Origin of the sequence: Goekera deserti (genome assembly GCF_010685995.1) — a bacterium.
Classification (GTDB): domain Bacteria; phylum Actinomycetota; class Actinomycetes; order Mycobacteriales; family Geodermatophilaceae; genus Goekera; species Goekera deserti.
The window spans coordinates 57672-171226 of record NZ_JAAGWK010000016.1; the positions used below are offsets into that span (position 1 = coordinate 57672).

At 74.8% G+C, this 113555-nt stretch carries 114 protein-coding genes and 1 tRNA gene (1 of these 115 only partly in view); 39 read left to right on the top strand and 76 right to left on the bottom strand.

Annotation, left to right across the window (positions count from 1 at the left end; genetic code table 11):
* The 7 genes from G1H19_RS12000 to G1H19_RS12030 form a co-directional block, all read left to right on the top strand.
* Positions 1 to 13 carry the 3' end of a helix-turn-helix transcriptional regulator gene (locus tag G1H19_RS12000; RefSeq protein ID WP_202925707.1) on the top strand. It extends 989 nt beyond the left edge of the window, so the window shows 13 of its 1002 coding nt (coding positions 990-1002); its start codon lies off the left edge, out of view; the stop codon is at positions 11 to 13.
* 9 nt (positions 14 to 22) lie between these two features.
* A complete protein-coding gene (locus tag G1H19_RS12005) occupies positions 23 to 268 on the top strand; it encodes a hypothetical protein (RefSeq protein ID WP_162392140.1) in 246 nt (81 codons plus the stop codon).
* A gap of 141 nt (positions 269 to 409) precedes the next feature.
* A complete protein-coding gene (gene tatA / locus G1H19_RS12010) occupies positions 410 to 739 on the top strand; it encodes a Sec-independent protein translocase subunit TatA (RefSeq protein ID WP_152731114.1) in 330 nt (109 codons plus the stop codon).
* Positions 740 to 772: 33 nt separating this feature from the next.
* Positions 773 to 1693, top strand: a complete 921-nt coding sequence (gene tatC / locus G1H19_RS12015) for a twin-arginine translocase subunit TatC (protein WP_235927845.1) — start codon at positions 773 to 775, stop codon at positions 1691 to 1693.
* Between the two features lie 3 nt (positions 1694 to 1696).
* The gene (locus tag G1H19_RS12020) at positions 1697 to 2593 is read left to right on the top strand and encodes a diacylglycerol/lipid kinase family protein (protein WP_162392139.1); all 897 of its coding nucleotides are present in this window, start codon (positions 1697 to 1699) and stop codon (positions 2591 to 2593) included.
* A 64-nt stretch (positions 2594 to 2657) separates the two neighbouring features.
* Positions 2658 to 5588: a DEAD/DEAH box helicase gene (locus tag G1H19_RS12025; protein WP_152731115.1), complete on the top strand. Its 2931-nt coding sequence runs from the start codon at positions 2658 to 2660 to the stop codon at positions 5586 to 5588.
* A gap of 127 nt (positions 5589 to 5715) precedes the next feature.
* Complete coding sequence (locus G1H19_RS12030) at positions 5716 to 6588, top strand: DUF4333 domain-containing protein (protein ID WP_152731116.1); 873 nt, start codon at positions 5716 to 5718, stop codon at positions 6586 to 6588.
* A 22-nt stretch (positions 6589 to 6610) separates the two neighbouring features.
* On the opposite strand, the gene G1H19_RS12035 is transcribed toward G1H19_RS12030, so the two are convergent.
* Positions 6611 to 7528 (bottom strand): 5'-3' exonuclease, encoded by a 918-nt coding sequence (locus G1H19_RS12035; protein WP_152731212.1) that lies wholly within the window; start codon positions 7526 to 7528, stop codon positions 6611 to 6613.
* 77 nt (positions 7529 to 7605) lie between these two features.
* Between G1H19_RS12035 and G1H19_RS12040 the strand changes: the two genes are divergently transcribed.
* Both G1H19_RS12040 and G1H19_RS12045 read left to right on the top strand, forming a co-directional pair.
* Entirely contained in the window at positions 7606 to 8751 is a 1146-nt protein-coding gene (locus G1H19_RS12040) for a M24 family metallopeptidase (protein ID WP_235927844.1), read from the top strand.
* A complete protein-coding gene (locus G1H19_RS12045) occupies positions 8726 to 9208 on the top strand; it encodes an Lrp/AsnC family transcriptional regulator (RefSeq protein ID WP_162392138.1) in 483 nt (160 codons plus the stop codon). Before G1H19_RS12040 ends, G1H19_RS12045 begins: the two co-directional genes overlap by 26 nt.
* On the opposite strand, the gene G1H19_RS12050 is transcribed toward G1H19_RS12045, so the two are convergent.
* Positions 9184 to 9624, bottom strand: coding sequence for a RidA family protein (locus G1H19_RS12050; protein WP_202925706.1), 441 nt, complete (start codon positions 9622 to 9624; stop codon positions 9184 to 9186). The genes G1H19_RS12045 and G1H19_RS12050 overlap by 25 nt on opposite strands.
* Before the next feature lie 49 nt (positions 9625 to 9673).
* On the opposite strand from G1H19_RS12050, the gene G1H19_RS12055 reads away from it, so the two are divergent.
* Entirely contained in the window at positions 9674 to 10780 is a 1107-nt protein-coding gene (locus G1H19_RS12055) for an Rv2578c family radical SAM protein (RefSeq protein ID WP_235927843.1), read from the top strand.
* Positions 10781 to 10855: 75 nt separating this feature from the next.
* Here G1H19_RS12055 and G1H19_RS12060 read toward each other — a convergent pair whose 3' ends face one another.
* On the bottom strand, positions 10856 to 11659 hold the full coding sequence (locus tag G1H19_RS12060; RefSeq protein WP_152731118.1) for a hypothetical protein: 804 nt from the start codon (positions 11657 to 11659) through the stop codon (positions 10856 to 10858).
* Positions 11660 to 11849: 190 nt separating this feature from the next.
* On the opposite strand from G1H19_RS12060, the gene G1H19_RS12065 reads away from it, so the two are divergent.
* A complete protein-coding gene (locus G1H19_RS12065) occupies positions 11850 to 12716 on the top strand; it encodes a lysophospholipid acyltransferase family protein (protein WP_152731119.1) in 867 nt (288 codons plus the stop codon).
* A gap of 3 nt (positions 12717 to 12719) precedes the next feature.
* Here G1H19_RS12065 and G1H19_RS12070 read toward each other — a convergent pair whose 3' ends face one another.
* Positions 12720 to 13265 (bottom strand): GNAT family N-acetyltransferase, encoded by a 546-nt coding sequence (locus G1H19_RS12070; RefSeq protein WP_235927842.1) that lies wholly within the window; start codon positions 13263 to 13265, stop codon positions 12720 to 12722.
* A 61-nt stretch (positions 13266 to 13326) separates the two neighbouring features.
* Complete coding sequence (locus tag G1H19_RS12075; protein ID WP_162392136.1) at positions 13327 to 14748, bottom strand: KamA family radical SAM protein; 1422 nt, start codon at positions 14746 to 14748, stop codon at positions 13327 to 13329.
* A 135-nt stretch (positions 14749 to 14883) separates the two neighbouring features.
* Between G1H19_RS12075 and kdd the strand changes: the two genes are divergently transcribed.
* From kdd to G1H19_RS12110, 7 genes are all read left to right on the top strand, one after another.
* Positions 14884 to 15921 carry an L-erythro-3,5-diaminohexanoate dehydrogenase gene (kdd, locus tag G1H19_RS12080; protein ID WP_235927841.1) on the top strand — a complete coding sequence of 346 codons (1038 nt, stop codon included), beginning with the start codon at positions 14884 to 14886 and terminating at the stop codon, positions 15919 to 15921.
* Complete coding sequence (locus tag G1H19_RS12085) at positions 15918 to 17432, top strand: amidohydrolase (RefSeq protein WP_162392135.1); 1515 nt, start codon at positions 15918 to 15920, stop codon at positions 17430 to 17432. The genes kdd and G1H19_RS12085 overlap by 4 nt, the downstream gene beginning before the upstream one ends.
* A 73-nt stretch (positions 17433 to 17505) precedes the next feature.
* Entirely contained in the window at positions 17506 to 19083 is a 1578-nt protein-coding gene (gene kamD / locus G1H19_RS12090) for a lysine 5,6-aminomutase subunit alpha (RefSeq protein WP_162392134.1), read from the top strand.
* Positions 19076 to 19873 carry a lysine 5,6-aminomutase subunit beta gene (kamE, locus tag G1H19_RS12095; protein ID WP_152731120.1) on the top strand — a complete coding sequence of 266 codons (798 nt, stop codon included), beginning with the start codon at positions 19076 to 19078 and terminating at the stop codon, positions 19871 to 19873. Before kamD ends, kamE begins: the two co-directional genes overlap by 8 nt.
* The gene (kal, locus tag G1H19_RS12100; RefSeq protein WP_174278058.1) at positions 19870 to 20277 is read left to right on the top strand and encodes a 3-aminobutyryl-CoA ammonia lyase; all 408 of its coding nucleotides are present in this window, start codon (positions 19870 to 19872) and stop codon (positions 20275 to 20277) included. The genes kamE and kal overlap by 4 nt, the downstream gene beginning before the upstream one ends.
* A 303-nt stretch (positions 20278 to 20580) precedes the next feature.
* Positions 20581 to 22239, top strand: coding sequence for an apolipoprotein N-acyltransferase (gene lnt, locus G1H19_RS12105; protein WP_152731121.1), 1659 nt, complete (start codon positions 20581 to 20583; stop codon positions 22237 to 22239).
* A gap of 156 nt (positions 22240 to 22395) precedes the next feature.
* Positions 22396 to 22938 (top strand): FxsA family protein, encoded by a 543-nt coding sequence (locus G1H19_RS12110; protein WP_152731122.1) that lies wholly within the window; start codon positions 22396 to 22398, stop codon positions 22936 to 22938.
* A 118-nt stretch (positions 22939 to 23056) separates the two neighbouring features.
* Here the strand turns inward: G1H19_RS12110 and G1H19_RS12115 are convergent, their stop codons facing one another.
* The 5 genes from G1H19_RS12115 to G1H19_RS12135 all read right to left on the bottom strand — a co-directional run bounded on the left by G1H19_RS12115 (position 23057) and on the right by G1H19_RS12135 (position 27426).
* The gene (locus G1H19_RS12115; protein ID WP_152731123.1) at positions 23057 to 23401 is read right to left on the bottom strand and encodes an RNA polymerase-binding protein RbpA; all 345 of its coding nucleotides are present in this window, start codon (positions 23399 to 23401) and stop codon (positions 23057 to 23059) included.
* A gap of 204 nt (positions 23402 to 23605) precedes the next feature.
* The gene (locus tag G1H19_RS12120) at positions 23606 to 24328 is read right to left on the bottom strand and encodes a thymidine kinase (RefSeq protein ID WP_162392133.1); all 723 of its coding nucleotides are present in this window, start codon (positions 24326 to 24328) and stop codon (positions 23606 to 23608) included.
* Positions 24325 to 25695 carry an MFS transporter gene (locus G1H19_RS12125; RefSeq protein WP_162392132.1) on the bottom strand — a complete coding sequence of 457 codons (1371 nt, stop codon included), beginning with the start codon at positions 25693 to 25695 and terminating at the stop codon, positions 24325 to 24327. Before G1H19_RS12125 ends, G1H19_RS12120 begins: the two co-directional genes overlap by 4 nt.
* Positions 25696 to 25759: 64 nt before the next feature.
* Entirely contained in the window at positions 25760 to 26665 is a 906-nt protein-coding gene (locus G1H19_RS12130; protein ID WP_235927840.1) for a lysophospholipid acyltransferase family protein, read from the bottom strand.
* On the bottom strand, positions 26650 to 27426 hold the full coding sequence (locus G1H19_RS12135) for a glycerophosphodiester phosphodiesterase (RefSeq protein WP_162392131.1): 777 nt from the start codon (positions 27424 to 27426) through the stop codon (positions 26650 to 26652). Before G1H19_RS12135 ends, G1H19_RS12130 begins: the two co-directional genes overlap by 16 nt.
* A gap of 147 nt (positions 27427 to 27573) precedes the next feature.
* Here G1H19_RS12135 and G1H19_RS12140 point away from each other — a divergent pair, with 147 nt between their 5' ends.
* Entirely contained in the window at positions 27574 to 27984 is a 411-nt protein-coding gene (locus tag G1H19_RS12140) for a hypothetical protein (RefSeq protein ID WP_235910064.1), read from the top strand.
* Positions 27985 to 28041: 57 nt separating this feature from the next.
* Here G1H19_RS12140 and G1H19_RS12145 read toward each other — a convergent pair whose 3' ends face one another.
* Positions 28042 to 28287 (bottom strand): hypothetical protein, encoded by a 246-nt coding sequence (locus tag G1H19_RS12145; protein ID WP_152731124.1) that lies wholly within the window; start codon positions 28285 to 28287, stop codon positions 28042 to 28044.
* Positions 28288 to 28806: 519 nt separating this feature from the next.
* On the opposite strand from G1H19_RS12145, the gene G1H19_RS12150 reads away from it, so the two are divergent.
* Positions 28807 to 29148: a YciI family protein gene (locus G1H19_RS12150; protein WP_152731125.1), complete on the top strand. Its 342-nt coding sequence runs from the start codon at positions 28807 to 28809 to the stop codon at positions 29146 to 29148.
* 55 nt (positions 29149 to 29203) lie between these two features.
* On the opposite strand, the gene G1H19_RS12155 is transcribed toward G1H19_RS12150, so the two are convergent.
* The 3 genes from G1H19_RS12155 to G1H19_RS12165 form a co-directional block, all read right to left on the bottom strand.
* Complete coding sequence (locus G1H19_RS12155; protein ID WP_152731126.1) at positions 29204 to 29692, bottom strand: hypothetical protein; 489 nt, start codon at positions 29690 to 29692, stop codon at positions 29204 to 29206.
* A gap of 336 nt (positions 29693 to 30028) precedes the next feature.
* The gene (locus G1H19_RS12160; protein ID WP_162392130.1) at positions 30029 to 30490 is read right to left on the bottom strand and encodes a tRNA (cytidine(34)-2'-O)-methyltransferase; all 462 of its coding nucleotides are present in this window, start codon (positions 30488 to 30490) and stop codon (positions 30029 to 30031) included.
* An 84-nt stretch (positions 30491 to 30574) separates the two neighbouring features.
* On the bottom strand, positions 30575 to 31747 hold the full coding sequence (locus tag G1H19_RS12165) for a tyrosine-type recombinase/integrase (RefSeq protein ID WP_152731127.1): 1173 nt from the start codon (positions 31745 to 31747) through the stop codon (positions 30575 to 30577).
* A gap of 143 nt (positions 31748 to 31890) precedes the next feature.
* Here G1H19_RS12165 and G1H19_RS12170 point away from each other — a divergent pair, with 143 nt between their 5' ends.
* Both G1H19_RS12170 and G1H19_RS12175 read left to right on the top strand, forming a co-directional pair.
* On the top strand, positions 31891 to 33540 hold the full coding sequence (locus G1H19_RS12170; RefSeq protein ID WP_162392129.1) for an MFS transporter: 1650 nt from the start codon (positions 31891 to 31893) through the stop codon (positions 33538 to 33540).
* Entirely contained in the window at positions 33537 to 34097 is a 561-nt protein-coding gene (locus tag G1H19_RS12175) for a TetR/AcrR family transcriptional regulator (RefSeq protein ID WP_202925705.1), read from the top strand. Before G1H19_RS12170 ends, G1H19_RS12175 begins: the two co-directional genes overlap by 4 nt.
* A gap of 47 nt (positions 34098 to 34144) precedes the next feature.
* On the opposite strand, the gene G1H19_RS12180 is transcribed toward G1H19_RS12175, so the two are convergent.
* On the bottom strand, positions 34145 to 34942 hold the full coding sequence (locus G1H19_RS12180) for an ABC transporter permease subunit (protein WP_152731129.1): 798 nt from the start codon (positions 34940 to 34942) through the stop codon (positions 34145 to 34147).
* Positions 34939 to 35886, bottom strand: coding sequence for an ATP-binding cassette domain-containing protein (locus tag G1H19_RS12185; RefSeq protein ID WP_152731130.1), 948 nt, complete (start codon positions 35884 to 35886; stop codon positions 34939 to 34941). Before G1H19_RS12185 ends, G1H19_RS12180 begins: the two co-directional genes overlap by 4 nt.
* Positions 35887 to 36026: 140 nt before the next feature.
* Between G1H19_RS12185 and G1H19_RS12190 the strand changes: the two genes are divergently transcribed.
* Both G1H19_RS12190 and G1H19_RS12195 read left to right on the top strand, forming a co-directional pair.
* A complete protein-coding gene (locus G1H19_RS12190) occupies positions 36027 to 37301 on the top strand; it encodes a sensor histidine kinase (protein ID WP_152731131.1) in 1275 nt (424 codons plus the stop codon).
* Positions 37298 to 37984 carry a response regulator gene (locus tag G1H19_RS12195; RefSeq protein WP_162392128.1) on the top strand — a complete coding sequence of 229 codons (687 nt, stop codon included), beginning with the start codon at positions 37298 to 37300 and terminating at the stop codon, positions 37982 to 37984. Before G1H19_RS12190 ends, G1H19_RS12195 begins: the two co-directional genes overlap by 4 nt.
* A gap of 7 nt (positions 37985 to 37991) precedes the next feature.
* Here the strand turns inward: G1H19_RS12195 and G1H19_RS12200 are convergent, their stop codons facing one another.
* Positions 37992 to 38591, bottom strand: a complete 600-nt coding sequence (locus G1H19_RS12200) for an antibiotic biosynthesis monooxygenase (protein WP_152731132.1) — start codon at positions 38589 to 38591, stop codon at positions 37992 to 37994.
* A 227-nt stretch (positions 38592 to 38818) separates the two neighbouring features.
* Between G1H19_RS12200 and G1H19_RS12205 the strand changes: the two genes are divergently transcribed.
* Positions 38819 to 39442: a M50 family metallopeptidase gene (locus tag G1H19_RS12205; RefSeq protein ID WP_268895316.1), complete on the top strand. Its 624-nt coding sequence runs from the start codon at positions 38819 to 38821 to the stop codon at positions 39440 to 39442.
* Positions 39443 to 39896: 454 nt separating this feature from the next.
* On the opposite strand, the gene G1H19_RS12210 is transcribed toward G1H19_RS12205, so the two are convergent.
* Both G1H19_RS12210 and G1H19_RS12215 read right to left on the bottom strand, forming a co-directional pair.
* A complete protein-coding gene (locus tag G1H19_RS12210; protein ID WP_162392127.1) occupies positions 39897 to 42272 on the bottom strand; it encodes a glycoside hydrolase family 65 protein in 2376 nt (791 codons plus the stop codon).
* Positions 42269 to 43000, bottom strand: a complete 732-nt coding sequence (locus G1H19_RS12215; protein WP_152731134.1) for an HAD family hydrolase — start codon at positions 42998 to 43000, stop codon at positions 42269 to 42271. The genes G1H19_RS12210 and G1H19_RS12215 overlap by 4 nt, the downstream gene beginning before the upstream one ends.
* Before the next feature lie 225 nt (positions 43001 to 43225).
* Between G1H19_RS12215 and G1H19_RS12220 the strand changes: the two genes are divergently transcribed.
* Positions 43226 to 43771, top strand: coding sequence for a YbhB/YbcL family Raf kinase inhibitor-like protein (locus tag G1H19_RS12220; protein ID WP_152731135.1), 546 nt, complete (start codon positions 43226 to 43228; stop codon positions 43769 to 43771).
* 143 nt (positions 43772 to 43914) lie between these two features.
* Here G1H19_RS12220 and G1H19_RS12225 read toward each other — a convergent pair whose 3' ends face one another.
* Positions 43915 to 44745 (bottom strand): GNAT family N-acetyltransferase, encoded by an 831-nt coding sequence (locus G1H19_RS12225; RefSeq protein WP_162392126.1) that lies wholly within the window; start codon positions 44743 to 44745, stop codon positions 43915 to 43917.
* Between the two features lie 99 nt (positions 44746 to 44844).
* On the opposite strand from G1H19_RS12225, the gene coaA reads away from it, so the two are divergent.
* The 3 genes from coaA (at position 44845) to G1H19_RS12240 (ending at position 47331) form a co-directional block, all read left to right on the top strand.
* A complete protein-coding gene (coaA, locus tag G1H19_RS12230; protein WP_152731137.1) occupies positions 44845 to 45804 on the top strand; it encodes a type I pantothenate kinase in 960 nt (319 codons plus the stop codon).
* Positions 45805 to 46001: 197 nt separating this feature from the next.
* Positions 46002 to 46205, top strand: a complete 204-nt coding sequence (locus G1H19_RS12235) for a DUF5999 family protein (protein WP_152731138.1) — start codon at positions 46002 to 46004, stop codon at positions 46203 to 46205.
* 187 nt (positions 46206 to 46392) lie between these two features.
* On the top strand, positions 46393 to 47331 hold the full coding sequence (locus G1H19_RS12240) for an LppW family protein (RefSeq protein ID WP_152731139.1): 939 nt from the start codon (positions 46393 to 46395) through the stop codon (positions 47329 to 47331).
* A 43-nt stretch (positions 47332 to 47374) separates the two neighbouring features.
* Here the strand turns inward: G1H19_RS12240 and gcvP are convergent, their stop codons facing one another.
* The 10 genes from gcvP to G1H19_RS12290 form a co-directional block, all read right to left on the bottom strand.
* Positions 47375 to 50419, bottom strand: coding sequence for an aminomethyl-transferring glycine dehydrogenase (gene gcvP, locus G1H19_RS12245; RefSeq protein WP_152731140.1), 3045 nt, complete (start codon positions 50417 to 50419; stop codon positions 47375 to 47377).
* A gap of 1767 nt (positions 50420 to 52186) precedes the next feature.
* On the bottom strand, positions 52187 to 52753 hold the full coding sequence (locus tag G1H19_RS12250) for a MerR family transcriptional regulator (protein ID WP_268895975.1): 567 nt from the start codon (positions 52751 to 52753) through the stop codon (positions 52187 to 52189).
* 223 nt (positions 52754 to 52976) lie between these two features.
* On the bottom strand, positions 52977 to 53462 hold the full coding sequence (locus tag G1H19_RS12255) for a bifunctional nuclease family protein (protein WP_162392125.1): 486 nt from the start codon (positions 53460 to 53462) through the stop codon (positions 52977 to 52979).
* Positions 53463 to 53574: 112 nt separating this feature from the next.
* Positions 53575 to 54381 (bottom strand): transcriptional regulator FtsR, encoded by an 807-nt coding sequence (ftsR, locus tag G1H19_RS12260; protein WP_162392124.1) that lies wholly within the window; start codon positions 54379 to 54381, stop codon positions 53575 to 53577.
* Positions 54382 to 54499: 118 nt separating this feature from the next.
* Positions 54500 to 55021, bottom strand: a complete 522-nt coding sequence (gene odhI / locus G1H19_RS12265) for an oxoglutarate dehydrogenase inhibitor Odhl (protein ID WP_174278057.1) — start codon at positions 55019 to 55021, stop codon at positions 54500 to 54502.
* 288 nt (positions 55022 to 55309) lie between these two features.
* A complete protein-coding gene (gene gcvH / locus G1H19_RS12270) occupies positions 55310 to 55714 on the bottom strand; it encodes a glycine cleavage system protein GcvH (protein WP_152731142.1) in 405 nt (134 codons plus the stop codon).
* Between the two features lie 92 nt (positions 55715 to 55806).
* A complete protein-coding gene (locus G1H19_RS12275; protein WP_235927838.1) occupies positions 55807 to 56556 on the bottom strand; it encodes a DUF881 domain-containing protein in 750 nt (249 codons plus the stop codon).
* 167 nt (positions 56557 to 56723) lie between these two features.
* Positions 56724 to 57056 (bottom strand): small basic family protein, encoded by a 333-nt coding sequence (locus G1H19_RS12280; RefSeq protein WP_162392123.1) that lies wholly within the window; start codon positions 57054 to 57056, stop codon positions 56724 to 56726.
* A 3-nt stretch (positions 57057 to 57059) separates the two neighbouring features.
* On the bottom strand, positions 57060 to 58061 hold the full coding sequence (locus G1H19_RS12285; RefSeq protein ID WP_162392122.1) for a DUF881 domain-containing protein: 1002 nt from the start codon (positions 58059 to 58061) through the stop codon (positions 57060 to 57062).
* The gene (locus G1H19_RS12290) at positions 58058 to 58747 is read right to left on the bottom strand and encodes a CDP-alcohol phosphatidyltransferase family protein (RefSeq protein ID WP_235927837.1); all 690 of its coding nucleotides are present in this window, start codon (positions 58745 to 58747) and stop codon (positions 58058 to 58060) included. The genes G1H19_RS12285 and G1H19_RS12290 overlap by 4 nt, the downstream gene beginning before the upstream one ends.
* A gap of 140 nt (positions 58748 to 58887) precedes the next feature.
* Between G1H19_RS12290 and G1H19_RS12295 the strand changes: the two genes are divergently transcribed.
* A complete protein-coding gene (locus G1H19_RS12295) occupies positions 58888 to 59124 on the top strand; it encodes a FitA-like ribbon-helix-helix domain-containing protein (protein ID WP_152731145.1) in 237 nt (78 codons plus the stop codon).
* Complete coding sequence (locus G1H19_RS12300; RefSeq protein ID WP_162392121.1) at positions 59121 to 59513, top strand: type II toxin-antitoxin system VapC family toxin; 393 nt, start codon at positions 59121 to 59123, stop codon at positions 59511 to 59513. The genes G1H19_RS12295 and G1H19_RS12300 overlap by 4 nt, the downstream gene beginning before the upstream one ends.
* A 19-nt stretch (positions 59514 to 59532) precedes the next feature.
* Here G1H19_RS12300 and G1H19_RS23230 read toward each other — a convergent pair whose 3' ends face one another.
* Positions 59533 to 60066 (bottom strand): GNAT family N-acetyltransferase, encoded by a 534-nt coding sequence (locus tag G1H19_RS23230; RefSeq protein ID WP_162392120.1) that lies wholly within the window; start codon positions 60064 to 60066, stop codon positions 59533 to 59535.
* A gap of 130 nt (positions 60067 to 60196) precedes the next feature.
* Between G1H19_RS23230 and G1H19_RS12310 the strand changes: the two genes are divergently transcribed.
* A complete protein-coding gene (locus G1H19_RS12310; RefSeq protein WP_162392119.1) occupies positions 60197 to 60601 on the top strand; it encodes a DUF1304 domain-containing protein in 405 nt (134 codons plus the stop codon).
* A gap of 166 nt (positions 60602 to 60767) precedes the next feature.
* Here G1H19_RS12310 and G1H19_RS12315 read toward each other — a convergent pair whose 3' ends face one another.
* The 4 genes from G1H19_RS12315 to G1H19_RS12330 all read right to left on the bottom strand — a co-directional run bounded on the left by G1H19_RS12315 (position 60768) and on the right by G1H19_RS12330 (position 64645).
* A complete protein-coding gene (locus G1H19_RS12315) occupies positions 60768 to 61289 on the bottom strand; it encodes a hypothetical protein (protein ID WP_152731147.1) in 522 nt (173 codons plus the stop codon).
* Positions 61290 to 61303: 14 nt separating this feature from the next.
* A complete protein-coding gene (locus G1H19_RS12320) occupies positions 61304 to 62041 on the bottom strand; it encodes a hypothetical protein (protein ID WP_162392118.1) in 738 nt (245 codons plus the stop codon).
* 145 nt (positions 62042 to 62186) lie between these two features.
* Entirely contained in the window at positions 62187 to 63710 is a 1524-nt protein-coding gene (locus G1H19_RS12325; protein WP_152731148.1) for an MFS transporter, read from the bottom strand.
* A 143-nt stretch (positions 63711 to 63853) separates the two neighbouring features.
* A complete protein-coding gene (locus tag G1H19_RS12330; protein ID WP_202925704.1) occupies positions 63854 to 64645 on the bottom strand; it encodes a CPBP family intramembrane glutamic endopeptidase in 792 nt (263 codons plus the stop codon).
* A 133-nt stretch (positions 64646 to 64778) separates the two neighbouring features.
* Between G1H19_RS12330 and G1H19_RS12335 the strand changes: the two genes are divergently transcribed.
* The 6 genes from G1H19_RS12335 to G1H19_RS12360 all read left to right on the top strand — a co-directional run bounded on the left by G1H19_RS12335 (position 64779) and on the right by G1H19_RS12360 (position 71866).
* Positions 64779 to 65543 carry an ABC transporter ATP-binding protein gene (locus tag G1H19_RS12335; RefSeq protein ID WP_152731150.1) on the top strand — a complete coding sequence of 255 codons (765 nt, stop codon included), beginning with the start codon at positions 64779 to 64781 and terminating at the stop codon, positions 65541 to 65543.
* Positions 65540 to 66304 (top strand): ABC transporter permease, encoded by a 765-nt coding sequence (locus G1H19_RS12340; protein ID WP_152731151.1) that lies wholly within the window; start codon positions 65540 to 65542, stop codon positions 66302 to 66304. Before G1H19_RS12335 ends, G1H19_RS12340 begins: the two co-directional genes overlap by 4 nt.
* A gap of 60 nt (positions 66305 to 66364) precedes the next feature.
* Positions 66365 to 67165, top strand: a complete 801-nt coding sequence (locus G1H19_RS12345; protein ID WP_162392117.1) for a MerR family transcriptional regulator — start codon at positions 66365 to 66367, stop codon at positions 67163 to 67165.
* A 91-nt stretch (positions 67166 to 67256) separates the two neighbouring features.
* Entirely contained in the window at positions 67257 to 68111 is an 855-nt protein-coding gene (locus G1H19_RS12350; protein ID WP_152731152.1) for a DUF4349 domain-containing protein, read from the top strand.
* A gap of 831 nt (positions 68112 to 68942) precedes the next feature.
* Positions 68943 to 70802, top strand: a complete 1860-nt coding sequence (locus G1H19_RS12355) for an MCP four helix bundle domain-containing protein (protein WP_152731153.1) — start codon at positions 68943 to 68945, stop codon at positions 70800 to 70802.
* A gap of 170 nt (positions 70803 to 70972) precedes the next feature.
* The gene (locus tag G1H19_RS12360) at positions 70973 to 71866 is read left to right on the top strand and encodes a homocysteine S-methyltransferase family protein (protein ID WP_162392116.1); all 894 of its coding nucleotides are present in this window, start codon (positions 70973 to 70975) and stop codon (positions 71864 to 71866) included.
* Between the two features lie 42 nt (positions 71867 to 71908).
* Here the strand turns inward: G1H19_RS12360 and G1H19_RS12365 are convergent, their stop codons facing one another.
* The 30 genes from G1H19_RS12365 to ald all read right to left on the bottom strand — a co-directional run bounded on the left by G1H19_RS12365 (position 71909) and on the right by ald (position 100189).
* A complete protein-coding gene (locus tag G1H19_RS12365; protein WP_162392115.1) occupies positions 71909 to 72685 on the bottom strand; it encodes a TIM barrel protein in 777 nt (258 codons plus the stop codon).
* A 1-nt stretch (position 72686) separates the two neighbouring features.
* On the bottom strand, positions 72687 to 73742 hold the full coding sequence (locus G1H19_RS12370; protein WP_202925703.1) for a sugar phosphate isomerase/epimerase family protein: 1056 nt from the start codon (positions 73740 to 73742) through the stop codon (positions 72687 to 72689).
* Positions 73743 to 73753: 11 nt separating this feature from the next.
* The gene (locus tag G1H19_RS22620; protein ID WP_202925702.1) at positions 73754 to 74152 is read right to left on the bottom strand and encodes a C-glycoside deglycosidase beta subunit domain-containing protein; all 399 of its coding nucleotides are present in this window, start codon (positions 74150 to 74152) and stop codon (positions 73754 to 73756) included.
* 73 nt (positions 74153 to 74225) lie between these two features.
* Positions 74226 to 75236: a sugar phosphate isomerase/epimerase family protein gene (locus G1H19_RS12375; RefSeq protein WP_162392114.1), complete on the bottom strand. Its 1011-nt coding sequence runs from the start codon at positions 75234 to 75236 to the stop codon at positions 74226 to 74228.
* Complete coding sequence (locus G1H19_RS24530; RefSeq protein ID WP_204282674.1) at positions 75233 to 76534, bottom strand: C-glycoside deglycosidase beta subunit domain-containing protein; 1302 nt, start codon at positions 76532 to 76534, stop codon at positions 75233 to 75235. The genes G1H19_RS12375 and G1H19_RS24530 overlap by 4 nt, the downstream gene beginning before the upstream one ends.
* 2 nt (positions 76535 to 76536) lie before the next feature.
* Positions 76537 to 78054, bottom strand: coding sequence for a GMC oxidoreductase (locus tag G1H19_RS12385; RefSeq protein WP_152731155.1), 1518 nt, complete (start codon positions 78052 to 78054; stop codon positions 76537 to 76539).
* Positions 78051 to 79565 carry a GMC oxidoreductase gene (locus tag G1H19_RS23245; RefSeq protein ID WP_174278056.1) on the bottom strand — a complete coding sequence of 505 codons (1515 nt, stop codon included), beginning with the start codon at positions 79563 to 79565 and terminating at the stop codon, positions 78051 to 78053. Before G1H19_RS23245 ends, G1H19_RS12385 begins: the two co-directional genes overlap by 4 nt.
* The gene (locus G1H19_RS23250; protein ID WP_152731156.1) at positions 79562 to 80593 is read right to left on the bottom strand and encodes a sugar phosphate isomerase/epimerase family protein; all 1032 of its coding nucleotides are present in this window, start codon (positions 80591 to 80593) and stop codon (positions 79562 to 79564) included. The genes G1H19_RS23245 and G1H19_RS23250 overlap by 4 nt, the downstream gene beginning before the upstream one ends.
* Positions 80590 to 81000: a C-glycoside deglycosidase beta subunit domain-containing protein gene (locus G1H19_RS12400; RefSeq protein WP_152731157.1), complete on the bottom strand. Its 411-nt coding sequence runs from the start codon at positions 80998 to 81000 to the stop codon at positions 80590 to 80592. Before G1H19_RS12400 ends, G1H19_RS23250 begins: the two co-directional genes overlap by 4 nt.
* A gap of 13 nt (positions 81001 to 81013) precedes the next feature.
* The gene (locus tag G1H19_RS12405) at positions 81014 to 81400 is read right to left on the bottom strand and encodes a C-glycoside deglycosidase beta subunit domain-containing protein (protein ID WP_152731158.1); all 387 of its coding nucleotides are present in this window, start codon (positions 81398 to 81400) and stop codon (positions 81014 to 81016) included.
* Positions 81400 to 82437: a sugar phosphate isomerase/epimerase family protein gene (locus G1H19_RS12410; protein WP_235927836.1), complete on the bottom strand. Its 1038-nt coding sequence runs from the start codon at positions 82435 to 82437 to the stop codon at positions 81400 to 81402. The genes G1H19_RS12405 and G1H19_RS12410 overlap by 1 nt, the downstream gene beginning before the upstream one ends.
* Positions 82438 to 82556: 119 nt before the next feature.
* Positions 82557 to 82721 (bottom strand): hypothetical protein, encoded by a 165-nt coding sequence (locus tag G1H19_RS12415; protein ID WP_163638818.1) that lies wholly within the window; start codon positions 82719 to 82721, stop codon positions 82557 to 82559.
* Positions 82718 to 83101, bottom strand: coding sequence for a hypothetical protein (locus G1H19_RS12420; RefSeq protein WP_152731159.1), 384 nt, complete (start codon positions 83099 to 83101; stop codon positions 82718 to 82720). Before G1H19_RS12420 ends, G1H19_RS12415 begins: the two co-directional genes overlap by 4 nt.
* Positions 83098 to 84093, bottom strand: coding sequence for a hypothetical protein (locus tag G1H19_RS12425; protein ID WP_152731160.1), 996 nt, complete (start codon positions 84091 to 84093; stop codon positions 83098 to 83100). Before G1H19_RS12425 ends, G1H19_RS12420 begins: the two co-directional genes overlap by 4 nt.
* A 1-nt stretch (position 84094) precedes the next feature.
* Complete coding sequence (locus G1H19_RS12430) at positions 84095 to 85171, bottom strand: Gfo/Idh/MocA family protein (RefSeq protein WP_162392112.1); 1077 nt, start codon at positions 85169 to 85171, stop codon at positions 84095 to 84097.
* 192 nt (positions 85172 to 85363) lie between these two features.
* The gene (locus G1H19_RS12435; protein ID WP_162392111.1) at positions 85364 to 86197 is read right to left on the bottom strand and encodes a carbohydrate ABC transporter permease; all 834 of its coding nucleotides are present in this window, start codon (positions 86195 to 86197) and stop codon (positions 85364 to 85366) included.
* Between the two features lie 11 nt (positions 86198 to 86208).
* Complete coding sequence (locus tag G1H19_RS12440) at positions 86209 to 87162, bottom strand: carbohydrate ABC transporter permease (protein ID WP_152731161.1); 954 nt, start codon at positions 87160 to 87162, stop codon at positions 86209 to 86211.
* A gap of 44 nt (positions 87163 to 87206) precedes the next feature.
* Positions 87207 to 88499 (bottom strand): ABC transporter substrate-binding protein, encoded by a 1293-nt coding sequence (locus G1H19_RS12445; RefSeq protein ID WP_152731162.1) that lies wholly within the window; start codon positions 88497 to 88499, stop codon positions 87207 to 87209.
* A 287-nt stretch (positions 88500 to 88786) separates the two neighbouring features.
* A complete protein-coding gene (locus G1H19_RS12450) occupies positions 88787 to 90079 on the bottom strand; it encodes an ROK family transcriptional regulator (RefSeq protein ID WP_162392110.1) in 1293 nt (430 codons plus the stop codon).
* A 301-nt stretch (positions 90080 to 90380) separates the two neighbouring features.
* A tRNA-Pro gene (locus G1H19_RS12455) sits at positions 90381 to 90454 on the bottom strand.
* 110 nt (positions 90455 to 90564) lie between these two features.
* On the bottom strand, positions 90565 to 91923 hold the full coding sequence (gene der, locus G1H19_RS12460; protein ID WP_152731163.1) for a ribosome biogenesis GTPase Der: 1359 nt from the start codon (positions 91921 to 91923) through the stop codon (positions 90565 to 90567).
* Positions 91920 to 92717 (bottom strand): (d)CMP kinase, encoded by a 798-nt coding sequence (gene cmk / locus G1H19_RS12465; RefSeq protein ID WP_235927834.1) that lies wholly within the window; start codon positions 92715 to 92717, stop codon positions 91920 to 91922. Before cmk ends, der begins: the two co-directional genes overlap by 4 nt.
* The gene (aroH, locus tag G1H19_RS12470) at positions 92714 to 93076 is read right to left on the bottom strand and encodes a chorismate mutase (RefSeq protein ID WP_152731164.1); all 363 of its coding nucleotides are present in this window, start codon (positions 93074 to 93076) and stop codon (positions 92714 to 92716) included. Before aroH ends, cmk begins: the two co-directional genes overlap by 4 nt.
* A gap of 142 nt (positions 93077 to 93218) precedes the next feature.
* Positions 93219 to 94151, bottom strand: coding sequence for a pseudouridine synthase (locus G1H19_RS12475; protein ID WP_235910065.1), 933 nt, complete (start codon positions 94149 to 94151; stop codon positions 93219 to 93221).
* A 45-nt stretch (positions 94152 to 94196) separates the two neighbouring features.
* A complete protein-coding gene (gene scpB / locus G1H19_RS24535) occupies positions 94197 to 95378 on the bottom strand; it encodes an SMC-Scp complex subunit ScpB (protein WP_235927833.1) in 1182 nt (393 codons plus the stop codon).
* A complete protein-coding gene (locus G1H19_RS12485; protein WP_235927832.1) occupies positions 95375 to 96349 on the bottom strand; it encodes a segregation and condensation protein A in 975 nt (324 codons plus the stop codon). The genes scpB and G1H19_RS12485 overlap by 4 nt, the downstream gene beginning before the upstream one ends.
* Positions 96350 to 96406: 57 nt before the next feature.
* Positions 96407 to 96928, bottom strand: a complete 522-nt coding sequence (locus G1H19_RS12490) for a hypothetical protein (protein ID WP_162392109.1) — start codon at positions 96926 to 96928, stop codon at positions 96407 to 96409.
* On the bottom strand, positions 96925 to 97848 hold the full coding sequence (locus tag G1H19_RS12495) for a ParA family protein (RefSeq protein WP_152731165.1): 924 nt from the start codon (positions 97846 to 97848) through the stop codon (positions 96925 to 96927). The genes G1H19_RS12490 and G1H19_RS12495 overlap by 4 nt, the downstream gene beginning before the upstream one ends.
* Positions 97849 to 98075: 227 nt before the next feature.
* Complete coding sequence (locus G1H19_RS12500; protein ID WP_235927831.1) at positions 98076 to 99062, bottom strand: site-specific tyrosine recombinase XerD; 987 nt, start codon at positions 99060 to 99062, stop codon at positions 98076 to 98078.
* Positions 99063 to 99073: 11 nt separating this feature from the next.
* A complete protein-coding gene (gene ald / locus G1H19_RS12505) occupies positions 99074 to 100189 on the bottom strand; it encodes an alanine dehydrogenase (protein WP_152731166.1) in 1116 nt (371 codons plus the stop codon).
* Positions 100190 to 100424: 235 nt separating this feature from the next.
* Between ald and G1H19_RS12510 the strand changes: the two genes are divergently transcribed.
* On the top strand, positions 100425 to 101057 hold the full coding sequence (locus G1H19_RS12510) for a hypothetical protein (protein ID WP_152731167.1): 633 nt from the start codon (positions 100425 to 100427) through the stop codon (positions 101055 to 101057).
* Between the two features lie 54 nt (positions 101058 to 101111).
* Here the strand turns inward: G1H19_RS12510 and G1H19_RS12515 are convergent, their stop codons facing one another.
* The 11 genes from G1H19_RS12515 to steA form a co-directional block, all read right to left on the bottom strand.
* Positions 101112 to 101489, bottom strand: a complete 378-nt coding sequence (locus G1H19_RS12515; RefSeq protein ID WP_235927939.1) for a type II toxin-antitoxin system VapC family toxin — start codon at positions 101487 to 101489, stop codon at positions 101112 to 101114.
* A gap of 2 nt (positions 101490 to 101491) precedes the next feature.
* Positions 101492 to 101713, bottom strand: a complete 222-nt coding sequence (locus G1H19_RS12520) for an antitoxin (protein WP_152731169.1) — start codon at positions 101711 to 101713, stop codon at positions 101492 to 101494.
* A gap of 64 nt (positions 101714 to 101777) precedes the next feature.
* Positions 101778 to 102191 (bottom strand): GlcG/HbpS family heme-binding protein, encoded by a 414-nt coding sequence (locus G1H19_RS12525; RefSeq protein ID WP_162392108.1) that lies wholly within the window; start codon positions 102189 to 102191, stop codon positions 101778 to 101780.
* Positions 102192 to 102238: 47 nt separating this feature from the next.
* Positions 102239 to 102823: an NUDIX domain-containing protein gene (locus G1H19_RS12530; protein WP_152731171.1), complete on the bottom strand. Its 585-nt coding sequence runs from the start codon at positions 102821 to 102823 to the stop codon at positions 102239 to 102241.
* Positions 102823 to 104553 carry a CTP synthase gene (locus G1H19_RS12535; protein ID WP_268895974.1) on the bottom strand — a complete coding sequence of 577 codons (1731 nt, stop codon included), beginning with the start codon at positions 104551 to 104553 and terminating at the stop codon, positions 102823 to 102825. Before G1H19_RS12535 ends, G1H19_RS12530 begins: the two co-directional genes overlap by 1 nt.
* A gap of 79 nt (positions 104554 to 104632) precedes the next feature.
* Positions 104633 to 107140 (bottom strand): hypothetical protein, encoded by a 2508-nt coding sequence (locus tag G1H19_RS12540; RefSeq protein WP_152731172.1) that lies wholly within the window; start codon positions 107138 to 107140, stop codon positions 104633 to 104635.
* Positions 107137 to 108303: a glycosyltransferase family 4 protein gene (locus G1H19_RS12545; protein ID WP_162392107.1), complete on the bottom strand. Its 1167-nt coding sequence runs from the start codon at positions 108301 to 108303 to the stop codon at positions 107137 to 107139. The genes G1H19_RS12540 and G1H19_RS12545 overlap by 4 nt, the downstream gene beginning before the upstream one ends.
* The gene (murJ, locus tag G1H19_RS12550; RefSeq protein ID WP_162392106.1) at positions 108296 to 109954 is read right to left on the bottom strand and encodes a murein biosynthesis integral membrane protein MurJ; all 1659 of its coding nucleotides are present in this window, start codon (positions 109952 to 109954) and stop codon (positions 108296 to 108298) included. Before murJ ends, G1H19_RS12545 begins: the two co-directional genes overlap by 8 nt.
* 79 nt (positions 109955 to 110033) lie before the next feature.
* Entirely contained in the window at positions 110034 to 110906 is an 873-nt protein-coding gene (locus G1H19_RS12555; RefSeq protein ID WP_235927830.1) for a hypothetical protein, read from the bottom strand.
* Positions 110903 to 111847 carry a copper transporter gene (locus tag G1H19_RS12560; RefSeq protein ID WP_162392105.1) on the bottom strand — a complete coding sequence of 315 codons (945 nt, stop codon included), beginning with the start codon at positions 111845 to 111847 and terminating at the stop codon, positions 110903 to 110905. The genes G1H19_RS12555 and G1H19_RS12560 overlap by 4 nt, the downstream gene beginning before the upstream one ends.
* Complete coding sequence (steA, locus tag G1H19_RS12565; protein WP_152731174.1) at positions 111844 to 113028, bottom strand: putative cytokinetic ring protein SteA; 1185 nt, start codon at positions 113026 to 113028, stop codon at positions 111844 to 111846. Before steA ends, G1H19_RS12560 begins: the two co-directional genes overlap by 4 nt.
* Between the last annotated feature and the right edge of the window lie 527 nt (positions 113029 to 113555).

Here is a 113555-nt window from a genome sequence, read left to right on the forward strand (position 1 = left end):
GGCCGGCGGCTAGGGTCGGTGCGTGGTCGTGCTCATCGTGGTGGTCGTGCTGGTGCTCCTCGGGCTGCTGGTCCTCGGCCTGCTCGCGTACTCGCTGCTGGGTGCCTTCGGCCGGCTGACCCGCGAGCTCGACGGGCTGCGCACCGACGTCGCCCCCGTGGTCGCGGAGGTGCAGGCCACCCTGGAGCGCGCCGCCGCACAGCGCGCGGCCGCCGACAGGCCGGCTGCGATGCCCCCGGTGCTCGAGGTCGGCCGCGCCGGACGGTGAACGTCCGGGCAACTGCTGGCAGGGCCCTGGTGAACGTCCGGGAACACCCTTCGCAGCGAACGCTGGGCAGGTCTCGACGCGTATGGTCGCGACGAACGCTCTGCGAGCGGAGCACACCGATGGGACGACTGGAGCACACTGATGGGTAGTCTCGGCGCGCCGGAGATCATCTTGATCATCCTCGCCATCATGCTGCTGTTCGGCTACAAGAAGCTGCCGGAGGCCTCCCGCTCGATGGGCCGCTCGCTGCGCATCTTCAAGGGCGAGATGAAGGGCATGAAGGACGACGACGTCAGCACAAAGGACGCCGCCGCCACGACGCCCGTGCGCGGCCAGATCGTGTCCCCGGCCCAGCCGGTGGCCACCCCCGACTACGAGGCCGAGGCTCGCGCCGCCGAGGCCCGTGCAGCCGAGGCCCGCGCCCGCGCGGACGCCGCGCGCTCGTCGACCCCGGTCGACGGCACCCGCTGACCCCGGGGTCGCACCGGTCGTGACAGAGCTGTCGTGACGGAGCTCAGGGAGCGCAGGCCTCGTCGTCCGCCGCGCGACGAGGCGGCCACGATGAGCCTGATCGGGCACATCAAGGAGCTGCGCAACCGGATCCTGTTCGCCCTGCTCTTCATCGGCATCGGCACCGCGGTCTGCTTCTGGTGGTACGAGCACGGGCTCGGCGAGTTCATCCGAGCGCCGTACTGCAACCTGGACGAGGCCTTCGTCGGGCCGAACGGCGACTGCGGGCTGCTCATCACCGACGTGTTCGGCGGCGCGCTGATCCGCCTGAAGATCAGCTTCATCGCCGGCGTCGTGGTGTCCGCACCCTTCTGGCTCTACCAGGTCTGGGCCTTCGTCACCCCGGGGCTGAAGAAGAACGAGAAGCGCTACGGCGTCGGTTTCGTCGTGGTGTCGTCCTCGCTGTTCGCCCTGGGCGCCACGCTGGCCTACATCTCGCTGTCCGCGGGTCTGGAGCTGCTGCTCAACCTGGCCGGCGACGACGTGATCGTCGCGCTCACCGCGCAGGACTACCTCGGGTTCGTCATCTCGATCCTGCTGGCCTTCGGGATCAGCTTCGAGGTGCCGCTGCTGGCGGTGGCGTTGAACCTCGTCGGCGTCCTGTCCCACGAGCTGCTGTCGAAGTCGCGGCGCTGGATCTACTTCCTCACCATCGTGGCCGCGGCGTTCATCACGCCCACCCAGGACCCGTTCACGATGCTGCTGCTGGCCCTGCCCATGTGCGTGCTGTTCGAGGTGGCCATCCAGATCGCCCGGGTGGTGGACAAGCGGCGGGCCAAGCGGGACGGGCTGGCCGCCTTCGCCGACCTGGACGACGACGCGGCGTCCCCGCTGGACGCCCGTCCCTCCAGCCTGGACGACCGGCCGTCCGCGCTGGACACCCGGCCCACCGGGCTGGACGAGCCCACGACCTGACCCGTGGCCGCCGGTGAGGTCGCGCTGCTCGTCAACCCGGCGGCGGGCCGGGGGTCCGCCGCCCGGGTCGTGGGCGCCGTGCACACCGCGCTGGCCGCGGCGGGGCTGGCCGTGGTCCGGGTGCCGGCCGGCAGCCGGGAGCAGGCGGAGGAGGGGGCCCGGGCGGCGGTGCGGGCCGGGGCCCGCGCCGTGCTCACCCTCGGTGGGGACGGCACCGCGCACGCCGGCCTGCAGGCCGTGGCCGGCACCGGCATCCCGCTGGCGGTGCTGCCGGCCGGCTCCGGCAACGACCTGGCGCACGCCCTGGCGACGCCGACCGACCCGGTGGCGGCGGCCCGGGCCGCCGCGGCGGACCTGGTGGCCGGCCGGACCCGCCGTCTCGACGCCGTCCGCGCCGGCACGCGCTGGTGGGCCACGGTGCTGTGCTGCGGCTTCGACTCCGCGGTCACCGACCGCGCCAACCGGCTGCGCTGGCCGCGTGGTCGGTGCCGCTACGACGTCGCGGTGCTGGCCGAGCTGGCCGGCCTGCGCCCCCGGTTCCTGGTGCTCACCCTGGACGGCGTGCGCACCGAGCTGGAGGTGACGCTGGTGGCGGTGGGCAACACCGCCCGCTACGGCGGAGGCATGCTGATCTGCCCGGACGCCGACCCCGCCGACGGCCTGCTGGACGTGACGGTGGTGGGGCCGCTGTCGCGCCGCGAGCTGGTGCGCGCCCGGCCGGGACTCACCGACGGCACCCACGTGCAGCACCCGGCCGTGCAGGTGCTCCGTGCCAGCGAGGTGGTGCTGGCCGGCGCGGGCCTCAGCACGTACGCCGACGGCGAGCCCGTGGCCGCCCTGCCGGTGACCAACCGGTGCGTGCCCGGCGCCCTGACCGTCGTGGGCACCGGCCGCCGATGACGGCTTGAGCAGCAGCTCCGCACCCGCCCCGCGGGTGTCCCCGGCACGGCATACCGTGGGGCTCATGTCCAGCCCCGCGGAGCGGTACGCGGCAGCGCGGCGCCGCGGCGCCCACCCCAGCCTGTCGGACTTCACCACCGAGCTGGGGTTCACCCTCGACCCGTTCCAGGTCGAGGCGTGCGAGGCCCTGGAGCGGGGCAGCGGCGTGCTGGTCTGCGCGCCCACCGGTGCCGGCAAGACCGTGGTCGGCGAGTTCGCGGTGCACAAGGCGCTCAGCGAGGGCCGCAAGGCGTTCTACACGACGCCGATCAAGGCGCTGTCCAACCAGAAGTACACCGACCTCGTCGACCGCTACGGCACCGAGCGGGTGGGCCTGCTCACCGGGGACAACGCGATCAACGGCTCGGCGCCCGTGGTGGTGATGACCACCGAGGTGCTGCGCAACATGCTCTACGCCGACTCCCCGGCGCTGGTCGACCTCGGCTACGTGGTCATGGACGAGGTGCACTACCTGGCCGACCGGTTCCGCGGCGCCGTCTGGGAGGAGGTGATCATCCACCTGCCCTCCGACGTCCGGCTGGTCTCGCTGTCGGCGACGGTGAGCAACGCCGAGGAGTTCGCCGACTGGCTGGTCACCGTGCGCGGGGACACCGAGGTGGTGGTCAGCGAGGTGCGCCCGATCCCGCTGTGGCAGCACATGCTGGTCGACAACCGGGTCTTCGACCTGTTCGCGCTGCGCCCGGCCGCCCACGCCGCCGAGCTGGAGCTCACCCCGCGTGGCGCTTCGACGCGGGAGCGCGGCGCGGCCGTGGTCGACCCGGAGCTGGTGCGGTACGTGCGCGAGCGCGAGCGGCGGCTGGACACCTGGGGCGGGGGAGGGGCCCGCGGCGGGGGGCCGGGTGGGCTCCGGGGGCAGGGCGGGGGGCACAACCGGCCTCGGCACACTCCGCCGGCCCGCTCGGACGTCATCGAGCGCCTGGACCGGTCGGCGCTGCTGCCGGCGATCACCTTCGTGTTCAGCCGGGTGGGATGCGACGCCGCCGTCGACCAGTGCCTGCGCTCGGGGCTGCGGCTCACCGACGAGGGCGAGCGGCGGGAGATCGCCGAGATCATCGACCGGCGCACCGGCTCGCTGCCCGAGGAGGACCTCGACGTCCTCGGGTTTTGGGAGTGGCGGGAGGGCCTGCTGGCCGGGCTGGCCGCGCACCATGCCGGCCTGGTGCCCGCGTTCAAGGAGACCGTGGAGGAGTGCTTCGTCCGCGGCCTGGTCAAGGCCGTGTTCGCCACCGAGACCCTCGCCCTGGGCATCAACATGCCGGCCCGCACGGTGGTGCTGGAACGGCTGGTCAAGTGGAACGGCGAGGCGCACGTCGACGTCACGCCGGGTGAGTACACCCAGCTCACCGGCCGGGCCGGGCGGCGCGGCATCGACGTCGAGGGGCACGCCGTCGTCGTCTGGGCGCCCGGGGTCGACCCGACCAGCGTGGCCGGGCTGGCCAGCACCCGCACCTACCCGCTGCGGTCGTCGTTCCGGCCCAGCTACAACATGGCCGTGAACCTGGTGGGTTCCTTCGGGCGGGCGCACGCCCGGGACCTGCTGGCCTCCTCCTTCGCCCAGTTCCAGGCCGACCGCTCGGTGGTGGGCCTGGCCCGCTCGGCCGCCGCGCACGAGGCGGAGGCGGCCCGGTTCGCCGCGCAGATGGAGAGCGACCACGGCGACGTGGCCGGCTACGCCCGGCTGCGGGCGGAGATCTCCGACCGGGAGAAGGAGCTGTCCCGCGACACCCAGGCCAAGCGCCGGCTGGAGGCCGCGGAGGCGCTGGCCGCGCTGCGCACCGGCGACGTGATCCGGGTGCCCACCGGTCGCCGGCAGGGCCTGGCCGTGGTGCTCGACCCGGGGATCACCGAGCTGGCCGACCCGCGGCCGCTGGTGCTCACCGAGGACAAGTGGGCCGGCCGGCTGGGCTCCGGGGACTTCCCGACGCCGGTCACCGCGCTCGCCCGGGTGCGGGTGCCCAAGCAGTTCAACCACCGCAGCCCGCACGCCCGGCGCGACCTCGCCTCCACCCTGCGCAACGCCCGGGTGGAGAACGACCTGGGGGCCCGGCGCACCAGGCAGCGCTCGGGGGCCTCCGACGACCCGGTGCTCACCGACCTGCGGCACGCGGTGCGGGCACACCCGGTGCACGCCCTGCCCGACCGGGAGGAGCGGGTGCGCACCGCCGAGCGCTGGCTGCGCGCACTGCGGGAGGCCGAGCGGCTGCACCGGCAGATGGACGAGCGCACCGGCTCGCTCACCCGCCAGTTCGACCGCACCTGCGACGTGCTGCTGGAGCTGGGCTACCTGGCTCCCGAGCCGGCTCCCGAGCCCACCCCGCCGCCGCTGGTGCAGGCGGCCCAGCGGACCGTGCACCACCCGGCCGAGCACCCGGCGGGGCCGGCACCCACCGACGTCCCGAGGGCGGGGGAGGACGCCGTGGTCACCGACGACGGCCGGCGGCTCGCCCGGATCTGGAGCGAGACCGACCTGCTCACCGCCGAGTGCCTGCGGGCCGGGGTGTTCACCGGGCTGAACGCCGTCGAGCTGGCGGCCTGCGTGTCCACGCTGGTCTTCGAGGCCCGCCGGGACGCGGCGTCCCAGCCCTCGGTGCCGTCGGGCCGGGTGGCGGCCACCATCGCCGAGATGCGGCAGGTGCGGTCGCGGCTGGAGGACGTCGAGCGCGACCACGGCGTCCCGGTGACCCGGGACCTCGACCTGGGGTTCGTCTGGGCCGCCTACCGGTGGGCCGACGGCCAGTCGCTGGACCGGGTGCTCGCCGGGGCCGAGCAGGCCGGCACGGAGCTCTCCGGGGGTGACTTCGTGCGCTGGGCCCGGCAGCTGGTCGACCTGCTGGACCAGCTGGCCAAGGTCGCCGGTGACCCGGTGGCACGCACCGCCCGCACCGCGGTCGGCCGGGTGCGCCGCGGGGTGGTGGCGGTCGCCGTCAGCGGCTGAGCCCGGCGGCACGCCCGGTCGCGCGCTGGCGGGCCGGGCCCGGTGGTGGACAATCGCAGCACCCGGCGGCTGGTGCCGCCGGGCCCGTGGTGCGCAGGTGGCGGCCGACAGCTGGACAGGAGCGACGATGACCAACCCGCCGCAGGACGGCGACCAGCCGTCGACAGGCAGCTCGCCCGCCGGGTGGGGGCAGCAGCCGACCGGGTCGACCGGCTGGTCGGGTCAGGACGGCGAGCGTTCCACCGGGGCGGACGGCGGCGAGGGTGCCGGGCGGCACGGGCAGCCCGGCTACGGCCAGCAGTACGGCCAGCAGCCCGGGTACGGGGAGCCCGGGTACGGCCAGCCCGGCTACGGGGGTCAGCAGGGCGCGGCGCAGTACGGACAGGGTCAGCAGCCGGGCCCGTACGGCCAGCCCGCCTACGGGCAGCCGGGGTACGGCCAGCAGGGCTACGACCAGCAGGGCCAGCCTCGGTACGACCAGCAGGGCCAGCCCGGCTACGGGCAGCAGCCCTACGGTCAGCAGCCGGCGTACGGGCAGCCCGGGTACGGGCAGCAGCCCTACGGCCAGCCCGGGTACGGGCAGCAGCCGTACGGGCAGCCCGGCTACGGCCAGCAGCCGTACGGCCAGCCCGGCTACGGCCAGCAGCCCTACGGCCAGCCCGGGCCCGGCCAGCCCGGCGCCGAGCAGCCCGGGAGCCGGAAGAAGCGCACGCTGCTGCTGGTCGGGATCGGTGTCGTGGTGCTGCTCGCCGTGCTCGCTGTCGTGCTGGCCCAGACGCTGGGCGGCCAGACCCTGCGGGCCAGCTCCGTCGAGCGCGACGTCGCCGCGCAGTTCGAGGAGCGCGAGGGGGTCGGCGTCGAGCTGGACTGCCCGAGCGACATGGCGGTCGAGGCGGGCGCGACCTACGACTGCGAGGCCGAGACCGACGACGGCGAGGACCTCACCATCACGATCACCGTCCTCGACGACGACGCCAACTACACCTGGGCCGAGGGCTGAGCCGGCGCCCGACCGCCCGCGCTCACCCCGGCACCTGCTCGGGCCAGCCCAGCACGGCCCCCAGCCGGCGCACGGACGACTGCAGCCCGTGCGCCGTCGCCAGCTCGGCCAGGGCCGCCGGGTCGGCCGGCGCGGTGGGCAGCGCGCCGTCCACCGGCGGCAGGTCGATCGTCGTCACCACCCGGACGACGGCCGGGGCCACGTCCAGGTAGTCCGCGGCGGCGTGCAGCCGCTTGAGCACGGCGGCGGTCAGCGGCGGGCGCGGCACCACCGTCCCGGCCGCGGCCTCGCGGATGCCGGCCAGCGAGCCGAAGGCCGAGATGAGGGCCGCGGCCGTCTTCTCCCCGACGCCCTTCACCCCGGGCAGGCCGTCGCTGGGGTCGCCGCGCAGCACCGCGTAGTCGGCGTAGGCGCTGCCCGGCACGCCGTACTTCGCCGCCACGGCGCCCTCGTCGACCACCTCGATGTCGCTGATCCCGCGGTTGGTGTAGAGGACGCGCACCCCGCGGGCGTCGTCCACCAGCTGGAACAGGTCCCGGTCGCCGGTCACGACGTCGACCGCGGCCCGGGCCCGGGTGGCCAGCGTGGCGATCACGTCGTCGGCCTCGTACCCCGGCGCCCCGACCCGGGCCAGGCCGGCCGCGGCGAGCACGTCGACGAGCACGGGCACCTGCGGGCCGAGCTCGTCCGGGGTCTCCTCGCCGCCCTCGGGTGCCACCCGGTGGGCCTTGTAGGAGGGCACGGCGGCCACCCGGAAAGCGGGGCGCCAGTCGTCGTCCCAGCAGGCGACGAGCCGGTCGGGACGGTGTGCCGCGACCAGCCGCGCGGTCATGTCCAGGAACCCCCGGACGGCGTTGATCGGCCGCCCGTCGGGGGTCGTGACGCTCGTCGGCACGCCGTAGAAGGCCCGGAAGTAGAGGCTGGCCGCGTCGAGCAGCATCGTGGTCACGATCGGGCACGGTAACGGCCTGGCAACGCCACGGGGGTCCTGTCGCCCCTGCTGGCTAGTCTGCGGACGTGGTGACCGGACCAGGACCTGCTGACCTGACGACCCCCGAGCGGGTGCGCGCGGCGCGCGAGCTCGCCGACTCGCTCGGCATCGACGTCGTCGTCGTGACGCCCGGGTCGGACCTGCGCTACCTGTGCGGCTACCACGCCCATGCGATGGAGCGACTGACCGCCCTGGCCGTGCCCCGGCGGGGCGAGCCGCTGCTGGTCGTCCCGCGGCTGGAGGCGCCCATGGTGCAGGCCTCGCCGGCCGGTGGACTCGGCCTGGACGTGCTCGCCTGGGACGAGACCGACGACCCGTTCGCGCTGCTGGCGCAGGCGGTCTCCGCGCGGCTGGGTGGTGCCCCGGCCCGGGTGGCGGTCGGCTCGCGCACCTGGGCCGAGCACGCCCTGGGCGTGCAGCGGGCGATGCCCGGCGCCGTCCTGGAGCTCGCCGGCCCGGTGGTCGACCGGCTGCGGATGGTCAAGACCGCCGCCGAGGTCGCCGAGCTGGCCGCCGCCGGCGCCGCGATCGACCGGGTGCACGCCGGGATGGGGCAGTGGCTGCGGGTCGGCCGCACCGAGGCCGCGGTGGGCGCCGACATCGCCGCGGCGATCCTGGCCGAGGGCCACGTGGGCGTCGACTTCACCATCGTCGGCTCGGGCCCGAACGGGGCCAGCCCGCACCACGAGCTGTCCTCCCGGGTGGTGCAGGCCGGTGACCTGGTCGTGGTGGACATCGGTGGCTCCACGCCCACCGGGTACCGGTCGGACTGCACCCGCACCTACGTGGTGGGCGGCAGCGCGGACGCCGAGGTCCAGGAGTGGTACGCCGTGCTGCAGGCCTCCCAGGCAGCGGCCACCGCGGCGGTGCGCCCCGGGGTGAGCGCCGAGCACGTCGACGCCGTCGCCCGCGAGGTGATCACCGGGGCCGGGTGGGGCGAGCACTTCATCCACCGCACCGGCCACGGCATCGGCCTGGACACCCACGAGACGCCCTACATCGTGTCGGGCAACGAGGTCACCCTCGAGCCGGGCATGGCGTTCTCCGTGGAGCCCGGCATCTACCTGGCCGGCCGGCACGGGGCGCGCATCGAGGACATCGTCGTGTGCACCGAGGACGGCGTGCAGATCCTGAACAACGGTCCCCGTGAGCTCGTCGAACTCCCCGGCTGAGCCGGGGGCGGTCGCCCCGGCCCCCGACGTCGACCGCGCGCTGATGGCCGCCCTGGCCCGGGACGGGCGGGCCAGCTACACCGACCTGGCCGAGCGGGTGGGCCTGTCGGTGTCCGCGGTGCACCAGCGGGTGCGCCGGCTCGAGCAGCGGGGGCTGATCACCGGGTACTCGGCGAGCCTCAACGCCAAGGCCCTGGACCTGCCGCTGACCGCCTTCGTGTCGATCACCCCGATCGACGTGGCCGCCCCGGACGACGCCCCGGCCCGGCTGGCGCACCTGACCGCGATCGAGGCCTGCCACTCGGTGGCCGGCGCGGAGAGCTACATCCTCAAGGTGCGGGTGGCCTCACCCGACGCCCTGGAGGCACTGCTCGCGGCCATCCGGGCGGCGGCCAACGTCACCACCCGCACCACGGTCGTGCTGTCCACCTTCTACGAGGACCGCCCGCCCATCTGAGCACCGGCTACCGCGACCGCCTGCACCTCGACGAGCTGGCCGGGGTACCCGAGCACCGTGACGCCCATCAGGGTGCTCGGGGCGTCATGGTCGCCCATGGCGGCCCGCACCTCGTCCCACGCGGCCACCAGGTCCTGCCGGTCGGACGATGCGACGTACACGGTCGTCGCCAGCACGTCGGTCAGCCCGGCACCTGCTGCCGCCAGGGCCGCCCGCAGGTTGGCCATCACCTGCACCGCCTGACCGGCGACGTCGCCCACGGCGACCGTCGCCCCGGCGGCATCGATCGGGCAGGCGCCCGCGGTGAAGACCAGCCGGCCCACCACCGGCAGTTCCAGGGCAGCGGCGTACGCGTAGGGGACGGTCGGGGCCAGCGCGGGTGCACGCACCAGCCGTACCGGGGGAGGCAGGGTCACCGGGTGATCGTGCCTCGGGCATGGCCGAGCTGGACAACCGGTCGAACACGTGTTCGGATGGGCCATGCGCTGGGACGCCCAACGGCTCGACCTCGACGAGCCGGAGACGCTGCCGGGCCTGCCCACGGTGCGCGGGCTGCTGCGCAGCGTGCAGGTGCCCGAGTTCCCCGGGCTGACCCTGCACGAGGTGCGGTGCAAGAGCGCCCTGAACGCCGTGCCGGCCGGGTCGGCGATGCCGTTCGGGCACACGGTCAACACGTTCCGGGGCTGCAGCCATTCCTGCGTGTACTGCTTCGCGCGCGGTACGCACGAGTGGCTGGAGCTGGACACCGGCCGCGACTTCGACAGCCAGATCGTGGTCAAGACCAACGTCGCCGAGGTACTGCGCCGCGAGCTCGCCCGGCCGTCGTGGACGCGCGGGCACGTGGCACTGGGCACCAACACCGACCCCTACCAGCGGGCGGAGGGGCGCTACCGGCTCATGCCCGGGGTGATCTCGGCACTGGCCGCCTCCGGTACGCCGTTCTCGGTGCTGACCAAGGGCACGCTGCTGCGCCGCGACCTCCCACTGCTCGCCGCCGCCGCCGGCGACGTGCCGATCGGGCTGGGCGTCTCGATCGCCATCTGGGACGACGAGCTGCACGCGGCCCTGGAGCCCGGTGCCCCCAGCCCGCGGGCCCGGCTGGAGCTGGTGCGCGCCGTCACCGACGCCGGGCTGCCGTGCGGGGTGTTCCTCGCACCCGTGCTCCCCGGTCTCACCGACACCCGGGAGCACCTGGAGCGCGCCGTCGGCGCGATCGCCGACGCCGGGGCCACCGGTGTCACGGTGGTGCCGCTGCACCTGCGGCCAGGAGCGCGGGAGTGGTTCACCGGCTGGCTGACCCGGGAGCACCCCACCCTGCTGCCCCGGTACCGCGCGCTGTACGGCCGGGGGGCGTACGTGCCGGCAGAGTACCGCGCCTGGCTGGCCCGCCGGGTCGCACCGCTGCTCGCCCGGCACGGCCTGGACCGGCCCGCGGGGTCGGGGGCCCGCACACCGGGTGCCGGGTTGCCCGGCGACGACGAGGCGAGCTTCCCCGCGGGCAGCCTGCCGGTGCCCCGTGCGTCGCCACCGACCGTCCCGGCCGACACCGCGGAGCAGCTGACCCTCTGCTGAGGCCGTGGCGCCCCGTGCGCCCCCGCTGAGCCTCCGGAGAGCCCCTGAGGAGCCTCCGGAGGGCCCCGGGAGAGCTCAGCCTTCCCGGCGGGGTGCCCGGCGCTGGGCGCGGACGGCGCCCCGGGGCGCCACCGGCTCGGTGCCGGCCGCCAGTGCCAGCCGGCGGAACGAGTCGTAGGACAGCGACGTGTAGGCGGTGGCCAGCGCCTCGACCGCCTCCCGGTCGCGGGGCCGGGCCGCGGCCCGCAGGTGGCCGGCGGTGCGGGCCGCGTGCTTGCCGAAGGTCACCTGCAGTGCCTGCGACGACAGCTGGCCACCGACGCGGCTGGCCGGGCCGGGGCCCTTGCGCAGTGCGGGCAGCACCCAGGGGCTCTCGGCGAGCACCGGGAAGCGGTTGCGGGCCTCCTCCCAGGCGTGCCAGCCGGTCAGCGCCCCGGACACCGCCCAGTCACCGTCCGGGGTGCCGATGACCAGGCGGTGAGCCGTTGCCCGCACCTGGTCCCGGCGCAGGGCACGGAACTGCCCGACCGTGGCCGGCCAGGCCAGCGCCAGGGAGCACCAGGCCACCGTGCGCAGGTGCTCCAGGGCGTCGTCGCGCACCTGGGTCAGCGGCAGCAGGTCCAGCCGCAGCGGGTCCGGCTCGGGGGTGCGGGGGAGGGGCAGGCCGATGCCGCCGTAGCGGGCGACCTTGCTGTACAGCGCCACGGTCGCCGGCTTCCACTCCCGCGCCGCGGCCACGGTGTCCAGCCCGCCCTCGGCGAGGTCCTCGGGACCCAGGTCCAGCTCGAGCGCCGCGTCGAGCAGCCGGCGCCACTGCGCCTCGTACCCCGGTGGGGCCGGCCAGCGTCGCCAGGCCCGCACGGCAGGCGGTGCGGGCATCTCCGGGAGCGGGGGTTGGAAGCCGCTGGTCACTCGAGGACCATACCGTTATCCCAAACAAAAATTTAAATTGCCCACAAGCGTCCAGTCGCCGGCACAACTCACCCCCAGAGCAGCGTCAACAACCCAGCGAGCCACCCGGAGGCAGGCCGCACGACCACCGGACGGCGGTCCCGTTAGGGTCCGCTGCATGTACACGGCTTCCTGGCGCGATGTCGTGCGCCGCGACTTCTTCGGGCCGCACCCGTCACCCCGGGACCGTGCCTACCGCTTCATCATCCGGGTGACGCTCGTCGTCTTCCGGTTGTTCCGGTTCCAGTTCGACGTGCGCGGCCAGGAGCACGTGCCGGCGTCGGGTGGAGCGGTGATCGCCAGCAACCACGTCAGCTACCTCGACTTCACGTTCCTCGGTCTCGGTGCCTCGCCGCAGTTCCGCATGGTGCGCTTCATGGCGAAGGCCTCGGTGTTCGGTCACTGGTTCGCCGGGCCCTGCATGCGGGCGATGCAGCACATCCCGGTCGACCGGAAGGCCGGCGCGGCCGCGTTCGACGTCGCCGTCCGGGCGCTGAAGGACGGCGAGGTCGTCGGGGTGTTCCCCGAGGCCACGATCAGCAGCTCGTTCGAGCTGAAGGACCTCAAGGCCGGCGCCGCCCGGATGGCCGTGCAGGCAGAGGTGCCGCTGATCCCGGCGGCGGTGTGGGGCGGGCAGCGGATCGCCACCAAGGGCCACAAGGTGGTGCTGCGCCGCGGCGTGGCCATCACCGTCCTGCTGGGGGAGCCGATCGTGCCCGGGCCGGGGGAGAAGCCGCAGGCGGTCCTGCGCCGGCTGCGGGAGGCGCTCGAGGAGCTCGTCGAGCAGGCACAGTCCAGCTACCCGCAGCAGCCCGAGGGCCCGGACGACCGGTGGTGGCTGCCGGCACGCGCGGGCGGCACCGCGCCCACCCCGGAGCAGGCCCACGAGCTGGACGTGCACGACGTCGCCGGCAGGAAGGTCGGGGTGGCCAAGCCGCACCCGGTCGCCCGGCTCAAGGCCCTCGCCACCCGTCGTCGCCGCTGAGGGTCAGTCCAGCACGAACGGCGCGAGGGACCGGAAGACCTCCAGCTCGGTGTCGTACCACCGGCGCATCCGACCGAGCGGGGTCATGCCCAGCCGCCGGCACACCGCCAGCGACGCCTCGTTGCCCGGCCGCACCACCGCGTAGACCTCGGGCAGCCCGAGGCCGAACGCCCGGTCCACGACGGCACGGGCCGCCTCGGTGGCACGACCCTGCCCCCAGGAGTCCGGGTGCAGGTGCCAGCCCACCTCGACCTCGCCGATCCCGTCCGGCAGCGGCCGCAGCAGCACCGTGCCGGCCACCACGCCGTCGGCACGCTCGACCGCCCAGCAGCCGTTGCGCTCGTCCAGCTGGTGCACCAGCGCCCAGCGGGCCACCAGCTCGGGCATCGTGAGCGTCGGCGGGCCACCGATCCAGCGGGTGACCTCGTCCCGGCTGTAGATGTCCACCATCCGGATCAGGTCCGCCGGTGACGTCGTCCACGGCCGCAGCAGCAGGCGCTCGGTGCGCAGCACGCACCCCGGGCGCGGGGTGGGCACCGAGGACGTCACCCGGTCTGCCTAACCGACCGGGCCGCCCCGCGCCACCTCCGCGGCCGCGGAGGTGGCGTGGTCAGACGGTGAGGTCCGCGGCGGAGGCGGTGCGGGAGGCCACCGCCCGGGCCACGGCACGCTCCTCGGCGGCCACCGGGTCGACGTCCCGCTGGGCCCACCACGCCTGCCCGGACGGCGGCAGCGAGGCGATCGGGTCGTAGTAGACGTAGCGGCGGTCCAGCGCGTCGGAGTCGGTGCGCTCGATGCCGGTGCGGTAGTTCTTCGTCCAGTAGCTGATGCCGAGCTCGCGGTCGTACTCGGCCACCTGGTGCACCCAGCGCTTGCCGACGTAGGGCACGTCGCAGACGATCCGCGGGGTGGCGAAGCCCGGCAGGTAGCCCATGATGTCGTGCTGCAGCGTCTGGGCCTGCGCCAGCGGCACCCGCCAGTGCTCCGCGCTGGGGATCATGTCGCACATGTAGAAGTAGTAGGGCGTGACGGAAGCACCGTCGAGCAGGGCGAAGCACAGGTCCAGCAGCTGCCCTGCGGTGTCGTTGACGCCACGCAGCAGCACGCCCTGGTTGCGCACGTCCCGCACGCCGACGGCGAGCATCGCCCGCGCGGCCTCGGCCACCAGCGGGGTCACCGACTGGGCGGCGTTGACGTGGGTGTGCACGGCGAGGGACACCCCGCGGGCCCGCGCGGTCTCGGCCAGCCGGCCCATGCCCTCGACCACGTCGGGCTGCAGCCAGTGCTGCGGCAGGCCCATCAGCGCCTTGGACGCCAGCCGGATGTCGCGCACCGACTCGACCTCCAGCAGCCCGGCGACGAACGCCTCCAGGCTGCGGAACGGCAGGTTGGCGACGTCGCCGCCGGACACCACGACGTCCCGGACGCCGGGGGTGCGGCGCAAGTAGGCCAGCATCTCGCCCTGCCGGTCGACCGGCTTCAGCTCGAACTTCAGCTTGGCGACCGCCGGCGTGGAGTTGCCGACCAGGTCCATCCGCGTGCAGTGCCCGCAGTACTGGGGGCAGGTGGGCAGCAGCTCGGCCAGCACCTTGGTGGGGTAGCGGTGGGTGAGGCCCTCCACGGCCCACATCTCGTGCTCGTGCAGGGAGTCCCGGGCCGCGTAGGGGTGGCTGGCGGCAGCGCCGGGCAGCCGGTCGGAGGTCACCGGGAGCATGTACCGGCGCACCGGGTCGGCCAGCACGGCCGCGGTGTTCGGCACGGCGTCCGGCACGATCGTGTTGAGCATCTGCGGCGGCAGCAGCAGCGACATGGTGGCCCGCCCGGCCTGATCGGCCTCGACGTCGGCGTAGAACGACTCGTCCAGCAGGTCGCCGTACACCCCGCGCAGCTGTCGAAGGTTCTTGACACAGTGGGCGCGCTGCCACTGGGCGCTGCGCCACTGCTCGTCGGTGACGTCGGCGAAGCCGGGCAGGCGCCGCCAGTCGGGCTCCACCAGTGGGCGGGCGGTGTACTCGTACGGCTGCTCCAGCACGCAGTGCCTCCTCGTGGCGCTCCTCAGGCCCCGGCGAGCCAGACGTGAGAGGACGATACGGGAGGATGTTCGGTCTTTGAGCCACAACGCGCTACTTTCTCCACCTCACGAGCGAACACAGCGAGAGGAACGACGGTGCAGCTGACCGAACGGCAACGGGCGCTCGGGGTGCACCGGGTGCTCGAGCCGGCCGGGGTGCTGCCCCAGGCCGCCTGGCGGCTGGACACCTCCCCGGACCTGCACCCCGACGAGGTGCGCATCTCGGTACAGCGGCTGAACCTCGACGCCGCGTCGTTCCGCCAGCTCTCGGAGGAGCACGGCGGGGACGGCGACGCCGTGCGCGCCGCGGTCGCCGGGATCGTGGCCACCCGGGGGAAGATGCACAACCCGGTCACCGGCTCCGGGGGCATGCTCATCGGCGTCGTCGACGCGGTGGGCGACGACTCGCCGCTCGGGCTGGAGGTGGGCCAGCCGGTGGCCACCCTGGTGTCGCTGACCCTGACCCCGCTGGAGCTGACCGACGGGCTGGCGCGCTGGGACGGACGCTCGGAGCAGGTGCCCACCGCCGGTCACGCCGTCCTGTTCGCCCGGTCGCTGGCCGCCGTGCTGCCCGAGGACCTGCCGCAGGAGACGGCACTCGCCCTGCTGGACGTCTGCGGCGCCCCGGCTGCCACCGAGCGGGTGGTGGCGAGCTCGGGCCGGCGGCCGTCGGTGGCGGTGCTCGGCGCCGCCGGCAAGTCCGGCTGCCTGAGCCTGGCCGCGGCCCGGGACGCCCGGGCCGGTCACCTGATGGGCGTGGTGCGCACCGAGCAGGAGGCCGCTGCGCTGCGTGCGGCGGGCCTGGCCGACGACGTGGTGGTGGCCGACGCCACCGACCCGCTGGCCGTCGCCGAGGCCGTCGGCCGGCCGGTCGACGTCACGGTCGTCTGCGTGGACGCCGCGGGCGCCGAGCACGGCGCGGTGCTCGCCACCGCCGACGGTGGCACGGTGGTCTTCTTCTCCATGGCCACGTCGTTCTCCGCGGCCGCGCTGGGCGCCGAGGGCATGGCAGCCGACGTCACCATGCTGATCGGCAACGGCTACACCCCCGGGCACGCGGCCCTGGCCCTGGACCTCTACCGGACGACGCCGGGCGTGCGGGCGCTGATCGACCCCCGGGTGCACCGCTCGTGAGCCTGCTGCTCACCGGCGTCACCGTGGGCGACGCCCGGGGCCGGGCCGTGCACGTCGACGGCGGCCGGATCCGCTGGGTCGGCCCGGCGGCCGACGCGCCGGCCGCCGACCGGGTCCTGGACGGCGAGGGCGCACTGCTGACCCCGGCGTTCGTCGACGCGCACGTGCACGCGACCGCCACCGGGCTGGCCCTGACCGGTCTCGACCTGCACTCGAGCGTGAGCCTGCCGGCCGCGGTGGCCGCGGTGCGGGCGCACGTCGACCGGGAGCCGGCCGGCGTGGTGCTGGGCACCGGCTGGGAGGAGACGTCCTGGCCGGAGGGCCGCGGGCTGACCCGGGCCGACCTGGACGCCGTGGTCGGCGACCGGCCGGTGTACCTGGCCAGGGTCGACGTGCACTCGGCGACGGTGTCCACCGCGCTGCTCGACCGGGTCCCCGGCGTCACCGACCTGCCCGGCTACGCCGCGAACGGGCAGCTGCGCCTGGACGCCCACCACGCCGTGCGGCAGGCCGCCTTCGCCCTGGTGGACCCGCTGCAGCGCCGTCGGGCCCAGCAGGCCACCCTGATGGCGGCCGCCGGCCTGGGCATCGGGTCGCTGCACGAGATGGCCGGCCCTGAGGTGTCCGGGCTGGACGACCTGACCGACCTGCTCGCGCTGGCCGCCGAGCAGCCGGGTCCCCGGGTCAGCGGCTACTGGGGCGAGCTGGCCGAGCGGGGTGGGCTGGACGTCGTCCGGCGGCTGGGGCTGGCCGGCGCCGGCGGCGACCTGTTCTGCGACGGTGCGTTCGGCTCGCACACCGCCGCGCTGTCCGCGCCGTACACCGACCGGCCGGGCACCCGCGGGGTGCTGCGCTTCGAGACCGCCCAGCTGGTGCACCACCTGCGGGCGTGCACCGCCGCCGGGGTGCAGGCCGGGTTCCACTGCATCGGCGACGCCGCAGTCGACCAGGTGCTCGAGGCCGCCGGGGTGGTGGTGGCGGAGCTGGGCGTGGCCGCCGTGCGCGCCTGCCGGCACCGGCTGGAGCACGTGGAGATGGTCGGCCCGGCCGCGATCGAACGGATGCACGCCTGGGGCATGGTCGCCAGCGTGCAACCGGCCTTCGACGCGGCCTGGGGCGGCGCGGCCGGCATGTACGCCGACCGGCTGGGCCCGGAGCGGGCGGCGGCGTGCAACCCGCTGGCCGACCTGTCCGACGCCGAGGTGCCGCTGGCGCTGGGCAGCGACGCCCCGGTCACCCCGATGGACCCGTGGGCCGGTGTGCACGCCGCCGTCGACCACCGCACCGCCGGCTGCGGCCTGCGCCCCTTCGACGCCTACGACGCCGCCACCCACGGCGGCTGGTACGCCGTCCGCCAGGAGCACGCCCAGGGTCCGCTCGCCGTCGGCGCACCGGCCGACCTGGCGCTCTGGCAGACCACCGACACCCTGTCGACCGTGCTGGCCGACCGTGCCCGCCCCATCTGCCGCGCGCTGCTGGTCGCCGGCCACGAGATCGGAGCCCGCCCATGACGCGCACCCACGACCCCGCTCCCTGTACCGGGAGCGCGGTGCTTTCTGTACAGAAGGCGGAGAGGGGGCGGTGGTGAGCACTCGTCTCGACCTCGACCCGAGGTTGACGGTCACGGCACGGGAGCTCGCCGCCCGGGCCGCCCAACCGGTGATCGACCTGGCCACCCGGCACACCACCGTGTCGGTGGAGCGGGCCGTGCTGCGGCTGGCCGGGCTGGCCGGCACCGACCCGGTCGCCGGCGAGGGCGACATCCCGTGGGTCAACCGGGTGGTCGACACCGTCCGCGAGCAGGTCGGCCTGGAGCACGGCGTCGCGCTGCCGGTGTGGCACGCGATCACCTCCGGGGCCGCCCACGACCTGGACGACGTCGCCGAACAGGTGGGTGCTGGCACCGCCCGGTTCACCGTGCCCGAGGGCACCGCTGCCGAGCAGGCCCGGGCCGCCGCCCGGGCGGCGAGCGCGCGCGGCATCGCCCGGATCGACGCCAACCGGGCCCGCCGCGACGAGCTGGTGGCGCTGCACGGCGACCCGCCCCGCCGGCCGTGGATCTACCTGATCGTGGCCACCGGGGACATCTACGAGGACATCCCGCAGGCCCAGGCCGCTGCCCGGGCCGGTGCCGACGTGATCGCGGTGATCCGCTCCACCGGCCAGTCGCTGCTGGACTACGTGCCCGAGGGCGCCACCCGCACCGGGTACGCCGGCACCTATGCCACGGGGGAGAACTTCCGGCTCATGCGGGCCGCGCTGGACGACGTGAGCGCCGAGCTGGGCCGGTACGTGCGGCTCACGAACTACGCCAGCGGACTGTGCATGCCCGAGATCGCCGTGCTGGCCGGGCAGGAGCGGCTGGACATGATGCTCAACGACGCCATGTACGGGATCCTCTTCCGCGACATCAACCCGGTGCGCACCTTCGTCGACCAGCGGTTCAGCCGGATGGTGCACGCCCGCGCCGGCATCATCATCAACACCGGCGAGGACAACTACCTCACCACCGCCGACGCCGTCGACGAGGCGCACACCGTCACCGTCAGCCAGCTGCTCAACGAGCGGTTCGCCCACGAGGCCGGGCTCGCGGACTGGCAGATCGGCCTGGGCCACGCCTTCGAGATCCAGCCCGACCTGCCGGAGAGCTTCCGGTTGGAGCTCGCCCACGCGATGCTCGCCCGCTCGCTGTTCCCCGACGCCCCGCTCAAGTGGATGCCGCCCACCAAGCACATGACCGGCGACGTGTTCCGCGGGTACCTGCTGGACGGCTTCTTCAACCTGGCCGGGCTGCTCACCGACCAGAGCATCCTGCTGGTCGGGATGATGACCGAGGCCGTGGTCACGCCGTGGCTGTCCGACCGGGACCTGGCGCTGCGCAACGTCCGCTACGTGCTGGACGCCGCCGGGGGCCTGTCGGAGGACTTCTCCCCGCCACCGGGCGGGTTCATCGACCGACGCGCCCACACCGTGCTCACCGAGGCGGTGACGCTGCTGGAGCGGATCGTCCAGGACGGCCTGCTGGAGTCCATCGCCGCCGGCACGTTCGGCATCACCAAGCGCCCGGCCGACCGCGGCAAGGGCCTGGACGGCGTCGCGCGGATCGCGGCCGACCACTACAACCCGGCGCTGGACGTGCTGACGGAGAAGGCAGATGACTGACGAGCCCACCGTCGTCCGGCCGTACGGCGACACCACCGGGGACGGCATGGTGCAGACCTCGTTCACGCTGCCCGTGCCGCCGGGGCCGCGGGCCGAGGGCGCCGCGCTGCAGCTGGCCGCCAAGATGGGCATCGAGCCGGCGATGGTGGTGCACAGCCACGGCATCGGTGCCGGGTTCACGTTCTTCGTGGTCTACGGCAGCGTGCGCCACCTGGTCGACCTGGCCGAGGTGCACGTGGAGGAGCGGGCCTACCCGCTGCTCAGCCCCAGCGAGGTCAACGCCGCGGTCAAGACCGGCCTGCACCGCAAGCTGGTGGTGCTGGGGGCGTGCATCGGCACCGACGCGCACACCGTCGGCATCGACGCGATCCTCAACCTCAAGGGCTTCGCCGGGGAGAAGGGCCTGGAGTACTACCGGGAGCTGGCGGTGGAGAACATGGGCGCCCAGGTGACCGTGCCGGAGCTGGTCGCCCGGGCCCGCGCCCAGCGGGCCGACGCCGTCCTGGTGTCCCAGGTGGTCACCCAGAAGGACGCCCACCTGCGCAACACCCGGGAGATGGCCGGGGCCTTCCGCGAGGCCATGGGGGAGCAGCGCCCGCTGCTGATCGTCGGCGGCCCGCGCTTCGACCCGCAGATGGCCGCCGAGCTCGGCGTGGACAAGGTCTTCGGCCGGGGCACCACGCCCGGGGAGGTGGCCAGCTACCTGGTCGCCGCGCTCACCCCCGCCCCGACCCCCGCCCCGACCCCGGAGACCACCTCCACCGACGCCGCCCAGGAGGTGCCCGCGTGACCGCCCACGTCGGCCTGACCGTGACCCACCGCCGCTACGTCCCGTACGCCCACGCGCACTACGGTGGCTCGCTCGTCGACGGCGCCTACACCCTGGGCCTGTTCGGCGACGTCGCCACCGAGGTGGCCATCCGCGGGGACGGCGACGAGGGCCTGCTCGCCGGCTACTCCGAGGTGTCCTTCCTGGGGCCGGTGCAGGCCGGTGACGTGCTGGAGGCCTCCTGCGAGGTGGTACGGGTGGGCCGCCGCAGCCGCGAGCTGCGCTGCTGGGCCGACGTGGTGGCCCGGGCCGAGCCGGAGCGGGGCCCGTCGGCGGCCCGGGTGCTGGCCGAGCCGCTGCGCGTGGTGACCGCGGTGGCCACGCTCGTCGTCCCGGGCGCGCCCGAACAGGTCACAGTTCGATAACGGGCTGTCGCAGGGGGCGCTCAGCCGTGTTCGTGCTGCGACGGCATCTCTAGGGTCGGCTCGTCCGACCGGGGTCCCTGGCCGAGGTGACTCCACGGCCGACCACGCATCACCAGACAACGGGACGACCGACCGCATCCGGCGGGCGGTGTCCCGGCCCGAAGGTGCGTGGCCGGCCCTGGGCGCCCGGCCGCTGCCGCCCAGGTCCGGGTGGGATGCTGGTCGTCGTCCGCTGCCCGAGCAGCGGGCCGGACCGCCCGCCCGAGGGCCGGCTCCGCAGCCCGGGTCGGTGGAGCGGAGGACATGGTGGCTGCGCCCCCGACGGTGGTCGAGGACCCGACGCCGGTCGACGGCACGCCGGTACTGCCGACCCGTGTCCGCCGCCCGCTCTGGCGCACCGCCGTGGCCGCGCTCGGCGGGCTCGCGCTGTTCCTGGCCTTCCCCGAGCACTCGCTGCTGCCCCTGGCCGTGGTCGGGCCGGCGGCGCTGGCCGTGGCCGTGCGCGGGGAGCGGCTGCGCTCGGGCCTGTGGCTCGGACTGGTCTTCGGCCTGGCGTTCCTGCTGCCGCTGCTGTCCTGGACCGGCATCTACGTCGGCGCCTTCCCCTGGCTGGCGCTGTCGGTCTACCAGTCGCTGTTCTTCGCCGTGCTCGGCGGTGGGCTGGCCGTGGTGTCCCGGTCGCGCTGGTGGCCGCTCTGGGGTGCGGCGGTGTGGGTGGCCGACGAGGCCGTGCGCTCGCGCTGGATCCTGGGCGGCTTCCCGTGGGGCAGGCTCGGGCTGAGCCAGACCGAGGGCCCGTTCCTCTCCCTGGCCGCCTACGGCGGTGTGCCGCTGGTGTCCTTCGCGATCGCGCTCACCGGCGGGCTGCTCGCCGCGGCCGTCGTGGCGCTGACCGGTGCTCGCCGCTGGACCGCACCGCACGGCGCCGGCGGCCGGGATGCGCTGCGCGGTGCGGCTCTCGCGCTCGCCGGGGTGGTCGCCGTCCCGGCGCTGGGCGCGCTGGCCTGGCTGCCGCTGGCCGGCCCGTCGCTCACCGAGGGCGGGCCGACCTCGACGGTCGCCGTCATCCAGGGCAACGTGCCGCGCGCCGGGCTGGACTTCAACGCCCAGCGGCGCGCGGTGCTGGACAACCACGTGTCCACCACCCTGGAGCTGGCCGACGCGGTGTCCCGCGGTGAGGCCGCCCAGCCGGACATGGTGATCTGGCCGGAGAACAGCTCCGACATCGACCCGTACCAGAACAGCGACGCCGCCGCCGCCATCACCCGGGCGGCCGAGGCCATCGGGGCGCCGGTCCTGGTGGGCGCGGTCGTCGAGGGCCCGGGCCGGTTCATCTCCAACACCGGCATCGTGTGGGACCCGGTGACCGGCCCCGGCCAGACCTACGTCAAGCGGCACCCGGTGCCGCTGGCCGAGTACATCCCGGCGCGGTCGTTCTTCCGGTTCTTCAGCGACAAGGTCGACCTGGTCACCCGTGACTTCACGAAGGGCACCCGGGTGGGAACGTTGGAGATGGCCGGCCGGCAGATCGGCGACGTCATCTGCTTCGAGGTCGTCTACGACGGGCTGGTCTCCGACGTCGTGGACGCCGGCGCCGGGATGATCGTGGTGCAGACCAACAACGCCACGTTCGGCTACACCGACGAGAGCGCGCAGCAGCTGGCGATGAGCCGCGTGCGGGCCGTCGAGTACGGCCGCACCGTGGTCGTGGCCGCCACCAGCGGCATCAGCGCCGTGGTGGCCCCGGACGGGTCGGTGGCCCGCCAGTCCGAGCTGTTCACCTCCGACGTCTTCGTGGAGGACATCGCCCAGCGCGACCAGCGCACGGTGGCCGAGCGGCTGGACGCCTGGCCGGAGTACCTGCTCACCGCGCTGGGTCTGGGCGCCCTGCTGGTCCCGGCCGTCCGCCGGCGCCGCCGCACACCCGCCGGGCCGGACGGCGGGGGAGCCGTCCCGGCCTGACCGGGGCTCACAGCGACCTCCCAGCCCCGGCCTGGAGCAGAACGCTGTGCTCGTGCGTTGTGCAGGGCGGGTACCCGCAGCAGCGGGCGACCGAGCGCGGCCCGGCAGGCGGGTCGCCGGGCCGCCGGCCGGCGCGGGACCGTGGAGGAGCACGACATGGCAACGCCGCTGGGTTCGACTGCGGTCGGCCGACCCGCCCGGGCCGGCCGGCTGAGGCCCCTGCTCGGGTTGTACGCGCTGGCCGAGGTCGTGGTGTTCGTGCTGGTGGCCAGCCAGATCGGCGTCGGGTGGACGATCCTGCTCAGCCTGGGCACCAGCGTGCTCGGCTGGGTGCTGCTGGCCCGGCAGGGCAGCCGGGTGCTGCGCGACCTGCAGGAGCGGGCCCGCACCCGCCGGCCGGCCGCCGACGCGCTCGGCAACGCCGGCCTGGTCGCCGCCGGCGGCGGCCTGATGGTGCTGCCGGGCTTCATCGGCGACGTGCTCGGGCTGCTGTGCCTGCTGCCGGGTACGCGGGCGATCGCCCGCACGCTCATCGCGCGGGTGTTCGCCGCGCGGGTGCTCTCGCACCTGCCGGACCGGGCCGCCGGGCCGGTGCACGTGACCAGCACCCGCACCGGTGAGGTGTTCGGCGCCTCGGGGCACCGGGCCGCGCCGTCGGTCATCGAGGGCGAGGTCGTGGGCGGCGAGCCCGGCCGCTGACGGCGGGCTCCGCACACCTCGGAGCGCGGCTCACCGAGCAGCACAGGACGACGAAGGCCCCGGCAGGATCACCTGCCGGGGCCTTCGTGGACTCCGTGGGGGAGGGAGATGCCTTCCGTCAGCTGGCGCGGGTGCGCCGGCCGCGGAGAACCTCGAGGCGCTCGGCCAGGACCTCCTCGAGGTCCTCGACGGAGCGACGCTCGAGCAGCATGTCCCAGTGGGTGCGCGGGGGCTTGACCTTCTTGGGGGCCGGCTCCGCACCCCCGACGAGCTTCGCGGGGGCACCGTCGTACTTGCACTCCCACGTGTCCGGGAGCTCCGCGTCGTCGGCGAAGGGCACGGTCACGACGTGCCCCTGGGGGCACCGGTACTCGGCGTACTGCCGCTCGATCGGCGCGGTGTTGCGCTCGGTCTCGTAGCTCACGCTGCCCAGTCGGCTTCCACGTAGGGATCGCTCGCCCATGGCACACCGTCCTCTCGTGCTGATGAAAGTTCTATGGTCGTCGTCCAGTGCCCGGCACCGCGGTGGGTGACGAGGTGGAGTCAGATGGGACAACGACAGATGACCGGTGGAGATTCCGTCGCACCGGCCACCCATCATCGCATGGGGTCAGAATTCGTGTCACACCTACCCCGGACGGGTGGTGCCCACGCCTGCCCTGCGGGCTCAACCGAGGGCCAGCTGCCCCGGCCCGGTGGGGGTGGGGCCCAGCTGCCCGCGGGCGTGGTGCCGCCGGCACAGCACCTGGTAGTGCACCGGCCCGTCCTCGGCGGCCCCGCTGGGGGCGGTGTCGGCGACCACGACGGTGGCGCCCTCGCGCACCAGCGAGCCCTCCACGACGCGCCCGTTGAGCAGCGCCGGGAGACCGCACCAGCAGAGCACCTGCACCTGCACGCGCTGCACCTCGTCGGCGAGCTCCAGCAGCCGCTGGGTGCCGGTGAACAGCCGGGTGCGGAAGTCGGTGGTGAGCCCGAACGCGTAGACGTCGACGTGCGAGTCGTCGACCAGCTCGGCCAGCTGCTCCACCTGGGTGCCGGTGAGGAACTGCGCCTCGTCCACGATGAGGTAGTCGACGCGGTGGCCCTGCGCCCAGCGCTCGCGCACGATCAGCCGCAGGTCGGTGTCGCTGCCGAACTCCCGTGCCTCGCGCACCAGCCCGACCCGGCTGCTGATCTGCGGCGCGGCGGACCGGTCGCCCTGGGTGAGCAGCAACCCGTGCCGGCCCTGCCGGCTCTGGTTGTGGTCGACCTGCAGGGCCAGCGTGGACTTGCCGCAGTCCATCGGGCCGTGGAAGAACACCAGGTGCGCCGGGGCCGGGTGCCGGCGCCGGTCCCCGGCGACCGGGACGGCGTTCGGCCCACCGGGCCCGGTCACCTGCGGTGGGCTCACAGCCGCACCGGCGGGGTGTTGCCCGCCTCCACGATCGCCCGGCGCAGGTCCAGGCGGGCCAGCATGACGCCACCGACGACGAAGAAGAACACCAGGCTGAAGATGGCATACCGGTAGGAGTCGGTCAGCTGGTAGGTCAGCGCGAACAGGAACGGGCCCAGCCAGCTGGTGCCGCGGTCGCTGATCTCGTAGAGCCCGAAGTACTCCGCCTCCCGCCCCGGCGGGATGAGCTGGCTGAACATCGACCGGCACAGCGCCTGGGTGCCGCCGAGCACGAACCCGATCAGCACGGCCAGGGCGTAGAACTGCACCGAGGCGCCGGCGGTGAGCGAGTAGGCGATGAGCAGCACCGCCGTCCACACCACCAGCGCCCCCAGGACGGTGCGCTTGGCGCCCACGCGCACCGCGATGCGCCCCATGGCCGTCGCCCCGAAGAAGGCCACCACCTGCACCAGCAGGATCGCCGACACCAGCGTGGTCTGGGACAGCTCGAGCTCCTCGGAGCCGTACTGCGCCGACACCCCGATCACCGTCTGGACGCCGTCGTTGAACAGCAGGTAGGCGACCAGGAACCACAGCGTCAGCTTCCGCCCGCGCAGGTCCCGCAGCGTGGCGCCCAGCTGCCCGAAGCTGGCCTGCAGCACGCCGGCCCGCTCGCTGCCCGACACCGCGGGTGCCCGGTTGCGCAGCAGCGTCACGCTGACCACGGTGAACCCGGCCCACCAGATGCCGGCCGACGCCAGGCAGATGCGCACCGCCTCGGCGTCGCTGAGCCCGAAGCCCTCGGCGCCGGTGAACAGCACCAGGTTCCCGGCCAGCAGCAGCGCGCCACCCAGGTAGCCCAGCGCCCAGCCGCGGCTGGAGACGGCGTCCCGCTCGTCGGGGTCGGCCAGGTCGGGCAGCCAGGAGTAGTACACGACCGTGGCGGCGCCGAAGCAGAGGTTGGCCACGACGAACAGGCCCGCCCCGAGCAGGTAGCGCTGGTCGGCGACGAAGAACAGCCCCATCGTGCACAGCGAGCCGAGGGCGGCGAAACCGGCGAGCAGCTGCCGCTTGCGCCCGGTGTGGTCGGCCAGGGCACCGGTCAGCGGCAGCACCACCACCTGCAGCAGCACCGACAGCGACAGCACGTAGCCGAAGAAGCTGCCGGTCGGGATGCCGATGCCCAGCGGGTACACCCGGCCGTCGGCGTCCGCGGCGCTCTCGGCGATCTCGGTGAGGTACGGGGCCAGGAAGACGGTGGTGACGCTGGTGTTGAACACCGACATCGCCCAGTCGTAGGAGTACCAGCCGAACCGCTCACGACGCCGGGCGGCACCCGCGTCGTCGACGTCGGGCCGGCCCGTCCCGGGTGGGGCTGCTGTCACCGGCGCAGCGTCCCAGCCGGGCCGGCACCGGTCCAGTCGCACCGCGGTGCGCGGTCGGCCCGGTTCACGGGACGTCGTCCGGGACGACGCCGCCGGGGTGCGCCGCGACCCCGGTGGTGGGCCGGGTGGGGTCCAGATAGGCGGGCCGGCCCAGCTCACCGGGGCGCAGCGTCGCCAGACCCCGGGTCAGGGCGGCGGCGATCCGGGCGCGGGCCCGGTGCGCGTCGCCCCGCCGGTCGAGCCGCAGCCCGGCCAGGTCCACGGGCGGGCCGATGTGCACCCGCAGGGCCGGACGCCGCCGGACGGCACTGAGCGCGGTGCGCAGCTTGCCCCAGTCGTTGGCGTACTGCAGCACCTCGTGGGCGCCCCACTGGCTGACCGGCAGCACCGGCACGCCGACCTCGAGGGCCAGTCGCGCCAGCCCGGAGCGACCGAGCTCCGGCCAGCCGTCCGGGGCCAGGCCCACGCGCCCCTCGGGGTAGGCCAGCACCTGACCACCGTGGGCCAGGGCGACCGCGGTGACCTCGGTGGCGAGGGTCGCGTCCCGGGTGCCCCGGTCGACCCGGATGTGCCCGGCGCGCTCCAGGGCCGGGCCGACCAGCGGGGTGCGCATGATCCCGCCCGTGACCAGGAACCGGGGGACCAGCCCGGCCTTGGCCAGGGCGATCGCCAGCACGAACATGTCGAAGTCGCCGATGTGGTTGGCCGCGATCAACACCGGGCCGCGGCGCAGCTCCGGCGCTACCGAGCCGGTGACCTCCAGCCGGCCGAACACGGTCACCAGGCGCCAGCAGCGCCGGATCAGGAAGGTCCACACCCACCACGGGGGCCCGGTGGCGACGGCCAGCTCCCGGGCGAACCAGGCCGGGTGCTCCGGTGTCACCCGGTCGGCCAGGTACGCGGGCAGGGGAGGGAACGACGGCGTCCAGCCGGTGACCGCCCGCCGCAGCCTGCTCAGCGGGGATCCCACTGGCCACGCTCCCGGAGCACGTCGCGCAGCATGGCGGGCCGGTCGGTCATGATGCCGTCCACGCCCAGGTCGAGCAGGTCGCGCACCTCCTGCGGGTCGTCGACGGTCCACACGTGCACCTGCAGCCCGCGGGCGTGCGCGGTGGTCAGGAAGCGCTCGTCGACCAGGGCGCGGCCGCGCACGGTCCACGGCACCTGCGCGCAACCGGCCCCGAACCGGGCCAGCCCGGCCGCACCCGGGGACCAGGAGGACAGCCGCAGGGCGGCCACCCCCCGGGGGCCCATCGAGGTGCACACCCGGCCGCCGAACACGGCGCGGACGGCACTGATCCGGGCGTCGCTGAAGGACGCCAGCACCACCCGGTCCTCCATGCCCATCCGGCGGATCAGCCGCACCAGCGGGCTCACGGTGGCCGCGGACTTCATGTCCAGGTTGAAGCAGACGTCGGGCCAGGCGGCGAAGAGGTCCTCCAGGCGCACCAGCGGTTCGCGCCCGCCGATCCGGGCGTCGGCGATCTCGGCCCAGCGCAGCTGGTCCACCCGCCCGGGCCGATCGGTGACCCGCGCCAGGTCCGCGTCGTGGAAGGCCAGCAGGACGTCGTCGGCGGTGACCCGCACGTCGGTCTCCAGGTACCGGTACCCGAGCTCGACGCACGACGTGAACGCCGAGGCGGTGTTCTCCAGGTGCTCGATGGCACCGCCGCGGTGCGCGAGGGCCAACGGCACCGGCGAGTCCAGGACGGGGAACCGCGAGCCGGGCACCCCGACACGCTAACCGCGGTGACCGGGCGGGGTGCAGGCGACGTCCGCGCGGGGTGGGGGAGACGCGTCGGTCAGGTGGGACCTGCGGGCCGTGGTGGCGGGCGAGTCCGCCGACGACTGTCACCGGTGAGCGCTAGCCTCCCGACCGTGACCGCAACGCAGGACGCCGCACTGGCTGACACCACCGCTCCGGCCGGGGCACCCGACAGCACGCCTGCGTCCGGCCGGCGGTGCGGCTGGTGCCGCTCGCTGCTCGCCGTCCAGGAGTCGGTGGGGCGGCCGCGGTTGTACTGCGGCCAAGCCTGCCGCCAGCGCGCCTACGAGCAGCGGGCGGCGACGGCGAAGGCCGGGTTGTCCGCCGACGTGGTGCTGGTGACGCGCGCGGAGCTCGACGGGCTGCAGGACCGGCTGTACCAGCTGCGCTGCGCCATCGAGGACGTGCAGACCCTGCTCGCCGAGAAGCCGACCAAGGCCGAGCTGGAGCAGTCGCTGGCCGACCTGGTGCGGTCCACTGGCCGGCTCGACCGGCTGTGGCTGACCGGGCGCGCCGCCGGCTGATGGCCCCGGCGCACCCGGCCGACCGTCGTTGCGTCAGGGTGACGGAACCTGGTCGGGTCAGCCGCCCGGGATGCTCTCGGTGTCGGAGTCGTCCTGGTCGTTGTCGCCACTGTCGCCCTGGTTGTTCCTGCCGCCCTGCTCGACGCTGCCCGGGTCGTTGCCCGAGGTCTGGTCGCCCGAGTCGTCCGTCGTCCCGTCGTTGCGGTCCTGGCCGGCCGGGTCGCCGCAGGCGGTCAGCGAGGCACTGCCACCGAGGAGTGCCAGTGCGGTGAGGAGAGCTGCCATCGGACGTCGGATCTGCATGCTCTTGACACTAAGCAGGTCCTCGTGCTTCTGCAGGGTGATCTTCCGTCCGGCGATGCTTTCGTCAGTGTGACGTAACCCGGTGTTGGCGGGCGTAACGGGGAAGGGGTGGTCTCGCACGGTCTGGGCGCGACAGCGGCTCCCGGGTGATCGGTCGCCGGGGATGGCCCGTGGTGGTCGACCGTCTCGATCGGGGTGACCGTGATGATCAACTTCTCGATCGGGATGGTCGGCCGAGCGGGGTGCCCGGTAGGTGACGTCCAGTGCCGGGCGGACCGGTGCGCCACCTCGCCGACGGGAGGCCAGGTTCGCGTCGGCGGGCGACGGAGGACCACGGGGCACGCTGATGCGTGAGATGGTGCGACCCGTGGTGGCGTCCAGTCGGCGGGTCGACGACCGTCGCCGACCTGCCACGAGCATGTCGTCAGCCTGTCCGGCGATGTCCGCTGTCCGCCGATAATCGACATTATGTCAAGTCGCGGTGATCCGACCCCGCCCCCGACGCCTGGAGCCCACCCGATGCAGCGGTACCTGATCTCCTTCCCCGACGGCGCGATGGACCACGTCTCCGAGGACGACCTGCCCGACGTCAGCCGTGCCACGCGCGCCGTGGTCCATCAGGCCAAGGACGCCGGCGTCTGGGTGTTCGGAGCCGGCCTGCCGCGCCAGCGGGCCACCGTCGTCGCCACGGACGGGACGAGCACCGACGGCCCGCCCCCGGAGACCGCGACCGCCCTCGGCGGGTTCTCGATCATCGAGGTGTCCTCGCGCGCCGAGGCGCTGGACTGGGCCGCTCGGATCGCCGCGGGCTGCCGGTGCGCCCAGGAGGTCCGGGAGATCTTCTACGACCCGGAGTCCTGAGCCCTCGAGGACGGGCCAGGCCGCGAACCGGGACGACCCCGTCCGTCCTGCCTGCTCAGGCGGCCCAGGTGTCGTCGGCGAGCCGGTGCTCCACCTGCTGGCGCCAGGAGGCGATCACCTGGGGTGCGGGCAGGCCGGAGAACGCGGTGAGCCGCTCGGCCATCGCGATCGACACGTCGGCCAGCACCACCATGGCGGGCTCGGCGTCGTCCCCGGCACCGAGGTCGCGGGCGATGGAGCTGGCCTCGGCCAGGTCCTCCAGGGCGGTGTACAGCAGGGTGAGCACCGCGGGCACCACCGGCTGCGCCGCCGGCACCGGCTCGACGTGCAGCCCGCCCAGGACCCGGCTCGCCGGGCACTGACCGATCACGCTGGCCTGCCGGACCGACAGGTTCGTCACGGCGAAGACGCCCAGCACGCCGAGGCCCGCGTACTCGACGGTCAGCTCGTCGAGGACCTCGGTGAACACCTCGTACTCGTCCCGCTGTCGAGCGGTGACCAGGTCCAGTGCCGTGCGGTACAGAGCGGGGCTGTGTCTCGTCACGCCGACCTCCGTGGGGCCAGTCCGGGGACTCCTGTGCTCACCTCATCGGCAGTCCAGGGCGATGTCCATACCCCCCGACGGTTCTTCCCTACCACTGCTCGTCACACAGAACAGAACCGACACGACCAGCTCGCCAAGATGGCCATTGTGGCGGGCTGGTCGCGTCGGTTCTGAGTCTCGACGCGCGCCCGAGCTGGGTGCCCGAGCTGGGTGCCTGGTGCTGGGAGCCTGATGCTCTCGGGCGCTCGGGGCGCGCTCCCCCGACGTCTCTGCGGCGCTCGTGCTGTCGACATGTCGACGGGGTCGTGCCTTCGTCGGGTTCCGTCACTGACGAAGTCAGGCGCCTTTGAAGTCGTGCTGTCGCCAGGCCTCGTACGCCGCGACGGCCGCGGCGTTGGAGAGGTTCAGCGACCGCCGTCCGGGCAGCATCGGCAGCCGCACCCGCTCGGTCACCCGGGGGTCCGCGAGCACCTCGGCGGGCAGCCCGGTCGGCTCCGGGCCGAACAGCAACACGTCCCCCACCTGGTAGGACACGTCGGTGTGCCGCACCCGGGCCGACGCCGTGAAGGCGAACACCCGGGCGTCCGGCAGGGCCGACCAGCACTGCGCCAAGCACTCGTGCACCGTGACCGAGGCCAAGTCGTGGTAGTCCAGTCCGGCCCGGCGCAGTTTCGCGTCGGACAGGTCGAAGCCCAGCGGGCCGATCAGGTGCAGCTCGGCGCCGGTGGCCGCGACCAGCCGGATCGCGTTGCCGGTGTTGGGTGGGATGCGGGGCTCGAGGAAAGCGATCCGGAACACCGGCTCAGTGTGCCGTCCCGCCGGCTCCGGATCCGGCGCCAGGGCCGTCACCGTGACCCGTGGCAGGTCGCAGTAGTCGGCAGGTCAACGCCGGTCGGTGGCCCGCTGAGCTGCGGAATCGCCGTGCGGGACGTGCGCCACAGGACCGTCGTGCGCCCGGGGAGCGCCGCCGGGCCCCGGCGCCACGACGTCGGCGGACGCTCCGGCCCGCTCCCAGGCGGCGCGGATGTTGGCGTGCGCGTCCGGGGCCAGGAAGGCGTAGCGGCTCACCATCGCCGTCGAGCTGTGCCCCAGCGCCTGGGCGATGTCCCACAGCGGGACGCCGTCCTGCACCAGCCAGGAGGCGAAGGTGTGCCGGGTGACATAGGGCCGCACGTGCTCGATGCCCGCCCGCTGCAGCGCCGGCCGCCACACGTACCGGGAGTAGTTGGACTGCTCGATCCGCCCGCCGCGGGGTGCGGGGAACGCCGGCGCGTCGGCCGGGCGGTCGGCCACCAGGGGCCACAGCAGGGCCAGCGCATCCGGGTGCACCGGCACCGACCGCCGGGACAGGTCTGTCTTCGGGTAGGGCCGCAGCCCGAACGGCGTGGTCACCTGGCCGACCCGGATCAGCCCGCGCTCGAAGTCGACCGCACCGACGTCCAGGCCGGCGAGTTCCCCGGAGCGCAGCCCGCTGTGGCACGCCACGGCCACCAGGGCCCGCCAGCGCTCGCCGTGCGGCTGGCCGTCGAAGGCGAGCAGCAGCCGCTGGTACTCCTCCCGGGACAGCCAGCGCGGCGCCGGCAGCTCGGCCTTGGGCAGCTCGATCTTCTGGCACGGGGTGGTGGGCAGCAGCCCCTCCAGGACGGCGTCGGCCATCAGCTTGGCGAACACCATGTACGCCGACTGGACGGCGTGCGCGCCGGTGCCGGCCGACTGCAGGGACTTCACCCAGGCCTGCACGTCGATGCGCCCGATGGAGCGCAGCGGCCAGCTGCCCCAGTACGGCAGCACGGTGCGCCGCAGCCGCAGCACCTGCTGGTACTCGGTGGTGCGGGCCACGGTGCGGGCGGGCGCCCACTGCTCGTGCCACTGGGCCACGGTGGTCTGCCGGCCGCGCTCGGAGCGGATCTCGCCGTGCCGGAAGGCCACCTCGGTCTCCGCGGCCCAGGCGGTCACCACCCGCTTGAGCACGTCGGTCTTGGTCACCTTCCGGCCCGAGGGGTGCCGGACGGTGGCCTGCCACTTCCCCGAGGGCAGCTTCCTGATGTAGGCCACGACGTCCACGCTAGTGGCCCGGCGGGCTCCCGGCCGGGCCGGTGGACGGCGTGCCGCGGGGTGATCGACACCTCATTGCTTGCACGACACAACCAGTGTGTCTACGGTCGATGACATCACCCGCTGACCCCCTGGAGCTGGGCATGAGCACCACCACCGCGCTGCGTCCGCAGCCGGAGACCCTGGACGGGAGCACCTGGCGCGGCCGCGCGCTGACCCCGGTGCTGGTCTACGTCGGCATGCTGGTCGCCGTCGTCAGCAGCCTGGGGTCGCCGCTGATCCCGACCATCGCCTCCGACTACGGCGTCTCCCTGGGGGACGCACAGTGGACGCTGACGGTCACCCTGCTCGTGGGGGCCCTCGTCTCCCCCGTCGTCGGCCGGCTCGGCGACGGCCCGCAGCGCCGCGGCGTGCTGCTGGGTGCGCTGGCCGTGGTCGTGGCGGGCAGCGTGCTCGCCGCCGTCCCGGGTCTGCCGTTCGCCGCGCTGGTCACCGGGCGCGGGCTGCAGGGTGTCGGGCTGGCCCTGCTGCCGCTGGCGATGAGCATCGCGCGGGACCACCTGGACCCCGACCGGTCGCGCAGCACGCTGGCCACGCTGTCGGTCACCACGGTCATCGGGGTGGGGCTGGGCTACCCGATCACCGGCCTGATCGCCGAGCACCTGAGCTTCCACGCCGGGTTCTGGCTGGCCGCCGGCCTCGGCGTGCTCGCCATCGCCCTGGTGGCCGTCGTGGTGCCGCGCAGCGAGCACCAGGCCGCGCTGCCCTTCGACGGCGCCGGCGCGGTGCTGCTCGGCCTGGGTGTGGCCGGGCTGGTGCTGACCATCAGCGAGGGCGAGGAATGGGGCTGGACCAGCCCCGGGCTGCTGGCCCTCGGTGCCGCGGCGGTGCTGTTCCTCAGCGTGTGCACCTGGTTCGAGCTGCGCGCCGCGCACCCGATCGTCGAGCTGCGGCAGATGCGCGACCGCACCGTGCTCACCGCCAACGTGACCGGGGCGCTGGCCGGGGTCGGCATGTACATGCTCATGTCGATGGTGATCCGCTACGTGCAGACGCCGACCTCGGTGAGCTACGGGCTCGGCGCGTCGGTCGTGGTCAGCGGCCTGGTGCTGCTGCCGATGTCGGCCGCCAGCTTCTCAGCCAGCCGGCTGGCCACGTACCTGGGCCGCTTCATGGCGCCCTCCCGCATCCTGCCGATCGGCGCGCTGCTGTTCGCCGCGGCGCTGACCGTGTTCGCCACCGGCCGGGGCAGCCTGTGGCAGATCTGCCTCGTCATGGCCATCGGCGGGCTGGGCATCGGGTGCTCGTTCTCGGTGCTGCCCCGGCTGATCGTCAGCACCGTGCCCGCCGACGCCACCAGCAGCGCGCTGGCGCTGAACCAGGTGCTGCGCACCGTCGGGTTCGCCGTCGGCAGCGCCCTGTCGGCCACGGTGCTCACCGCGCACACCCCGGCCGCCTCGCCCTACCCCGGCGACGCCGGGTACACCGTCGGCGCGCTGGTGGCGATCGGGTTGTGCCTGTTCACTGCCCTGGTCAGCGTGGTCCTGCAGGCGCGCAGCCCGCGCACCGACGGGCAGGACGCGCTGCTGGTGCAGGAGAACATGGACGCCGCGCTGGCCGGCGCGCTGACCGCCGAGCCCGACGAGGACGACGTCGACGCCGCCGGCCGGCACAGCGCCGGCCGCGCCCTGGGCCGGCACCACCCGGACGGCCGGCACCGCGTGGTGCAGCGGGCCAGCACTGCCGGGGTGTTCCACGTCCAGGTGCCCGACGCCGAGCTGAGCCTGCGATGACCACCGGCACCACCACCCGCCGGCACGACTCGGCGGTGAGCCGGGCCCGGCTGCTGGAGGCCGCCGACGAGCTGTTCTCCGAGCGGGGCTTCGAGCGCACCACCGTGCGGGACATCGGGGCCCGGGCCGGGGTGGACCCGGCGCTGATCGCCCGGTACTACGGCAGCAAGGCCGAGCTGTACCTCGCCGCGCTGCGCCGCGGGGGCCGGCCCGCGCCCCCGGCGGCCGATCGGGTCGACCTGGAGGCGGTGCTGACCCGGCTGCTCACCCGGGGGCCGAGCCCGACCCTGTGGGCGGTGGTGCGCCGGCACGAGGACCCCGACCTGCAGGCCGCGGCCATGGAGGTGCTGCAGGCCCGCGTGCTGGACGCGGTGCAGCGCACCGCCGAGGTGGCCGGCCTGGAGCTGCCGCGGCTGCGCGCCGAGCTGGTCACCGCCGCGCTGGTCGGGATCGTGCTCAGCCGCACCGCCGGCGCCCTGGGTGAGCTCACCGCCGCCGACCAGGCCGTGGTGGCCCGGCTGGGCGCCCAGCTGCTGGGCAGCGTGCTGGGCGGCTGACCCGGGCCGGTCAGGTCCCGGGCCGGCCGCCCGGCCGGTGACCGCGGTCAGCTGATCTCGGTGCGCAGTACCCGCACCCAGCCGAGCACCATCGGCGCGACCAGCCACAGCAGCAGGGACACACCCAACCGCGTCCAGCCCCCACCGGTCAGGTCGCCGGTGAACATCGGGGCGGTGGTGGTCGAGAGGTCCAGCCACTCCTGCACCCAGCTCAGCGCGCTGACCAGGCCGGTGACGATGCCGAACACCGTCGGCAGCACGAAGTTCAGCACGATGGCCAGCGGCGAGCTGAGCAGCAGCAGGCCCAGCGCCACGCCGACCAGCACGTAGAGCACCTGCACGAGCAGCGACTGCAGCAGCACGTCGGTGCCCAGCGTCCAGGCGGACTCCCGGTCGGTGAGCACCGGGGTGAGCGCGGTGGCCAGCACCGACACCAGCAACGACACCGCGAACCCCACGACGGCCAGCACCGCGGCGGCGAGCACCTTGGCGACGAGCACCCGCGAGCGCTGCGGCACCAGGCTGAAGGTGGCCATCGCGGTGCGCTGGGACCACTCGCTGGTGACCAGCAGGATCCCGACCACCGGCAGCAGCACCGCGGTCGGCAGCTGGCTGGTCGCCAGGTGGTCACCGGTCGTGTGCACCACGTCCCGGACGACGAGCATCTGGACCAGCACCACGGCGAGTGTCGCCAGGCCGATCACCAGCAGCAGCCAGGAGCCGGCCCGGGTGTCCCAGGACTTGCGCAGCTCCACCCGCACCAGCAGCGGGAGGGAGGGCCGGCTGGGCTGATCGGCCGCGGGCAGCACCCGCTCCGGCCCCGACGTGACCATCGACGAGCTCATGACCGGACCTCCGTGGCCTGGGTGGCAAGTGGCCGCGGGGCGGCCGGGGTGGGGGCGGGGGCACCGCCGGGTTCCTGGGTGAGCGTGCGGAACAGGTCCTCCAGCCCGCCGCCGTCGGCGTCCCGGAGCTCGAGGAGCACGACCCCGGCAGCGGCGGTGGCCCGGCCGACCGCCTCGGCGCCGGCCTCGGCGACCAGGGCGCCGTCCGGGCGTGGGACGGCGCGGATGCCGGCGTCGGCCAGCGCGGCGGCCAGCCGGCCGGGCTCGAGGCCGCGGACGAGGGTGCCGGTGCCGGCGAGCAGCTCGGCCTTGCTGCCGCGGGCGGCGATCCGGCCACCGGCGATGACCACGAGCTGGTCGGCGACCGCCTCCACCTCGTGCAGCAGGTGGGAGGAGAGCAGCACCGTGCCGCCGCGGTCGGCGAAGTCGCGCAGCAGCCCGCGCATCCAGTAGATGCCGGCCGGGTCCAGGCCGTTGGCGGGCTCGTCGAGCACCAGCACCTGGGGGTCGCCCAGCAGCGCGTTGGCCAACCCGAGGCGCTGCCGCATGCCCAGGGAGTACTTCCCGACCCGCTTGCCGGCGGGGGCACCGGCCAGGCCCACCTGCTCCAGCACCTGGTCGACCCGGCGCCGGTCGACGCCCAGCACCATGGCGGAGAGGGTCAGCACCTCCCGGCTGGTGCGGCCGCCGTGCTGGGCACCGGCGTCCAGCAGTACGCCGACGTGCCGCCCGGCGTTGGGCAGGTCGCGGTAGGCCCGGCCGCCGATGGTGGCGGTGCCGCTGGTGGGTGTGGCCAGCCCGCACAGCGCCCGCATGGTGGTGGACTTGCCGGCGCCGTTGGGCCCGAGGAAGCCGGTGACCGTGCCGGGGGTGCAGGTGAAGCTCACGTCGGACACGGCCAGCTGGGTGCCGTACCGCCGGGTCAGGTGCTCGATGGCGATCATGGACAGCAGCCTGCCGGGCCCGGGGACGCCGCACATCGGTCCTCGGGCTGCTCCCGGGCCGACCGACGTCGACTCCGGTCGGGCAGGACACCGACTTCGGTAGCTGCCCCCGGGCCGGGAGTCTCCGTAACCTCGCCATCATGGAGCTGGGCACGCGACCGCCGCTCGACCCGGCCGCAGGGGTGGAGCACCCGTGGCTGGTGCCCGCGCACTTCCGCGTCCCGGACACCGACGACCAGCGACCCCCGCGGGGCGGGGGCCCGGTCCGCCGGTCCGGCCGCGACCGCGCCGTCGACCTGACCGCCGTCCTGAGCTCGCTGCTCGGCGGCCTGCTCCTCCTGGGGGCGTCGCAGGAGGTGGCCCAGCCGCCCTCGGAGGCGCTGGTCGTGCTGGACCTGACGGCGGGGGTCGTCGGGTGCCTGGCGCTGTGGGGCCGGCGGCGCTGGCCGGTGGGCGTGGCGGTCGCGCTGCTGGTGCTCAGCTCGTTCTCCAACGCCGTCGGCGTCGCCGCGCTGTTCGCCCTGTTCACCGTGGCCGTGCACCGGCGCTGGCCGACGGTGCTCGCCGTCTCGGCCGTGTCGGCGGTCAGCGGCAGCCTGTTCGTGGTGTTCCGCCCGGACCCGGACGTGTCCGGGCTGTGGATGTCGCTGCTGGCCGCGGTGCTGACCGCCGGCGTGGTGGCCTGGGGCATGTTCGTCCGGGCCCGCCGGCAGCTCGTGCTGTCCCTGGTCGACCGGGCGCGCCGGGCCGAGCGGGAGCGTGACCTGCGGGTGGAGCAGGCCCGGCACACCGAGCGCACCCGCATCGCCCGGGAGATGCACGACGTCCTGGCGCACCGGATCTCGTTGCTCGGCATGCACGCCGGCGCCCTGGAGTACCGCCCGGACGCACCGCCCGAGGAGGTCGCCCGGGCGGCCGGGGTCATCCGGGCCAGCGCCCGGCAGGCGATGGACGACCTGCGCGAGGTGATCGGTGTGCTGCGCGACGACACCGACGGCACCCCGGCCGGGCGGCCCCAGCCGACCCTGGCCGACGTGCCGACCCTGGTCGAGGAGTCCCGGCAGGCGGGCATGCGGGTGGAGCTCACGATCGACGTGCCGCGGGACGTCGCCGCACCGGAGGTGATCGGCCGCACCGCCTACCGGGTGGTGCAGGAGGCCCTGACCAACGTGCGCAAGCACGCCGGCGGCACCGTCGCCGCGGTGCACCTGTCCGGGCGCCCCGGCCCCGGGCTGACCGTGGACGTGGTCAACCCGCCGGTCGTCGGCGCTCACGCGTTCGGGGCACTGCCCAGCGCCGGCACCGGCCTGGTGGGCGTGGGCGAGCGGGTGGGCCTGGCCGGCGGCACCGTCGAGCACGGCTGGACCGCCGAGGGCCGGTTCCGGCTCCGGGTCTGGCTGCCGTGGGCGGCGTGAGCGGCCCGGTCCGCGTGCTGGTCGTGGACGACGACCCGCTGGTGCGCGCCGCCCTGGCGATGGTGCTGGGCGGCCCGGGTGACCTGGTGCTGGTCGGGGAGGCGAGCGACGGTGACGAGGTGCCGGCCGCCGTGGACCGGCTCGCACCGCACGTGGTGCTGATGGACATCCGGATGCCCCGGGTCGACGGGCTCACCGCCACCGAGCAGCTGCGCCGGCGCCCGGACCCGCCGGAGGTCGTCGTCCTGACCACGTTCGACGCCGACGACCAGGTGCTGCGGGCGCTGCGGGCCGGCGCCAGCGGGTTCCTGCTGAAGGACACCCCGCCGGCCGACATCGTGGCCGCGGTGCGCCGGGTCGCGGCCGGGGAGCCCATCCTCTCCCCCACCGTGACCCGCCGGCTGATGGCGCACGTGGCCGACGGCGAGCGCCGCGCCGGGGTGTCCCCGGACCCGGCGCAGGTACGGCGCACCCAGGCCCTGGGCCTGCTGGACCAGCTGAGCGAGCGGGAGCGGGAGGTGGCCCGCGCGGTGGGCCAGGGCCTGCCCAACGCCCAGATCGCCACCGACCTCTACATGAGCGTGGCGACGGTCAAGGCGCACGTCTCACGGCTGCTGACCAAGCTGGGCGTGGAGAACCGGGTGCAGGTGGCCCTGCTGGTACACGACGCCGAGCTGGTCTGAGGTCCGCTCAGGCCCGGCGGTGCCGGTCCCGCCAGCGGCGGCCGTGCAGCCACCACTCGGCGCGGCGGGTGACCCACGGCAGCAGCAGGTAGGTCATCAGCGGGGTGAGCACCAGCGTGGTCACCATGACCCGCCAGACCACGAACCAGTCCGCCAGCAGGTGACCCAGCGTCACGGTGGCCAGCAGGTTGAGCGGGAAGAACACCGACCAGATGGTCACCGCCTGCTTCCAGCGCGGCGGCACCGGCGGCGCCGGCGCGGCGGACTCGCTGACCACGGGCGCGTCGAACCAGCCCTCGATGCCGGTGCGCCGCTCGGTGCGGGTCACCTCCGCCAGACCCTGGGCCGAGCGGAGCCACCACTGGCGCTGCGGCGAGTCCTCCCAGGCCGCCAGTGACGCCTGGTCGGCGAAGCGGCAGAGCATGTGCCACTCGTCGGAGTCCTGCCGCGGGCGCACCCAGCCGGCGCCGAGGAACCCGGGGAAGCCCTCGGCCATCTGCAGGCCGGCCCTGGTCCACGCGGTCATCTCGGCGAGCTGGGAGGGGTCGGCACGGCGGGTGAAGGAGACGGTGACCGGGAGCCCCGCCGTCTGCACGTCCGTCGTCATGGCTCCAGGGTGCGGCCTGCCCTGCCGTCGTGCGTCCCGCAGCGGGGTGATCTGCACCGCTGGCGCCCGGCGCGTGCCCACGCGGGGCACAGCCGCGTGCGGTTGACTCGACGTCCCCCGCGTCCGGACCACCAGGAGACCACGCCATCGACGTCCTCGAGCGGTTCTGGACCCGCGTCACCGCCGAGTCCGCGGCGCTGCCGCCCGGGGCGCTGCTCGGCTGCGGGCTGGTCGCGCTGCTGCTGGTGGGGTACCCGGCGCTGTGGCGGTACAGCCGCAACGCCGTGACCATCGCCCACGAGGGCGCGCACGGTCTCGCGGCCCTGGCCACCGGGCGGCGGCTGGCCGGCATCCGGCTGCACTCGGACACGTCCGGGCTCACCGTCTCCGCCGGCCGGCCCACCGGCCCGGGCATGGTGCTGACCGGGGCGGCGGGCTACACCGGCCCGGGGCTGTTCGGTCTCGGGGCAGCAGCGCTGCTCGCCGCGGGCTACGCCGTCGGGTTGCTGTGGCTGCTGCTCGGCCTGCTGGCGCTGCTGCTGGTGCAGATCCGCAACTGGTTCGGGCTCTGGTCGGTGCTGGTCACCGGCGCGGTGGTGTTCGCCGCCACCTGGTGGCTGCCCGCGGCCGGGCAGTCGGCCTTCGCGCACGTGGTGACCTGGTTCCTGCTGCTGGCCGCGCCCACCACCGTCGTCGAGCTCCAGCGCAAACGACGGCGACGCGCCGCCCCGGACTCCGACGCCGACCAGCTGGCCCGGCTCACCGGCGTCCCGGGGGTGCTGTGGGTGGGCTTCTTCCTGACCGTCGATGTCGGTGCGCTGGCCCTGGGCACGTGGTGGCTGCTCCCCTGACCTGCCCCGCCGTGTCAGCTGGCGTCTGTCTGCACTTGTGCCCGATGAAGTTCGTTTGACTGTTGGCGATAACGGACGAAATGGCGGTCAGGGGTCTGTGTCGGCGGGTGGACCTGACTTCGACCAGCTCGTCGGCGGGCGGTGAACGACACTCTCGGCTGGACGTCCATCTCAGCGCATCGGCGACCCGCTGATGCGGCGACAGGCCGATCGCTCGTGCGTCGGGTTCGGCAGGGCACCTGCGCGATCCCCGGCGTGCACGTCCCCGCAGGCCCGGTCATCTCCGCTGCTCGGCCACCCGCACGCTGCCCGAGCGAGAACAGCGTGCCGGTCACCTCCTCCCCTTGTCGCCGTTGTGTGTCTTCAGTTAGTGATCGACTCGTTCGTTGGGGATAACGGACTGATGGTCAGCGCGAGGACACCCGGGACACGACCGGGCTCGCGAGGTGCCGGGTCAGTCCGACGACGGCCGGCTGCGCCGGCGGGGTGCCGCTCCGTGCGGCTGGCGGACCGGGTCCACCCGGGGCGGCGGGGGCACGGGCAGCTCGGTGGTCTCCCCCGTCACGGTCACCGCCGCCCCGTGGTGGGCGATCTGGAGCGGGTCACCGCTGACCAGCCGGTACCGGGCGGCCTCCCGGGTGACCTCCACCGAGAGCACCCGGCCCTGGAAGACGACCCGGAAGGCCAGCCGGCTGAGCCGTGGGGGCAACCGGGGAGCGAAGGTCAGCGCGCCACCGTGGTCGCGCATCCCACCGAACCCGGCCACCGCGACGGTCCAGCCGCCGGCCAGGGAGGCGATGTGCAGCCCGTGCCCGCTGTTGCCGTGCAGGTTCTGCAGGTCGGTGAGCGCCGCCTCGCCCCAGTAGTCGTGGGCCAGCTCCAGGTGCCCGGTCTCCGCCGCCACCACCGCCTGCTGGGCGGCCGACAGCGAGGAGTCCCGCACCGTGCGGGCCTCGTAGTAGGCGAAGTCGGCGATCTTCTCCTCGAGGGTGAACGCGTCGCCCCGCAGGTGCAGCGCCATCACCAGGTCGGCCTGCTTGACCACCTGGGTGCGGTAGATCTCGAAGTACGGGAAGTGCAGCAGCAGCGGGTACTTGTGCGCCGGCGTACCGGCGAAGTCCCACTCCTCGTGCCGGGTGAAGTCGTTGGACTGCATGTGCACGCCCAGCTCGTCGTCCCAGGGCACGACCATCGCCTCGGCGGCCCGCTCCCAGTGCGCCGTCTCCTCCGGGGAGACGTCCAGCCGGCCGGCCACGTCCGGTTGCCGGCGGACCGCGGCGGCCGCCTCGCGCAGGTTCTTCTGCGCCATCAGGTTCGTGTAGACGTTGTTGTCCACGATGGCGGTGTACTCGTCCGGGCCGGTGACGCCGTCGATGCGGAACCCGCGGCCGTCGTCGAAGTGCCCGAGCGAGGCCCACAGCCGCGCCGTCTCGATGAGCAGTTCGGCGCCGTAGTCGCGGTCGAAGTCGCCGTCCTGGGTGGCCGCGGTGTACCGGGCCACCGCGTCGGCGATGTCGGCGTTGATGTGGAAGGCGGCGGTGCCGGCCGGCCAGTAACCGGAGGTCTCCTCGCCGCGGATGGTGCGCCACGGGAACGCCGCGCCGTTCTGCCCCAGTACCCGGGCGCGCTCCCGGGCCAGGTCCAGCGTCGAGTGCCGCCACCGCAGCGCATCCCGGACGGCGCCCGGCGCGGTGTAGGTGAGCACCGGCAGCACGTAGGTCTCGGTGTCCCAGAAGGTGTGCCCGTCGTAGCCGTCACCGGTCAGCCCCTTGGCCGGGATGGGCTGCCGCTCGGCGCGCAGGCCCGCCTGCAGGACATGGAACATGCCCACCCGCACGGCCTGCTGAAGCTCGTCGTCACCGACGATCTCCACGTCGGCCTGGGCCCAGTGCTGGTCCAGCAGCTCGCGCTGCTCCCGCACCAGGCGCTCCCAGCCGGCCAGCTTCGCGGTGGCCAGCCCGCCCTCCACCTGGTCGCGCAGCGCGGGCGCCGAGCGGCGGCTGGACCAGCCGTAGGCCAGGTACTTCACGATCCGCACCGCCGTGCCCGAGGTGAGCCGGGCGGCGAGCTGGAACCGGGCCAGGTCGCCCCAGGCCTCGATGCTCTCCTCGGCGGCGTCCGGGACGTCGACGTCGTGGTCCATCGCCACGGCGACCCGCAGCTTGCTGCGCCGGGTGCTGTGCACCAGCACCGCGCGACGCCCCCGGGGCGCGGTGGCCAGCTCGGCGACCAGCGGCTTCTTGAGGGCCGCGCCGGCGCGCGGGTCGTCGGTGCCCGAGCCGCCGGGGGTGTCCTCGTTGGCCAGCAGGTCCGACTGCAGGGCGATGTAGAGGTCGCCCTGGTCGTCGGTGCACTCCACCTGGTACTCGATGGCCGCGATGGACCGCCGGGTCAGGGACACCAGCCGGGTGCTGGTCACCCGGACGGTGCGCCCGTTGGGCGAGCGCCACTCGGTGACCCGGCGCAGCACCCCGGCCCGCAGGTCCAGGGTGCGCCGGTGGTCGATGATCTCGCCGTAGGCCAGGTCCAGCGGTGAGTCCCCGACGAGCAGCCGGATGATCTTGCCGTCGGTCACGTTGACCACGGTCTGCCCCTGCTCGGGGAAGCCGTAGCCGGCCTCGGCGTACGGCAGCGGCCGCTCCTCGAAGAACCCGTTGAGGTAGGTGCCCGGGACGACCGACGGCTCCCCCTCCTCGAACGTGCCGCGGAAGCCGACGTGCCCGTTGGCCAGCGCGAACACCGACTCGTTGACCCCCAGCGACGCCAGGTCCAGCCCGACCTCGGTGAGCGACCAGGGCTCGACCGGGAAGTGCGTGCGACCCTCGGTCACGACCCGTCCGCCAGCAGCTCGTCGAGGTCCTGCACGACGACGTCGGCGCCCCGGGCCGCCAGCTCCGCGGCCTGCCCGACCCGGTCCACGCCCACCACGTACCCGAAGTCCCCGGCGCGGCCGGCGGCCACCCCGGACAGCGCGTCCTCGAACACCACGGCCTCCGAGGGCTGCACCCCCAGCGCCTGCGCCCCGGCCAGGAAGGTGTCCGGCGCGGGCTTGCCGCGCAGCTGGTCACGGGCGGCGACGATGCCGTCGACGCGGGTGTCGATCAGGTCGGCGAAGCCGGCGGTCCGGATCACCTGCTCGCCGTTGGCCGACGCGGTGACCACGGCCGTGGCCAGCCCGGCGTCCTTGGCGGCCCGCAGGTACCGCATCGAGCCCTCGTACACCTGGACGCCGTGCTCCTCCAGCTCGGCGAGCACGAGCTCGTTCTTCCGGCCGGCCACCCCGGCGACGGTGGCCGCGTCCGCCGGGTCGGTGTCGCTGCCCTCGGGGAGCTGGATGCCCCGGCTGGCCAGGAAGTCCCGGACGCCGTCCTTGCGGGGCTTGCCGTCGACGTGGGTGTTGTAGTCGTCCTGGGTGAACTCCGCAGCGCCCGGGTCCCGGCTGCGCAGGAACTCGTCGAAGGTGCGCTTCCAGGCGGCCTGGTGCACCTTCGCCGTCTGGGTGAGCACGCCGTCGAGGTCGAACAGGCAGGCACGGATCGTGTCCGGGAGGCCGAGCATGATCTCGACGCTACCGGCATCCACGTGACGGCGAGCCGTCGAGGAGGCCGGCCTCGCACGTCAGGAGGACGCAGGACCCCTCCCCTGTGGTCGCTGTCTTCCCCTTCCGGGTCCTGAACGCGGCTTTGTTGGGGATAACGGCGGTGTGGCCGGTCGACGGGCACCTGTCCGTGACCGTGCCTACTGTCGGCAGCGACCCACGCCCCACCCGACGAGGAGACGCGCATGGCCACCCGGCCCACCCCACCCGACCCCTACCAGTTCCTCCCCCAGGTGCCGAGCTTCTCGCTGAGCAGCACCGACCTGGACGACGGCGCCCCGCTGGGCACCGCGCAGGTCAGCGGGATCATGGGCGCTGGCGGGGACGACGCCTCACCGCAGCTGTCCTGGAGCGGCGCCCCTGCCGGCACCCAGGGCTATGCCGTCACCGTCTACGACCCGGACGCACCGACCGGCAGCGGGTTCTGGCACTGGGCGGTCACCGGCATCCCGGCATCGGTCACCGAGCTGCCCACCGGCGCCGGCGACGAGGCCGGGACCGGGCTGCCCCCCGGCGCCGTGCAGCTGCGCAACGACGCCGGGACGGCCCGCTACATCGGCGCCGCTCCCCCGGCCGGGCACGGCCCGCACCGCTACTACGTGGTCGTGCACGCCCTGGACACCGCCGACCTCGGCGTCCCGGCGGAGGCGACCCCGGCCTACCTCGGCTTCACCCTGTTCAGCCACACCCTGGCCCGGGCGACCCTGATCGGCACGTACGAGGCGAGCTGAGCCCGGCCCCGGACGGGCCCCCGCCGGCGCCAGGGTGCCGACCGGGCGGGGGCCCGCAGGGTCCGTCGAGGTCCCACCGGCGTGCGGGGCCCCGGGTCGGGTCACCCGGAGCAGGTCAGGTGGGTCGGGTCCGATCGGCCGGCTCAGGCCGGTTCGGCCACGCAGGTGGTGCCGACCCGGGCGAACCCGATGCGCTCGTAGACCCGGGCGACGTCGTCGTCGCCGGCGGACAGGAAGACCAGGTCGGCCGTCTGCCGGGCGTGCTCGACCAGAGCGGACGTGAGGCCGGCGCCCAGCCCGCGTCCCCGCAGCCGCGGCAGCGTGGCCACGCCCACCACCTCGCTCGCCTCGCCGTCCTCCAGGCGCACGGGCTGGTGGGAGCCCACCGCGACGGGCTCGCCGCTCTCCACGGCCACCATCATCACCGTGCGCCCCGCGCCGATCCGTTCGCGCAGGACCGCGGTGTCCTCGGCCGGCGGCGTGTCCCCCGGCCACCCCGAGCCGGCGCCGTCGTCCTGGTGCGCCTCGCCCGGCCAGCCGCCCCCGGCGAACGCGCCGGCGAAGGACCGCTGTGCCAGCCGCTGGTAGCGAGGCAGCTGGGGGTCCTCGGACCCGATCACGTACAGCCGGACACCCGCCGGCAGCAGCACCTCCACCGGGTCGAGCGACACCAGCAGCGGCAGCTCGTCGACCGCGAGCCGCGCGCTGCGGACCGTGCCCGCCAGGTCGGGGAACTGCTCGGCCACCCACTCGAAGCTGATCAGGACGCCGGCCTGGCGCAGCAGCGCGGCGGCGTCCTGGACGTCGGCGACGGTCACCGGCCCGCCACCCCGGCGCGGACGCACCGGGTGCGGCCAGGCCGGCGAGCCGATCGGCACGTCGAGACCGCCCACCTGCTCGATGCGGGCGTCGGCGGCGGCGGCCGCGGTGAAGTAGCGGTCGATGCGGTCGAGCAACCCGGGACGGGAGGGCACGCCGCAGACCCTAGACCGGCCCGCGGACACCGCGCTCGGGGCTCGGGCCCCACCCGACCGGGCGACCCGGGCGGTGCCCGGCGCACCGGCTGCAGCACCATGTGCACCGTGACGTCGGTGACCCGCGGGCATGTCTCGCCCTACACGGCCTTCGACCGCACCTCCTGGCGCGACCTCGCCCGCGGTTCCGAGCTGCCGCTGGACGCCGACGAGCTGGCCTCGCTGGCCTCGCTGGGCGACCGGATCGACCTGGACGAGGTGGCCACCGTCTACCTGCCGCTGGCCCGGCTGGTCCACCTCCACCTGCAGGCCAGCCGGCGACTGTGGGCGGCGCAGACGGATTTCCTCGGCGCCAGCACCGACAAGGTGCCGTTCGTCGTCGCGGTGGCCGGCAGCGTGGCGGTCGGCAAGAGCACCACGGCCCGGTTGATCCAGGTGCTGCTCTCCCACGCCCCCGGCTCCCCGCGCGTCGACCTGGTCACCACCGACGGTTTCCTGCTGCCCAACGCCGTCCTGGAGTCCCGCGGCATCCTGGACCGCAAGGGCTTCCCGGAGAGCTACGACCGCCGTGCGCTGCTGCGCTTCCTGGCCGACGTGAAGTCCGGCCGCGGGGAGGTCGAGGCGCCGACGTACTCCCACCAGTCCTACGACGTCCGGCCCGAGCGGCAGATGGTCGACCGGCCCGACGTCCTGGTGCTCGAGGGCCTGAACGTGCTGCAGGCAGGCAGCCGCAGCGACGGCCGGGTGCCGGAGGTGTTCCTGTCCGACTACTTCGACTTCTCCGTCTACGTCGACGCCACCGAGGCCGACGTGCAGGGGTGGTACGTGGAACGCTTCCTCGCCCTGCGCCGGACGGCGTTCCAGGACACGGCCGCCTACTTCCACCGCTTCGCCTCGCTCAGCGACGAGGAGGCCGTGGCGACGGCACAGCGCATCTGGGCGACGGTGAACGGCCCCAACCTGCGCACCAACATCGCCCCCACCCGCTCCCGCGCCCGGCTGGTGCTCCAGAAGGCCGCCGACCACTCCGTCCGTCGGGTCCTGCTGCGCAAGGTCTGACCGGCCGGTCACGCACTGCGACGGCGCGCGCTGCCAGTGGAACGTCAGTGACAACACATCCTGACGAGTGAGACCGCCAGCCTCGGCGCGATCCGCCACGGCGACAGGCCCCGGACCGGGCGCAGACTCAGCACAGGGCCGCACGGATGTGGCCGACACGACACCCGGTCCGCCGGGACTCCACGGAGGTGCTCACCATGTGCGCTCACGCCACACCCTGCCCCGCCGCCGACTCGGACCTGCGCGACCTCGCCGCCATCGTCAGCAGCCACCCCGAGCAGGGCTGGAACCTGCTGTGCAACGGCGTCGTGCTCTTCGACGACGACGGCGAGTTGCTGCCCGACGGGCGCGTCGTGGCCGAGCACCGTTCCTGGCGGGCACTGGCGACCTCGGTCGCCTGACCCGATCGCTCTCCCCCGGCCGGCGGGGCCGCGCGCGGTGGGGGCACCTTTCACCGAGCACTTCTCGTCACGTCACGACACCGGTCGATGACACCGAGCACGGTGACACGCCGCGCACAACCGGATCACACACCACTACGGGTGGTCTCACAGGTGCCACTCAGGCACCACGGTGATCATCTGACCCATGACCGACCGCCGGCACCGCCCGCTGCACTGGTGGGCCGCTGCCGGTGTCGTGGCCGTGCTCGTCGGTGCCCTCCTGATGGACAGCTCCCGCGGCCCCGCACCGCGCCCCGCGCTCGACGCCGAGCTGACCGCGCTGGTCAGCGCGCTGGAGGGCGAGGTGGGCACGGCCGACGGTGACCCGGACACCCCGCTGCCGGCGCCCGTGCCCCCGCTGCCGTCGCCGGAGCAGCTGCAGAGCGCCCAGGCCGGCGTGGACGCCGCCGCGGCCGGCGCGGGCGGCCGGATCTCCGTCGTCGTCACGTCGGCCGCCGGCACGCTGCTGTCCAGCGGCGCGAGCGAGCAGGTGTACACCGCCTCGCTGGTGAAGCTGCTGGTGGTGGAGCGACTGCTGGCCCTGGAGCAGGTCGGGGCACTCGTGCTCGACGACAGCGACCGCCGGCTCATGGCGGCCGCCATGACCACCTCCGACGACGGCGCGATGTCCACGCTCTGGGACCGCCACGACGGCGAGGCGCTGGTCCTGGCCGCCGTCGCCGCCTACGGCCTGACCGGCACCGCCCCGCCGGCCACCCCGGGGCAGTGGGGCGAGGCGGTCACCACCGCCGGCGACATGGCCACCGTGCTCAGCGGCCTGCCGACCCGGCTGGCCCCCGACGACGCCGCCACCCTGCTGGGCTGGATGCGGGCGGCCACACCGGACGGCGCGGACGGCTTCGACCAGACGTTCGGGCTGCTGACCGGCACCGGGGACGGCACCGGGGCCAAGCAGGGCTGGATGTGCTGCGTCGACGGCACCCGGCAGCTGCACTCGGTCGGCGTGCTGGCCGACGGCACGGTGGTCACCCTGCTCGGCGACTTCCCCAGCTCGACGTCCTGGGGCGCGTCCCGGGCAGCGCTCGACGCCGCGGCCGCCGCGGTCCGCACCCTCCCGGTCTGACCGGGCCCCGGCCCGGCAGCCCGTGGGCTGCCGGGCGGGTTCCTCAGGCCTGGGCGCCGGCGGGGACGACGTCGGCGGTGGTGCCCAGGTCGTCCGGCGCGCCGGTGACCCGGTCGGGCACCACGGCCGGCTGCTCCGTGGGCGCGGCGACCGCCGCCATCTCCTCGAACGCCTCGGGTGAGGGGCAGGAGCAGACCAGGTTGCGGTCGCCGTACGCGCCGTCGATGCGCCGCACCGGGGCCAGGTAGGACCGGCCGACCAGGCCCGGCACCGGGTACACGGCCACGGCGCGGTCGTAGGGCCGCTCCCAGGTGCCGGTGAGCATCGCCAGGGTGTGCGGGGCGTTGCGCAGCGGGTTGTCGGTGCGGTCGAACTCGCCGGTGGCCACCTTCTCGATCTCGCCGCGGATGGCGATCATGGCGTCCACGAAGCGGTCGAGCTCGGCCCGGTCCTCGCTCTCGGTGGGCTCCACCATCAGCGTGCCGGCGACCGGGAAGCTCATCGTCGGGGCGTGGAAGCCGTAGTCGACCAGCCGCTTGGCGATGTCGTCGTTGGTCACGCCGGTGGTCTTGGTGATCGGGCGGATGTCCAGGATGCACTCGTGCGCGACCAGCCCGTCGGCGCCGGTGTAGAGCACCGGGTAGTGCTCGCGCAGCCGGGCGGCGACGTAGTTGGCGGCCAGGATGGCGTGCTCGGTGGCGCGCAGCAGGCCGTCGGGGCCCATCAGGCGCAGGTAGGCCCAGGAGATCGGCAGGATGCCGGCCGACCCCCAGGGGGCACCGGACACCGCCGGGCCCTCACCCCCGGTCGGCACCAGCGGGTGCCCGGGCAGGAACGGCACCAGGTGCTCGGCGACGCCGATCGGCCCGACACCCGGGCCGCCGCCACCGTGCGGGATGCAGAAGGTCTTGTGCAGGTTCAGGTGGCTGACGTCGGAGCCGAACCGGCCCGGCTTGGCCAGCCCGACCAGCGCGTTGAGGTTGGCGCCGTCGACGTACACCTGGCCGCCGGCGTCGTGCACCGCGGCGCAGATCTCCTGCACCGCGGTCTCGAACACCCCGTGCGTGGACGGGTAGGTGATCATCAGCGCGGCCAGCCGGTCGGCGTGCTGCTCGACCTTGGCGTGCAGGTCGGCGACGTCGACGTTGCCGGCCTCGTCGCAGGCCACCACGACCACGCGCATGCCGGCCATCACGGCGGACGCGGCGTTCGTGCCGTGCGCCGAGGACGGGATGAGGCAGACGTCGCGGTCGACGTCGCCGCGGGAGCGGTGGTAGCCGCGGATCGCCAGCAGACCGGCGAACTCGCCTTGCGAGCCGGCGTTGGGCTGCACGCTGACCGCGGCGTAGCCGGTGATCTCGGCCAGCCCCTGGCACAGCTCCTCGATCAGCATCGCGTAACCGCGGGCCTGCTCGACCGGCGCGAAGGGGTGCAGCCCGGCGAACTCGGGCCAGCTGACCGCGGCCATCTCGGTGGCGGCGTTGAGCTTCATGGTGCAGGAGCCCAGCGGGATCATGGTGCGGTCCAGCGCCAGGTCCTTGTCCGAGAGCCGGCGCAGGTAGCGCAGCATCGCGGTCTCCGAGCGGTGCTCGGCGAAGACCGGGTGGGTGAGGAACGGTGTGCGCCGGTGCAGCTGCTCGGGCAGCGCGGTCGCCCCGTCGAGGTCGGCCTCGCCGGGCTGCACGCCGAAGGCGGCGGCCACGGTGCGCAGCGTGTCCAGCGAGGTGGTCTCGTCGCAGGCGACGGCCACGGTGTCGGCGTCGACCAGCCGCAGGTTGACCCGCTGCTCGGCGGCCGCGGCCACCACCTCGGCGGCCCGGCCGGGCACGGCGACGGTGACGGTGTCGAAGAAGTGCTCGTGCACGACACCCAGGCCGCCGGCGGTCAGCCACCGGGCGAGCAGCTGGGCGCTGCGGTGCACCCGGGCGGCGATCGCGGTGAGCCCGTCGGGCCCGTGGTAGACCGCGTACGCCCCGGCCATCACGGCCAGCAGGACCTGCGCGGTGCAGATGTTGCTGGTCGCCTTCTCCCGGCGGATGTGCTGCTCCCGGGTCTGCAGCGCCAGCCGGTAGGCGACGTCGCCGTCGGCGTCGACGGACACCCCGACGAGCCGGCCGGGCAGCTGGCGGGCCAGCCCCTCCCGGACGGAGAGGTAGCCGGCGTGCGGCCCGCCGTACCCCATCGGGACGCCGAAGCGCTGGCTGGTGCCGCAGGCGACGTCGGCGCCCCACTCCCCCGGTGCCTCGAGCAGCGTGAGGGCGAGCAGGTCGGCGGCCACGACGACGGCGGCACCGGCCTCGTGCGCGGCGGTGGCCAGCGCGCGGTGGTCGCGCACGGCGCCGCTGGCGCCCGGGTAGGCCAGCAGCACGCCGAACGCGCCGGCCGCGGGCAGGTCGGTCGGCCAGCCGGCGGTGAGGTCGGCGACGTGCAGGACGATGCCCAGCGGCTCGGCCCGGGTGCGCAGCACGGCCAGCGTCTGCGGGAGGGTGTCGGCGTCCACCACGAAGACGGCGTCCGCCGTCGCGCGGCCGGCGCGGCGGACCAGGGTCATGGCCTCGGCGGCGGCGGTGGCCTCGTCCAGCATCGAGGCGCCGGCGACCGGCAGGCCGGTGAGGTCGGCGACCACGGTCTGGAAGTTGATCAGCGCCTCCAGCCGCCCCTGGCTGATCTCCGGCTGGTACGGCGTGTAGGCGGTGTACCAGGCCGGGTTCTCCAGGATGCAGCGCTGCACCACCGAGGGGGTGATCGTGCCGGAGTACCCCAGGCCGATCATCGAGGTGAACACCTCGTTGGCGTCGGCCCGCTCCCGCAGCTGGGCGAGGACGGCGGCCTCGTCGAGCGCGGCGGGCACGTCCAGCGGGGTGCGGTCGCGGACGCCGTCCGGGACGCAGGCGTCCACGAGCGCCTCGAGGGTCGGCCGGCCGACCACCTCGAGCATGGCCGCGGTGTCCGCGGGGCGGGGCCCGATGTGCCGGCCGGCGAACTCACCGGCCGGGTGCAGGTGCGACAGCGCCGGGAGGGTGCCGGAGGGCGACGGGAGGGACGAGGTGACCGGCTCGACAGCCGGCGCGGGGAGACGGTCGACCATTGTTGCGACGGTACCAGCGGGTCCGCGGCCCCCCGGCGGGCTCACGGCCGTCGCCGGCGTCGCCGGTCGGGGACCCCACGCGGACGATCAGGGGCCCGGTCGGTGCCGGTCGAACCCGGTACCGGTCGAACCCGGTGCCAGTCGAGCCCGGTGCCAGTCGAGCCCGGCGCCAGTCGACCCCGGCGCCGGTCGACCCCGGCGCCAGTCGACCCCGGCGCCAGTCGACCCCGGCGCCAGTCGACCCCGGCGCCGGTCGACCACGGCGCCAGTCGACCACGGTCCGGCCGGTCGATGTCCATCGGTGCCGGTGGTGCCGGTGCCGGTGAGTGCGCGGCGGAGCGCATCCGAGGCCAGGCGCCTCTGCCACTCGACTCACAGGCCAGGCATCGGCCCGATGCCGGCCATGATCGTTCGGCATCTGGCCGGGCGGAGGCCAACGCTTGCCCCTGACAGGACGCGGCCGCCGCGGCGCGGTCGGTCTCGCTGCCTGGCTGCAGTCATCGCCCGCGCGGACGCCGACGTCGCGCTGGTCGCCGTGGGCCAGCGAGGTCGAGGTCGAGGTCGACCTTCAGCACCGCGTCGGCCACGACCAGCCCACTCCCGGCCTGCGTCGGTCCGGCGCTGCGCTGCGTGCCCGCGCCGCAGGCGGACTCGACCGACGCCGCCGGACTGCGTTCCACAGCAGCGCGACCCGCCAGCCACGCGACCCGCCGGCGGCGGTACGAACGCGGCGGCTGAGCGCCCCACGGTCAGCGGCGAGGTCGAGCGTCGTCCCGACATCGGCCAGGACCGGCCGGTCCATGGCCGGTCACGGGCCAGTGCCTCGCGGCGACCGCGGACCAGCGCAACCCGGAGCTGTGGACGCGGACCGCGACCGGCCCATGGCCTCCGCCGGCGCTCCGCGCCACGAGCAGCACCGAGGCCGAGCATCGGCCCGAGGTCAGCCAGGACGGGCCCGCCCATGGCCGATGGCGGGCCAATGCTCCACGCACGTCGGCACGCCAGCGCGCCACCAGCAACGTCCAGGCCGAACATCGGCCCGAGGTCGGCCAGGACGAGCCCGCCCATGGCCGATGGCGGGCCAACGCCTCACCGGCGTCGACCGCCAGCGCGCCACCAGCAACGTCCAGGCCGAGCATCGGCCCGAGGCCAGCCAGGACGAGCCCGTCCATGGCCGATGGCGGACCAATGCTCCACGCGCGTCGGCACGCCAGCGCGCCACGAGCAGCGTCCAGGCCGAGCATCGGCCGAGGTCAGCCAGAACGGGCCTGCCCATGGCCTATGGCGGGCCACTGCCTCACCGGCGTCCGCAGGCGAGCGCGATGGGTCAGGTTGCGACGTAGGCCGCGACCAGGCGGCGCGCACCCGGTGGTGCGGCCGGGGCATCGGCCCGCACACGGCCAGGACTGGCGGGCTCCTGGCCGGACAGGGGCCACTGCCGCCTGGCACGACGTGCCGCGGAGAGCGACATCGACAGGGCGCCCCGTCCTGCTCGCCGGGGGGCACGCGCGCCGGTCGGCTCGTCACGGAGCCAGCGCCACAGGCCACACGCCCGGGACGACGCGAACACGCCGGCATCCGCGGACAGCCACGGCACCTGCGGACAGCCACGGCGTCCGCGGGCAGCATGGGCGGAGGAGCACTCGGGGCCCCGCGCGACGGTGGACCCGCGGGCAGCGTGCGGGTCGGTCGCCGTCCCGGACGAGGTGTGGTCGGGGAAGCCGCCGGGGGCTCCTCCCGGCCGGGAGGAGGGCGGCGTCCCCGGGATCAGGCGAGCTTGCGGCGGCGGCGGGCGGAGAGCTCGTCGTCGGCGGCCTTGCCGGTGCCGTCCAGGCGCTCGGCGGGCAGCTCGGCCAGCTCGCCGGACAGCTCGCGCAGGGCGCCGGACACGGCGATGCCGAACACGCCCTGGCCGCCGGCCAGCAGGTCGACGACCTCCTCGGCGGAGGTGCACTCGTACACGGTGACGCCGTCGGAGAGCAGGGTGACGTTGGCCAGGTCACGCACGCCGCGGTCACGCAGGTGGTCGACGGCCTTGCGGATGTTCTGCAGCGAGACGCCGGTGTCCAGCAGTCGCTTGACCACCTTGAGCACCAGGATGTCGCGGAAGGAGTAGAGGCGCTGGGTGCCCGATCCTGTGGCCGTCCTCACAGAAGGACCGATCAGACCTGTTCTCGCCCAGTAGTCCAGCTGCCGATAGGTGATACCAGCGGCGGAACACGCCGTGGGACCGCGGTAGCCCACCAGGTCGGTGTCGACGTCGTCGTAGCTCGGGGCGCCGACGGCAGCGTCGGTGAAGAGCTGACCCTGGCCGCCGTTCCGCTGATCGCTCACGGGCGTCCTCCTCGTTGTCGTGCTGCCCACCGATGGCTCGGCGGGACGCCTCGCGTGACACATGAGTCACACCGACGTGATTCGCTGAACGTAGGCGGGGGTGCAGGGGCGGTCAACCGAGCGGGGCGGCGTGTCGCCGAGCTCCTCCGACAGGGTGACCTACCCGTTATCAGTTGTCACTCCCTGGTCGGTGCAGGTCACCCGTAGTCGTGGGCCGGTCGGCTCAGGAGGGTCCGGACCCACTTCCGGCACCGAAGTCCTCGGGGCTGATCTGGTCGAGGAACTCGCGGAACTTCTCCACCTCGTCCTCCTGCTCGTCGGGGATCTCGATGCCGACCTCGTCGAGCAGCTTCTCCGCGCCGAAGATCGGTGCGCCGGTGCGCACGGCCAGCGCGACGGCGTCGGACGGGCGGGCGCTCACGGTCCGCTCGTCGGTGAAGACCAGCTCGGCGATGTAGATGCCATCGCGCATCTCGGTGATGTGCACGGCCTCCAGCGAGGCGCCGAGCGCGGTGACCACCTCGCGGAGGAGGTCGTGCGTCATCGGCCGGGCCGGCCGGACGCCCTGCTGCTCGAAGGCGATGGCGGCCGCCTCGACGGCGCCGATCCAGATCGGCAGGTAGCGCTCCCCCTGCGTCTCCTTCAGCAACAGGATGGGCTGGTTGCCGGGCAGTTCGACCCGGACACCGACGACTCTGAGCTCCTGCACGGTCAGGCTCCCTCCGCTGACTCCGGGGCCCGGGACAGCGGGCTCGACCGGGTGGGACTCGACGACGGGGCGCGTCCGGCGCATCCCGTCGGGCGTTCACGGTACGCCCGCGTCAGGGGCGGAGCAGGTCGCGCAGCTGGGCCTCCAGCAGGGCCGTGTGGAGCCGGGCGGAGAGCGCGGTCAGCTCGGTCAGGTGCTCGGCGGCGCGGGCCCGCGACTCCTCGGACCGCGCCCGCACCAGCGGGGCCACCACCTGCTCGACCAGCCCTGCCTCGCGCTCGGCGCCGATCCGGTGCACCCGCAGGTGCCGGGGCCCGATGCCGTGCCGGGCCAGGCCCGCGGCGGCCCGGGCGATGGCCAGGTCGGCGGCGGCGTAGCGGCCCTGCGCGTCGGTGCCGAACAGGCCGAAGTGCACGCAGTCGGCCAGCTGGTCGTCGTCCAGGCCGGCGGCGGCCGCGAAGTCGGCCGCGGACACCGACACCGCGCCCGGCGGCAGGTCCGGCAGGGTGGGCACGGCCGGCACCGGGACGTCGGGCGCGACGCCCGCCACCGGGCCGGCGTCCGGCACGTCGGGGACCGGCGCCGCACCGGTGAGGACGGCCGGGCCGCGGACGTCCTCACCGCGGTCGATGGCGTCCAGCTGGGTCTTGATGACCCGCAGCGGCAGGTAGTGGTCCCGCTGGGCGGCCAGCACGTACCGCAGCCGGGCGACGTCGGCGTCGGAGAACTTCCGGTACCCGGACGGCGTCCGCTGCGGGTGCACCAGCTGCTCGGACTCCAGGTACCGGATCTTGCTGATCGTGACGTCGGGGAAGTCCCCGCGCAGTCGCGCCAGCACCTCCCCGATGGTCAGCCGGGGGGTGGTCGGCTCGGGGTGGTCGGCATCGCGCCCGGGAGTGCGCTGGGGCACGGCGCTCACCGACCCTCCCCTCCCGCCGCCCCCGTCGGAGGACGGCGGGACCACGTCTCGTGCGTGACCGGAGCCGACTGGCCGGTCGCTGTCGTCGAACTGGTGTGCGTGGAACAGGTGGTGCAGGTCAGAGGCCGTCGGCCGGGTCGCCGGTGCGCGGCCCGGTGAGGTAGACCAGGCGGAACTTGCCGATCTGGACCTCGTCGCCGCCGGCCAGCGAGGCGACGTCGACCGGCTCGCGGTTGACGTAGGTGCCGTTCAGGCTGCCGACGTCGTGCACGGTGAAGCCGCCGCCCTCGCGGTGGAACTCGACGTGCCGGCGGCTGACGGTGACGTCGTCGAGGAAGATGTCGCTGTCCGGGTGGCGCCCGGCCGTGGTGACCTCCTGGTCGAGGAGGAACCGGCTGCCGGCGTTCGGGCCGCGCTTGACGACCAGCAGCGCAGAGCCTGCCGGCAGGGACTCGACGGCACCGGCGTGCACGTCGGCCGGGTACTCCGAGACCTCGGGCTGCTCGCCCGACTCCTCGCCGCCGATCTTGGGGATGACGCTGGTCGAGTCACCGGGGCGCTCGGGCGAGAGAGCCGAACCGCACTGCGCGCAGAAACGACTGCCCTCGGGGTTCTGGTGTCCACAACGAGTGCAGTGCACGTCTGTCTCCTCCGGGTGCAGGGGGCACCGCCGCAGCCCGGGTGGGACACGGTCGGCCGGCGTACGACACACCGGGCGGTGCGTCGCTGGTCGGCGTCGGCGCGGGGGTCGCGCTCGGGCCGGGGTCATGGAACCAGCCAGTCGACCCGAGGGTCAACCGGACGTACAGCGTGAGGGTCGGCCTGGCCCCGGCTGCACGCCGGGTCCCGTCCGCCCCGTGCAGATACTAGTGATCCACGCGAGCGCGTCTCCCCGCGGCAGGCGCCCGGGGCCCGTGCGACGGGTGGGTCAGGAGTGCTCGACGAGCGCCTGGTAGGCAGCGGCGTCCAGCAGGGCGGCCGTGGGGTCGCCGTCGCCGTCCTCCACGGTCACCTCGACCAGCCAGCCCTCGCCGTAGGGGTCGGAGTTCACCGTCTCCGGGGCGTCGGTGAGGGCGTCGTTGCGGGCGGCGACCACACCGGACAGCGGTGCGTACACGTCGGACACGGACTTGGTGGACTCCACCTCGCCGATCGCGGCACCGGCGGTGACGCTCTCCCCCACGTCGGGCAGCTGCACGAAGACGATGTCCCCGAGCGCGTCCTGGGCGTGGTCGGTGATGCCGATCCGGACGACGGTCGGCGAGCCGGCCGCACCCTGCACCTGCACCCACTCGTGCTGGTCGGTGTAACGGCGGTCGTCGGGGAATGCCATGCGGTGTCGTCTCCAGGATCAGTCGTCCACGGCCTCGGTGCAGGGTCCCGGCCGGCGCGGAGCGTCGGTCGGGGGGCACCGAGGTCCTTCTGTCAGTCGGCCGGCTGAGCGTATTCAGGGTCGTCCAGCGGTCGCAACGCGTCCACCACGACGGCGTCGGACTGCTCGATGCGCACGACGCCGCCCTCCCGGCCGACCTTGCTCTCCACGCCGCCGGGGATGGCCATGGCGGTCTCCAGGTCCTGCGGCGAGCCGATCACCACGAAGGTGTAGGGCGCGGTGACCGGTTTGCCGTCGACCTCCAGCGCCCCGGGCGACCCGGTGACCGCCGTCGAGACCCCGACCCGGACGTCGTCGATCTGCATGGTCTCCGCCCCGGCGCCGCGCAGTTCCTGGACCGCGTCGAGCACGGTGGCGGCCGACACCCGGTCGGTGGGGTCGGTGATGGTGAGCGTCAGGCCGGGACCGGTCGCGGCGATGCTGCCGTTGAGCACACCGAGGGCCTCCGCGCGCTCCCGGGCGCCCTCCAGTGCGGTCGCGGACTGGCTGTCGGTGTTGCCGAGCTGGTCGAGCAGGGTGCGCTGGTCGGCGATCTCCTGCCGCAGCCGGTCCTCCTGGGCGGTGAGGTCGTCGAGGATGCCGACCAGGTCCTCCTCGCGCTGCCCGGCCAGCGACTCGTCGGTGCCGCTGTTGCGCACCTGCACGGTGAAGGCGAAGCCCAGCAGCAGGGTGAGCACGCCGATGAACACCGCGGCCTTGCGGTCGCGCCGGCCCCGGCGCCAGGGCGCCGGCTCCTCGACGCCCGGGGTGCCTGTGTCGGCGGGCACGGGGTCGGCGGGCACGGGATCGACAGGCACGGGGTCGCCAGGCGCAGGTGGGTCGACGTCCGCGATCGGGACCACGGGCGCGGCGTCGTCCGGTGCCGGGTCCTCCGGGCGGGGATCGTCCGGGAGCGGGTCGTCCGGGAGCGAGTCGTCCGGACCGGGGTCGTCCGGGCGGGTGGGGCCGGTCATGCGCGGAACACGTGCCGGCGGATGGCCGCGGCGTTGCCGAAGATCCGGATGCCCAGCACCACGACGACGGCGGTGGAGAGCTGGGCGCCCACCCCGAGCTGGTCACCCAGGAAGACGATCAGCGCGGCCACCACCACGTTGGACACGAACGACACCACGAACACCTTGGCGTCGAAGATCCCGTCGAACCGGGAGCGGACCCCGCCGAACACCGCGTCCAGCGCGGCGACGACGGCGATGGGCAGGTAGGGCTGCAGGGCGAGCGGCACGCTGGGGTCCAGCAGCAGCCCCAGGAGCACGCCGGCGACCAGGCCGAGGATCGGGATCACGGGTCAGCCTCCCTGCTCGCCGGGGGCCGGGGACGGCGCCACGCCGCTGGGCCGGTCGGTGGGGACGGCCGCCGCGACGACGCCCAGCGGGCGGGCGAAGGTGAGCTCGGACCCGCGGGCGGCGGGGAGCTCGAGCTCGTCCCGGGAGGCGAACTCGAAGACCACGCCGTAGGCGACGGCGACGTCGGCCAGCTCGGCGGTCGCCGGGGAGTCCAGGAAGCCCTCCTGCAGCGCGTCCCGGTTCCCGACCGCGCGCACCAGGTAGGGGCTGACCACGGGGCGGAAGTCGACCAGGATCGTCTCCCCGGCCAGCCGGATGGCGGTGGTGGGCCCGAGCCGCTGGTCGTTGACGCTGATCGCCTCGGCGCCGGCGGCCCACAGCGCGTTCACCACCAGCTGGAGGTCGCGGTCCTGCACGAGGCCACCGGCGGCGATCTCGGCGTTGCCGCCGACCGGGTCGGAGTTCGTGCCCGCCGGCGCGTTGCCCAGGGTCACCTCCAGCCCGGGACCCCGCACCGCGGCCAGGGCGGCCCCCTGCTCGGCGGCGGCCAGGTCGGCCAGCGCCTGCTGCCCCACCGTGCTGCTGGCCAGCGCCTCGTCCCGCCGGTCGGTGACCTCCCCGCGCAGCTGCTCCAGCTGACCGGCCAGCTGGTCGCTGGTGTCGGACTGCGCGCCGATGTCGTCGATCAGGGCCTGCCGCACCTGCTCGCGGCCCTGGGCGCCGGAGGCGGCCTCGCGGTAGGTGACGGTGGCCAGCAGCCCGACGACCACCATGACCGCGGCCACCAGCGCGGCCCCGCGCACCCGGCCGGGCTCGGTCGGCACCGCCTCGCCGGCCAGGGCGGCCCCGGTGGCGACCTGCCGCCGCGCCTCCCGGTCCCGCGCGGCCGCGGCGTAGCTGGGGTCCAGCGTCTCGGCCAGCACCTGGTCCAGCAGGGAGGAGCCCAGCGACCGGGTGCGAGCCGGGGCGCTGCCCGCCGATCCGCGCCCGGGCGGCGCCGTCACCCGCCGGCCCCGCGGGGGTCGGCTGCCCGGGTGTCGGACGCCGAGGGGGCGCGCACGGCCGCGTGACCGTCCGCCCGCGCCAGCTGCACCACCTGGACGACGTAGAAGGCGCCGGCCAGCACGTACAGCACTCCGCCCCAGATGGTGAAGGCGTAGGCGAAGGGCCGGAACAGCGCGGCGACCGTGTCGGTGCCCTCGGCGATCAGCAGGCCCGGGAAGGCGTACAGCAGCAGGAAGGTGGCGGCCTTGCCCAGGTAGTTGACCTGCAGCGGCGGGTAGCCGTGGCGGCGCAGCACCAGCAGCATGACGCCGAGCACGAGCTCGCGGCCCACGAGCACCGCCACCACCCACACCGGCACGATGTCGCGGATGAGGAAGGCCACCAGGGTGGCGACGATGTACAGCCGGTCGGCGGCCGGGTCCAGCAGCGCACCCAGCCGGCTGGACTGCCCGAGCATCCGGGCGAGCTTGCCGTCGGCCCAGTCGGTGATCCCGGACACCATCAGCACGGCGATCGCCCAGCCGTCGGCCTCCGGGCCCAGCAGCAGCCACAGGAACAGCGGCACACCGAGCAGCCGGAGCAACGACAGTGCGTTCGGCACGTTGACGACCTGGTTGCTCAGCTCGTCGCGCGAGGGAGCCCTCTCGTCCGGACCACCGTCCCCCTGGACACCGCCCGACCTCACGTGACCTCCATCTCCTGCCTCACCGGTGCCCCACACTAGGGCCCGCCCACGACGGTCCCACCCGGCGCACCGTGCCGGTGCCTCCGCCGCCCCCCGCACAGACGCATGCATTCCGCATGTAGCGCTGCTACGATGCAGTCATGTCCGTCTCGATGACCATCCGCGACGTCCCCGACGAGACGCGGGACGAGCTGGCCGCGCGCGCCGCCCGGGCCGGCCAGTCGCTGCAGGAGTACGTGCGCGGCCAGCTGACCGCCCTGGCGGCCCGACCGAGTCCAGACGCCTTCTGGGCCCGGGTCGACGAGCAGGTGCGGGCGGCGGGCACGTCGCTGCCCGCCGCGGACATCGTGGCCGCACGGGACGCGGACCGCCGGTGACGGTGGTCCTCGACGCCTCGGCGGCCGTCGCGGCACTGGTGGACGACGGCCCGGACGGCCGCTGGGCCCGCTCGGTCCTGGCCGACGAGGTGCTGACCTGCCCGGCCCACCTGCTCGTGGAGGTGTCGAGCGTCCTGCGCCGCAGCGTGCTCGGCGGCCGGCTGCCCCGGGAGGTGGCCGGGATCGCGCACCGGGCGCTGGTCGACATGCCGCTGACCACGTTCCCGTTCGAGCCGTTCGCCGCCCGGGTCTGGGCGCTGCACCCCGACGTCACCGCCTACGACGCCGGCTACGTCGCCCTCGCCGAGGCGCTGGAGGCCCCGCTGGTCACCCTGGACCGGCGGCTGACCCGGGCCGGCGGCCCCACCTGCGCCTTCCTCGTCCCCTGAGCGGCGCCGACTGCTGGGCTCAGCGAGGTTCGTCGTCCCAGTGCACCGGGGTGGTCGTGCCGTCGGCCCGGTCCTGGCGCAGCACCGCGTAGGCCACCGCGTCGACCGCGCTGCCGTCGGCGGTGGGCCAGGCCCGCCGGTGGTGCGCCTCCTTGACCCACCCGCACCGCACCAGCACCCGGCGCATCGCCACGTTGTCCACCCGGGTCATCGCCTCCACCCGGGTGCACGCGTGATGGTCGAACACCTGCCCGACCAGCCAGCCCACCGCCTCGGTGCCGAGCCCGCTCCCCCGGTGCGCCGCTCGTACCCGCAGGTCGAACTCGGCGGTGTCGTCACCGAGGTCGAACAGCCGCAGCAACCCGGCCCGGGGTGCCGCCGGCCGGCTCAGCCAGTACGTCTCCACGTCCGGTCCGGTGAACGCACCGGCGGCGATCCGGGCGCGGACGTCGGCCGCGCCGGGCCGGACGCCGGCGTGGAAGGGCCAGGGCTCGCCGGTGAGGAAGCCGACCAGGGCGTCGGCGTCCCCGGGCTGCACCAGGTCGGTCTGCACCGGTCCAGGATGACCGGTCGGTGCCCGTGGTGGACGTGCGGTGCTCCGGCGACCGCGGCGGCGTGGCCGTCACGCGGTCGCGTTGGGGATAACGGTCATGAGGTCGGCTGCGTCTGGCACGCTCTGCGCCGTGCTCACCCTCGCCCTCGTCCTCGCCGCCCTCGCCGGCGCCCTGCACGTCGTGATCTTCGTGATGGAGTCGTTCCTCTGGCGCACCCCCCGGGTGCGCGCCGCGTTCGCCGTCGCCTCCGAGCAGGACGCCGAGGCGACCGCGGAGATGGCCTACAACCAGGGCTTCTACAACCTGTTCCTGGGCATCGGCGCCCTCGTCGGCGTCGGCCTGGTGGCCGGCGGTGCGGGGTCGAGCGCGCAGGAGGCGGCCGGCTGGGCGCTGGTGGTGTCCAGCTGCGCCAGCATGCTGGCCGCGGCGCTGGTGCTGGTCACCACGCACGCGAAGTACCGGGCTGCCGCGGCGAAGCAGGGCACCTTCCCGGCGCTGGCACTGCTGTGCGCCCTCGTCGGCGCGCTGACCTGAGGCCCCCGACCCACGCCGGGGCCCCACGACGCCGAGCCCCGACCCCCGGGGCCGCCCCCGACCGGGGCCGCCCCCGCCGGAGCCGCCCCCGCCGTGGCCTGCCCCCGACCGGGCGCGCCCCGATGGCCGGCCACGGCCCCGGCGGCGCACTCCCCCGCGCCCGGCGTCAGGAGCTGACGCTGGCCGAGAGCGTCGCGGACTGCGGCGGCACGGTGAGCGCCGTCGTCGGCTTCAGCCGGACCCGGACCGTCTGGCCGGGTGCGAGCACCAGGGCGCTGGGCAGCACGCCCGGCACACCGGCGGTGGCCACGGGGGTGATGGTGCCGCTGCAGCTGCTGTTGAACACCGACTCCGTCCACGTGCCGCTGCAGGTCGACAGGGTCGCCCCGGCGTTCCCCGTGGTGGTCACCGACAGCCGGACGGTGAAGGAGCCGGCCAGTCGCGCCGTCCCGGTGTTGGTGACGTCGTGGAACGAGTCGCCGGTGAGCAGCACCGAGAGTGCACCGGCCAGCCCGCCGCCCTGCTCGAACACCACCGACCAGGTCGCGACGCCGACGGTCGGGGCCGACCGGGCGTGCGCCAGCACCGCCGCGCGGGCGTCCCCACCGGTCGTCGCGGTGAGCAGCAGCACGCACCCGAGCACGACGGCGCGCACGGCGACCGCCCGCAGGACCCTGCCGCTGCTCATCCGATGCCGCCCGGTCAGCTGCCCGTGCTGGTGCCGGCCCGCTGGGTGATCGAGAACGTGTAGGTGAGCAGGTTGGTGAGCCCCTGGATGGTGGGGCTGGGCAGCACGCCGTTCACGGTGGTCTCGGTCTGGTCGGGCAGGCTCAGCACCAGGCGCAGGTGCGCCGTGGCGCCGGCGGCCAGCGAGGGCTGCAGCGGCTGCGCGGTGGCCGTGGTGCGCATCGCCGACAGCGGCGTGGTGGCCAGCAGCAGGGTGTCCCCACCGCCCGCGCACACCCCGGTGGCCGGCGTCCAGGCGACCGGGCAGGCGGACACGGCGAGCTGCAGGCCCTTGGCCGGGTCGTTGACCAGCGTGTTGTCGCTGGCCGGGAGGACGGCGAGGGCGAGGTCGCGGCCGTCGAGCAGGCCGCTGTTCCGGACCTCGACGTAGCGGGTCACGCTGTCGGTGGGGAGCATGTTGGCCACGCCGGCGCTGAAACCGGTGCCGTTGTCGCTGAGCTCCAGCTTGAGCGTGCCGGTGCCCACGGCCTCGGCGGTGCCGGTCGCCGTGGCCATCAGCAGCGCGTAGGACGCCACCGAGGTGAGCAGGGCGGTGAGCAGCAGGCCCAGCAGCATCCCCAGCACCCGGCGCCCGCGGCGCCGCTCACCCTGCTCGGCCCGCCGGCGGCCTGCCCGACCGGCGACGACGCGCACACCGGGCCCGGTGAGGTCGCCCGGCTGCGCGTCGCCGTCGCCGGGGGGTGGGGTGGTCACCGTCCGAGCCGGACCGGTCGGGCCACCGGGCCGGTGGCGGGAGGCGGGCTTGCGATGGCGCACACCACCTCCTATCGGCGGGCCGCACGCCGACTCGCCCCGGAACCGGGAACCGGGCGCGGTCGATCCGGTCGGGTGCGACCGGTCAGTGCACGAGGACCGGGGCCGCGTCCGGGTCGACCTGCCGCGCGCGCATCGGCAGGAGCAGCGCGGCGACCACGGCGCCGGCGAAGAAGACCCCCGCCGCCCAGCCGAAGGCCGCGGTGTACCCCTGGACGGCCGCGGACAGGCCGGCCAGCGGGTCCGCCGGGTCACTGCCGACCAGCGCGTCGTCCACGGCGCTGGCGGCGACCCAGGAGAGCACCGCGGTGCCGATGGAGCCGCCGATCTGCTGACTGGTGTTGGTCATCGCCGAGGCGACCCCGGCGTCGTCGCCGTCCACGCCGGCGGTCGCCGCGCTGATCGAGGGCACGATGACGAAGGCGATGCCGACCCCGACGACGACGAGCGCCGGCAGGATGTCGGCCGCGTAGCTGCTGTCCAGGCCGAGCCGGGTCAGCAGGAGCATCCCGGCCCCGGCGACGACCATCCCGGCGGTCACCGTGAGCTTGAGCCCGATCCGCGCGAGCGCGACCGGGGCCACCTGGGCGGCGACGACGATGCCGCCGATCATCGGCAGGAAGGCGAACCCGACCTCGAGGGGCTGGTAGGCCAGCACGGTGCTCAGGTAGTAGGTCAGGAACAGGAACACGCCGAACATGCCGACGCCCATGACCGCCAGGTTCACCAGCGCACCGCCGCGCGCCCGGTCGACGACGATGCGCAGCGGCAGCAGCGGGTGCGCCACCCGGCGCTCGACGACCACGAACGCCGCCAGGAGCAGCAGGCCGACGACGATCGGGGCGATCGTGACGGCGGACGACCAGCCCTCGGTCTCCGCGCTGGCCAGCCCGAACACCACGCCGACCAGGCCGGCGACGCTCAGCACCGATCCGGGCACGTCCAGGCCCGTCGCCGCGGACGTCGTCCCGGTGTTGCGGGGGCTGATCCAGGCCAGGGCGCCGGCCACCACGACGAGCACGATCGGCACGTTGACCAGCAGGCACCAGCGCCAGGACAGGTACTCGGTGAGCGCGCCGCCGAGGATCAGGCCCAGGGCGCCGCCGGCACCGGAGATGGCGCCGAAGACGGCGAACGCCCGGCCGCGCTCGGCCGGGTCGGTGAAGGTGGTGGTCAGCAGGGACAGGGCGGCCGGTGCCAGCAGCGCGCCGAACACGCCCTGCAGGGCGCGCGCCGCGACCAGCACCTCGAAGCTCTCCGCGACACCGCCGAGTGCGGAGGCGGCGCCGAAGCCGATCAGGCCGATGACGAACGTGCGGCGGCGTCCGACGAGGTCGCCGAGCCGCCCGCCCACCAGCAGCAGGCTGCCGAAGGCCAGGGCGTAGCCGGTGACCACCCACTGCCGGCTGTCGTCGGAGAAGCCGATGTCGGCCTGCGCGGTGGGCAGGGCGATGTTGACGATGGTCGCGTCGAGCACGACCACGAGCTGCGCCAGCGAGGCCAGGGCCAGCACCAGCCAGCGGCGGCGGTGGGCCGCGTCCTGGGCGGTGTCCACCGGGGGTCCGGCGGACGGCGCGCGCTCGTCCCGGGCGGCGTCGGTCGAGGTCATGAGGGCTCCCGTGCAATGAAGTGGAGGACGACGTCCGTTTCGTCGTCGACCGTAGCATCATCCGGAGAGGAGCCTCCGGTCGTTCACCGACTCGTCACCTGTCGGCTCGCTCACAACCGGACGCGCTCCGGCGGCCGGTCCCGTCAACCGGGCGGCGTGGGGATCCAGGAGACGTGCCCGGCCAGCAGCGCGTACCCGACGAAGGCGACGACGTCGATGAGCGTGTGCGCGGCGATGAACGGCCCGACCCGGCCCCACCGCTGGTAGAGCCGGCCGAACAGCAGCCCCATCACCAGGTTCCCGGCGAAGCCCCCGAACCCCTGGTACAGGTGGTAGCTGCCGCGCAGTACGGCACTGACGGCGAGCGCGCGACCGTCCCCCCAGCCCAGCCGGCGCAGCCGGGTCAGCAGGTAGCCACCGACCAGCACCTCCTCCAGGACGGCGTTCTGTGCCGCGGACAGCACCAGCACCGGGATCCGCCACCACACCGACGGCAGGTCCTCGGCGACCACGGTGAGGTCCAGCCCCGCGGCGTGCACCGCGGCGTAGAAGGCCAGCCCGGTGCCGCCCACCACCGCGGCGAGCACCACGCCGCGGGTCAGGTCGGCGCGGCGGTGCCGCAGGTCGAAGCCGATGGCCGCCGCGCCGTCCCCGGAGCGGGTCAGCAGGTGCAGGGCCAGGGCCACCGGCACCAGGCCCGCGGTCAGTGCCACCAGCTGCAGCACCAGGTCGGTCCACGGGCGCCCCGGCGCCAGCGACCCGTTGAGCAGCGCCGCCTGGTGGCCCAGCGGCACCCCGGAGGTCAGCGCGGAGACGAGCTGGACCAGCGCCCGCACCGCCGAGGCGCCCAGCGAGAGCGCGAACACCAGCCACAGCTCGGTGACCAGCCAGCGCCGGGGCACCACCGGGGGCGCGGTCACGGTCGTCGGCTGCACGACCCGGGACGGTCGGCCCGGCGCCTGGGAACCGGGCGGGGACGCGCTGGGAGTCGCCTGGACGCCCGCCGCGTCAGGTGCCTGACCTTGACTGCTTGACCTTGACGCAGCGTCAGGGCCGGACGCTGCGCCCATGACATCAGCGATCGCGGTCGCGGGACTCCGGAAGTCCTACGGCGACCATGCAGTGCTCGACGGCGTGGACCTCGACGTGCCCCGCGGCACCGTCCTCGCCCTGCTCGGCTCCAACGGGGCCGGCAAGACGACCGTGGTGCGGATCCTGTCCACGCTGCTGCGGGCCGACGGTGGCACCGCGACCGTCAACGGCTTCGACGTGGCCGGCCAGCCCGAGCAGGTGCGCGGCTCGATCAGCCTCACCGGCCAGTTCGCCGCCGTCGACCAGGTGCTCACCGGGCGGGAGAACCTGGTCCTGATGGCCCGTCTCCGGCACCTGGACGACGCGGGCCGGGTCGCCGGCGACCTGCTCACCCGCTTCGACCTCACCGACGCCGCCGACCGCCGGGTGGCCACCTACTCCGGTGGCATGCGCCGCCGGCTGGACATCGCCATGAGCCTGGTCGGCGACCCGCCGGTCCTCTTCCTGGACGAACCGACGACCGGGCTGGACCCGCAGTCCCGGACCGCGGTGTGGGCCACGGTCCGGGAGCTGGCCGGCAGCGGCACCACCGTGCTGCTGACCACCCAGTACCTGGACGAGGCCGAGCAGCTGGCCGACCGGATCGCGATCCTGCACCGGGGCCGGATCATCGTCGAGGGCACCCTGGCCGAGCTGCGGCGGCTGCTGCCGCCGGCCACCGTCGAGCACGTGGAGAAGCAGTCCACGCTGGAAGAGGTCTTCCTGGCGGTCGTCGGCTCCGGCGGGCAGGCAGGGCGATGAGCGCCGGCCACGCCGTCCGGGACACCCGCAGGCTGGTGGGCCGGTCGCTGCGGCACGTGCTGCGCAGCCCGGACACGATCATCACCACCGCCGTCACGCCGATCGCGATGCTGCTGCTGTTCGTCTACGTCCTCGGCGGCGCGATCGACGTCGGCGGCGCCGAGTACGTCACCTACCTGCTGCCCGGGATCCTGCTGATCACGGTGGCCTCCGGGGTCGCCTACACCGCGTTCCGGCTGTTCACCGACGTCTCCACCGGCATCGTGGAGCGGTTCCGGTCGATGGCGATCGCCCGGTCGGCGCTGCTGTGGGGCCACGTGGTGACCTCGGTGGTGGCGAACCTGGTGTCGGTGGTGCTCGTCGTCCTGGTGGCGCTGCTGATGGGCTTCCGCTCCGGGGCCGGGGTGCTGGCCTGGCTCGCGGTGGCCGGCATCCTGGTGCTGTTCACCCTGGCGCTGACCTGGCTGGCCGTCGTCCCCGGGCTGACGGCGACGACGGTCGACGGGGTCAGCGGGTTCTCCTACCCGCTGGTGTTCCTGCCGTTCGTCAGCTCGGCGTTCGTGCCCACGGAGAGCATGCCGGGCCCGGTGCGCTGGTTCGCCGAGCACCAGCCGGTCACCTCCATCGTGGATGCCCTGCGCGCCCTGCTCACCGAGCAGCCGGTGGGCAGCGCCGGCTGGACGGCCGTCGCGTGGTGCCTGGGGCTGCTGGTCGTGGCCTACGTCTGGGCCGTGCGGACCTACCGCCGCACGGTCTCCTGACCGCACCATGACCACGCGGCCGGTCACGCTCCGGGACGACGAGGCGGGAGGGGGCGACCGGTGCTGACGATCGGCCAGCTCGCGGCCTACGCCGGGGTGACGATCCGCGCGGTGCGGCACTACCACGCCACCGGGCTGCTGCCCGAGCCCGGGCGCGACCACTCCGGCTACCGGCGCTACGGCGCCGCGGCCGTGGTGGACCTGATCCGGATCCGCACCCTGGCCGAGGCGGGGGCACCGCTGGCCCGGGTGCGCGAGCTGCTGGCGGCCGAGGGGGACGAGTTCGCGGCCGCGGTGGCCGACATCGACCGGCGGCTGCAGGCGGAGATCCGGGAACGGCAGCGGCACCGGGAGCGGATCGCCCAGCTCGCCGCCGGCGACAGCCTGGCGCTGCCGCCGGAAGCGGTCGCCTACGTCGACCGGATGCGTGAGCTGGGGTTCCCGGAACGGCTGATCGAGATCGAGCGGGACAGCTGGATCCTCATCTCGGCCCAGATGCCGGACGAGGTGCCTGCGTTCATGGCGATCAAGCACGCGCAGCTGGAGCACGAGCCGCTGCGCAAGCTGTACCTGGACTGCGCCGGCCTCGCCGACTGCACGCCCGACGACCCGCGCCTGCCGCAGCTCGCCGACCGGATGGTCGCCTTCCTGGAGGCGGCCGGGGCCACGGCCACCGACGTGCTGGACGCCGCGGCGGTCGAGGAGGCGGACGCGCACCCGATCAGCGCCGAGCTCGTGGCGCTGCTGGACGCGGCGTTCGTGGAGGCCTTCCCCTGCGCGCCGCGGCTGTTCCAGCTGCTCGCCGAACGTGGCTTCACCGGCTGGACCGACATCCGGCGCACGGACCCCGCCGGCCGGTGACCAGCGGCGCGCCGCCGCCGCGGTACCGCAGCGTCACGATCGCGCATCGACGCTGGTCCCGGTCGGCGTCCCGGCCCTACGGTCACGCGCCATGAAGCCCGCGCTGGCGACAGCGACCGCCCTGCTGGCCGTGACGCTGCTCGCCGGCTGCACGGAGGGCAGCGGCAGCTCGGACGCGAGCTCCGCCGGCGGCGCCGCCGAGGTCGCGCCCGGCGACCCGGGCGCCGCGCCGGGGGCGCCGGGTGCGGTGGACCCGGAACGGCAGGTGGTCACCACCGCCTCGGCCTCGCTGTCGGTCGACGACCCCTCCGACGCCGCCCAGCAGGTCAGCGAGCTGGTGGAGACCGCCGGCGGCCGGGTCGACGAGCGCACCGAGCAGGCCGCCTCGGACGACGACGGCGGCGAGGCCGACCTGCTGGTCCGCGTACCCGCGGACGCGCTGACCGGTGTGCTGGCCGACCTGGAGGACGTCGGTGAGGTCGACACCGTGTCGGTGTCCCGCTCCGACGTGACCGCCAGTGCCGTGGACCTGGACGCGCGGATCTCCGCGCTGCGCACGTCGGTGGACCGGTTGCAGGGCCTGCTGGCGGGCGCGGCCACCACCGAGGCCCTGCTGTCGGCCGAGCGGTCGCTGTCCGAGCGGCAGGAGCAGCTGGAGTCGCTGCTGGCCCAGCGGTCCCAACTGGCCGACCAGGTGGAGCTGTCCACGCTCAGCGTGCACCTGGAGCCGGTCGGCGTCACCCCGCCCGGCGGCCCGGACGGCTTCCTCGACGCGCTGGGCACCGGCTGGCGCAGCCTGGTCACGGCGCTGGGTGCGCTCGTCGTCGTCCTCGGTGTGGTGCTGCCGTGGGCGCTGGTCGCCGGGGCGATGGCCGCGGTCGTGCTCGTCCCGCTGCGCCGCTACCGGCGCCGCGCCTCCGTGGCAGGTGCCGCGCCGACGTCCTGAGCCGGCCACTCGAGGCCGCTCGGTGCTGCTGCGGGCGGTTCCTCCGCGGTGCCGGAGCCCGCGGCACGGAGGACCCCTGGCCCTCGGCGCCTGCCGGCGACGGCGGCAGACACCAGCACCCCCGCCCACAGCAGGAACGTGAACAGGACGGTTGCGCTCATGACGTCGTCGTCGTCCGTCGTGAGGAACTCCCGCAACACGACCACGGCCGCCGCGACGCACAGCCCCGCCGCCACCAGGCAGGCACGCGGGCTCAGTTCCCGACGCCCACGTTCCCGCAGGCCAACGGTCACCCGACGCCACACGGTCGACGGGCCCCGCTCCCCTGCCGGCTGCCGGGCGTCCCCGACCGGTCGACCGGCCCCGGACGGGGACGGGTCCTCAGGAACGGACATCGAGGGCCCCTCCTCACGGACGCCCCGGACGCGGCGCCCCGGCTCCACACGCTCGACCAGCTCGGACGTCGTCACATCGTAGGAGCGCCACAGCAGTACCGGCGACCTCCACCTCGGCGCCTTCGAGCTCGGCGTCGAGGACCCACTCCCCGACCGACACTCGGGTCGACCTGGGCTCCGCGCACGGTGTGACCACGGCCGCGGGGTCTCCGCGTGGGCTCGAGCCGGGTCGTCGTCACGCTGCCCCGGTCCGGCCGGGGGCTGGGTCGATCGCACGGCACTGCGCCCCAAGGTCCCGCGGTACGTCCTCGATCCGGATCCGAGTGTCCCTGCCGATGGACGCACCGGGTCCAGCAGCGGCTCCCATCACCTCCGCGCGGACGGCGATGGCGCGCAACCCTGCACTCTGCTCGACTCCCGGGAAGGCACCCTCACCATGCCCAGCACGTCCAGCACACCCGCCTCGAGCCCCGGCCGCCTGAGCGCCCTCTGGGGTGACCGCGGGGTCACCACCAAGATCATCGGCGCGGTCGGCGTGGCTGCCCTGGTCGCGGTGGGCGTCGGGACCTCCGGCCTGTCCTCGGCCGGCACCGCCCAGGACGCCGCCACCGAGCTCTACGAGTCCAACCTGTCGCGGTCGGAGCTGGTCGCCGACATCGACGGCAACCTGACCCGGGTGGACATCAACATCCTGCGGATGCTCGCCATCGGCGACCCGCAGTCCATCGCCGGCTGGAAGGCCGAGAACGAGGACCGCTTCGCCACGGTCGACGAGCTGCTCGACGAGCTGTCCGCGGCCACCGCCGGCACCGACGAGCAGGAGGCCGTCGACGGGCTGGTGGTCTCCTACGACGCCATGCGGGCCGGGATGCAGGCCCAGGTCGCCGAGATCGAGGCCGGGGACATGGCCGGCGCGGCCGCCGTGAACGCCACCCAGGTCAAGGACAACGCCGACGCCGTGTTCACCGAGCTGAGCACCCTGGCCGAGGACAACGCCGCTGACGGCGCCGAGCAGATCGCGGCCACCCAGGCCGGCGGGGACTCCGCCCGGACGACCATCCTGCTCGAGCTGGTGCTGGGCGTGGCGCTCGCCGTCACGATCGGCTGGCTGGTGGCCCGCGGGATCGCCCGCGGCCTGCGCCGGGTGCAGGACGTCACCGAGGCGCTGGCCGCCGGGGACCTGACCCGCACCGTGGGCCTGACGACCGACGACGAGCTGGGACGGACCGGCCGGGCCCTGGACGCCGCGACGACGTCGCTGCGCACCGTGATGAGCTCGGTGGTGGCCTCCGCGGAGGCGGTCGCCGCCTCCAGCGAGCAGCTGTCGGCGTCCTCGGCCCGGATCTCGGCCTCGGCCGGGGAGACCGCCGCCCAGTCCGGGGTGGTCTCCGCCGCCGCGGAGGAGGTCTCCCGCAACGTGGGCACCGTCTCCGCCGGGGCCGAGGAGATGGGTGCCTCCATCCGGGAGATCTCCCAGAACGCCAACGAGGCCGCCCGGGTCGCGGCGACCGCGGTGTCCGAGGCGGCCACCACCAACGCCACGGTCCTCAAGCTCGGAGCTCTCCCGGATGGCGTCGCAGCTGCGCAGCAGCGTCGCCCGCTTCACCTACTGATGACCCGGGGTCGCTCCCGCGCCTGGCCGGCCCCTCCCCCGCGGCGGGCCGGCCAGGACCCGGGCCGGGCGGACCACCGCGGTGTCGCGCGGCGCGCCGGCCGGCCCGACCGGCCGGCGGCGGGTCCCGCCGCCGCCCGCCTCCGGCGACCTAACCTGGCGAGGGGTCGCCGCGAGGCGACCGCGGCGACGTCCAACAAGCCGGCGACGCCCGCGCTCCACGGGGGAACGATCATGCTGCGCACGTGGCCGGCTCGACCGGTACCGATCCTCGCCGGGCAGGAGATCGCCTGGGCGCTGACCGGCCCGGCATCACTCGCCCGGCACCGCACCGCCCTGCGCCGGCACCTCGTCGAGCTCGGCGACCGGGTGGACGAGCTCGCGGGCGAGCAGCTCGTGATGGCCGTCGACGAGCTGGCCACCAACGCCCTGCTGCACGGCACGGCGCCGGCCCACGCGCGCGCGGTGGTGGGTGCGGATTGCTGGCTCGTCGTCGTCACCGACGCCGCCCGGGAGCTGCCACCCCGCCCGGCCGTGGGCCGGGACCCCGCCCAGGGCGGCATGGGCCTGCACCTCGTGGCGTCCTTCGCGATGCAGCACGGCTGGAGCAGCGGCGCGACCGGCAAGGACGTGTGGGCCCTGCTGCCCCACCGCGAGCAGCTGCCCCTGGTCCCTCGGCGCTGACCCGCCGCACGCCGTCACCCATCCCCCTCCTCCCGGCTGGGTGGGGCCGGGGTCGGGGTCGGCACTCGATGCCCCGACCACGGTCGCAGGACGGCGTGCACGAGAAGCCCGTGCCGCCGGGCGCCGGCTGGTACGACTGACCGCGACGGGTGCCGACCGGAGAAGGCGTCGTGCTGCAGTGGGTGACCGACGGGGGCCTGGAGACCGACCTGCTGTTCCACCGCGGGCTCGACCTGCCGGAGTTCGCGGCCTTCCCGCTCGTCGAGCAGCCGGCCGCCGTCGGCGTGCTGACGGGCTACTACGGCGACTACGCGGCCGTCGCCGCGGCAACAGGTGCGGGCCTGGTGCTGGAGACGCCGACCTGGCGCGCGAACCCCGACTGGGGGGCCCGGCTGGAGTTCGACGCCGCCGCGCTGGACCGCGTCAACCGGGCCGCCGTCGACCTGGTCCGGCAGGTCGACGTCGGCGGTGTCCCGGTGCGGGTGTCCGGGATCGTGGGCCCCCGGGGCGACGGCTACGTGGCGGCCGGTCACCGCGCCGACGAGGCGGCCGCGTACCACGCGCCGCAGGTGCGCAGCCTGGGCGCCGCCGGTGTCGACGTCGTGCACGCCATGACCCTCAGCGAGGTCGCGGAGGCGGTCGGGGTGGTCCGCGCCGCGCGCGACGCCGGGGTGCCCGTCGGCGTCTCCTTCACCGTCGAGCCCGACGGCCGCCTGCCGGACGGCACACCACTGCGCGCCGCGGTCGAGCAGACCGACGCCCAGGCGGCCCCCGACTGGTTCGGGGTCAACTGCGCGCACCCGCTGCACGTGCTCCCGGCGCTGGACGGCGGACCGTGGCAGGCCAGGCTCACCTGCTTCCGGCCCAACGCCTCCACGCTCACCCACGCCGAGCTGGACGTCATGGAGGAGCTCGACGAGGGCGACCTCGGCCTGCTCACCCGCGAGACCTCCCGGCTGCTCGCGCTGGTGCCGTCGCTCACCACCCTCGGCGGTTGCTGCGGCACCGACGCCCGGCACGTCCGGGCCCTGTGGAGCCCGGTCGACAGCGACGGCACGGCCTGAGCCGTCCGGCGCCACCCGGCCGGACGGCGGTCCGCTCGCGGGTCAGGCGCCGGCGGCGACCGACCGGATGTGCCGCACCGACTCCTCCGACGGCACGGTCGGGACGAACTCCAACCCGATCGGCCCGTCGTAGCCGGAGGCACGGACCACGGCCAGCTGCGCAGCCCAGTCCAGCCCACCGCTGCCCGGCTCCCCGCGCCCGGGGACGTCGGCGACCTGCACGTAGTGCACCAGGCCGGCCGCCGCGGCCAGCTCGGTCGCGGGGTCCTCCCCCATCGTGACCGAGTGGTACAGGTCGTACAGGATGCCGAGCCGCTCCGAGCCGACGGCGCGGACGACGTGCACGGCGTCCTCGGTGCGGTCGGTGAGCACCCCGGGGTGGTCGACGCGGGAGTTGACCGGCTCCAGGACGAAGCCCACCCCGGAGTCGGCGGTTCGGTCGACCGCCTCGGCGAAGAGGTCCACGAGCACCTGCAGGTTGCGCTGCCGGTCCATCCCCGGGAAGCCCGTGCCGGAGGCGAGCACCACCCGCGGGCAGCCGAGCTGCCGCGCATGGGCCACCGCGGTGTCCAGTCCGGCGGAGAACGGGGCCAGGTCCGTCCCGGGCACGGTGTAGCTCATCCGCGGGCCGGCCACCATCGAGGTCAGCTGCACGCCGGTGTCCGCCAGCGCCTTGCCGAGGGAGTCGAGGTCCTTGTCGGTGGAGGACCACATCTCCACCGCGTCGAAGCCGGCCGCGGCGGCGGCCCGGACCCGGTCCCCGGCGTCCGGCCCCGCCTCGGTGAACAGCAGCTCGATGTTCGCCGCCAGTTGGTACACCTCATCCCTCCTGGGCGAGCGCGTCGGTGATCGACCGGCGGATCAGGTCGTGCTGCGCCCGGACCAGCGCGACCGGGTCGGCCTCGTCCAGGTCGGCGAAGGCGTGCCCCTCCCACTCGCTGGAGAAGAAGCCCCGGTAGCCGCCGCGGACGAACTCCCGGACGATCGCCGGGTAGTCGATCGCCGGCTCGTCGCCGTGCTCGTCGATGTCGTAGAACTTGGCGTGCACGTGCTTGATCTGCGGCATGATGTCCGACCACTCGGCCGGGTCGACGTGGCCGTGCATGTTGAACGCCAGCCGGGCGAACGAGCCGAGGCTCTCCGGGGCGATGCCGCGGGTGTGCAGGTACTGCACGAACGCGCCGTGCCGGGCGTTGATGTCCGCGTCGGTCGCCCAGATCTCCTGCAGCTTCTCCAGGTCCTGCGCCTCCAGGCCCATCCTCGCCAGCTTGCGCAGGATCGTCGGCGACATGGCGTGCATGGTGGAGCTGAAGTCGGCCACGAAGCCCAGCCGCGGGGAGTCGATCTCGGCGTAGGTCTCCCGGATCTCCATCACCTTGGGCGAGTTGGGCCCGAGCGGGGCGTGCAGCTCCCAGCCCATGGTGAGGTCGAGCTCCTCGGCGACCGGGAGCAGCCGGCGGATCAGCTCGGGCGCAGCGCTCTGGATGCGCACCAGCGGGAAGCCCAGCGCGTGCGCGCTGCGGAACTGGGTGACGGTGAACTCGTACTCCTCCTCCGGCGTCATGTCCCGGTCCCGGCGGCGACCCATGTCCAGGTTGCAGCCGAAGGAGCTGGGCACGAAGCCGTGCCGGTCGAAGGCGTCCCGCCAGGCGCGGACGAACTCCGGCGTCACGTCCGGGTAGGTGCGGATCGTCTGCGAGGCGACGATCTCGATGCCCGGGCCGATCCCGGCGGCGTCGACGACGTCGAGCAGGCCGGCCAGGTCGTAGCGGCCGGCAGCCCACTCGCTGGTCAGCGAGTAGAGGGTGAGGCCGAGCGCGATGTCGCTGCCCGGGACGGCCGGCGGGACCTCGCGGGTGGGTGCGGTGGCAGTCATCGGTCGGCTCCTCAGCGGGCGGCCAGCGCGCGGCGGCTGGTCGCGTGGTTGGTGACGTAGGTCATCGGGGCGATCTGCATGTACGGCAGCCTCAGGTCGACCGTCGCCTCGACGTCGAGCTGCTCGCCGGCCGCCGGGGGCTCGTCCATCGGGACGACGACGACCAGCCGGTCCTGGATGAACCAGAGGACGTCCCACTGCTCGGGGAGCTCGTCGACGGTGAAGACGCGGTCGCCGAGCTCGACGCGCAGGTCGGCGGTCGGGATCTCGCGGCCGGCGACCCGGACGGCGACCGAGCTGACACTGGACAGCCAGAGGCTGCGGTACCAGGGCACGGTGAGCGCGATGCCGAGGCCGTCTGGTCGACGGATGAGGCTGTCGTCGGTGAGGACGGTGTCGCCGGTGGCCATGAGTGGTTCCTCTCGGTGGGTGGTCAGGACCTGGGTACGGACGGCTCGTGCTGCGGCAGCCGGCTCTCGGGGGTCACTCGCGGCTCGTGGCGAACGCGGCGTCGAACGCGGCGGCCGGTGGGTCGAACAGCTTCGACCGGACGAACTGCAGCGCGTCCGGCGCGCCGACCAGCCGGTCCATCCCGGCGTCCTCCCACTCGATCGAGACGGGGCCGGCGTAGCCGATCGAGTTCAGCGCCCGGAAGCACTGCTCCCAGGGCACGTCGCCGTGGCCGGTGGAGACGAAGTCCCAGCCGCGGCGCTGGTCGGCCCAGGCCAGGTGCGAGCCCAGCCGGCCGTTGCGGCCCCCGCCGACGGCGAGCTTCACGTCCTTGCAGTCGACGTGGTAGATCCGGTCGGCGAAGTCGAGGATGAACGCCACCGGGTCCAGGTCCTGCCACATCATGTGGGAGGGGTCCCAGTTCAGCCCGAACGCCTCCCGGTGGCCGATGGCCTCCAGGGTGCGCCGGGTGGTCCAGTAGTCGTAGGCGATCTCGCTGGGGTGCACCTCGTGCGCGAACCGCACGCCGACCTCGTCGAACACGTCGAGGATCGGGTTCCACCGGTCGGCGAAGTCCTGGTAGCCGGCGTCGATCACGTCCTGGCCGACCGGCGGGAACATCGCCACGTACTTCCAGATCGCCGAGCCGGTGAACCCGACGACGGTGTCCACGCCGAGCCGGGCCGCGGTGCGGGCGGTGTTCTTCAGCTCCTCGGCGGCCCGCTGCCGCACGCCCTCGGGGTCGCCGTCGCCCCACACCGAGTCCGGCAGCATGGCGCGGTGCCGGGCGTCGATCGGGTCGTCGCAGACCGCCTGGCCCTTGAGGTGGTTGGAGATGGCGAACACCCGCAGACCGTGCCGGTCCAGCACCGCCTTCTTCTCCGCGAGGTAGGCGTCGTCGATCGCGCCGCGGTCGGGGTCGACGTGGTCGCCCCAGCAGGCGATCTCCAGACCGTCGTAGCCCCAGCCCGAGGCCAGCCGGCAGACCTCCTCGAACGGCAGGTCGGCCCACTGCCCGGTGAACAGGGTGACCGGGCGGCTCACGACCGTGCTCCGCGCTGCAGCGAGCGGACCAGCGCGTGCTGCCGCCGGACCTGGTCGCGCCCGCGGTACGGCTCGCGGCGGCCCTCGTACTCACTGGACAGCCAGCCGCTCCAGCCGGCCGCCTCCAGCGTCGGGACGATGTCGCCCCAGGGCACGTGCAGGTCGTTGAGGTCGTCGTCGATCTCGAAGAACTTCGCCTGGATGAAGTGCGTGTGCGGCAGCACCTCGACCAGGTCGGCCATCGGCACCCGCAACGGCCGCAGCGGCGGCGGGACGTCGTCCTCGTCGTCGGTGCCGAGGTCCTCGGCGTTCTCCCGGACGACGGCGGTCTGGAAGATGCCGGTGTCGATGAGCAGCTTGACGTGCCCGGTGCCGGTCTTCTCGATGAAGTCCAGGTACCCCTGGGTGACCGGGTGCCGGATCGGCGTCGGGGCGTGGATCTCTGGGCAGATCACCACGTCCAGCTCGGCGGCGAGGTCCAGCGACCGCTCCAGGGTCTCCTGCCAGATGGGGTGCGGGTCGAGGTCCCAGGAGACGACACCGAACTTGGGCCGCACCGAGGTGAAGCCCAGCCGGTGCGCCAGCCGCAGGTCCAGCTGGAGCTGCTCGGCACCCTCCTCGGCGGTGAGGTCCCGTCCGGGGTACCGGGTGGTGTCCACCCAGCAGCCGAAGTTGGTCGGGGTGACGCCGTACCGCTGCACCAGGTCGTGCCAGCCGTCGATCCAGGCCGGGTCCGGCTCCGGGTAGCCGGGCAGGTTGCCCTCGCCCAGGATCTCGATGCCGGTCGCGCCCATGTCTGCGATGTCGGCGAACACGTCCTCCAGCGTCATGGAGGTGTTCACGTCACCGGTGTAGCTGTAGGTGGAGACGCCGTGCCGGATGCCGCCGGCGGGCGCCGGGGGCACGATCACGCCCGACCCGGTGGCGGTGAACTGCGACCGGGCGACCATCGGCGGGAAGTACGAGCGGCGCAGGAAGACCGTGACCTCCAGCCGGTGCACGCCCACCGCCAGGCCACCGGGGAACGGCACGGTGATCGTGGCCGGCTCGTCGAGCTGCCACCGCACGTCGGTGGAGGCGCGCAGCTCCTCCAGGCCCATCGTCCTGCCCTGCAGGGTCCACAGCGGCACGTGGTCGGGCACGCGCTCGCCGTCGACCACGACCTCGATGCCGTCGATCAGGCTGGCCGGGCCGCCGCGGTAGTTGGGGTTGCGCAGCTGGAACTGGAAGCCGGTGACCCGGCCGCCGTCCTCGACGTTGCGGAAGCCACGGCCCTGGATGATCGGGAAGTCGAGCACGGTCACTCCTTCCCGGCCACGAGGGCCGGCTGCAGGTCGGCCGCGAGCGCGGCGGCGCCGCGGATCGCGAGGGAGACGCTGGTCAGGGTGGGGTTGCACGAGTTGGCGGTGGGGATGAGCCCGTTGCCGGCCAGCACCAGACCGGGCACGCCCCAGACCCGCGACTCGGTGTCGCACACGCTGGTGCCGTCGTCGACCGGGCCCATCCGGACGGTGCCCATGTAGTGCAGCGAGCTGCCCGGCGGCATGACCTTCGGCATGCCCTCCACGAACGCGCCCAGCGCACCGGCGACCCGGGCCTGGACCTCGCGCGCCCGGTGGAACTCCGCCTCCTCGCGCTCGGTGACCTCGTAGGCGATCCGGACGCCCGGCAGGCCGTTCTCGTCGGGGTGCTCGTCCTCGAACGTCAGCCGGTCCTCCGGACGGGGCCACTTGCGCACGCCCCAGCCCATGCCGACGTAGCCGGCCGGGTTGTCGCGGTAGGGGCTGTCGTCGGGCAGCGGCACGGGACAGACCGGGGTGAACATGAGCTGGGCGTGGAACGGGTGGCGCTCCTCGTCGAAGGGCACCGAGACCACCGCACGGATCGGGTCGACCGGGGTGACCGTGTCCTCCCGCGGCGGGACGGCGCCCTCCCGGAGGGCGACCACGCCGAACAGCAGCGGGTGCTCGGTGAGGTACCGGCCCAGCGCCGCCGGGCGGACGCCGGAGGCCCACAGCAGCTGCGGGGTGCGGATCGCGTCGGCCGCCACCACGACCGCGTCGGCGCGCACCTGCTCCTCGGCGCCGGTGCGCAGGTCGCGCAGCACGGCACCGGTCACCCGGTCGCCGTCCCGGACCAGCCGGACGGCGAGCGTCTCCGACCGCAGGGTGAACCGCGGGTCCTCCAGCACGGGGGCGAGGACGACGTCGGTGCCGCTCCAGCGCAGCGAGCCGTCCTCGCGCGGGTCGGCGGCCACCGGCAGCGGGCGCACGGTGATGCCGTCCGGTGCCAGCTCCGCGCGGACCGCATCCAGGATGGCGGTGGCCTGCGGGGAGTCGCCGAAGGCGGTGGTGGTGACGTGCAGCAGCTCCTCGGCCGCGCCGACGTGCTGCTCCCACTCGGCCTCGTCCAGGAAGCCGATCCGCTCGCTGCCCATCGGGCGCGGGGTCGCGCAGGTCCAGTGGGCGCCCTGGCCGCCGACGCAGGTCGCGAGGGCGGCGGCCGGCATGCCGGGCGAGCCGTCGGCCGCGCGGCCGACCAGGTGGGTGCCCTGCCGGGCGGTGATCGTGCCCTCGACCACCACACCACCGGGGATGCCGGACACCCCGCTCTCCCCCGCCCGCCCCTGGGAGGCCAGCCGGGCAACCGCCTGCTCGCCGGGGTCGGTGATGTTCTTGACGTTCATGCCGGGCGGGGTGCTGACCACCGGCCCGGCCTCGACCATCAGCACCGAGACCCGGGGCAGCTGCTCGAGCAGCCGGCGGGCGTAGGTGGCGCCGGTCGGCCCACTGCCGACGATCAGGACGGTCGGGGTCATGCGGAGGCCTCCTGGGCGAGGGGTCGGGTGCCGGCGAGCTCGGTGGCGAGCGCGCGGGCGGTGATCACGCCGAGGGCGACGGCGGTGAGGGTGGGGTTGCAGGCGGTCGCGGTCGGGATGACGTTGTTGCCGCCGACGTAGACGTTGGTCGTGCCCCAGATCCGGCCGGTGGGGTCGCAGACGCTGGTGCCGTCGTCGGCCGGGCCCATCCGGGTGGTGCCCTGGTAGTGCAGGGAGCTGCCCGGCGGCATGACGAACGGCTCGCCCAGCGGGGTGCCCAGGGCACGCGCAGCCTCGGTGATCTCCGCCGTGGCCGCGTCGATCGCGGCGAGGTCGGCCTCGGTGAGCCGGTAGTCGATCCGGATCGCCGGCAGGCCGTGCGCGTCGGTCTCGGCGTCGTCGAACCAGACCCGGTCGTCGGCGGTGGGCTCCTTGCGGGTGAACCAGCCCAGGCCGACGACCTGGCCGGGGCGGACGGTGAGGCCGGGGTCCAGCGGCACCGGGGAGGCGTCCATCTGCATGACCTGGCCGTGGAAGGGCCGGTCGGCGGCGTAGGGCACCCAGGACACGCCGGACAGCGGCAGGATGGCGCCACCGCCGGGCGTGGACGCCGAGGACCGCGGCACCGCGCTGTCGACCGGGGCACCGGCCGGCACGTGCCGGTCGTCCAGCACCGACGCCGCCATGATCTGCGGCTGGTCGTTGAGGTACCGGCCCAGCGCCGCGGGCCGGATGCCCGAGGCCCACAGCAGCTGCGGGGTGCGGAAGGCGTCGGCGGCCACGACCACGGCGCGGGCGTGCACCGTGCCGGGGGCACCGGTGGCGACGTCGACCACCTCCACGCCGGTGGCCCGGTCCTCCTCGCGCAGCACCCGGCGGGCCACGGTGCCCGCGCGCAGTTCCACCTGCGGGCGCTCCCACAGGTCCCCGGCGATCACGGCCGGGCCGGTCCAGTGCAGCTCGCCGTCCTCGGCGACGGTCACCGCGACCGGCATCGGGCCGACCGGCCGGCGGTGCGGGCGGTCGAAGTGGTCGGCCAGCGCCGCCTGCACGGCGCCGATCAGCGGGGCCCGGTCGAAGGCGTGGGTGGTGACGGCCAGCAGCTGCTCGGCGCGGGTCATCGCCACCTCGAGCAGGGCCGGGTCCAGCACGTCGGGCAGCTCGTCGTCGCCGGGCCGGGGGCAGGCCGCGGTCCAGTGCGCGCCCATCCCACCGACGTTGGTGGACACCGCGGCGTTGGGCATGGCGGGTGCGCCGACCAGCACGGTGCCGGGCCGGGCCGGGGTGCCACCGGGCAGCGGGTCGGCGTGCGGGGTCAGCGCGGCCAGCGCGGCGGTGCGCGCCTCGGCGTCGGCGATGTTCTTGACGTGCCCACCGGGCACCTCGCCGACCACCGGCCCGGCCTCCAGCACCAGCACCCGCAGCGACGGGTCGGTGTCCGACAGCTCCCGCGCGACCGCCGTCCCGACCGGCCCGGAGCCGACGACGACGACGTCGTAGGAGGCGCTCACCGGGCGGCCACCGGGGTCTGGGCAGCGAAGAGGCCGGCGAGCATGTCGTGCTGCGCGCGCAGCTGGTCGAAGGCGCTGTGCCGGTCGCTGTAGGCGTGTGCCTCGTACTCGCTGGAGATGAACCCGGTGTAGCCCTGCTCGACCAGCACCCGGGCCACGGCCGGCCAGTCGATCGACGGGTCGGTCAGCCCGTCCGGGCCCTGCTCGACGCCGTAGAACTTCCCGTGCACGTGCACGACGTGCGGGAAGAACTCGGCCCAGCGCTCCGGCGCCATCCGGCCGTGCATGGTGAACAGCATCTTCAGGTTGCCGACCTGGGCCGGGGTCGCGCCGGCTGCCGCGGCCCGGCGCTCCAGCTCGGGGAACTTCTCCGCGGTGGCGCCGGGCTCGGCCCACAGCTGCTCGGCCACCGCGGTGACCTGCGGGTCGATCCCCGCGGCACGGTGCGCGTCGTGCACGGCGGCCGGCACCGCCCGCATGCTCGAGCTCATGTCCGGGATGAACCCCAGCAGGGGCGTGTCCAGCCGGGTGAACAGCTCCTTGAGCGCGGCCACCGGCGGGGCGTCGATGGTCAGCGGCGCGTGGATCTCCACGCCCACCGCGATCCCGAGCGACTCGGCCAGCGGCAGCAGCCGCTCCAGGATCGCCGGGGAGGTCTCCACGCCCACCCGGGTGACCGGGAAGCCGAGTGCGGCGGCGCCGCGCAGCTGGACGGCGACGTAGTCGTGGGACTCGTCGTCGCTCAGCAGCCGGCCCGGGTACTGACCCAGGTCGTTGTTGATCGCCAGGCAGGACGGGACCAGGCCAGAGCCCTCGACGACGTCGCGGACCTCGGCCACCGCGGCGTCGTCGAGCCGGGGCCAGCCGCGCAGGCTCTGGAAGGCGACCATCTCCAGCCCCGGGCCGAGGTCGCGGGCGGCGACCTCGGCGACCAGCGAGCGCAGGTCGCGGCCGGGCCGGCGCTGCTCGAGGGTCAGGCTGAACAGGGTGGTGCCCAGCCGGGGCAGGCCGGGCCCGGTGGTGGTCATGGACGGGCTCCCGTGGCGGTGAGGGTCTTGTCGGTGGAGCTGGGCGCCACCAGGGGCACCCGGTCCGGGCCGGTGAGGATGTAGGGGATCGACAGCCCGAGCAGCAGCTGCACCCGGTGCTCCCGGCCCGTCCCGGTGGCCACCGGGGTGTGCAGCACCACCGGGTCGGTGGTGAACCAGTACTCGTCACCCCGCTCCGCCAGCTCGGCGAAGGCGTACCGGTGCCCGTTCACGGTCACGGCCAGCGTGGCCGGGTCGACGCGCTGACCGTCGACGGTGAGGTCGACGCGGGCGAGGGAGGGCAGCGGCAGGGCGCGGTACCAGTGCGAGTGGACGGCGATGTCCAGTCCGTCGGGGGTGGCGGTGAGCGCGTCGGCGCGCACCACCTGGTCGTCCAGGGGTCCCATGGGTCCGGTCCTCTCAGGAGGCCAGCGTCAGCCGCTTGCGGTCGCGGCCACCGCCGGGCACGGGCATGTAGGAGATGCGCAGCCGGACGGCGACGGCCACGTCGTGCTCCCCCGGCGCCAGCGGCTCGTCGGTGAGGAAGGCGAGCTGGGCGCGCTCCCCCATCTCCCACCGGTCGTCGGTGGTCCGGCCCAACTGGTCGGGGGCGTAGGTGTTGCCGTGCACGGTGAGGGTGGTGTCCGCCGGGGGGACCGGCCGGCCGTCCAGGACGAGGTCGACGGCCTCGACCATCGACAGGGTCAGCCCCCGGTAGTAGGGCATCCGCACCTCGACGACCCCGCCGGCCCGGCCGTCGTCCCGGGCCCGGAAGCCCTCCTCGCAGACGATGTACTGGTCGAACATCAGATGGACCCCGTTCCTGTGGTCGTCTGCCCCGCCCCGGGGAGGACGGGGTCCTGCTCCCCGAGCAGACGGGCGAACATGGCGTGCTGGCGGCGGACCTGCTCGACGCTGTCCACCGGGAAGGCGTCCTGGACGTGCCGGTTGCCCTCGTACTCGCTGGACAGGTGGCCGTCGAAGCCGCCGTCGACGAGGACCGGGACGATCTCGTCGTAGGGGATGGAGTACTCGACCCCCTCGTCGGTCATCTCGTAGAACTTCGCCTGGACGTGCCCGATCAGCGGCATGTGGTCGAGCATCGCCTTCGGCTCCGACCAGATGTAGTGCGTCGCCTGCCGGGCCAGCCCGAAGTCGGCCGGGCCCCCGCCGCGGTAGTGGACGACGTCCATCAGCGCGTGGGTGTCACCGTGCTCGTCGTAGGTGCGGACCACCAGGTCGACCAGCTCCGGCTTGGCGCCGTCGCGCAGCGCCCGCTCGCTCACCACCCGGGGGAACCGGCGCACGTACGTGCCCATGTCGGGCATCAGGCCCAGCGCCGGCGAACCGGTCCGGTACATGACCTCCAGGTGCTGCAGGATCCACGGGTGCTCGTAGTGGAAAGGCGCGTGCACCTCCAGCAGCAGCCGCACCCCGGCCTCCTCGGCGTAGGGGGCCGCGGCCGCCATCACCTCCGGGGAGGTGTTGATGATCGCCCGGACGATGCGGGCGCCGAGCCGCACGGCGATGTCCACGTCCTGCCGGATCGAGGCGACCTGCTCCTCCAGGGTCAGCCAGCGGTCCGGGTGGCGCTTGGTGTCCAGGAAGAGGTCGGTGGCGGCGGTGTGGGTGCCGTAGCGCTGCATCCACCCGTGCCAGGTGTCGACGAACTCGTCGGTCAGGTGCGGGTACCCGGGGATCGACTGCTCGGGGATCACCTCGATGCCCAGCGCGCCGCAGTCCGCGGCCGCCCGGATGCAGTCCTCCAGCGACATGGTCCGGAGGAAGAACTCCTCCTGGTAGGAGTACAGGCTGACGCCGCGTCGGACGGTGTGCGTGGTCACGGCGGCCTCCTCAGGCGCTCGCCGCGGCAGGCCGCGACGCGGTGGGGATCGGGGCCCGGCCGGTGGCCGGGTCGTGGGACGTGATCGGTGCCATGACAGCTCCTGCGGTGTGGATGGTCCTAGGCGGTCGGGTCAGGGGGGCGGACGCTGCGGACGTCGACCCAGCCAGGTGGCTCCCAGGGCCGGGCCAGCGCGTCCCGGAGCCGTTCGGTGAGCTCCCCTGGGTCGGGCAGCGGGCCGCTGCGCCCGTCCGGGTCACCCACGGCGGGCCGGGAGCCGGTCATCGGACGGTCACCGTGGTCCGGGCCGAGGCGCGCTGCACCAGCGGCACGCCGGGCAGCACCTCGATGTAGGGCACGCGGACGGCGAGGTCGACGGTGACGTCGTGCACGTCGTCGTGCCGGGCGGGCACGTCCAGGACCACCCGGAGCGGGTCCCGGAGGTCCCACCAGACCTCGGAGCCACCGGCGTCGGCGACCGTCCCGGTGAAGCCGGCGGCCTCGACCCGCTCGACCCGGCGGGGTGCCCCGTCCAGCGACACCGACAGGGACTCCAGGCAGGACAGCGGCAGCGACCGGTACCAGGGCAGGTGCACGGCCAGGTGCAACCGACCGTCGACCGCCGTGGCCGCCTCGGCAGGCAGGGTGCCCTCGCTGAAGGTCATGCGGGCACCGCCGTCCGCTGGGCGAGCAGGGTGGACAGGAGGTCGTGGTGGGCCCGGGTCACGGCCAGCGCGTCGGCGTCGTCCCGGTCGAGCAGCTCGTGCCCGCCCCACTCGCTGAGGAGGGCGCCGTCGTAGCCGGCCTCGGTCAGGGCGGCCAGCCAGGCCCCGTGCGGCGCCCGCACCGTCTCGACGTCCGGGTCCCAGAACTTGGCGTGGGCGTGCCGCACCAGCGGCAGGACCGGCGCCCAGTCCTGCGGCGTGGACCGGCCGCAGCGGCCGAGCACACCGGCGGCCAGGGTGGCGAGCTCGGGCTCGCGGGGCAGGCCGGCGACGGCGGTGAGGGCACGGCCGATCCGCGGGCCGACGGGGCCGTCGGCGGCCCACGCGGCGTGCACCGCGGCCACACCGTCCGCGGACAACCCCCGCCGGGTCAGCGCGGTGTCCAGCGCGTGCGGCAGTGCGGGCGTGGTGAGGCTGCTGTCCAGCGTGAAGCCCAGGAACGGCGTGCCGGACGCGGCCTGCAGCTCGACCACGTCGCGCACGGCGGGCGCATCGGGCGACGTCGCCCCCTGGAGCTCGAAGGTGAGCACGACCCCCAGCCGCTCGGCCGCCGCGGCCGCGCGGCGCAGCAGCGCCGGCTGCATGCCGAGCGTGGCGCGGACCAGCGGGAAGCCGAGCCGGACGGCGGCGGCCAGCTGGGGCAGCAGGTCGGCCAGGGCCTCGTCGGTGGTCAGCGACCGGCCGCGGTGGCGGTGCAGGTCGGTGTACACGCCGAGGGCGGCCGGCTGGAGACCCAGCCGGTCGACGGCGTCCCGGAAGGCGCGCTCGTCCTCGGCGGACGACGCCGGGAACCCGCGCCAGCTCTGGTGCCCGACGACCTCGATGGCGGGGCCGCACCCGGCCGCGGCCAGCCGGTCCAGCAGCCGGGTGGTGCCGGCTCCGGACCGCCAGTCCGGTGTCAGCGAGAACAGGGTGGTGCCCAGGGTCGGCACGTCAGGCCACCGGGACCCAGCTGCGGGTGCGCGCGGACTCCAGGACGGCCTCGGTGATCCGGGCGGCGCGCAGGCCGTCGGCGAAGGTGGGCAACCCGTCCGGATCCTCGCCGGCCAGGGCCGCGTAGGTGTCGGCGACGAAGGCGTCGAAGCAGTCCTGGTACCCCTGCGGGTGCCCGGCCGGGACGACGCTGTAGCGCGCGGCCGCCTGGCCCCCGCCGGCCCCTCGCATCAGCTGGCGGTTGACGTCCCGCCCGCCGATCCACAGCGAGTCGGGGTTCTCCTGGTCGAACGCCAGGCTCTCGCTGGCGGCGTCGACGGAGAACTCCAGCCGGTTCTTCCGGCCCTGGCTGACCTGGCTCACCGTCAGCGTGCCGGTGGCGCCGCGGTCGGTCTCGAACAGCACCACCGCGGCGTCCTCGGTGGTCACCGGGCGGCCGCCCCGCTCGGGGACGGTGGTGACGGTGCTCGCGGTCAGCCGGGCGATGCGGTGCCCGGAGACGAACTCCACCAGGTCGCACCAGTGCACCCCGATGTCGGCGAACGCCCGAGACGCCCCGCCGGCGGTGGTGTCGACCCGCCAGTTGTCGTCGGTGTCCTCGGCGAGCCAGTCCTGCAGGTAGGAACCGTGCAGCAGGCGGACCGGGCCGGCGGTGCCGTCGGCGACCCGGGACCGCGCCTCGCGGACGGTCGGGTAGAAGCGGTAGACGAACGGCACGGTGGCGGTGACGCCGGCCTCCGCGGCCAGTGCGACCAGCTCGGCGGCCTCGGTCGCGTCCACCGCGAGCGGCTTCTCGCAGACGACGTGCTTGCCGGCGGCGATCGCGGCCCGGACCAGCGTGGCGTGGGTGGCGTTGGGTGTGCAGACGTGGACGACGTCGACGTCGTCGGCGGCCAGCAGCTCGTCGACCGACGACGCCGCGAACTCGGCGCCGATCCGCTCGGCGCCGGCGCGGGAGGACTCGGGGGTCGACCCGCAGATGCGGGAGACCACGCCACCGTTGCGGCGGACGGCCCGGGCATGGACCGTGCCCATGAAGCCGACCCCGACGATGCCGGCCCGGATGCGATCGGCCACTGGTCCTCCTGGAGCTGGTGCGGCAGTGGGCGCGTGACTACGGCCACATACTTCTGCCGCTGAACGGATGAAGTCAAGGCAAGGTGTGCACAAGAACGGTGATGCTGGCCATCGGGGCCGGTGATGCGCCCTCCACCGGGCACGACTCCCCACCGGGCCGCCCCATGGGCGACCCGGCAGCGAGCGCGGCGGCTACTTGATGCCGCCGGCGAAGCCCTGGATGAACTTCTTCTGGGCGAAGAGGTAGAAGGCGAGGATCGGGACCATCGAGATGATCACGATGGCGAACACCTTGTTCCAGGCGGAGACGAGCGAGCCGACGTAGTAGTACATCGACACCGGCAGGGTCTGGTTGTCCGATCCGCCGAGGAAGATCAGCGCCGAGAAGAAGTCGTTCCACACGATCAGCCCGGTGAGGATCGCCACCGTGCCGGTGGCCGGTGCCATCAGTGGCAGCACGACCTGGACGAACACCCGACCGGGGCTGGCCCCGTCCAGCGCCGCGGCCTCCTCGTAGTCGCGGGGCAGGCCGCGGAAGAAGCCGGCGTAGAGGAAGACCGCCAGCGGCATGAGGGAGCCGACGTAGAGCACGATCATCCCGCCCAGCGACCCGACCAGGCCGACCTGCCGGGCGCCGATGTACAGCGGCACCAGCCCCAGCTGGGTGGGCAGCAGGATGGCGATCAGGAACAGGTAGAAGGTGATCGTCCCCCACCGGGCCGTGGTGCGGGCGAGCACGTAGGCGGCCAGCGAGCCGAACGCCACCAGGCCGGCGATGCTGCCGACGGTGATGATGACGCTGTTCAGCAGCGCCAGCAGGATGTTGTTGTCCCCGCCCGCGGTGAGCACCTCGGTGAAGTTCGACAGCGTCGGGTGGCTGGGGGGCGCAGACGTGCTGGTCGAGAGCAGCTCGTCGTCCGGCTTGAGCGCGGTGGCGACGAGGAAGTAGAACGGCAGCAGCGTCAGCAGCGCGACGCACCAGACGACGCCCTCACGGACCGCCGTCGCCCTGGTGTAACGGAACACGGGTCAGCTCCTCAGTTCCGGTCCCGGGTGGCAGCCTGCTGCAGCACCGAGAAGACGAGCATGATCAGGGTGAGCAGGAGGGCCAGCGCGGCACCGAAGCCGAAGTTGCTCAGCGCGAACGTCTCCTTGTAGACCTGGGTGGCCAGGGTCTCGGTGGCGCCGGCCGGTCCGCCGCCGGTGAGCGCCATGACCTGGTCGAAGACCCGGAGCCCCTGGATGAGCATCAGCGTCGAGGCGATCGCGATCGACGGGCGGATGCTCGGCACGGTGACGTACCGGAAGCGCTGCCAGGTGCCGGCCCCGTCCAGCGCTGCCGCCTCCTCGACCTCCGGGGACACGGTGGCCAGGCCGGCGAGGTAGATGACCATCACCATGCCGGTGGTCTGCCAGGCCATGACGACCAGCACGCACCACAGGGCCAGGTCCGGGTCCGCCAGCCACACCCGGGGCTCCAGGCCGACCCAGCCGATGACGGTGTTCAGCGGCCCGCGGAAGTCGAAGATGAACTTCCAGACGTAGGACACCGCCAGCGGGCTGAGCACGACCGGCGTGAAGAAGAGCACCCGGAGCAGGTAGCGGGTCTTCAGCGTCCGGTTGAGCGCCAGGGCCAGCGCCAGGCCCACCACGTTGGTCAGGACCAGGAAGCCGAACGCCAGGAACAGCGTGTTCTCCAGCGCCCCGATCATCGTCGGGTCCTCGAAGATGCGCCGGAAGTTGTCCAGCCCGACCAGGTCGAAGTCGCCGATCCCGGTCCAGTCGGTGAAGGCGTACAACGCACCGCCGGCAGTCGCCAGGTAGTGGATGACCAGCACCATCAGGATGGCGGGCAGCGCCCACCACCAGCGGCCGTAGCTGATCAGGGGCCGGTACCGCCGGGGGCGAGCGGCACGCTCGCCCCCGGCGACCGGGACCTCGCCCCGGACGAGCGGACCGGTGTCCTGCGGGGTGCCCATCGTCGCGGTCATCGGGTCGGTCCTCCGTCTCGATCCGGGTGGTCAGTGACCGGGGCCTACTGGTCCCAGGCCTGGTCGACGGACTCGAGCACCGACTGCACGTCGCCCTGCCCGCCGACGAGGCCCTGGACGCCGGAGGCCAGCGCGTCGTAGACGCCGGGGTTCGGCCAGCCCTGGTTGGGCAGCGGCGCGTAGTCGCCGGCCTCGAGCAGCTCCGCGACGGGCGCGTACACCGGGTTGAGGTCGTCACCGGGGCCGGTGATCGGGACACCGCCCTGGATGTCGGTGAACGTCTTCGCGTTGTCGGGCTCGGCCATCCAGTCCAGGAACGCCTGGGCCGCCTGCTTGGCGCCGTCATCGGCCTTGGCGTTGATGCTCAGCGCGTAGTTGGAGCTGGCCAGCATGTAGGGCTCGCCACCGGCCGCCGGCGGGAAGGCCTCGATCTCCAGCTCGAGCCCGGGGGTGGCGTTCATCAGCTCGTTGGCCGAGGAGCCCGGCAGGAAGGCGCCCAGCGAGGTGCCCTGGGTGATGCCCTGGGTGATCGCGTCGAACCCGCCGCCGGCGGCGCCCTGCTGGAAGCAGCCGGCCTCGGTGAGGTCGACGACGGTCTGCAGGGTGTCCTTCCAGCCCTGGCTGTCGGCGAAGGTGACGTCGCCGGCCGCGCGCTGCTCGTTCCAGTCCGGCGTCTCGGCGTACACCCGGGTGGCCGAGATCGCCATCGTCATCAGACCCGGGTTGGGCGGCACGGCTCCGGCGATCACGAACGCGGACTTGCCCTCGTCGGCCAGCGTCCCGCAGCTGTCGATCAGGGAGTCGAAGTCGGTCGGGGCGTCCACCCCGGCCTCGGCGGCCGCGCCGGAGTTCCAGGTGATGCCGACCGGGATGAGGCTGGTGGGCTGGGCGTAGACGGTGCCGTCGATGCCGAACAGCGCCTCGCTGCCCGCCGGGACCAGCCCGGCCGAGGTGTCACCCAGCGGCTCGAGGTACCCGGCCTCGGCCAGCGGGATCGCGGAGTTCTCCTGCCCGGAGCCCGGGGAGAACATCATCAGGTCGGGGGCGTTCCCGCCCTGCAGCTGGGTGCGCATCGTCAGGCCGAAGCTGTCCGGCGGCAGCGCGTTGGTCTCGACGTCGACACCGGTCTCCTCGGTGTACTTCTCGACCAGCTTGACCCAGGGGTTCTCCTGGCCGCCGCTGGCGTTCTCGAACGCGAAGGTGAAGCCGTCCGCGGAGCCGCCGCCGGACCCACCGTCGTCACCTCCTCCACAACCGGTGAGCGCCAGCGCGCTCACTGCCGGGATGACGACGAGGGTGCCGATGCGGCGGAACCCGCGCGGGGACTGCAGAGTCATGTCGCTGCCTCTCAGGTGCGTCCGGACGACCGGACGGCGGTTCGACGGAGGTGTGCCTCGCTGCCTCGTCCACCTCAGACCGTGGCATCACTCACGTGATGGCAACCACATACTTCTGACTCGCACCGGAGGAAGTCAATGCGCTGCGCGCCTAAAGAAACTGATGCCTCGCATCGGGCTGGTCGATGACCGGCCCGTCCGCGTGCCTGCTGATCGACGGCACGCGCCGTCCCGCAGCCGGCGTCAGCCAGGCAGCGGTCAGCGGAGCAGCAGTCAGAGGGCAGTGGTCAGCGGGGCAGCGTGGCCACGTCCGGCCGGCCGGCCGGGGAGGAGTGCGGCAGCCACACGGCGAGGCGCGCCGGACTGAACAGCTCGTCGATGACCAGGTGCACCGCGCCCGCGAGCCCGGCGGCGTCCCCGAGCCGAGACGGCTCGATGCGCAGGGTGCGCGTGGCCAGGGGCAGGGACCGGCGGTACACCGCCTCCCGGATGGCGGCGAGGACGTGGTCCCCGGCGTGCACCACCCCGCCGCCGAGCACGACCAGTCCGGGGTTGTAGAAGCTGACCAGGGTGGCCAGGGTGGCCCCCACCAGCCCGCCTGCCCGGGCCAGCAGGGCCCGGGCCGCCGGGTCGCCGCGCTCGGCCGCCGCCGTCACGTCGGCGGCGGTGAGGTCACCGCGGGCGGCCAGCAGCTCGGCCATCACCGGTCCGGCACCGCTCTCCGCCAGCTTCCGGCCGTCCCGGGCCAGGGCCGCCCCACCGGCGACCGCCTCCAGGCAGCCCACGTTGCCGCAGCGGCAGACGACGTCCTGCGCCTCGGCGACCGCCACGTGCCCGATGTCCCCGGCGCACCCGTTCACCCCGCGGTGCAGACGCCCACCGGAGACCAGACCCGCCCCGATCCCGGTGCCGATCTTCACGTACAGCAGGTCTTCCTGCTGCGCCGCCACCGGGTTGGTGCGCAGCTCACCGAGGGCGCGCAGGTTCACGTCGTTGTCCACCCAGACCGCGGCCCCGAACCGGGCGGCCAGCCGGGCGCGGATGGGGTGACCGTCCCACCCCGGCATGATCGGCGGGGCGACCGGCAGCCCGGTGGCGAACTCCACCGGGCCGGGCACCCCCACCCCGATCCCCCACAGCGGCGGCGCCCCGGGCAGGCCCGCGATCAGCTCCTCGACGAGCTCGTCGACCCGGCCGAGGACGACGTCGGGCCCCTCCGCCACGTCGATGACCTCGTCGACCTCGGCCAGCACGGTGCCGGACAGGTCGGCGAGGCCCACCCGCATGCCGGTGGCCCCGATGTCGGCGCCGGCCACCAGCCCCGCCTCCCTGCGCAGCCGCAGGCGCCGGGGCGCCCGGCCGCCGGTGGACGGGCCCAGTCCGTCGGGCACGACCAGCCCGGCCGCCTCGAGCTCGGCCACCCGCTGGGCGACCACACTGCGGCCGAGCCCGATCTCCCGGATCAGCTGCGGCTGGGTGACGCCGTCGCCCGCCCGCACCGCGCCCAGCACGGCCGCGAGCCCCTCCAGCCGCTCGAGGGACGAGCGGTCTCCGCGGACAGCCGCCCGGTCCTCGTTCACGGAGCGAGGCTAACCGTTCTGCCGACCGGGGACAGAAGTGCGAGGTGGACCGGCCGCCGGGGTGGCCCGGTCACCCCAGCAGCGGCGGTACGACCGTCGTCCTGTTCTGGTCGAGGCCGCGGCGACCGGGTCGGCCCACCGCTCCCCGTGCCGACGCTCCCCAGCCGGGTCGAGCTGACACCCCCGGGACAGCGACCACGAGCCGGGCGCGGGGTCGTCCGAGCTGCCGTGCCCAAGACCCAGGGCACGACACAGGCCGCTGACCAGGTCGATTACCTGGCCAACGGCCTGTGTGCGTCTGTCGGGCTGACAGGATTTGAACCTGCGACCCCTTGACCCCCAGTCAAGTGCGCTACCAAGCTGCGCTACAGCCCGAGCTCCGGGCGGCGTGCGGGATGTCCCGCGGCGCCCGTGTGCTGCTGGAGCAGGTTACCCCAGCGGTCGGCGGCCCCGGCCACCGGGCACCCGGGCCGCCCCGGCCCGGCTCAGGACGTGAAGCGGTCCTTGGCCTTGGTCTCCCGCACCTTCACCGAGATGTCGATCGGCGTCCCGGCGAAGCCGAACTGCTCACGGAGCTTGCGCTCCAGGAACCGGCGGTACCCGGCCTCCAGGAACCCGGTGCTGAACACCACGAACCGGGGCGGCCGGACGTCGGCCTGGGTCACGTACTTGATCTTCGGGGCCTTCCCCCCGCGGGCCGGCGGCGGCGTCCCCTGCACCAGGGTGCGGATGAAGGTGTTCAGCTCCGCGGTCGGCACCCGGGTCTCCCAGGAGGCCAGCGCCGCGCGCAGGTGCTGGGCCAGCCGGTCGACCCCGCGCCCGGTCTTCGCCGAGATGTTCACCCGGCTGGCCCAGGCGATCCGGCTCATGTCCCGGTCGATCTCGCGCTCCAGCTGGTGGTGCCGGTCCTCGTCGAGGGCGTCCCACTTGTTGTAGGCCAGCACCAGGGCGCGCCCGGCCTCGATCACCTGGGTGATCACCCGCTGGTCCTGCTCGCTGATCACCTCGTCGGCGGCCAGCAGCACGACCGCCACCTCGGCGGCCTCGATGGCGGCCTCGGTGCGCAGGCTGGCGTAGTACTCCGTGCCGCTGGCGGTGGACACCTTGCGGCGCAGCCCCGCGGTGTCCACGAAGCGCCACTCCTCCCCGCCCAGGGTCACGATGGAGTCCACCGGGTCGACCGTGGTGCCGGCCACCGAGTCGACCACCGAGCGCTCGTCCTTGGCCAGCCGGTTCAGCAGGCTGGACTTGCCGACGTTGGGCCGGCCCACCAGCGCCACCCGGCGCGGGCCACCCACCGGCTCGGCCTCCCGGGGTGCCTCCGGCATCGCGTCGAGCACCAGGTCCAGCAGGTCACCGGCGCCGCGCCCGTGCAGCGCGCTCACCGAGTACGGCTCCCCCAGCCCGAGCTTCCACAGCTCGGCGGCGTTGGACTCCCCGCGCTCGTCGTCGACCTTGTTGGCCACCAGGATCACCGGCCGGTCGCTGCGCCGCAGCACCCGGGCCGCGGCCAGGTCGGTCTCGGTGGCCCCCACCGAGCTGTCCACCACCAGCACGATCACGTCGGCGGTCTTCATCGCGTACTCGGCCTGCCGGGCGATCGAGGCGGCCATCCCGGTCGCCTTGGGCTCCCAGCCGCCGGTGTCCACCACGGTGAAGCTCTTGCCGTTCCACAACGCCTCGTAGGCGATCCGGTCCCGGGTCACGCCCGGCACGTCCTGGACGACGGCGGCCCGCCGCCCCAGGAACCGGTTGACCAGCGTCGACTTGCCCACGTTGGGCCGTCCGACGACCGCCACCACGGGCAGCGCCCGCGAGGGGGCGCCCGTGCTCTGCTCGCTCATGTCTGCCTTCCCGCGGCTGCCTGCCGTGCACCGGCGCAGGCCGTGAGCGCCAGCGACACGACCCGGTCGACGACGGCGTCGCGGTCCAGGTCGGTGCTGTCCACGACCACGGCGTCGCCGGCCGGCCGCAGCGGACTGTCCGCGCGGCTGCTGTCGTACTCGTCCCGCCGGCGCAGGTCGGCCGCGAGTGCGGCGACCTCCGCCTCGTCGGTGAGACCGAGCTGCCCGGCGCGGCGCTGGGCGCGCACCTCGGGAGCCGCGGTCAGGTAGATCTTGCAGGTCGCGTCCGGGAGCACGACCGTGCCGATGTCGCGGCCCTCGACCACCACGGCCGCGGCGCCCGCGACCAGTGCCCGCTGCTGGTCCACCAGCTGCCGGCGCACCGCGGGCACCGCCGACACCGGCGACACCGCGCGGGTGACCTCGCCGCCGCGGATCCGGGCGGCGACGTCGACGCCGTCGACCAGGACGCGCTCCTCCCCCGCCGTCGTGCCGACCTCGATCGACGCCGAGCCGACCGTGCGGGCCACGGCGTCGGCGTCCTCCGGGTCGACGCCGGCGGTGAGCACCGCGACGGTGGCCGCCCGGTACATCGCGCCGGTGTCCAGGTAGGCCGCGCCCAGGCGCACCGCGACCGCCCGGGCCACGCTCGACTTGCCGGTGCCCGACGGTCCGTCGAGGGTCACCTGTCCCTGGAACTGCACGGTGTTCCCCTCGACGTCCACTCGGTGCCCACCCTCCGGCCTGCTGCTCTGCTCGTCCACGTGCTGCTCGTCCACCTGCTGCTCGCTCACTGGGCGATGTCCCGGCGCAGCGCGACCGCGCCCCGCAGGTACACGTGCTGCACCTGCGCCCGGCTGCGCCCGGTCTCCACGTGCGCCATCAGCCGCAGCACCCGCGGCAGGGCGTGCGGGACGGCGATCTCGGTGGCGCACATCAGCGGCACGTCACCCAGCCCCAGCTCCCGCGCCGCCAGGGCCGGGAACTCCGACGTCAGATCCGGGGTGGCCGTGAACAGGATGCTGATCAGGTCCTCGGACTGCAGGTCGTTGCGGGCCAGCACCGCGCTCACCAGCTCGCCGGTCGCCTCCAGGACCTGCTCCCGGTCGTCGGCCTCGACCTGCGTCGCGCCCCGGATGGCTCGGACGGCCATGCACACTCCTCGATCGACCACGCCGCGCCCGGGTCGCCGGGCATCTCGATCGAGTCTACGGAGCCCGCGCCACCCGCCCGACCACGCGCACGACCGGCCCCCGCCGGCCGAGTGCGCAGTCGTGGGTCGGGGACGGCGGGGGTCAGAGGCCGACGAGCTCCTGCAGCGCGCCGACCTCGGCGCGGCTGAGCCGCCGGATCACGCCGGTGCGCATCCGGGCCAGCTGCACCGGGCCCACCGCGGTGCGGACCAGGCGGGTCACGGGCAGGCCGACCTCGGCCAGCAGCCGGCGCACGATGTGCTTGCGGCCCTCGTGCAGCACCAGCTCGACCACCGACTGGCCGGCATGGGTGTCCATCAGCTGGAACGAGTCGACCCGCACCGGACCGTCCTCCAGCTCCACGCCGTGGCGCAGCCGCTTGCCCAGGTCGCGCGGCACCGAGCCGCTGACCTGCGCCATGTAGGTCTTGCTCACCTCGTAGGAGGGGTGCGCCAGCCGGTGGGCCAGCTCGCCGTCGGTGGTGAGCAGCAGCAGGCCCTCGGTGTCCTGGTCCAGCCGGCCCACGTGCACCAGGCCCTTGGCCAGGTCGCCGACCATGTCACCCACGGTGGCCCGGCCGCGGTCGTCGCTCATCGCGGTGATCACGCCGTACGGCTTGTTCATCGCGTAGGTGACCCGGTCGTTGCGGATCTCGATCCGGGAGCCGTCCACCGAGATCTGCACGGTGCGCGGGTCGACCCGCATGCCCTGCACCAGGACGGTCTTCCCGTCCACGGCGATCCGGCCCTCGTCGATCATGTCCTCGACCACCCGCCGGGAGCCGACGCCGGCCCGGGCCAGCACCTTCTGCAGCCGCTCGCCCTGCCGGCCCTCCTCGTCCTCGACCGGGGCGCGGTCGCCGGGGTGCACCGGCGCGAGCTCCATGTCCTCGGACCAGACGCCCTCGCCGTCCCCCTGGGCGTCGTCGTCCTGGGCGTCGTCATGGGTGTCGTGGGTGTCGGCGAGGTGCTGGTCGTCCCGGCTCCCGGGGTGCTCGTCGGGGGTCGGGGTGCCGGTGGACTGGTCGGTGCTCATCCCGACCAGTGTCCGCCGTGCGAGGCAGCGGCGGGGCCCCGGGGGTCAGCCGCCGGCCGAGCGGGCCCGCGGGCGCTCCTCCAGCACCGAGGCGGTGTCCGGCAGCAGCGGCGCCAGCGCCGGCAGCTCCTCCAGGCTGCGCAGGCCCAGCCGCTCCAGGAACAGCGCGGTGGTGCCGTACAGGTGGCCGCCGGTGTCGGGGTCGGTGCCCACCTCGCGCACCAGCCCGCGGCTCACCAGGCTGCGCATCACGCCGTCGACGCCGACCCCGCGCACCGCGGACACCCGGGCCCGGGTCACCGGCTGCTGGTAGGCGATCACGGCGAGGGTCTCCAGCGCCGCCTGGGTCAGCCGGTTGCGCTGGCCGCCGAGCAGGTAGCGCTCCACCACAGGGGCGTGCTCGTCCCGCGTGTACAGCCGCCAGCCCTCCCCCACCCGGCGCAGCGTGACCCCGCCCCGGCGCCGCTCGTGCTCGGCGGCCAGCTCCACCAGGGCGTCCCGGACGTCGGCCACCGTGCTCTCCACCGCGGCGGCCAGCGTCTCCTCGTCCACCGGCTGGTCGACGACGAACAGGACCGCCTCCAGCCGGCCGCGCAGCAGCCCGGTGTCCAGCGGCTGCCCGCCGGGTACGCCGGCCGCCGGCTGCGGTGCGCGGGCCTGCCCGGCCGGGGTCTCCTCGGCGTCGGCGTCGTCGTCGGTGTCGTCGAACAGTGCGAGGTCCACGCCCAGCCCGCGGCCGGGTGCGGCCGGCCCGCCGGCGGCCGCGTCCAGCGGCCGCGGTGCGCTCGCCGCCCCCGACCCCTGCTCCGGCCCCCGACCGGGTGCGGTCTCCGGCCCGGGCCTGGGCTCCGGCCCGGACACCGGACTGTGTCCGGTGTCGCGCTCGGGTCCGGTGTCGGTCGCCGGCCCGGTGTCGGTCGCCGGCCCGGTGCCGGTCCCGGGTCCGGTGTCGGTCTCGGGTCCGGTGTCGGTCTCGGGTCCGGTGTCGGTCTCGGGCTTCGAATCCGGCTCCGGCTCCGGACGGGTCTCACGGGGAGGGGACTCGGGCGCGGGGACGGGCGTGGCGACGTGCGGTGGCTCCACCCGCCCGGCCAGCGCCGCGGCCAGCCGGGCGGCGACGTCGTCCCACTGCTCACCGGCGGCCCGGTCCGGGGCGTCGGCGCGCCGGGCGGACAGCTCGGCGGCGACGGCGTCCCAGGAGAACGGGGTGCGCTCGCCGTCGCTCACGGCCGGCCCCCGTCCCGGTCCTCGTCCCGGGCACCGTCCCGGGCCTCGTCCGGATCACCGTCCAGGGCCTCGTCCCGGTCACCGCCCCGACCCGACCCCGGACCCCGCCCGGCCAGGGCGGCCGTCGCCGCCTCGACCACCGCGGCCGCCGCGCCCAGCTCGTCCGGCTCGGCCGGGGGCAGCGCCGGGCCGGTCCAGCGCACGTGCAGCTCCCCCAGCGGCTCCAACTGGTCGAAGACCACCACCTGCTGCCGGTACAGCTCCAGCAGGGCCAGGAAGCGGGCCACCACCTCCAGCGTGCCGGTGCAGTCGGCGGTGAGCGTGCGGAAGCTGGCCACCCCGGCCTCGGCCACGGCGCGGCGCACCACGACCAGCTGCTCGGCGGTGCTCACCAGCGGTGCGTGCAGGTGCGTGACGTCGACCGTGGGCGGCTCCCTCGGGGTCAGCGCCCGCGCGGCCAGCGCGGCGAACTGCTCCGGGGTGACCCCGAGCAGCACCTCGGGCAGCAGCTCGGCGAAGCGCGGCTCCAGCTGCGCCTCCCGGGGGAACCGGCGGGCGGCCTCGGTCTCGGCGAGCCGGAGGAACGCGGCGGCCTCCTTGTAGGCCCGGTACTGCAGCAGCCGGGCGAACAGCAGGTCCCGGGCCTCCAGCGCCTCCAGGTCCTCGTCGTCCTCGACGTCGGCGGCGGGCAGCAGCCGGGCGGCCTTGAGGTCGAGCAGGGTGGCGGCGACCAGCAGGAACTCGCTGGCCTGGTCCAGGTCGAGCTCGTCGCCCATCGCCCGCAGGTGGGCGATGAACTCGTCGGTGACCTGGGACAGCGCGATCTCGGTGACGTCGAGCTTGTGCTTGCCGATCAGCTGCAGCAGCAGGTCGAACGGGCCCTCGAAGTTGACCAGCCGCACCGTGAAGCGGGGCGCCGGCCCCGCGGCGGGGCCGGCGCCCTCGAGCACCGGGGCCGTCGAGACGCTCACAGCCGCCGAGAGTAGGTGCCCGGGACGACAGATCCGGGGAGGCTGCCGGGCCGGACGTCAGGGCTTCTGCAGCCGCCGCACCAGGACCGACTCGTCACCGCGGGCCGCCAGGTCGGCCAGCAGCACCTCGATGGCGGTGCGCACGATCCGCCCGCGGTCGGCGACGACGCCGTGCTGCCCGCGCAGGGTGAGCCGCGCCTGCTCCAGGGCCATCAGCTCCTCGGCGGAGCAGTAGACGGTGATCTTCTCCTCGTGCTTCGGGCGTTCCACCGACGGCCGACCGCGCCGGGGCGGCTCGACCGGGGCCGCGACCCGCGGCGCCGGGGCCACCTCGCGCGCACGCTGGTCGGCCAGCTCGTCCTCGACCGGCGGTGCCGGCGGCACGAGGCTCAGCGGCATGCCCTGGGCGTCCTCGGCCGGGCCGGCGGCCGACCCGGCGCGCTTGCCCCGCAGCGAGGACGACGACGCGGCCGCGGCCAGGCTGGGCAGCTCGGTGACCTGCGCGGCGGGCTCGGCCGCGACGGTGTCGGTGCGACGGAAGAGCTCGGCGGCGCCGGGCAGCACGGGACGCCGGGTCACAGGGCGAGCACCTCCTTGGCGAGGTCGCGGTAGGCGGCGGCACCGATGGACGTGGGCGCCCAGGTGGTGATCGGCTGACCGGCGACGGTGGTCTCCGGGAAGCGCACGGTGCGGGTGATGACGGTCTGGAACACGGTGTCGCCGAAGGCCTCGACCACCCGGCTGAACACCTCGCGGCAGTGCACGGTCCGGGCGTCGTACATGGTGGCGAGGATGCCGTCGACCTCCAGCGCCGGGTTGAGCCGCTCCTTGACCTTGTCGATCGTGTCGACGAGCAGCGCCACCCCGCGCAGGGAGAAGAACTCGCACTCCAGCGGGATGATCACGCCCTGGGCGGCGGTGAGGGCGTTGACGGTGAGCAGACCCAGCGAGGGCTGGCAGTCGATGAGCACGTAGTCGTACTCGTCGCGCACCTCGGCGAGCACCCGCAGCAGCGTCTGCTCCCGGGCGACCTCGCTGACCAGCTGCACCTCGGCGGCCGACAGGTCGATGTTGCTGGGCACCAGGTCCAGGTTGGGCACCGAGGTGGGCACCCGCACGTCGGTGAGGGTGGTGCGGCGCTCCATCAGCACGTTGTAGATCGTCCGGTCCAGGGTGTGCATCGGCACGCCCAGGCCCACCGACAGCGCGCCCTGCGGGTCCAGGTCGATCAGCAGCACCTTGCGGCCGTGCTCGGCCAGCGCGGCACCCAGGTTGATCGTCGACGTCGTCTTGCCGACGCCGCCCTTCTGGTTGCACATGGCGATGACCCGGGCCGGACCGTGGCTGGTCAGCCGCCGCGGCTCGGGCAGCGGCCGCTGCCGGGCCTTCGCCGGGTCGTTGCGCGGGGCCGGTGCACCCATCTCCGCGGCCATCTCCCCGGACCTGCCCGCCTGGTACGGCAGCGGCGCGGACGACGCCGCGTCAGCTCGTGCGGCCATCTGGTGCCCCTTCCCTGCGTGAACTCGCCGTACGCCGTCGGCGCCCGTGGTGGTGCGCGCCCCCGGGCCGGGGGCACGCGGGGGCGTCCGAGGACGCCCACCGGTTCTCTCCCGGTGACCATCGGCAGCCCGCAGGCCGACCGTGACCGACCACGGCAGGAACTCCCGGCCCCGGTGCAGGGGCCCGCCCCGAGCCTGCGAGGGGTGGGGGGCACCGGGGTCCTCCGTCAGCTCAGCGCGCGGGGGTGGCTGGTGGCGTAGACCTCGCGCAGCCGGTCGACGGTGACCAGCGTGTACACCTGCGTGGTGGTCACCGAGGCGTGGCCCAGGAGCTCCTGCACCACCCGGACGTCGGCCCCGCCGTCGAGCAGGTGGGTGGCGAAGGAGTGCCGCAGCGTGTGCGGCGACAGGTCGGCCAGACCGGCCAGGCCGGCCCGCTCGGCGGCCGAGCGCAGGATCGACCACGCGCTCTGCCGGGACAGCGACCCGCCACGGGCGTTGAGGAACAGCGACCCGCCGCGCGGCCCGCGGGTGCCCGCGGCCGCCAGCGCCGGGCGGGCCCGCACCAGGTAGTCCTGCACCGCGCGCAGCGCGTAGCTGCCCACCGGCACGATGCGCTCCTTGCCGCCCTTGCCGGCCAGCCGGGCGGTGGCGTGCCCCGGACCCTCGCCGGTGTCCACGTCGTCCACCGCCAGCCCGACGGCCTCGCTGATCCGCGCTCCGGTGCCGTACAGCAGCTCCAGCAGCGCCCGGTCGCGCAGCCCGCGCGGGCCCTCGGTCGACCCGGCGGCGTCCAGCAGCGCCTCGATCTGCTCCACCGGTATCGCCTTGGGCAGCCGGCGGGCCGGGGCGGGCGGGCGCACCTCGTGCGCCACGTCGTCGGTGACCAGCCCGTCGAGCAGCGCGAAGCGGTGCAGCCCCCGGACGGCGACGACGGCCCGGGCCGCCGAGGTGGCCGACAGCGGCGGGTGCCCGTCGTCGCCGGTGCGCAGGGCGGTGAGGAACCCGGCCACGTCGGACTCGGCGACCTCGCCCATGCCGCGCACCCCGGCGGCGTCCAGGAACTCCACGTAGCGGCGCAGGTCGCGGCGGTAGGAGGCGACGGTGTTCTGGGCCAGGCCGCGCTCGACGGTGAGGTGGTCCAGGTAGCCGGTGACCACCCGGGCCACCGCCGGCCCGCCCGCCCGGCCGCCGTCCCGGGCGGGGCCGGACACCGTCGGCGCGCTCAGCGGAGCACCTCCTCCCAGGCGACCTCGGGCAGCCCGTGCGCGGCGGCGACCTCGGCGTGCACCAGCCGGCCGTCGACCACGTTGAGCCCGCGGGCCAGGGAGGGGTCGGCCCGCACGGCCGCCGCGGTGCCGTGACCGGCCAGCGCCAGCACGTACGGCAGGGTCACGTTGGTCAGCGCGTAGGTGGAGGTGTGCGGCACCGCGCCGGGCATGTTGGCCACGCAGTAGAACACCGAGCCGTGCACGGCGAAGGTGGGGTCGTCGTGCGTGGTCGGCCGGGTGTCGGCGAAGCAGCCGCCCTGGTCCACGGCGATGTCGACCAGCACCGAGCCGGGCTTCATCCGGCTGACCAGCTCGTTGCTGATCAGCGTCGGCGCCTTGGCCCCGGCCACCAGCACCGCGCCGATCACCAGGTCGGCCTCCAGCGCGGCCCGCTCGATCTCCAGGGCGTTGGAGGCGACGGTCTGCAGGTGCCCGCGGTAGAGCCGGTCGGCTGCGCGCAGCTTCTCCAGGTCCCGGTCCAGCACCGTCACCTGGGCCTGCATGCCCAGCGCGATCGCCGCGGCGTTCATCCCGGACACCCCGGCGCCCAGGACCAACACCTTCGCGGCGTGCACGCCGGACACCCCGCCCATCAGCACCCCGCGCCCACCCTGCGCGCGCTCCAGGGTGTGCGCCCCGACCTGCGGCGCCATCCGGCCGGCGACCTCGGACATGGGGGCCAGCAGCGGCAGGGCCCGGTCGTCGGTCTGCACCGTCTCGTAGGCGATGGCGGTGGTGCCGGAGGCGACCAGCGCGTCGGTGCACGGCCGGGACGCGGCCAGGTGCAGGTAGGTGAACAGCGTCTGCCCGGCGCGCAGCAGGCCGTACTCGCTCTCCACCGGCTCCTTGACCTTGAGCAGCAGGTCGGCCGCACCCCACACGTCCTCGGCGGTGGGCACGATGCGCGCCCCGGCGGCCACGAAGTCGGCGTCCGGGATGGACGAGCCGGCGCCGGCGTCGGCCTCGACGAGCACCTCGTGCCCGCCGGCGACCAGCTCCGTGACACCCGAGGGCGTCAGCGCCACCCGGTACTCGTGGTTCTTGACCTCTCGGGGGACCCCGACCCGCATGTGCCAGCGCTCCAGCTCCCGTCCGGCACCGGGCCGGGGTTGCCGGCGGGTGCGGACGCATCGTGGGCGGCCCGGTCGGGGCCTGCCTCGGCCGGAGTCTAGGCACGCTGCCGTCCGGGCGGGGTGACCCCCGTCGCACCCGCCGCCGGACGCCGGATCGCCGTGCGGACGCCGATGCCGCAGGCTCGACGCCAGCCCAGCGCGTCCGCACTGCACCCCGGGGGACCCCACCGACATGCGCCTCTACGCCCAGCGACCCGACCGCCGGGCCCGGCAGCTGGCCGCCGACCTCGGCATGCTCGCCTGGACGGTCTGCTGGGTGCTGATCGCCCGCGCCACCCACCGTGCCGTGCTGGTGCTGGCCTCCCCGGGCGAGCAGCTGCAGGACCTCGGCGCGTCGATCGAGGACACCATGGGCTCCGCGGCCGGTGCGGCGGAGGACCTGCCGGTCGTGGGCGACGACCTGGCCGGGCCGCTGGAGACCCTGGGTGGTTCCGGAGCCGCGGTGGCCGGGGCCGGGCAGGGCGTGCAGGACGCCGTGGCGACGCTGGCGACGGTGCTGGCCGTCGCCCTGGTGGTGCTGCCGGTGGGCTGGCTGCTGCTGCGCTGGCTGCCGTGGCGCTGGCGCTGGGCCCGGGAGGCCACCGCGGCCGCCCGGCTGACGACGATCGGCCCGGCCGGTGAGCTGCCGGACCTGGAGCTGCTCGCGGCGCGGGCGATGGCCACCGCGCCGCTGCCCGCCCTCGCCGCCCTGCCGGCCGGCACCGGCGCCGCCTGGCGGGCCGGCGACCCGGCGGCGGTGCACGCCCTGGCCGGCCTGGAGCTGCGCCGGCTGGGCCTCAGCCCCCCGGCCGGGCCGGTGCGGTGACGGCGTGGTCCGGTGGGTCGCTCGTCGCCCGCGGCGACGTGAGGGGTGCCGCGCTCACGCCGGCACCACGGTGAGCGGGCAGCCGAGCGCCGGGGCCCGGCTCAGCCGGGCGTCCGCTGTGACCAGCGCACAGTCCAGGAGCTCGGCCAGCGCCACGTACGTGGCGTCGTAGGCGGTCACGTTCTCCCGCAGTTCCCACACCCGGTCCAGCAGGCCGACCCCCGGGTACCTCGTCACGCCCAGTTGCTGCCACACCCGCAGGGCGTCGCTGGCCTGAGCGACCGTCAGTCGCCCGCCCGCCACGCCACGTCGCAGGCCACTGGCGACCTCGGAGTCGACCAGGTGGGGGGCGTGCAGCTGCTCGACGGCCACCATCCGACGGGCCGGGCCGTCGTTCAGCAGCGCTGCGAGCGCCGCCGAGGCGTCCAGCACGATCAACGCTCGGCGCGCCCGACGTCCAGGTCGTCGACGATGTCGGCAGCGGCCACACCGAGATCGGGCAGGCTCCCCAGCAGCGCCGGGTGGTCGGCCCGACGGGAGACGGCGGCCAGCTCCCGGACGGCCACCGCGCCCACCGACGTGGCGTCCCGGGCAGCCAACCGCTCGAGCCGCTCGACGACCTCGTCCGGGACGTTGCGCAGGTAGAGAGTCCGCATGTTGCAGAATGCTAGCAGGATGATGGCAGGCCGTCGCGATCCTCGCGGGATGCGCCCGGCGGGGTCAGCTGGTGGACCAGCCGCACGCCGCGACGGCGGCGGCGCAGACGTCCTCGTCCTGCTGCCCGGTGCCGCCGCTGGCACCCAGCGCACCGGCCGGCTCGCCGGCCACGAACACCGGGACCGCGCCGGTCTGCGGGGTGAACCGGCCGTGGGTCATCGCGGTCAGCGCCGAGGCGAAGCTCGGCATCGGCTCCATCTTCTCCTTCTGCGCGGCGCTCGGGGCGCCGTACGCGGCCGCCGTCCACGCCTTGCCCTGGGCGACGTCGGTGGAGATCCACGGGGCCCCGTCGGTGCGCAGCAACGCGACCAGGTGGCCGGCGGGGTCGGTCACCGCGAAGGACATCGGGACGCCGAGCGCCGCGCACTCGGCGCGTGCGGCCTCGATCAGCGAGAGGGCCTGCTCGTGTGTCAGCACCCCGCCACCCTCACCCGCCCGGCGCCGCCGGGGCAACCGGACGGCGGCTACTCCGCCTCGACCGGGCGCAGCCGGGGTGAGCCGGCCCGGACCTGGGCGGCGGCGAGCAGGCCGATGACCGCCAGGGCGTTGCGCACCTCGCCGGAGAACACCATCTGCACGGCGTCGGCCAGCGGCACCCGCTCCAGGGTCATGTCCAGCTCCTCGTGCTCCACCGTGAAGCCGTCCGGGCGGGGCGCGTCGGTGAGCCCCTCGGCCAGGTAGACCAGCACCTTCTCGTCGCAGAACCCGGGCGTGCTGTACGGCGTGGCCAGCAGCGACCAGCGCTGCGCCGACAGCAGCGCCTCCTCGGCGAGCTCGCGGCGCGCCGTCTCCAGCGGCGGCTCGCCGGCGGCGTCCCGGAGGCCGGCGGGCAGCTCCCACAGGTACTGCCCCACCGGGTGCCGGTACTGGCGCAGCAGCACCACCCGGTCCTCGTCGTCCAGGGCCACCACACCGACGGCGCCGGGGTGCCGGACCACCTCGCGCACGCTGTCCCCGCCGCCGGGCATGGCCACGGTGTCCCGGCGCAGCGAGATCACCCGGCCGCTGTACAGCTCCTCGGAGGCGAGCACCTCGTAGGAGTGCGGCATCAGATGCCGACCTTCGCCGACTCGCCGTCGACGTCCACGGACCCGGCGGCGCGGCCGTCGACGTCGATCGGCAGCCGCGCGGAGTCCTGGTAGTCGATCGCGGCGCAGGCGAAGGCGGCGAACAGCGGGTGCGGCCGGGTGGGCCGGCTCTTCAGCTCCGGGTGCGCCTGGGTGCCCACGAAGAACGGGTGCACCTCGCGGGGCAGCTCGGCGAACTCGACCAGCAGGCCGTCCGGCGAGGTCCCGGAGAACACCAGGCCGGCCTCGGTGAGCCGGTCGCGGTAGGCGTTGGCGACCTCGTAGCGGTGCCGGTGCCGCTCGGTGACCTCGGTGCTGCCGTAGGCCGACGCCACGACCGACCCCTTCAGCAGGGACGCCGGGTAGCTGCCCAGCCGCATCGTGCCGCCCATGTCCCGGCTGCCGGAGACCACGTCCACCTGGCTGGCCATCGTGGAGATCACCGCGTCGGAGGTGTCCGGGTCGAACTCGGTCGAGTTGGCGTCCGGCAGGCCGGCCAGGTCGCGGGCCACCTCGATCACCATGCACTGCAGGCCCAGGCACAGGCCCAGGGTGGGGATGCCGTTGACCCGGGCGTGCCGGATGGCGCCCAGCTTGCCCTCGATGCCGCGCACGCCGAAGCCGCCGGGGATGCACACACCGTCCACCCCGGCCAGTGCCTGCGCGGCGCCCTCGGCGGTCTCGCACTCGTCCGAGGGCACCCAGCGGATCTGCACCCGGGCCCGGTGGGCGAACCCGCCGGCCCGCAGCGCCTCGGTGACCGACAGGTAGGCGTCGGGCAGGTCGATGTACTTGCCGACCAGCGCCACGGTGACCGTCACCTTCGGGGCGTGCACCCGCTCCAGCAGCGCGCCCCACACCGTCCAGTCGACGTCCCGGAACGGCAGCCCCAGCCGCCGGACGACGTAGGCGTCCAGGCCCTCGCGGTGCAGCACCTTGGGGATGTCGTAGATCGACGGCGCGTCGGCGCAGGAGATGACGCCCTCGGCGTCCACGTCGCACATCAGGCTGATCTTGCGCTTGAGCCCGGTCGGGATCTCCCGGTCGCTGCGGCAGACCAGCGCGTCGGGCTGGATGCCGATGCTGCGCAGCGCGGCCACCGAGTGTTGGGTCGGCTTGGTCTTCAGCTCCCCCGACGGCGCGATGTAGGGCACCAGGGAGATGTGCAGGAAGAAGCAGTTGTCCCGGCCGATCTCGTGCCGCACCTGCCGGGCGGCCTCCAGGAACGGCAGCGACTCGATGTCGCCGACGGTGCCGCCGATCTCGGTGATGACGACGTCGACCCGCTCGCTGGTGCGCCCGCCGGCCAGGATCCGGGCCTTGATCTCGTTGGTGATGTGCGGGATCACCTGCACCGTGTCACCCAGGTACTCCCCGCGCCGCTCCTTGGCGATCACGTCGGAGTACACCTGCCCGGTGGTCACGTTCGCCGGGCCGGCCAGGTCGGTGTCCAGGAACCGCTCGTAGTGCCCGATGTCCAGGTCGGTCTCCGCGCCGTCCTCGGTCACGAAGACCTCGCCGTGCTGGAACGGGTTCATCGTCCCTGGGTCGACGTTCAGGTACGGGTCGAGCTTCTGCATGGTGACCTTGAGGCCACGGCTGGAGAGCAGCGCCCCCAGCGAGCTGGCCGTCAGGCCCTTGCCCAGCGACGACACCACCCCGCCGGTGACGAAGACGTACTTCGTGGGCTGGGAGTTGGGGAGCAGGGGCACGTTGTCCCAGGGTGCACGGTCGCGGTGATCCGCCGGTCGATCCACGGGAGGTCACGCTAACAGCCCGCCGGAGCACCGGTCAGGCGGCAGCCGAGGGGGCGTGCGCCGGGCGCTGGCCGTCCGCGGGCTCCGCCGGTCCCGGGGCCACCGGTGGCGCGGCGGCCAGCCACACCAGCAGCGGCAGCAGCAGCGTGGCCGCCGTCGCCGGCAGCGCGACCCCCGAGTCGTTCACCGCTGCCCCGATGACCAGCGTGAACGCCACCGCGAGCAGACCGGTGCGCAGCACGGCGAGGTCGGCCGGCGGCAGGCCGCCGGGGGCGTGCCCGGGACGGCTGCGCAGCAGCCCGCCGGGGCCGCCGCGCAGCGACCCGGGCCGGTACAGCAGCCACACGGCCGTGACCAGGCACACCGGCAGCATCCAGGCCAGCGCGCTGCCCAGCAGGATGTCGACGTTGGCCTGCGCCTTGCGGCTGACCACCGTCCACGCCCGGCCCTCGATCAGCTGGTCGACGAAGCGGCCGATCGCGGTGCGGGACTCGGCCGGGCGCAGCCAGTCCAGCAGCGCGACGACGGAGACCCCGAGCACGCCGACGCCGGCGACGAGCACCAGCCGGGCGACGGTGACCCGGACGTGCCCGAGCAGCATGGCCAGCAGCACGAAGCCGGGCAGCCCGGACAGCACGCCGCCGAAGTCCCGGCCCCAGAACGGCGCCCCGACGACGGCGACGACGGCCAGGCCCAGCACCGCCACCGTGCCGATCACCCACCGGTCGGCCGCGGCCGTGCGGCTCCCGGCCCGGCGGCCCAGCGCGGTGGCGACCGCGGCGGTGAGCAGCAGTCCGCTGACCGACAGCAGGCCCGAGCTGAGGTTGCCGAAGCCGACGAACCGCCCGGCGACGATGGCGTCGTAGCCCAGCAGCCCGTCCAGTTCCAGGTGCGAGCCGGTCAGCGCGTCGCCCAGCAGGGTGCCCAGGGTGACCGCCAGCACGGCGACCGGCGGCCCGAGCCGGCGACGTCGCCACGGCCCGCGCGCCGCAACGACGGCCAGCAGCACCGTGACCGCCAGCACCGCCCCGACGAGCGCGAGCCGAGGTGACCCGGACCGTTCCCAGGGCAGCGCGTTGGCCAGGTAGGTGGCGATCGGCAGGCTCGCGGCCAGCAGGCAGGCCGGCCGCAGCCAGCGCCGGGCCCGGCTGCCGGCCGCGACACCTGGTCGCCCGGAGAACCCGCCGAGGACCAGGGACCCGGCCAGCACGAGCAGGGCGGCGACGGCGACCAGCGACCAGAAGAAGCCGCCGACGGTGCTGTGGTGCACCATCGCGGCGGTGTTGGCGAGGTCGAGCTGCCGCACCGCGGTGGCCAGGTCCGGGCGCGCGCCGGCGGTGCGCACCGGCTGCCCGTTCATCGAGGCCGGGGCGGTCTCCCCCAGGGCGCGCAGCACGGTGGGCGCGGTGTCGATCAGCTGCACGAACGGCGCCCGGCCGGTACTGGCCGAGGTGAGCCAGCCGGTGCCGAAGCCGGGCCCGGAGACCATCGACACGTGCAGCTGCGCCTCGTCGCCGTCGACCTCGGACACGCCCTGCACCAGCAGCAGCGTCGAGCCGGGCAGCTGGGCCAGCGCGGCGCGCACCAGCCCCACGGCGGCGTCCACCCGGGCCACCGCCGCGGCCCGGACGGCGGGGTCCACGGCGGCCGGGTCCCCTGCCGCCGGGTCCCCTGCCGCCGGGTCCCCTGCCGCCGGGGCGTCGGGTGCGGCGCCCGCGTCGACCAGCGCGTCGAGGGACACCAGCACCAGCGGGCACCCGGCGTCGAGCTGGTCGGCCACACCGGCCGGGTCGGTGGCCGGCTCGTCGGTGACGGTCAGCCCGGCCCCGCGCGCGGCGACGGCGACCGACGCCGAGCGCCCGACGACCGTCGCGCAGCCCACCGTCTCCCCGAGGGCGCCGGGCTCGGCCCCGAAGCGGCGGGTGCCCGCGTCGGCGGCGATCCGCGCGACGGTGCCGGCCGGGTCGGCCAGCCCCACCCGCGCCGTCTGCTCCTGCTGGCCGCACGGGCCCAGCCCGGTGGCGCCGTCCCCGGTGTCGTCGGCGCTGTCGTCCTCGGTGGGGTCGTCCCCGGTGGGGTCGCCGTCGCCCACGGTGTCGTCGGGCAGCGGGGCGGAGGGCTGCGGGTCCAGCAGCAGCGGTTCCTCGCTGGGGTACCGGGCCCGGTTGCCGGCCCCGGCGCTGGCCCAGCCGTCGAGCAGGCAGGTGGTGGAGCGGGCCGAGCGCACCGACAGCGCACCGATCGAGGACTCCCCCGCCAGCGACCACAGCTGCGGGGTCGCCACGGCGTCCACGTCGGACCAGCGCAACCCCGGGACGCCGACCAGCACCACCCGGTCGGCCGCGTAGCCGTCGGTGGCCTGACCGTCGGTGTCGTCGCCGGCAGGCTGGTCGGCGGCCAGCACGGCGCTGCCCGACGGTGCCGGGGCGGCGGCCGCGGGGCCGGGCAGCAGCAGGCCGAGGCCGAGCACCCCCAGCAGCGCCGTGGCGAGCCGCGCACGCGTCCGAGCGGGGGGCCGGGAACGGGTCCGGGCGGTGGTCACGGCTGCGGCCGGTCCGCCGGCGGCCCGAGCAGCTCCCGGTAGACGGCCACCAGCTGGCGGGCGGTGGCCGCCTCGTCCGGCCAGCGGGCTGCCTGCGCCCGGCCCCGCCGGGACAGCTCCGCCGAGCGCCCGGGGTCGCCGAGCACGGCGGTGACCTCCCGGGCCAGCGCGTCGGCGTCACCGGGTGGCACCAGCACCGCCGCGTCGCCGACCAGCTCCGGCAGCCCGCCGACCCGGGTGGCCACCAGCGGCACACCGCTGCGCAGGGCCTCCTGGGCGGTCAGCGAGCGGGCCTCCCAGGTCGAGGGCAGCGCCACGACGTCGGCGGCGCTGAGCAGGTCCGCGACGTCGCTGCGCCGGCCCAGCAGCCGCACCGGGAGGCCCTCGGTGTCGATCCGCTGCTGCAGGTGCTGCTGCAGCGGCCCGTCCCCGGCGACCACGACCAGCGGGTCGACCGGGCCGCGCGCCCACCGGGCGGCGGCGTCGAGCAGCACGTCGTAGCCCTTCTGCGGGTGCAGCCGGCCCACCGCGAGCACCAGCGGGCGCAGCGCGTCGTCCAGGCCGAGCGCGGCGCGCACCTCGGGCCGGGGGCGCAGCGGCGGTGGCAGCGGCGGCGCCGACACCGGGGCCACCCGCACGTCCCGGCCACCGAGGGCCAGGGCGTTGTCGGCCAGGTCGGCCGACGCGGCGAGCACCATGTCCGCGCGCCGGACGGTGGCCCGCTCGGCGGCCTGGAGCACCGTGTGCCGCAGCCCGCCGCCCTCGGGCAGGGCGTTGTGCAGGCTGAGCACGAGTGGGCGGCGTGCACCCCCGCGGTCGGCAGCCAGGGCGGCGGCCGCCACCAGCCCGGCGCGCAGCCCGTGGGCGTGCACCAGGTCGGCGCCGGTGGTGGCCCGGCGCAGCGCGAGCACGGCCCGGCCGTCGGCCACCGGGTCCAGGCCGGCCGAGATGCCGACGGCCCGGAAGTCGGCACCGGCGGTGGTGAAGTCGAACAGGGCCTGCGTCTCGCGCGGCCCGCAGACCCGCAGCGCGGCGCCGGCCGCGCCGAGCGCCGGCAGCACCGAGCGCACGTGGGTGCCGACCCCGCCGGTGCTGGTGGCCAGCACCTCGGCCACCCGCCGGCCCTCCAGGACACGGGTGGTGGAGCGGGAGCGCTCAGTCACCGATCACCTCCTGCTGGGGTGCCTGCGACCGCCCTGCGGTGGCCGGACCGGAGGCGAGGCGCAGCGCGCGGGTCGCCTGCACCACCTGCCTGGGTGCGGTGACCATCATGACGCCCGCCGCGACCAGCAGCGCCACCACGCCGCCGGCCACGCCGGTGCCGACCGCGGTGGGCACCCCGCCGTCCGGCACCGGGTCCGCACCCAGCCACCGGACCACCAGCAGGCCGGCGGCGCCGGCGAGCACCGCGGCCAGCAGGGCCGCGGCGGCCGGGCGCCCGGTGCCGGCCAGCGTGCCGGGACCGGCCGCCCGGCGCACCGCCAGCAGCAGCCCCACACCGGCCACGGTCACCCCGGTGCTGTGCCCGAGGGCGAGCGCGAGGCCCCGGTCGGCGGCCGGCAGCACGGCGGCGAGCAGCACGTCCACCGCCACGGCCACCAGCCAGCCCCCGACGACGCACACCGTCGGGGCCCGCCACAGGCCACGGGCGTACAGCGCCCGGGTGAGCAGGGCGACCAGCGCGTAGCCGACCAGGCCGGGGGCGAACCCGACGACGGTGCGCTGCAGCGCCACGGCCTGGTCGGCGTACTCCCCGGAGGCCAGGAACACCGCCGACACCGGACCCGAGACGACCACCAGCCCCGCGGCGGCCACCGCCGAGGCCGCCAGCACGAGCACGGCGACCGGGGCGAGCCCCCGCCGGTAGCCCGCCTCGTCGCCGACGGCGGCCCGCTCGGCCAGCCCGGGGTAGGCCGAGGTGGCCAGCGGCACCGCGAGCGCGGCCCAGGGCAGCAGGAACAGGGTCATGCCGGCGAAGTACACCGTCTGGGTGCCGTCCGGGCCGCCGCTGGCCAGCCGGATCGCGGTCACCGCCACCAGCTGCTGCCCGGCGAGGGTGAGCACGCCGGCCACCGCCAGCCGGGCCACCCGGGGCGCGACGCCGACCGGGAAGCGCAGCGAGAGCCGCAGTCCGAGCCGCAGCCGCAGCAGCGGCGGCAGCAGGCAGCCGGCCAGCGCCACCGCCCCCAGGGTGGTGCCGATGCCGAGCACCAGCTCGGCGTCCCGTCCCAGCCCCTGCACCGTCGGGGAGCCGTCCAGCGCCGCGAAGGTCAGGTAGGCCCCGGCCACGACCACGCTGGACAGCAGCGGGGCCAGGGCGGGGCCGGCGAACCGGCGGTGCGCCTGCAGCACGCCGGTGCCGACCACCGACAGGCCGTAGAGCACCACCTGCGGGGCGAACAGCTGCAGCAGCCGGGCCGCCAGGTCGATCTCCGCCGGGTCGCTGTCAGCGAGCAGCGCCTCGGCCAGCGGGTGCGCCAGCAGCACCAGCACCACGGCCAGCGGGGTGAGCACGAGCAGCGTCCAGCCGAGCAGCGCCGAGGCGGTGCGCCGCACCGCCTCGGCGTCCCCGGCGGCGATCCCGGCGGCTAGCATCGGGACGACGAGGCTGGCCAGCGCCCCACCGGCGACCACCTCGAACACGATGTTGGGCACGTTGTTCGCCGCGGTGTAGGTGTCCGCGGTGTCGCCGGCGCCGACGGTGTTGGTGAACACCAGCGTGCGGCCGAAGCCGGCCACCCGGGACACCACGGTGAGCACGGCGATCAGCGCGGCCGCGCCGGCCACCCCGGACGCCCACTGGCGGCGGGTCACCGTCGGCCCCGAGCTGCCGTGCCCCGCCCCGTGCCCCGCCCCGCGCCCCCGCGCTGCGGGCTCCACTGGTGGTGCGGGGTCACGCCCGGCGGCGACCGAGCCGGTCGACCTCCCGCAGCCCGGGTGTCGCCTCGATGACCCGGGTGAAGCTGACACGCTCGCTGGCCAGGGTCAGCCCGGTGATCCCGGCGAGCAGTGCCCACCGCCGGCCGCGTCCGGACTCGGGCCCGACGGCCAGCCGCAACCCCAGCAGTGCGCCCGCGGCGTTCGCACCGCAGTCGCCGAGCATTAGCCGCTCGCCCAGGTCGTCGGGCAGCACGCCGAGGGCGGCGCCCAGCGGGCCGGCGACCAGCCCCCCGGCCGGGCCGCCGAGCGTGGCCGCGGCAGCGAGCACGGTGGTCTTCGCGGCGCGGCCGGGCCGCAGGTCGAGCAGGTTCACCAGGTTGGCTGTGCCGGCGACCAACCCGGTGGTGAGCACCGCGTCCCCGAGTGCGACCGTCAGCGGCGCCCGGGGGTCCCGGGTGAGCAGCGCGGCCACCGCGGCGGCGGCGCCGATGCCGGCCACCTTCACCGCACCGGCCGACACCCGCCCGGCCCGCAGCGCGCGCAGGTGCCCGGCCAGGCCCTTGTCCCGGGCCTGCTCGGGCCGGGCGCCCACCACGTCGTCGTAGCCGCCGACCAGCCCGGCCACCGTGCCGACGACGGCGGCGGCCAGCCGGGTCCCCGCGGGTGCCCCGGCGACCGCGGTGCCGGTGGCCGCGGCGGCCAGCACCGGCCCGCCGAGCAGGGTCAGCGCCCGGCCGGCGTAGTTGGTCCGCTGCCAGCGGCCACCGGCCGGCTCCCCGGCGAGGCGGTACGCGACGGCCAGCCCCGCCCGGGAGGCCGCCGTCCCGGCGAGCAGCAGGGCCACCCGGACGCCGGGCCCCGGCGGTGTGGCGGGGATCCCGGTCACTGCTGGACCGGCGGAGCAGGCTCGGTGTCCTCCCCGGTGCCGTAGGCCCCCGAGAGCGCCCGGGCCTCGGCGGGCAGCGCCAGCACCGTGCTGATCCGGCCGGCGGCGGTGTCCACGTTGTCCACCGTGGACACCGCGGCCGACACCGTGGCATCGGCGCGCACCGCGGCCACCAGACCGCCGGTGGCCGACGCCGCGTCCCCGGCGACGACGACGCCCGAGCCCTCGGTGTCCAGGGCGGTGACCAGCTGCAGCAGCGCGGTCGCGTCGGCGTCCCCCCCGACGCCCAGCGGCCCGGTGCCCAGCACCACGGCGAAGTCGGCACGCTCGGTGGGGGCGGTGTCGTAGCTGAGCACGTCCAGCCCGGCCAGTGCGGACAGCACCGAGGCCAGCTCGCCGCTGGTCTGCGCCGCCGGTGGCTGCCCGCTCTCGGCCGGCGGCGTCATGAGCACCTGGGCCAGGACCCCGGCCACCAGCTCCCCGGTGTCGCTGCTCGGCGTCGGCTGCACACCGGTGGGCACACCGGGACCGTTGACGTAGCTCTCCAGGCTGGGGGCGACGGTCGGGTCGCTGTAGGCCTCGGTGATCGACACCGTGCCGGTCACCGTGGCACCGGCGCTGCCCAGCAGGGAGCTGACCTCGTCCACGACCTCGGTGGCGACGTCGTCGGCCAGCACCAGCAGCACCGAGCGCCCGGTCAGCGTGTCCCCGACCAGGGAGGGGGCCACGGCCTCCTCGAAGGCGCCGACGTCGTCCAGCCGGGCCTGCAGGCCCTGGTTGGTGTCCTCCAGCGTGCGCTTGTCCTCCTGCAGCCCGCTGACCTGGCTCTCCAGGTTGTCCACCAGCCGGCCGTTGAGCGCGGTGGTGCCGATCACGATCCCCAGGGCGATCGCCAGGAACACGGCGATCAGGGAGACCAGGTGGTACCGGAAGTCGATCACGAGAAGAGGTTCTCCAGCCAGAACACGAAACTGTCCCATTGGTCGACGACCAGGTCGCCGTAGATGCGGCCGACCGTGGACAGCCCGGCGGCGACGCCGATCGAGAGGAGGGCCGCGAGGACCAGCAGCACGAGCGCCAGGGTGGAGATCCGGCTGCGGTACAGCCGGCTCACCCCCTTGGCGTCCACCAGCTTGCCGCCCAGGCGCAGCCGGGTGAGGAAGGTGGAGGCCATGCCGCCGCGGCCCTTGTCCAGGAACTCGACCAGCGTGGCGTGCGTGCCGACGGCGACGATGAGCGTGGCGCCCTTCTCGTCGGCCAGCAGCATCGCGATGTCCTCGCTGGTGGCCGCGGCCGGGAAGGTGATGGCGTCCACGCCGAGGTCCTGCACCCGGGGCAGGCCGGGGGCCCGGCCGTCGGGGTAGGCGTGCACCACGACCTCGGCCCCGCAGCGCAGCACGGAGTCGCTCACCGAGTCCATGTCCCCGATGATCATGTCCGGCTGGTAGCCGGCCTCCTTGAGCGCGTCGGCCCCGCCGTCGACGCCGATCAGCACCGGCCGGTAGTCGCGGATGTAGGGCCGAAGCGCCTGCAGGTCCTCCTTGTAGTCGTACCCGCGGACGACGACCAGCACGTGCCGGCCCTCGATCCGGGTGCGCACGTCGGGCACCCCGACACCGTCGAGCAGCAGCGCGCGCTCGCGCTTCATGTACTCCATGGTGTTGGTGGCGAAGGCCTCGAGCTGGGCGGACAGGCCGGCGCGGGCCTCGGTCATGGCCTCGGCGATGCTGGCGTCGTCCTGGCGCACGCCCTCGGCGACGACGACGTCGTCGGCCATCAGCCGGTTGCCCTCCAGGTGCACCGTCGCGCCCTCCTTGAGGCGGGCGAACACCTCCTTGCCGACGCCGTCGACCAGGGGGATGCCGGCGGCGGCGAGGATGCCCGGACCGAGGTTCGGGTAGCGGCCGGAGATGCTGGCCGAGGCGTTGACCACGGCCGCGACCTTGCAGGCGACCAGGGAGTCGGCGCTCACCCGGTCGATGTCCATGTGGTCGATGACCGCGATGTCGCCGGGGCGCAGCCGCTTGGTGAGGTTCTTCGTGCGGCGGTCCAGCCGGACGGTGCCGACGACTCCGGAGGCCGTCTCGGGAGCCCGGCCGCGACGGAGGGAGCCGATGCGCATGGCGGCGATGGTCGCATGGTCACCACGGGCCGCCGTCCACCGACGCGCACCGGGACGCCGTGACGGACCCCTCCCCGACGCCGGTGAGGAGCTTGTTCGTCACAGCAGGTGACCGCCACGACGGGACACCCGACACGCCGGGCGTGGCACCCGGTGACGTCCCGGACCTCCGCGTACGCGCGGGAGAGCGTGGCTGCTGTGACTGGAGGGGCGCACGCACTCAGCCGTACAGCGACTGTCCTGGAGCAGGTGACCGGGACCGAGGCACCACCCGAGGAGGCGCACGTCCGGGCGGTGCCCGACCGTCCCAACGAGGTGGCGCAGCCTGCCGGCGACCCACCCGCGGACGCGGCGGCCGGCCCGCGAGGCGGTGCCGACCGTGTCGCCGTGGACCCACCGGGCGCCACCGCCGACCCCGACGACGCCGACGACGCCGCTGCGGTGCCGGCCAGCGCCGCAGTGCCGGCCAGCGCCGCAGTGCCGGCGAGCGCCCCGGCACCGTCCGTCCCGGCACCGTCCGTCCCGGC

What these genes read in the sequence shown, in the direction of transcription:
- G1H19_RS12190 (WP_152731131.1), top strand. Translation starts at nt 36,027, where the DNA reads ATGGAGCTGGGCACGCGACCGCCGCTCGACCCGGCCGCAGGGGTGGAG.
- kamE (WP_152731120.1), top strand. Translation starts at nt 19,076, where the DNA reads ATGACTGACGAGCCCACCGTCGTCCGGCCGTACGGCGACACCACCGGG.
- G1H19_RS12295 (WP_152731145.1), top strand. Translation starts at nt 58,888, where the DNA reads ATGTCCGTCTCGATGACCATCCGCGACGTCCCCGACGAGACGCGGGAC.
- G1H19_RS12370 (WP_202925703.1), bottom strand. Translation starts at nt 73,742, where the DNA reads ATGACTGCCACCGCACCCACCCGCGAGGTCCCGCCGGCCGTCCCGGGC.
- G1H19_RS12180 (WP_152731129.1), bottom strand. Translation starts at nt 34,942, where the DNA reads ATGAGCTCGTCGATGGTCACGTCGGGGCCGGAGCGGGTGCTGCCCGCG.
- G1H19_RS12400 (WP_152731157.1), bottom strand. Translation starts at nt 81,000, where the DNA reads ATGGGACCCCTGGACGACCAGGTGGTGCGCGCCGACGCGCTCACCGCC.
- G1H19_RS12350 (WP_152731152.1), top strand. Translation starts at nt 67,257, where the DNA reads ATGAAGCCCGCGCTGGCGACAGCGACCGCCCTGCTGGCCGTGACGCTG.
- coaA (WP_152731137.1), top strand. Translation starts at nt 44,845, where the DNA reads ATGTGCACCGTGACGTCGGTGACCCGCGGGCATGTCTCGCCCTACACG.
- G1H19_RS12110 (WP_152731122.1), top strand. Translation starts at nt 22,396, where the DNA reads ATGGCAACGCCGCTGGGTTCGACTGCGGTCGGCCGACCCGCCCGGGCC.
- G1H19_RS12315 (WP_152731147.1), bottom strand. Translation starts at nt 61,289, where the DNA reads ATGAGCAGCGGCAGGGTCCTGCGGGCGGTCGCCGTGCGCGCCGTCGTG.
- G1H19_RS12065 (WP_152731119.1), top strand. Translation starts at nt 11,850, where the DNA reads ATGTACACGGCTTCCTGGCGCGATGTCGTGCGCCGCGACTTCTTCGGG.
- G1H19_RS12235 (WP_152731138.1), top strand. Translation starts at nt 46,002, where the DNA reads ATGTGCGCTCACGCCACACCCTGCCCCGCCGCCGACTCGGACCTGCGC.
- G1H19_RS12475 (WP_235910065.1), bottom strand. Translation starts at nt 94,151, where the DNA reads ATGAGCACCGACCAGTCCACCGGCACCCCGACCCCCGACGAGCACCCC.
- G1H19_RS12200 (WP_152731132.1), bottom strand. Translation starts at nt 38,591, where the DNA reads ATGACGACGGACGTGCAGACGGCGGGGCTCCCGGTCACCGTCTCCTTC.
- G1H19_RS12185 (WP_152731130.1), bottom strand. Translation starts at nt 35,886, where the DNA reads ATGATCGCCATCGAGCACCTGACCCGGCGGTACGGCACCCAGCTGGCC.
- gcvP (WP_152731140.1), bottom strand. Translation starts at nt 50,419, where the DNA reads ATGGTCGACCGTCTCCCCGCGCCGGCTGTCGAGCCGGTCACCTCGTCC.
- G1H19_RS12415 (WP_163638818.1), bottom strand. Translation starts at nt 82,721, where the DNA reads ATGACCGGCTCCCGGCCCGCCGTGGGTGACCCGGACGGGCGCAGCGGC.
- lnt (WP_152731121.1), top strand. Translation starts at nt 20,581, where the DNA reads ATGGTGGCTGCGCCCCCGACGGTGGTCGAGGACCCGACGCCGGTCGAC.
- G1H19_RS12035 (WP_152731212.1), bottom strand. Translation starts at nt 7,528, where the DNA reads ATGCTGCTCGACGCGGCCAGCCTCTACTTCCGGGCCTTCTACGGCGTG.
- G1H19_RS12215 (WP_152731134.1), bottom strand. Translation starts at nt 43,000, where the DNA reads ATGCTCGGCCTCCCGGACACGATCCGTGCCTGCCTGTTCGACCTCGAC.
- G1H19_RS12240 (WP_152731139.1), top strand. Translation starts at nt 46,393, where the DNA reads ATGACCGACCGCCGGCACCGCCCGCTGCACTGGTGGGCCGCTGCCGGT.
- G1H19_RS23250 (WP_152731156.1), bottom strand. Translation starts at nt 80,593, where the DNA reads ATGACCACCACCGGGCCCGGCCTGCCCCGGCTGGGCACCACCCTGTTC.
- aroH (WP_152731164.1), bottom strand. Translation starts at nt 93,076, where the DNA reads ATGGCCGTCCGAGCCATCCGGGGCGCGACGCAGGTCGAGGCCGACGAC.
- G1H19_RS12175 (WP_202925705.1), top strand. Translation starts at nt 33,537, where the DNA reads ATGACCACCGGCACCACCACCCGCCGGCACGACTCGGCGGTGAGCCGG.
- G1H19_RS12520 (WP_152731169.1), bottom strand. Translation starts at nt 101,713, where the DNA reads ATGCGGACTCTCTACCTGCGCAACGTCCCGGACGAGGTCGTCGAGCGG.
- tatA (WP_152731114.1), top strand. Translation starts at nt 410, where the DNA reads ATGGGTAGTCTCGGCGCGCCGGAGATCATCTTGATCATCCTCGCCATC.
- G1H19_RS12325 (WP_152731148.1), bottom strand. Translation starts at nt 63,710, where the DNA reads ATGACCTCGACCGACGCCGCCCGGGACGAGCGCGCGCCGTCCGCCGGA.
- G1H19_RS12220 (WP_152731135.1), top strand. Translation starts at nt 43,226, where the DNA reads ATGGCCACCCGGCCCACCCCACCCGACCCCTACCAGTTCCTCCCCCAG.
- G1H19_RS12170 (WP_162392129.1), top strand. Translation starts at nt 31,891, where the DNA reads ATGAGCACCACCACCGCGCTGCGTCCGCAGCCGGAGACCCTGGACGGG.
- G1H19_RS12340 (WP_152731151.1), top strand. Translation starts at nt 65,540, where the DNA reads ATGAGCGCCGGCCACGCCGTCCGGGACACCCGCAGGCTGGTGGGCCGG.
- G1H19_RS12060 (WP_152731118.1), bottom strand. Translation starts at nt 11,659, where the DNA reads ATGCCCGCACCGCCTGCCGTGCGGGCCTGGCGACGCTGGCCGGCCCCA.
- G1H19_RS12495 (WP_152731165.1), bottom strand. Translation starts at nt 97,848, where the DNA reads ATGGCCGCACGAGCTGACGCGGCGTCGTCCGCGCCGCTGCCGTACCAG.
- G1H19_RS22620 (WP_202925702.1), bottom strand. Translation starts at nt 74,152, where the DNA reads ATGGCCACCGGCGACACCGTCCTCACCGACGACAGCCTCATCCGTCGA.
- G1H19_RS12145 (WP_152731124.1), bottom strand. Translation starts at nt 28,287, where the DNA reads ATGCAGATCCGACGTCCGATGGCAGCTCTCCTCACCGCACTGGCACTC.
- G1H19_RS12420 (WP_152731159.1), bottom strand. Translation starts at nt 83,101, where the DNA reads ATGACCTTCAGCGAGGGCACCCTGCCTGCCGAGGCGGCCACGGCGGTC.
- G1H19_RS12385 (WP_152731155.1), bottom strand. Translation starts at nt 78,054, where the DNA reads ATGACCCCGACCGTCCTGATCGTCGGCAGTGGGCCGACCGGCGCCACC.
- der (WP_152731163.1), bottom strand. Translation starts at nt 91,923, where the DNA reads ATGAGCGAGCAGAGCACGGGCGCCCCCTCGCGGGCGCTGCCCGTGGTG.
- G1H19_RS12025 (WP_152731115.1), top strand. Translation starts at nt 2,658, where the DNA reads ATGTCCAGCCCCGCGGAGCGGTACGCGGCAGCGCGGCGCCGCGGCGCC.
- G1H19_RS12115 (WP_152731123.1), bottom strand. Translation starts at nt 23,401, where the DNA reads ATGGGCGAGCGATCCCTACGTGGAAGCCGACTGGGCAGCGTGAGCTAC.
- ald (WP_152731166.1), bottom strand. Translation starts at nt 100,189, where the DNA reads ATGCGGGTCGGGGTCCCCCGAGAGGTCAAGAACCACGAGTACCGGGTG.
- G1H19_RS12530 (WP_152731171.1), bottom strand. Translation starts at nt 102,823, where the DNA reads ATGCCGCACTCCTACGAGGTGCTCGCCTCCGAGGAGCTGTACAGCGGC.
- G1H19_RS12445 (WP_152731162.1), bottom strand. Translation starts at nt 88,499, where the DNA reads ATGACTCTGCAGTCCCCGCGCGGGTTCCGCCGCATCGGCACCCTCGTC.
- steA (WP_152731174.1), bottom strand. Translation starts at nt 113,028, where the DNA reads ATGCGCATCGGCTCCCTCCGTCGCGGCCGGGCTCCCGAGACGGCCTCC.
- G1H19_RS12440 (WP_152731161.1), bottom strand. Translation starts at nt 87,162, where the DNA reads ATGACCGCGACGATGGGCACCCCGCAGGACACCGGTCCGCTCGTCCGG.
- G1H19_RS12355 (WP_152731153.1), top strand. Translation starts at nt 68,943, where the DNA reads ATGCCCAGCACGTCCAGCACACCCGCCTCGAGCCCCGGCCGCCTGAGC.
- G1H19_RS12150 (WP_152731125.1), top strand. Translation starts at nt 28,807, where the DNA reads ATGCAGCGGTACCTGATCTCCTTCCCCGACGGCGCGATGGACCACGTC.
- G1H19_RS12510 (WP_152731167.1), top strand. Translation starts at nt 100,425, where the DNA reads ATGCGCCTCTACGCCCAGCGACCCGACCGCCGGGCCCGGCAGCTGGCC.
- G1H19_RS12335 (WP_152731150.1), top strand. Translation starts at nt 64,779, where the DNA reads ATGACATCAGCGATCGCGGTCGCGGGACTCCGGAAGTCCTACGGCGAC.
- G1H19_RS12030 (WP_152731116.1), top strand. Translation starts at nt 5,716, where the DNA reads ATGACCAACCCGCCGCAGGACGGCGACCAGCCGTCGACAGGCAGCTCG.
- gcvH (WP_152731142.1), bottom strand. Translation starts at nt 55,714, where the DNA reads ATGGCATTCCCCGACGACCGCCGTTACACCGACCAGCACGAGTGGGTG.
- G1H19_RS12405 (WP_152731158.1), bottom strand. Translation starts at nt 81,400, where the DNA reads ATGTTCGACCAGTACATCGTCTGCGAGGAGGGCTTCCGGGCCCGGGAC.